Here is a 105,845-nt window from a genome sequence, read left to right as displayed (position 1 = left end):
TCCACACACCGGATTGACAGTGTTATTGCATTTTTCGCACAAGGCTTTATTTTCTTCGCCTTTTGGGAGTAATGATGTCTTCTGTTGCGCGTATTAGAAAAATGTCTCTCAGTCGGGGCCTCGATAAGTATTACGAGTCGGTATCAGTTCACAAAAAGGGACATCTTCAGGAATTTTACCGGGTCAACGTCATTAAGCGTCACCCACTGGCTAACCGGAACATGGATGAGATCACCACAGTTGATATTGCAGCCTACCGTGATGAAAGGCTGATGCAGTTCAACCCAAGGACTGGGAACCCTATCACTGGCAATACAGTAAGGCTTGAACTGGCGCTTTTATCATCTCTATTCGGGATCGCTCGCGTGGAATGGGGAACCTGTCGAAGCAACCCAGTCGAACTGGTACGTAAACCTAAAGTATCCAAAGGTCGTGATCGCCGCCTGACATCCAGTGAAGAGCGCAGACTGTCCCGTTATTTCCGGGAACGAAACTTAATGCTGTATATAATTTTTCATCTCGCGCTTGAGACAGCCATGCGGCAGGGTGAAATCCTTAACCTGCAATGGGAATACATCGACCTGCAGCACGGCGTAGCACATCTGCCCGATACCAAGAATGGCTCATCACGAGATGTTCCTCTCTCACGTAAGGCTCGTAACCTGCTTCAGATGATGCCGGCCCAGCTAAAAGGTAAGTTGTTTTCCTATACGTCATCCGGTTTCAAAAGCGCCTGGCGGAATGCCCTCAAGGAACTCTCTATCGAGAATCTGCATTTTCATGATCTACGGCACGAGGCCATCAGCCGTTTCTTCGAACTCGGTACGCTGAACGTTATGGAGGTCGCAGCTATATCAGGCCATCGCTCGATGAATATGCTAAAACGCTACACCCATCTGAGAGCTTACCAGCTGGTCAGCAAGCTGGACGCGCGACGGCGCCAGACTCAAAAGATCGCCCCCTACTTCGTGCCCTATCCTGCCCAGGTCGAGCAGGACAGCGAAGAATCAGGTGACATCAAGGTAATGCTATGCGATTTCGAAAATCTGACAGTATCAGCGCCGACTCGCGAACTTGCTTTGGCCCGCGCCAGCGAACTGCTACTGCGGACACTGGCTCTTGCAGCCCAGCGCGGCGAACGAGTCCCCGCGCCGGGAGAGCTTCCTGTCAGGACAAACAATCACATCATGATATGTCCGCTTAACCCCGACCTGGCACTGTCGGCCCAGGTATAACTTTTCTTCTGGAGGGGCTGTGTTTCTGATTTTCCTTTCAGCAGTACCACTAACGCTACTGCTGTATTGCCCGATAATGACAATCGTCAGTGCCGTGACGCCCTGGAAAGGGTTCCGAACGGCCTTGGTTCGACATCGTAAGAAGCATTACACAACCCTGCATCTGTCGACATTTGACCGGGTTGGCCATCTTAATCTCCGGCGTGCGGCACGCTTTCACCGGAGCTTTCTGGTCACGTTGCAGCTGGCGCTACAAAGAGACAGCTCGCCGGTGTACTTCACATCCCATCTGATGCGACCGGCACACCTGAAAAGCATGACTATCCTGATGTCAAAAATGGGGGAAACGCACCGCTGGCGCTGCACCACAGTCACGATACCTCCAGCCATCAGAAACGGGATACGGCTGCAAACATTTTTACAGGAATGGCGCTGGATAACCGTACCTGAAACCGGCGTGCTTGTACTCATTCGGCCGCGCCGGAAAGCTCGCTAAAAAAGCAAATACACAAACGTAATTAAAACGAACACGCAAACGCAGTCGATCTACACGATCGAATTAACTCGTTATACATACGCGTCACGATTAATTATTCTTTAACCCACTGAGTAACAAAGTTTAATTTCACTTAAGGGGGCCATGTGGCAAACAGTCTCACAGCAATTTTCACCTCGCTTCTGGCGCTCCCCGACCTTGATCGGAACAGGATTGCAGAACTGCTTCAGCGCAATGATAAGAAGCCCATGCAGACCACATCACTTCGGTTGCGACCTGGTACCCGTCAACTGATTGATGAGCTGTCAGGCAAAATTGGAATTTCTCAGTCAGAGTTGCTGAGTATGGTAATTGAAGGCTCTTTTCGCGATATCTTCCTGCCATTCAGTAATACTGCAATCAGCGTTATAGACCGCTTTGAGCTACTGATGCAGTCACACGAGCTTAGCCCGACAGACATCGCAGAACTGCTGTCGTCATGGAATGTTCGGGTTAGTGTGCTACAGGACAGGGAACGTACAATGGACTATCTGTCCACCCCGCTTCTCCAGGCGCTCGCTGACTGGTTTTTCGTTTCTCCTGGCTGGTTGCTTGGAAGCAACGTTCCCCCTGTCGACACAGGCAGCGCGAGTCATCAATGGCCACAAACGGAAGAAAATTTCCGGGAGGTAATTATTCCTTCAGCCGAAAATAATAATGACAGCATTATTTTCTGGAAGACTGAAAATACAACTGAGGATAAAGATCAGGAACGAAACGGCATATTAATTAAGAAGAAAATATCTTCATCTCAGCTGACATATTTTCCGGTGCTATCCATTATTACGCGCACCCTGAATACAGAGCAGGAATGCTGGAAAGAGCGACTCCTCAGGGAACACGCAGCAACAGGTACTATCCGCCTCGTCACCTTAGGTGCAGGGCTGGCAACAGCACTTGAACACGGAACAACGTTACCCGTACTTATATTCAGACAGCTTTAAACCACGCTGAAAATCTGAATTAAAAAAGAAAAAGGAAATTTTGATGCTGCCGCATCAGGACCTACTTTTGCCCTAAATCCAGACAGGACTACAGGAAATTTACTTATGAAAAAGACTCACATTGCAAAAACACTGATATCTTTCGCCGTCATGATGGCATTTCATGCGGGAGCTGCAACCTCTTATATGGAAGCCCGCAGCGATGCGATGGGCGGGACTGGCGTAGCTTCCGCACATTACGGTACAGCTGCCTTATCCAACCCGGCACTCCTGACGAAATTTGGCGCGAACGATGACTTCAGCCTGGTGCTGCCGTCCGTAGGTGTCCAGGTAGCAGACCCAGATAATGCCATCGATAATACCGATGACGTAAAGGATCTGTGGAACAATTTTGACAATGCAGTTGACCGCCAGAGCGGTGTCAGCGAAAGTGCAGCCGCATTACGCAACAAGTTGGAAGACCTGAAGGACGTAAAAGCAAACGGACAGGTCGGGGCATCTGTCATTGCTACCACTCCTAATAAAGTGCTTCCATTTGCGGTTGTCGTGAAGTCCTGGGGCACCGTTTCCGTAAACGGCAAGGTCAGTGATCACGATCTACAGTATCTCGATAATATCGCCAGCGGCGCCATCCCGTCAGATACGGTAGACAAGGATGCACTAACGTCCCGCGCTTATGGTCGGGCTGCCGTTATCACCGATGTCGGTGTGGCTATGGCGCACGAATTTGAAACAGCGGGACATAGCTGGTCACTGGGGATCACGCCCAAGTATCAACGCATCGATCTTTTCAACTACAGCGCAAAGGTAAACGACTTCGACAAAAATGACCTGAATTCGGATGACTACCGCAATACTAAAACCGGATTTAACGCCGACATCGGTCTGGCAACAAACCTCGGCGACAACTGGATGCTGGGTCTCGCGGTACAGAACATCATCGCCCGCACCGTTGACACTAAAGCAGTGAATGGTGAGAAAGAAACATTCAAAGTAAAACCACAGGCCACTGCAGGCGTGGCATGGAGTAACAGTATCCTGACCACCGCTCTCGATGTGGATCTGACCGAAGCAAGCCGCTTTGAGCGGGATGACAAACGCCAGTTCGCCAGTGTGGGTGCCGAACTGAATGCCTGGAACTGGATGCAGGTACGCGCGGGTTATCGTCAGAACATGGTCTCCAGCGAGGGCAACGCTTTCACTGCGGGTCTGGGCTTCTCTCCTTTCGACGTAGTACATCTGGACCTGACCGGTATTGCAGGAACCGATCGTACCTACGGTGCGGTCGCACAGTTGCAGTTCACGTTCTGATAGTTTAGGGGAAGCCCGCAATGGGCTTCCTCTGCCGTTTCTTTGTGTGTTATCCCCTGTGCACTGGCTGTAATCCCCCCGAACTTTCTCCCGCTGAGACCGTTGAAGATGAAATCTTTCCGATATGTACATGTATTGCATCAGATCAGCAGTGTTGCTTTCAGCAGCCTGATAACTGCGCCAGCCACCGGTTTTTTTATTCTGTTCATGTTATTTGGATTCAACCACTCGCTCGCCGACACCTTCCTTGAACAGGCCCGATCACTTACCGGTGATGCACCACCAGGCATGGTAAGAGAATGTAAACAATCAAACGATAGCGGCCCGCCATCTCCTCTTGTAATGCCTCAGGTATGCAAAACGGTATTAATTGATGAGGATGACTGGAAAGAGCGTGTTGACGATACCATCAGGCAGTTTTATCTCACTTTCTCTGTATTCGGACTTTTATTCTGGATGACCGCAAATAATCAACCATCTGAATTAATTAGCTGGATACGCAGGAAAAGTAAACATCAAAATTAACGGCATCATAAGCCTCGCCCACTGAATCTTCTGGCTTTAATCTCCGTCGCCCCCCGGCAAGGTAACTACCATGAATTGTTTAATGCTTCCCGGCGTGTTGGCCATCTCCCTGCTCGCCGGCTGCCAGTCCTGGACTACGCCATCAACGTCTCCAGTTTCTCCTTCCCCCGACCGTTACGGCGCGGCCTCATCCGTTTCCGTTACCCGTCACACACAGTATCAGATGTGGAATAACGGTGTCTGGTCCGGTTCGAAAACCGCGCCATCATCCATGGAGATCGTTCGCTCCAACAGCGCTGACGTCTCTTTCGACTGGGAAGGTGATGCTGTGGAGCTACTGGATGAACTGGCGCGGGCACGTGGCCTGCAGTTCAACTACAGCGGCGTTCGCCTGCCCTTGCCCGTAACATTGCACGTTCGTGGCATGACGTTCAGCAATGTGTTGCGCGTTATCGAAGCGCAGACCGCATGGCGCGCAACCCTGAATCAGTACCCTGGGCTGCTCCAGCTCAACTTCATGCAACCGGAGACCAGAAAGAAATGAAATGCTTTCTCTTGTTACTATTCCCTGCTCTGCTCCTGACTGGGTGTGCAGGAGAGCGGCCGGCTTCACCGACAGATACAGGGGCACCACCTCCGGATATGCAGGCCTGGCTCAACCCGGAGCGACAAAGACCAGAAGGTCTGTCCGAAACGCGCTGGCAAATGCTTACTGATGCTGGCAGAACACTGGGATTCCGGGGAGGAAAATCCCAGCGGGCATGGGAGTTAACCCAGGCACTCAACGCCCGCGAATCCACCCTCAATGCCCTTTACGATTTCCGTCCACTTATCAGCCCTGAAGGCTGGCTTCCTCCGGTTATTGATGAAGCGCAGGACGTAGCACACATCACTCCTGATCAAATTCGCACAGCCTCAAAAGTCTGGACCATCATCCGACCGGAGCGATTCGTCAGTAACCCGCCCAGCTGGCGCAGCTGGTTACTACGCGGTCTGGCCACCACGGCAACCCCTGGCACAGAAGGTCTGGTTGTGCCGGAAGACAGCGCCCAGAGAAAGGTCTGGGAAGACGCACTGAAAAAAGGCTGGCAGGAAGGTCGCGAAAATGCCGATCTGACCTTTGAGGCCAGCATGAATCAACTCACCCGGGACTATCGCGGCATGATGCTTTATTCCCTGCTCTGGCGACGGGGCATGATTTCCCGGCCGGAAGTCACCGAGCAGCAGCAGACTGTTACTGGCAGTGGTCAGAAGCTCGTTACCGGCGATCGTGTTCGCCGACTCAAATCACATGCATCGTTTGAGCTACAGAAATCACGCTGGCGCCCGTCCGTTACCATCCAGTAAGGAGTTTTCCTCGTGAACATATCAGCTATCCCTGACTCGTTCGGGCTTTTCCCGTTCAGCGGTGCCTATACCGCCGACGAGTTCAGGACATTTTTTGCCTGGTGTTCGGCACATGGAGTCAGTGATGTGGATCTGGTTGGCGGCTCACCAGTTTCAGTGAGTCGTTATGGCCGACGTGAGAGAGTCTCAGACACCATACTGCCGAATATCATGCTGGGAAATATGCTTGACGACCTGCTGGGGCCAGAAGTGCGCCCCCGAGTGCAGGGTGGAAGACCGCTGGACAGAGCCATTCAAATCGACGGCGACATGCATGGGCGATATGGCCTGGAAAGGGGGGAACGCGTGCGGCTACGCGCGCACATCATCCAGGGGACATCTGCCCGGGAAGAAAAGGCTCTCTCCGTCACTCTGCGTGTGATCCCCCACATCATTCCCGATTTTCTGAAGCTGGGTATCGAGCCCGATCTGGCGGCGGCAATGCTGCCAAAAACCGGGCTGGGTCTTATTTGCGGTGAAACGGGTTCGGGTAAATCAACGTTGCAGGCGTCGTTGTATCGCCACTGCCAGGACACACAGCCCGATCGCAAAATTGTGACCTACGAAGATCCAGTAGAGTACATTCTCGGCCGCCCCGACGACCTTCTGCCGCCGCATCAGGCTCAGGTAAGACGTGACGTCGCAAGTTTTGCAGATGGGCTTCGCTCCGCAATGCGCCGAAACCCGGAGGTCATCGGTATCGGGGAAATTCGTGACACGGAAACAGCAGAGGCTTCTGTCCAGGCTGGTGAAAGCGGACATTTAACCATCGGTACACTGCACTCTAAATCACCAGGTGAAACCCTGAACCGACTGCTTGGTCTGTTTCCGCCTCAGATTCGTGATGCACGCGCCTGGGAGATGCTTGGGATGTTACGGTTTATCGTAGTCCAGGTACTTGTCAGAACGACAGACGGCAAACGCCGGGCTCTCCGGGAATACATCGTCTTCGACGATGAGCTACGCGATGCACTACAGAATCTCCCGTCAGAGAAGTGGCCGGCCCACATCGATAACATCCTGAGACTGGAGAAAAGGCGCATTATCGATCAAGTGCGTGAAGGTTACGTAACGGGTGATATAGACAGACACGAAGCGGCACTCTACCTACCGACACAGGAGCTTAGACATTGAAACGAGAAGGATTCTGGCGCTATGCCACACCGCCTGTCACCTTTTTTGGTATCCCGCTGCCGTTCCTTTTGCTGTATCTGGTCTGGTTTCGCTGGCCGTCCATGAAGACGCTGTATATCTGTTCCGCCATTCTGGGATTCTTTGTTGCCCTGAATTTCTTTGGCTGGAGTGTACGGGCTATCTGCCTGCGCGTAATAAGTACCTTCAGGGGAAAGATTGCCTCCGGTCGCCCCTGGTGGTACCGGCATTTTGTTGAAAAACCACGAGACTGGACTGGTCTCTGAACCCGATGTAACCCGTTCGTTCCCCATAGCGCTCCCGCGCTACTCCCTCAATATCTTCCAGGAATGTGACCATGCAAAAAAGTCACCGCGTATGGCTTGCCGTACCTCACGAAGAGAAGGACGACGCCATCAACGCCCACCCGCGTCTCAGCGATGGGCAGAAAGCCCTTAAATGGGACGATGAGCACCGCCTCTGGTATGCCCGACCAGGAGCCGACCTGACCAGGTTCGAGCGATGGATGCCCCGCCCCCATGAACTGTCGATGAATGCGGACGATCCGGTAACAGAGTTTGCTCAAAAACTTGAAGAAGCAGGGCTGCTAGTTAAGGGGCTCCCCGTGATGGATGGAAGCCTTCAGCGCGTACCGACGAAACAGGACAAGAAAGGTTCGAAAAGCGGAGCTTACAAGGCTTACCTGGACGGGCGCCCTGCCGGATGGTACCGCGATTATCGCAGCGCCGACGCTAAACCGACGCAGTGGGTGTTTTCAGGTGGTGGCGAGATGGATCCGCTTGCGCGTCTTCATCTCCGTGCACACGCCCAGCAAACGCGTGAAGACAATGCCCGTGCTCTGGAGCAACAGTACAACCGGCAGGCGGAGTACGCCGCCCGATATGTTGACCGCTACCCGCAGGCTACAACGAACGCCTATCTGACCCGTAAGGGTGTGGAGGCTGCGCCGGGTATAAGAATCAACGATAAGCAAGAACTTGTGATCCCCTTCAGCAATGCGCATGGCGACATACGCTCTTACCAGCGTATTCCGCTCACCGGCGGAAAAGACGCCCGCATCCTTAAAGACAGTGAAAAAACAGGTAACTGGTTTGCACTGGGGACGCCACAGAATGGCCTGCCTTTGCTGTTTGCTGAAGGATATGCCACAGCAGCCTCTCTGCATGAGGCATCAGGTCTGCCGGTACTGATGACGGTTGATGCGGGAAACATGATTGCCGTTGGCCAGAATGCTCGTGCCGTTTGGCCTGACAGTCCTTTTATTTTCTGTGCAGACAATGATCATCAGCTGAAGAATGCGCAGACAGGACAACCTGAAAATAAGGGCATCCTGAGCGCTGAGAAAGCGGCAGAACTCACGGGCGGCAGAGTCATCGCCCCTGATTTCACCGAAGAAGAAAAAGCACGCTTGCTGACGGACTTCAACGATCTCGATATCAGCAGGGGCAGAGAAGCCTTCCGTGAGCACATCAGCGACCGCCTCAGGTCTGCCGGCATCGATATCCGGACAGACTACGCACCCAACGATGCACAATTTCTCTCACAACAGGACCCAAAAATGGAAAATCTGGAAAGTCAGGAATCCGGCCAGTCTTCGATTGCCCCGGATGAACCTGTCGTTATTCCGTCTGAAAGCCACAGGCAGGATGAGTCAGTAAACCCAGCGCCTCCCGCCCCGCCTGAACCTGAAATAATCTCTCCGGCAGCGGTGATGCCGCCCGATGAAGCCAGTATCAGTGCGGCACCGGTTGAGAATAAGGCTGAACACGATGAACCCGCCCCCACGTCCCTGCGAGACGCTGATGTTTTAATTCCTGATACGCAGAGCACCACGGACGTGACGATCGCGACATCTTCTGCGGATGCCGGTCAGCGTAGTCATAGTGCCATCGAATCAGGATCGAATATACCGGTCCCTGGCCTCGATGATTATGCAGACATACGCGCGCAGATGGACGACCCACAATTTGCTGAATGGGTGAACAGTCAGTCTGATGACATTCCCCATATGCCTGCTCAGGAACGACAGACAGACCATGAACTGTCAGAAACGGGCAAACAAACCCTGAAGCCTGAGGCTGCGTCACATGAAACAGACGCTGAGTCTCCGGAGCCGATCGTTCCTGAATTACCAATCCCTCCACAGTCCCCCGGAGCAACATCAACCGGGCAAAAACAGGAGCAGACGCAAACTGCCGATGTGGATCCAAACACGTCAGAGCCCTCCCCGGGCAGGAAGGAAACGGCAGAGAGTGAGATGCATGAAGCGGATGGGCTTGTCTACGGACCGCGAAGGCCGGAACCGCTTCAGCGAGAAGATCTCGATGAAATCATTAAAGCCCTGTCAACGGAAGAACAGCGTGACAATAAGGTGCTTTACCGTCTCGACGGGGAAGATGCGTTTCACGATCTCGGCAACCGTCTCGAAATGTGTAACGGTGCGAGTGAGGACAAGCGCAAGGTGCTCGCCGCGCTGGCCGTGGCATCACGCTATTACGGCGGTGTGGTGGAGCTCACCGGCAGTACGCAGTTTAAAGAGCAGGCCATGCGGCTCATTATTGAATATGACCTCGATATCCGAATGAAGCTGCCTGCGCAGCGCGCGCAGCTTGAGACTATGCGGCAACAGTTTGGGGCAACCAGGGATTCAGTCACAACACATATTCCTACGCCGGATCTGAACCGACAGACTCCATCACCTGATGCCGCATCGCCAGTGTCACCGGCAACAGCCGCCCCCGAAGCTGTTACCCCTGACGCTCCGGGCATACCCGTGCCCCCCGTATCACCCACGCCGTCAGCACAGGCAACTGCCGCAAAGCAGCCTGCCGTTTCACCCTCAACAGAGCCTGTAGCGCCTAAGCAGGCCGACAGCATCCGGGTCCCTGATATGCCCGCTGAGCCCGCCCCCTCTGCACTGAAACCAGGCCAGAGCGTCACGGCGGTCCTCAAGAACTTTGGTGAAGCGATGTACGAAAATAAAGAGCAAAAGGGCAAGAGCTTCTTTATCGAGCTACAGAACCGCGGTGGAAGTCATACCTACTGGGGGCAGGATTTACGGGAGTTGATCGCGCACCACAAAACCGGCGATGTGGTCACGCTGACGCTCAATTCCCGTGACAGCTGGCAGGTACCTGGTGAGGAAAAAGAGCGCGTAAAAAATAACTGGTCATTGACGTCCGCCTCAACAGGTCTTGCCGTGGCACATGATCGACCGGAGCAGGGACAGCCTCTTCAGGCTTTCCCGGTCGATACGTTTGGCCGCCTCACACAGCAAATCCGACAGGCTTGGCCTGAGTACACCACAGACCTGAAGCTGCCACCTCGCCTGGAAGAGCGTCAGTTTTATCTGGGCGAAGACAGGCATCCTGTAAAGTCACCGGTAGCCGCGGCCAGCATTTCGCCACCGTCCACGGAAGCACCAGACAGGCTGGTACCCGTCATGGCCTCTATGGACACACAGTCAAACCAGTTAGATCTGCTGCTTGTCCAGTCTGCGGGGGAACACCTGCAGGGGATGGTTCGTCTGGATGGCACGCTGTATCCGGCACTGGCCACGCCAACCACAGACAACAGTCAGCTGGTTATTAATGCCATCACCGATGACGGTCCCCGCTTTGTAGGCTACGGACAGGCGGTGAATTTCGAACCCGACGGCACCACCCGTGCCGCACCTCAGCTGATGACGTTCCACCTGAAAGGTCGGGAAGAGGATACACCGCTTCCCGCCCGGCTCTACACACCGGAAAAACAGGCAGATACCTTGTTCCAGCGCCTCGGTTTTGAACAGACCTGGAAACAATGGGATGACGCCCGAAAGCCGGAGGGCAGACAGGAAAAAGCGCTTCATCAGGAACACTCCCACAGCCCCGGCCGCTAAGCCGATAAGGAGAGAGAATGCGATATCACATGCTTAAAGCCGGACTTTTGTCCGGCTTCATGCTTTTTTCTGCCGCCGCTGCGGCGGCAACCTGCCGAGCAGGAAGTGCTGCTGAAGCGGGTAGCCAGGCTGGTTATGAGCGAGCCAGGGCGGCCGCAACAGCCTGGGAACAGCGCGAAAGCAATGTCTCATCCTCCCTGCAGTCCTGTCTGTCCCGTATCAAGAACGTCAAGGTGACCCTGCCGCAATTCCCCGGGCTCGATGAAATCATTTCGCAACTGGAAAATAAGGTCTGCGAAGCGGCCCTGGATAAAGTCAACGAACAGATCCCAGACAACATCGATCCCTGGAAAAACTTCAACTCCTGAAACCTATGACAAAACAGACACAATCAGCCCCCCCTGCAAAGGGGCGGGCCCCCTCCCCTGCGGAGGATCCGCTGAAAAACGCCGTGAACATGATGAAAACGGCAGAAAAACGCCAGAAAATGGCACCAGAGCTGATGAAGAGTAACCTCCTGCTGGGGAGTGGCCTGCTTATCAGCATCATCCTCAATGCTGGCCTGACCTGGGCTCTGATACAACAGCCACGGGATTACTTTGCCACCGACAGTGGGCGCCTGGTTCGCCTGGCTCCCACTTCCGAACCAGCATGGAGCCAGGACGATGCCATCGCCTTTGGCAGCAAGGCTCTGATGCGGGCCTTTAACCTGGACTTCGTTCATTATCGTGAACAGGTATCCTCTACAGCATCGCTGTTCTCTGAAGCAGGACACGCCAGTTACATCCAGGCGCTAACCAACTCCAATATCTACGATGCCCTGAAACGCGAGCGTATGAATCTTACCGGTTCCGTAGGGGCTGGTGTCGTCATCCGGCGTGGGCGTCTGTCTGACGGAACCTGGTTCTGGACAATGCAGTATCCGGTACGTTTGCGCCTGGTTGGGCAGACGACCAGCAAGCCTGAACAACCGTTTGTTTTCGAAATTACCATCCAGCGCGTAGATCCACGACAGAAACCCGTCGGGATGGAAATCCGCCAGATGATCTCACGCAACGCTCCCCGCAATCTCTGAGGCTCCCGCCATGAAACTTCGTTATCTCATGACCACACTACTGCTGTGTGGTCCGGCCCTCGTAGCCGCCGCTGACAATACTGGCTGGCAGGATGCCAGGACGCCTGGTGCAACAACTGCCGCCGCTCCTCAGGGGGCAGAAGCGCAAACAACAGGTGTACCGGCAACCCGGATTAGTGGAGAGCTCCCGCCCCCGGAACAAAGCTCGCCGCTGGTAGATGAGGCAGCAGGTTTAGACTCGCCTCTGTCAGCGGATGAGATACGCGAATTGAGGCTTCGACTGACCGACAACGAGCGTTCTGTAAATGCCCCAATGATAAGCGTGGTTCCGCGTATCAGTTCATTAACCCTCAATCTTTCTCCAGGCGCCAGTATCCCGCTGGTACGCACGGCCATGAATAACCAGAGCGTCGTCACCCTGACGGACATCAATGGCGCACCGTGGCCACAGTCAGATCCGCCAATTAATGCCAGCCCGAAGAGTTTTGATGTGAAGTTCAATGCTGGAACCAACATGCTGGCCATAACACCACTGCGCCCGTGGGCTGCGGGGAATATTTCCGTATATCTGAAAGGGCTTGATGTTCCAATCATGATCAATGTGACAAGTGGTGAGACAGACACCCGTACTGCCAGTCAGGAGATCGACAGTCGGCTGGATTTACGCGTCCCGCGTCTGGGTCCTGGCTCAGCAGCCCCGGGCGTACCCGTCGATAAAATCGCACTCCACAGCGCCACGTTGCAGGCTTTTCTGGATGGCACACCACCAGAAGATGCCCGTCGCCTTAAATTCCAGGGCAACGTCCCTGACACTGCGATCTGGCAAAGCGGTGATGATCTGATGGTCCGTTCCCGCGCAATGCTGCGCGACGAGTTTGAACAGACACTCTCTTCAGCGGATGGTACGCATCTCTGGAAACTCCCCGTCACCCCGTTACTGACCTTCTCAGTAAACGGGAAATCCGTTCACGTCACGCCGGAGCTTCAGTAATGAGCGCAGAACAGGATGCCGGTAAGAACGGCAAAAAACTTTTTTCAATAATTGGATTTAGTGCCCTGGTTTTAGTGACCGCGGGTTATCTGGCCATGTCGTGGCTGACACATGACCCTTCAGGAACAGATTCTGCCGTCAACCTTAACGGTACGGCCTCAAGTGCCGTAACCACCACGACGGAGAGCCCGCGTTACCGTGAACTGCTTAAAGCCTCAAACGATTTAGGCGCGCAGGAAGCCGCACGGACCGATTCATCCTTCATCGCCAGTCTCCCGGTCGGCCTTGAAGTCACGGAACCCCCTCCGGATAAGGTGCCAGAAACAAAACCGGTGGACCTGCCACCTCCGCCGCCAGCAGCATCACGCCATGCGGAAAACCCGGCCGGAGAAGAGCAGGCAAACGAAAAGCGCCAGGCTCAACTGCAAAAACTGCTTAAGCGGATCAGTGACGCACAGACTGGCGGCGATGCACCGGTGCTGGCAACTGCCCTGGCAAGTGTTACGCAGACATCGCCAGCGACTGGCACAAGAAACCTGGCAGAGACAAAAACTGAAACAGAGAGTGCACAGGTCTTCATCCACGCACTTACGCGTGCGGCCGGTTATATGGAGACTGCCGTGGATTCAGATAACCCCAACTCAGAGGTTGTTGCGGTTATTCCTGCCGGGCCGCTGGCTGGCGCAAGACTTCACAGTTCGTCAGCAAAACTTGCCGGCAATGGACTGGATATCAGATTTACCAGTATGAGTTGGAACGGCATGGAGCTGAACGTCAATGCAAGCGCACAGAGTGAGAAAAACCTGATGTCTTCTGTGGCCTCCGATGTTAACCATCGATGGGGAACACACATCGTTCTGCCCGCTGTACTGGGAGGTCTTGGTGATCTTGGCGGTCTGTACAAGGATGCTAACACTCAGGTTATGCAGTCCAGTGTCGGTACCGTCACCGGACGAGTGGGTAAACCTGATGGCAGCACAGTGGCTGGTGTAATGGTTGGCGGCACAGCCCAGACCGGGGCGGAAGTCATCAAACAGGAGATGGCCCGTGAGCCGTTCCGCCAGGTCACCGTGAAGCAGAAAGAAGTTATCTCCATTCTCTTCGTTGACTCGGTTACTTCTGACGACATTGTCAGCAGTAATAAAGCGGCTCGTCCCGCAATCAATAGCACCTTATCAGCACCCGCTGCCGCAGAGCAGCAAACCGAAACCCGCCTGCAGGAAGCCATCGCGCGCCGCCAGGCTGAAATCCGTCGTCAGTATGGCGATACCGTACCCGTGAGGAACAATGATGAACCAGAAAATTGATATGCCTGAAGAAGAAACACTGGAAAGCGAGGATGATTTTGGCGCGCCAGATCCTCGCGAGAAACCGCCCTTCTGGAAGCGAGACCTGCTGTTTGGCTATTCTCTGCCGTGGCTTCTCGGGATAACGCTTCTGGCAGTGGCCAGCCTCTGGTACCTGTTCGGTCCATCACTGTCATTGACGAATAATACGCCGTCTGAAACCAGCTTCAGTGAAGTTGAAAATACACTCGACGGTGCACAGCATAGTACGGTTGAGTCTGTTCCGCAGCAGGCTGTCTCGCCAGCCGCGGCGCAACCGGCGGCACATACGTCCCTGCCAATGGCTCAGGACGACAGGGCGAGCATGATGACGGATATCCGTGACGAGCTGAACGATCGTGACCGCAAGATAAATGACTCTCTGACGTCGCTTAAAGACAGCGTTACGCGCCTGTCTGATGCTATCAAAAGGGATGAGGCTTACGCAGTAGAAACGCGTGCACAGCTTAATGAGCTGACACAGAAGCTGGCTGTTCTGGAAACCCGCGTAAGCACCTCTGATGCCTCAAAAACAGCTTCCCGGCCCCAAAAACGGCAGACAACCAGTGCTGTTGCAGGCATGAAAATCATGTCGCTGGAAGCAGGAATGGCGTGGATCAAATGGCAGGGCAGTACCTGGTCAGTCCGGGAGGGGGATACGCTGGGTAAAGTCACTATTCGTCAGATTGATCCTGCCACGCGCTCTGTGGTGACAACCGGAGGAACCCTGCGCTAATGGCACTGGATGCCGTCACGCTAATAGAGAATCTTGCTTCGGGCATCTTCACCGCTGGGCTGGATTTATTATTCAGCTGGTCCGAGATGATTGGTTTTTTTGGCCTCATCGCACTTCTGACCCGGCAACGTTCCAGTCGAAGTCCATTGTCCCCGGGCAAGTTTGCTATTGGCCTTTTTTCCTGCGCCGCGCTGGTATCTCTCCCCTCCATCATTAATGCCAGTGGTGCGCAGCTTGGCTTTGGCGCCACATCTTTTGATGCAATCGCGTATGTGCAACCCGCCACCTACGGCGTTGCTGCCGGGGCTGCTAACGCCGTACTTTCTCTGGTCCGGCTAGCAGGAGTGGGGTTTGTCTATGCGGCACTCGATATGTTTCGACGATCAGAGCTTGAGGGGCACACCGCACTCAGTTCAAGTGAAAGCATTCGCGCTGCGACAGTAAAACTGTTTGCAGGGACCGGTATGGTCTTTTCACCTCAGCTCATCGATGCCGCACTTGCCACTCTCGGCCTCTCTTTTTAACACACTTCGTTTTTTTATAACCCAAGGAGACACTATGTCACTTTTCCGTGCTATTTCCGCGCGTCTTTATGCCGTCGTTATTTTCTGCCAGCTGACCATGATGCAGTGCCGCGAGCGCATGATTCAGGGGCTGTGTGCTCTGGTCACGTTCCTGTTACCCGGCATGGCCTTCGCTGATGGCGATCTCGCCGATATGTTTGGTAGCGCCGCCTCTGGTGCCAAAAGCGGTAAAACTTCCGGCCTGGAAATTGCCCAGGCGATCGGTGTGTTCATCTTCATCGGTTCCCTGCTGTCCTTCAAAAAAGTGGGCACCAATCCGCAGATCACTGTGGGCCGCTGCTGTGCAGGTCTGGCCATCGGCGCACTACTGGCCGTAGTCCCTGAAATTATGGGACGAACCCAGAAACAGCTCGGTACCAGCTCTGTCAATATCAGCTAACCACAGGAAAGGGTCGGTGTTTACCGACCCTTTCAGGAGAAAACGATGAGCAAAAAGAAAAAGACACCTGACTGTCCATGGCTACATCCGCTTCCGGTTCCTGATGTTGTCCATTCCACAGCCCCTTTACTTCCTCCCCCCGAGAGCGTTTCTGGAGGGCGGTGTTATTGCTGTAGTGCTGACATGAAACATCTGTTTGTGTTACCGGAATCCCTGCCATTATCCCGACTTGCGGAAGACGCGCAGGATGCCAGGACCCGACTTGTCAGAGCGAAAGACACGCTGGCTCAGCTGGAGTCACGTCCCACCCCGCAGGTACCGGTTGAATATGAGAAACACGCCCGGGCTCTGAAAGCTGCCCGGACCGGGATGCAGCACGCATCACTTGCCGCCCGCCGGATTGCTTTGCGACACATCCCCAAAACACTGCTGACCGACACCAGTCTGCTGTCTGACATCGAACATGCTGAATTAGAACGGCTCACGACACCGTTTCACCTCTGTTACCTCTGCCATGCCTGGCATGCCCTCAACGGATTTGCTGCTGCTCAGGGGGTCATGGTCTGGCTACCGGACCTGCACCCACGTAATGTTGTTGCCCTGAACCGAAAAGCCCTGCAGGCCGTCTTCAGCACCAGACCAGGCGAGGTTCGGGAAGGCCGTCGGGTACTGTCGGAACTGACCCGCCATCGTCTTCCTCTGGAAGAACGTTTCGGGGGATGGCGACCAGCTGACTATGCAGATGCGCTTAAACGTTTCCCGCCAGTCATGCGCGATGAAATGCGACAAAAAATGAACGGAGTGGCGTTGATCCTGACACCTGATTCAGTGACGGACAGTGACGTTCTGTCAGGAGCCTCGCAGACAACAATATTATCCTCACAGTCATCTGGTACCACTGTCACGTAAACCTAACGCAAGCCTTATCCCGCAGATGCGCCCACAGAAGCGCCTCGCCCATCAATACACGCCATTCCGGTGGAGTCTTCGCAGCTATGAATATCAACCGCCTTGTCTTCACTATTGAAGACGTTATGAATACCTGTTCCCGTTTCGCCGTCTCTGCTGACTTTGTCGACTACTGCGACATTCGTACGGTGATCGGACTGGACAAACAAGATCTGGAGCTCAGACCCTGGCTGGAAGCCCCTTATATAGGTGTCACCCATCATGGCTATTTCCTTTCTGTATTCGAAATATCCGGGGCATTGCGTGAAATGTCGGAAACAGCCTCAGACGATCATCCGGATGCGTTTGAAGGAATGATCGCGCACCTCGCGTCCACGCTCAGCACCACCTGGAAAAATATCGGCCATAAACTGGCCTTCATTTTCGAACGTGACCCGGAAAAAGGGCGTGACGAAGTCAGCGCCATGATCGCCCCGCAAATGCGTTCAATTCAGCACATCGGCGTCCAGCTGGATGACCTGCTTAATGAGAAGATCAATGTCATTTCTCCGTGGCTTGTTCGTGAGCGCTGCTGGCTTGCCGTCTGGAGCTCTCCGACACTGGTGAGTCATCAGGAACGAACCGATTTTAACGCCACCGTTCGGGCCATTCAGGATAAAGCACCTGTCGCGCGCTTTGGTCAGGAGCCCTGGCGCTGGCAAATGTCTGGTCTGAAGATCCGGCACGACAGCTTTATCACCACTCTTGAAAAAGCACTCGTACGCGGTGGAGACGGCTTGCTTGTCCGCCTGCTTGATGTGCCTGAGTTCTGTAATGAAATCAGACGTGAAACAGCACGCAACAGCACATCGGCCGCATGGCGCCCGGCATTACCGGGGAAGGCTGCGCCAGCGGGTGCGCTTCAGGAGGGCGACGCTACAGCACTGCTAGCTCCCTTCCTGAATCTTCAGGTATTTGGTTGTACGCCAGAAACAGAAGGTAATCTGGTGCATGCAGGGGGGCTGTGGCACGGCATGGTGGCCATAACACTTCCGCCTCAGCATCCCCGCCCCTTCAATGAGCTTGTGAAATTGGTTCCACGTTCCGTTCCCTGGCGCATACGAATCGACATCATGCCTGGCGGGATGAAAGCGCTGGGCTGGAAAAAGACTATTTCATCATTTGGACAATTTATTCCCTCTATTCGCCCACTTTACGACGCTTTCACACAGCTGGCTGCAACGGATGAACGCGATCCGGTCTGCGTGATGACCATTGTGGCGTCCACCTGGGGGCATACCCGGGAAATATGCTCCCGTAATCAGATGCTGCTTGAATCAGCGTTGCAGGGTTGGGGAGTCTGTAACACGACCACCACATTCGGTGATCCTCGCAGGGGATGGGTCAACAGTATGCTGGCCGCGTCAGCGGGCTCCGGCCCTGTTCCGCTTTACCCGCCACTCTCCCATGCGCTATCGATGTTGCCCTTCAACCGACCAGGTACCGTCTGGCGAGGGGAAGGCAACCTGATGCTGCACACGGAAGACGGATGCGCCTGGGAAGTCGGGCTGGGGTCTTCTCGACAGAACAAGCATACCGAACTTGCCCCTGGCGATTCGGGTCTGGGTAAATCGGTACTGATTAATACCCTGACGGAAATACAGGTATCTTCCGCCCAGGTTTCGCTTCCTTATGTGGCTCACATTGATAAAGGATTCAGCGCGATGGGGTTAATCCAGCTGATACGTGACAGTCTGCCAGAAGAGAGAAAGGACGAAGCAGTCGGCATCATACTCAGCAACGACCCGTCTAAGTCACGCAATGTCTTCGACATCCTGTACGGCGCTCGTAAGCCAGTGACACCAGAGAAGCAATTTATCGCGTCCATGTTGACGGCCTTCTGTATCGAACCGGATAAAGGGACCCCGCCTAACCCTACAGATACCCGGCAAATAGTGAATCGCCTGATTGATCTGGCGTATGACATGCGTAGTGGTATTGAGCCAAACATGTTCCGTTCAAACGTAGAGCCAGAAGTGGATGCGGCACTGGAGTCATCCGGTTTGTGGGGTGAGCACGATCCGGAGTGGTGGACCGCGACACCATGGTACGAAGTACGTGACCTCCTGCATGAACGTGGACAGTTATCTGCAGCTCAGCGGGCACACTACCAGGCGGTACCAGAACTTGCTGATATGCCCGCGCTACTACGCAGTGAGGTTATTCAGGAGACTTTTGGCCGAATACAGCGTAACGGCTCACAGGAGCCCCTGGTGGAGTACATTGAGCGCTGCATGATTCAGGCCCGACAGGACTACCCGATGATGGCCAGTCGGACTCGTTTTGCGCTGAACCCGAACACACGCATTATTGCCGTAGACTTAAACAACGTAGCCGGCGATAAGACCCCGGCAGGCAGACTGAAAACCGGCATCATGTTCCTCTTTGCTGGCCACATCACTGCGGGTGATTTTTTGCTGCCGCAGTATCAGGATGAGGTAATGCAAATACTGCCGGAAGCCTACCTCCCGGGCATTATGCGACGCATCAACCAGCTCGATAGTGAAATGAAAACCAAAATCTATGACGAACTGCACAACGTCAAAGGCATTGATTTCATCTTCGAAGCACTGGATACGCAGGATCGTGAACAACGTAAGTTTGGTATCCGCACGGTGCTGAGTACCCAGTTCCTTACCGACTATCCGAAAAGCCTGCTCGACTCTGCCAACACCCTCTGGCTGCTGCGCTTCCGCCAGGAAGATATTCCACTTTTACGGGACAGTTTTAAGATCCCCGAACACAATCTTCATGCATTCCTGCGTATGCCAGCTGGTCCGGCTGCAGACGGTAGTGGCGTACCGATGCTATGTATGATGCGCACAACCCAGGGGACGCTGGCACGGATTGTCCGGTTTACGCTCGGACCGCTGGAGCTGTGGTCGCTTAACTCAGACAAAAAAGACGGCGCGCTACGCAGAAATCTCTCGGATACGATCGGTACTGCCCGTGCCCGTCAGTTACTGGCGGAGAAGTTCCCTCGCGGATCCGCAAAAAAACTCATTGAGTACAGGGAGCGTAACAGTGGCGCCCGTGGTGATAAGGGCGTCATCGAATTGATGGCAGACGAAATGATAAATGAGCTGGGGTATGACCTTTGATGTGTTCCATCCACCTGACGCCACGCTGTCGCCGCCCGGTAAAGGGCCAGGTCAGTCTTTCCCGCCTGGTGATCGATGCCGACGGCGTGGAGTTCGTCCTGCCGTCCCGGCACTTCCGTACAGACAGTGCAGTGAACTCCCGGGCGGTATACGCGACCGATCGCCGGGCAACGCAAGAGGCCTGTGGCGTGCTTCTTTCACTCAAAGCGCGACCACGCCAGCTGGTCACAACAGCCATCTGGCAGGTCAATGAGCCAGGCGAACCGGTGCGGGAATCGCGTCATGTGGTCCAGTGGTTGCTACCTGAAAATACAGGGGCGGTGTTAACTGATGATACCTGGTTATGGCCGGAGGGGGCAGATACCCCACAACTCAGCTCGGGAGACTGGCCGGTACTGGATATCACCCCTCCAGCTCATGCAAGAATCACGCGTCGTGGGCTGACAATCATAGACACCCGCAGCCGGGAAGGACGTATCAGCAGACGCTTTCAGACCTTCCCTCTGGTCGCCCTCGCCCCCGGCACACAGTCAACCCGCCTTCCCGGCGTGTTTACCCCGCTCAAATAAACGGAGAATCTCATGCTACAACGTCATCTCCCCGCGCTGGCGCTGGCCATCGCGTCCAGCCTTCCCACTGTTGCCAGTGCTTTAACGGTCAACGTGAACTCCAGCGTTCCGATCACGACTCAGGTTCTGCCTGAGATGGCCACCATCCAGGCAACTCTGGTCGAAATACTACAGATGCAACAGGCAACCGGCACAGCCATCACACAGAACGCCGACAAGCTCGGCGCCCTGATTAATCAGGATGGGCAGGCTACTCGTCAGCAAATGATTTTCAATAATGAAACCCAACGTCTGGAGGAGGCACGGCAGAGTTTTTCGGTACCGGATTCGATCTGTAGTGATTCCGCATCCGGTGTGGCAGCACAAAGTAAAAGTGCATCAGGCAGCGCCGCGTCAAAACTCTCATCAGGCAAAGGTGTTTCCAGTTCAGCGGTGCGGAAGAGGATTTCTACAGCATCGGAAGAACAGGCCCGCGACGCTTATGACGGTGCGAACGTACATGCCGCGTACTGTACGGCAGCAGAATATGAACGCTTTGGCGGAACCGGTATCTGCCCTGCCGTCAGTAATTTGCCCGGAGGTGACAGTCAGGTACGCTCCATCTATGGCGGCGCGGGACCTGAAGGGCAGGCACCGGCACTTTCCTGGTCACAGGAACAGATTGATGCCGCTATGGCCTACATGAAAAACACGGCTCGACCTTCAGCAGGCCGCACGCCAGGCAAAGGTGAAGTCAACACTGTTACCGGTCGTACGTATGTAGGGTTGCTCAACGAGTACAACGGTATCATCGATGCCGCGTCTGAACCTCAGCTCTCGCTGATTGCCGACAGTAAGACCAGTGAAACCACCCGTGATGCCCTGAAAGAAGCACTGCAGTCACCTTCCGCAGCGCAGTATTTTGACAATGTGGCTTCGCCGGAGGCGAAGGCGAAGGGCTACATGAGCCAGCGAGAATTTGAATCGTTTGAGGCCGGACGTCGATATGCCAACACAGCCTATCTCTCCGACCTGCAGCAAATGGACGGAGATAACCTTATGCGCGAACTCATCCGAACTACGGCACAGATGAACTGGCAACTTAACGACATTAAAGAGTTGCTGCGCAAAGGGAACGTGATCGACGGCCAGCTACTCGCCGCCTTTGCCCGCCAGTCCTACGCCCCACGTCTGAAACAACTCGAATCAGCCATGAACCAGGGAGCTGCCAAATGACACTGGAAAAAACAGTCGCACGGAAAAAAGGACTACCTGGACGTATTACCCGGGGACTGCTGAGCATATTTCTGCCATTGCAGGAAACGAAGTGGTATTTGCGGGCTGCCCGGCACATGACATCACGAAATATTGAGCGAATGCGTGATGCTTTTCCGGAGCTCATTACTGACGACAAACCGCCGGCTTCTCCTGACTGGGAAAAAGCCGTTGCGGAATCAGGTTGTACCCCCGCACAGTTGGATGAGGGGTATGTGAGCCAGCGCAGGCGCTGGCGAGTGCTGTTCTGGCTTATGGCCATACCGGTTCCGCTTGCAGCACTGACACCATTCATTATTGGTGGGAGTATCTCCGCGCACCAGATCAGCACCTGTGTGGTGCTGTTTTCCGGTGCTGGCGTGGCATGGTCAAAAGCGCTAATCGTAACCTACCGACTGTGGCAGTTACGCAACCGTCGCGTAAGTCTTGCTGAAAGAGGCACCTTTCAGCATTTCATGGCGGAAACCCATGCCGTACGAGATGCCATTCTCGGGAAATAGCTGCCCTTCTCTGCCTCCTGCCGACATCCCGGCATTCATGCATTATCCGGAGTTACCGTGAAAAATCTCATTCGTGCGCTTTGTGCAGGGCTGCTTATCTCTGTTACCCCGGCACGCGCAGGTGTCACTTACGATGACATAGTCTCTGCTGCAACCAATGCACAGGACCTCTCCCGACAGGCACTGGTCACTATCTTCGGCGATGTGGTGCTGGACCCTCTCGCCGCCGGCAATACCACGATGATCGGGAATCTGTTTGCTCTGTTTAACGGAATTATCGCCGTCCTTGCCGTCGTCTGGTTTGTATTTATTGGTCTGAAGCACATTAATAAAACGGGGCATCAGGGCAAGGTATTCAGCGGGGATCGCGATATCACCAGCACACTGAGCACAGTGTCAGGATTTTTGATGATTATCCCGACCGCCAATGGCTGGAGCATGTCCCAGCTCATAATTCTCTGGGGCGCGTCGATTATGGGCGTAGGTTCTGCCAACCTGATGGTGTCCAAAGCAGCCAGTGATATTGCCAGCGGCTACTCCCTGACTGTCCAGCCCACACAGGCTTCGACCCGAACTTCTGCACGCGGTATTTTTGAGATGCAGCTTTGTAAATATGCCATCAATACTGCGCTGGACGATTACAACAGCACGGCAAATTCGACCACAGCCAGAATGGCAGGGGTATCCGGTTCTTCTGGAGGGAATTATACCTACCGGGTCACCAACGGCAGCGGTGTGTGCGGCACGGCGACGATACCGGAACAACAGAAATCGGACTCCTCGTCTGGTTCCGGAAGCTTCTTTAACCCCTTCAGTAACCGCGATACAAGTGAAGTGGTGGATGCGCAAAACAAAGCTATGGAAGCAATGATCCAGGATATGGACAGCGCGGCCAGCGAGTTTATGGCAGGGTTTATGAATAAACGAACAACCGGCAACGGCACACTCCCGGATATTGAAACCCGCATTCAGAGAGCAGCCAGTACGTACGAACAAACTGTTCAGCACGCACTACCGGCGCAGAGTGAACAAAATGGCATACAGGATGCTGTCAGGAATTACCTCGACACTTATGGTTGGGCGGCTCTCGGTGCCTGGTACCAGACTTTTGCAACGGCCAATCAACGCCTGACAGAAGTTGCCAGTCGCGCGCCGGCAACCAGTGGGATGTCATCCCTTGGGGAAATTGGCAGCGGAGACCTGTTCAGTGCGGTAATGAGCGCCTACCGTACCCAGTTACAAAACTCTAATTATGCACCTCCAGCAGGTACAGCAACATCACAAAACGAGTTAAGTGCTTCTGAAGGTAATGACCCAAATAGCATATTAATGAACTCGTTCGCTCCATTTTTCGTCAGTTTAACCAGCAACATCGCAACAAATTATAGTGGGACAGGAACCTCAACAGGGCAGGTAAACCCATTAGTTAAAATGAAAAATGTTGGAGATTACACGCTGGTTGCAGCGGAGGGAACTTTAACAGCATACACGGTCATACGGGCTGCTGTTGCGGGTGGAGAGTCATCCCTTCTCGGGAAGGTTGTCAATATGACAGGAGCAATTAGCGCTGTAGATAAAGGGCTTGATGCCATTTCGCCAGCAGTATATTTCTTGTTACTACTTATGTTTAGCGCTGGATTTACACTTTCAATCTATTTGCCATTTATTCCGTTTATCTTCTGGATGACTGGTATTGGTAACTGGATTGTCAGTGTTCTAGTAGGTTGCGCTGCGGGACCTCTATGGGGGGCAACTCACCTAGGTACGTCTCAGGATCGAGGCAGTCGTGCGGCTTATGGTTACATTTACTTTATAGATACCATGATTCGTCCCGCACTTATGGTTTTTGGATTTTTCTTTGCATCTGTTGCGATTGTTGCTACTGGCACTATCCTTCATGCACTTTTTGGTGTCGCACTGGTCAATGTTCAAGCCAACTCGTTAACAGGTTTATTCAGCATGGCTGGTTTTTTAATGATCTATGCTCGAATTTGCACGACACTGGTATCTAGCATATTTGCCTTACAGGCATATTTACCTGACTACGTCATTTCGTTCCTTGGCGGTAGAGATGCAGCAAATACTCTTGGAAGCATGGCTGGTTCTGTCAAAGATATGTTCGTAGCCGGTGGGAGGAATATACGGCATACCCCTGGCGTTAATACGAAGGGTATGAATGGTCCAGGGGAAACAAATAATGATGGAATAAAAAGTTGAGATGTGGACATCTATCCAGTAGTGCTATAACATTGAGTGAAATACCTAAGGAGGGTTTACTGTGAAAGATAGATTCCCTAAGTGGTGGGTTTTATACTCTGTTGCAAAGTCTTTATTTTTAAAGTTCGGTATAATCTCTTTCTTGCTGATTTTTTTTCTATGCTCCATTTCAATCATCATGGATGAGTACGTACGCCCGGAGGCATATCTATACGCCATAACAAGTTGCTTACTGTTATTCGGTCCATTTGCCATCAATTATGTTATAGCCAAGAAACGCAAAAAAAAGATCCTTGCTGTTGTTGAGAAAATCAAGGAGACGGGTCATTTCAAACCGGAAAGCGGTTCTGAGGGCTGGCTCTTCTGGAAAAGTACCTACCTGGGTTTCGACTTTCAGCAAGGAACCTTTTTGTACGTCCGAATCTACCCGGGCAATGTCATGGATGTCATTGGCTTCGATGCTTACAGCCTGACACGTACAGAGGTTGAAGATTCAAAGTTGCGTCTCTTCACAAGGTTCACATCATTGCCGATGATTCCTATCGATACCGGTGCTGCATCCAGTATTGCTAACCATCTGCATGCAATGAACAACAAAGGATACACCTATAACTTCAACTTTAACGATGTCGTGAATAAAAAACGTGCCGAGATCGAATCTCTGACAGGGCTACCTGTTCCCGTTCTTGCCTGAAACACATCCAATACCCTCCAATAAATAGCCGGTTTAATTGCCGGCTATTTTCATTGATTTCATTAACGCAGATCATCGCTCTGAAAATTCACTTTAAAACAGATGATGATAATAAAAACCACAACCCATCTTATTAATGACCCTCACTAAAACAAAGGAGATCCGTATCAGATCCTCAACAATCTAATATTTGACCAATCAATATAATTTCACCTGCCGTTATCACCAGTAAATACGCTTGCTAACTTTTCGTAAGCTCGGGCTCTGCTGCCCTCTTTTATTCAGTTAGTCTTCATCGTTTTTATTTAGGGAGCTTTTCCATGACATCCGCTCGCGCGGGAACGACTGATCCGCTTGAATTTCTTGGAGCCCTCGCCATCCTGGGCATTATGCTTCTGCTTGTTGCATGGCTGTTCTTGCCTGAGTTTGTGTACTGGTCATGTTTCATTTTGCATACCCTGTGGGGCATGGCTGATTTTGGCCCCTTCCACACCTGGGCCGCACCGCGTTATAACCTGCTGGCCGTCACCGCCAACAATGCCGAAAACATCACTTACGATCAGTGGATCAACGTGATGAAGCAAACGACGGTGATCCTGATGATATTCCTCATTCCCCTGTCTACCGCTTCGCTGTGGAGCTGGTTATGCCATCCTGCACGAAACTGGCAAACGCGACGGGTACTCAATATCAGCACGCTGCCCTTCGCTATGGAAACCATTTCTCCTGCAATTGCCCCCATTCTTAATGAGGGGAATTCCAGTCGCCTGTTGCTTGATAAACGTCGTCAAGAAAGACGTCCGGCACAAAGCCCTGAGGGTTTCGCTGAAGAGCATGAACTCATCAGTAATATGCAGCTCGATGTTGCCCGCTGCAGGGCTGTTTTTATGGCCCAACTGGGGCGTCCACTTAATGGATGGAAAAGTCTCGCCCCTCATGAAAAGGCATTATTCGCAATATTCGGCCTTCAGTTTTTCCTGGACGACCGACCGGCCGCACGTCAATTAATGGATGCCCTGAACCGCTCCTGTCGGATAAAAAGCCGCCGTGATAAGGGGAAATTCTCAGTTCCGGTCTATGCGCTGGCGAGAACCGCTTTTAAGCGCGTCATCCAGAGCGAAGGCGCGAAACAGTGGTTGCGTGAGCACCGTTACGTCAGAAGTGGTCTGGTCTGGCTGTACGCACATGATTTACGGCTGACACCACCTAACTGGCTATGGCTAAAGGGGGTAGACCGCCCACTCTTCTATGCCCTGCACCGGGCAAACACCACCAAAGGATTTATTGAAGGTGCAGGTATCGTCGCCGTCGCCCGCACCGAGAGTGAGGCTATCCGACTTGGCCTCCCCTGCCCGCAAGCCTGCGTCGATGAAGCCATTGAGGGATTGCGCATCGATATGCTGTCCCTGGGGCTAATCTGGAACGAACCTCAGCCAGACCGCGACCGCAAGCGTCGCATCCGGACCAACTGGTCACTCACGGAAGACGTCATCACTCGCCCGGGTGACGATGACGATCTCATCTTCTGAAATTTCGCTCATTTCTGACGCTAATTATCTTACTGTCTACTGGAGTCTCATTATGTCGCTGGAAAGCACCTACACCACCTTTCGTTGTAACGACACCATTGTGGTTTTACATCAACACGGACATGGTGTTCCTCAGGCTCTGTTCACCTTTCGTGAGCCTCAGCGTATGGCCATCCACGATAAAAAGCTCATCGCTTTTTATCCATATTCAGCAGAAGCCGTGACACTTCTTGATGACCCGATGCACGATGCAGCGGAAGTCTTCAACACCATAGCGCGACACCTCAAAACCCAGAGTAAGGCAATAATGAAACGCCGTATGAAGTCCCTTGCCCTGTTTGTGAGCGGCGCGCTGATAGCATCTTCGTTATGGCTCCTGGGTACGGACAACCATTTCTCACTCAATGTGGGAAACCAGACACTGACTATCCCGGCAGAACCAGGCGCAATCGCACCGGCCCGGCCGCGGCAGACTGCCGCTGTTCAGGAGCCAGCCAACCCGGCGGCAGGCAATACAGTCATTCAGGCTGCCCAGGCTGAATCCGACAACATGCAGAATATTATGAAGGAAAGTCATAAATCCTTACCGGCTTCGCCTTCTGAAGCCCTGAAAACAGCACCGGCAGCGGTAACGTCAACCACATCAGTAAAAAAAGAAGCGACGGAACAGTCAGCGCGACAGAAGATGGTGGAAATACTGAAGCGCAGTACCGATCGAGGTCTGTTCACCATCCAGCTCTCAACCGGGCATGAGCGTACGCTGTATGCATTCCTCGATCCAACCTGTGCGGTCTGCAGAAGTATGGAGCCGGCAATCGAACAGCTGGCGCAGCGTTACAACGTTGTTGTATTCCCTGTATCAGTCGTGAATGACGGCGGCGATGCTGTAGAGAAGATCATTCCGGTTTTATGCGAGAAGGACCAGACAGCTCGTGCTGTTGCATGGAGTGTTCTTTTCCGACCGGACGCAGGTATGCTGGTTCCGGGACAGACAACACCTCCACAGGTGAGCTCAGACTGTTCCGCGTCGGCTCAGGCCGTAGTAGCCGTAAACGATACTGGCTTCCGCACCTTTGGTTTTTCAGGTACGCCGACAGTGCTGACTGACACGGGCATTCGCCTGGCAACGGGCATGCTGACCGCGCCGGATAAAATTGATCACTTCCTGAAAATTACAGATCCAATGTCACCAGAACAGGTCGACCGCTTTGTGAGTTCCCTCAGTATCCAGGAGTAAACCATGAATTATACGCCCGTTAACCAGGCGCTCATGAAGCGCAATGCCTGGAACTCCCCTGTTCTTGAGCTTTTGCGCGACCACCTGCTGTATGCCGGAATTATGGCAGGAAGTGTGGTGGCGGGGTTTATCTGGCCACTCGCCATACCGCTTTTGCTTTTGCTGGCCATCGTGGCCAGCATCAGCTTTGGAACACACCGCTGGCGTATGCCCATGCGAATGCCTGTCCACCTGAATAAAGTAGACCCCTCTGAAGACCGGAAGGTACGACGCAGCCTGTTCAGAAGGTTTCCCTCACTGTTTCAGTATGAAACAACGCAGGAAAGTAAAGGTAAGGGAATATTCTATCTCGGCTACAGGCGAATGAATGATATCGGTCGCGAACTCTGGCTCACCATTGATGACCTGACCCGTCATGTGATGTTCTTTGCCTCGACCGGTGGAGGGAAAACCGAAACCATCTATGCGTGGATGCTCAATTCATTTTGCTGGGGTCGGGGCTTCACCTTTGTTGACGGTAAGGCGCAGAACGACACGGCGCGCACCTGCTACTACCTGGCCCGCCGCTTTGGGCGTGAGGATGATGTGGAATACATCAACTTCATGAATAGCGGCATGTCCCGCAGTGAGATGATCCACAACGGTGATAAAAGTCGGCCACAGTCTCACCAGTGGAACCCCTTCTGCTATAGCACTGAGGCCTTTGTTGCTGAGACGATGCAATCAATGCTGCCGACCAACGTACAGGGGGGAGAATGGCAGTCCAGAGCAATTGCAATGAACAAGGCGCTGGTTTTTGGCACAAAGTTCTATTGCGTCCGTGAAAACAAAACCATGTCGTTGCAGCTGCTGCGCGAGTTTATGCCACTGGAGAAACTGGCAGAGCTTTACTGCCGTGCCATAGACGATCAATGGCCAGAGGAAGCTGTCTCTCCGCTCTATAATTATCTGGTAGACGTACCGGGTTTCGATATGGCCACCGTTCGCCAGCCTTCAGCCTGGACAGAAGAGCCGCGCAAGCAGCACAGCTACCTGACTGGGCAGTTTCTGGAAACCTTCAACACATTTACGGAAACGTTCGGTAATATCTTCGCTGAGGATGCCGGTGACATTGATATTCGCGACAGCATTCACAGCGACCGGATACTCCTGGTCCTTATCCCGGCAATGAACACCTCTCAGCACACAACCTCTGCACTGGGGAGAATGTTTGTTACCCAGCAGAGCATGATACTGGCCCGGGACCTGGGACATCGTCTGGAAGGGCTAGATTCCGAAGCTCTCGAAATCACCAAATACAAAGGCCCCTTCCCCTACATGAACTATCTCGACGAGGTGGGAGCCTATTATACCGAGCGTATTGCCGTTCAGGCCACACAGGTACGTTCCCTGGACTTTTCTATCGTCATGATGAGCCAGGACCAGGAGCGCATTGAAAGCCAGACCTCAGCCACAAACGTTGCCACCCTGATGCAAAACGCCGGCACTAAGGTTGCGGGTAAAATCGTAAGTGATGATAAAACGGCAAAGACAATCACTAATGCCGCAGGACAGGAAGCCCGGGCGAACATGGTCAGCCTGCAACGGCGTGACGGTATCATTGGTACCTCCTGGATCGATGGCGACCACATCAATATTCAGATGGAGAACAAAATCAATGTGCAGGATCTGATTAAATTGCAGCCAGGTGAGAACTACACGGTGTTTCAGGGCGATCCGGTTCCGGGAGCATCCTTCTACATCGAGCCGCAGGACAAAACGTGCAATGCACCCGTCATTATCAACCGATACATCACGATTAACCCACCGAACCTTAAGCAACTACGTAAACTTGTTCCACGAACAGCGCAGCGACGTCTTCCTGCTCCGGAGAACGTCAGCAAAATCATTGGTGTTCTGACAGAAAAGCCCTCGCGTCGGCGTAAAGCGGCAAAAGCTGAACCCTGGAAGATAATCGATACCTTTCAGCAGCGTCTGGCCAATCGCCAGGAAGCGCATAATCTGATGACTGAATATGATACGGACCACCGTGGACGGGAAGAAAACCTCTGGGAAGAAGCGCTGGAGGTAATCAGAACAACCACTATGGCAGAACGTACAATACGGTACATCACGCTTAATAAGCCTGAATCGGAACCGACGCAAGTAAGCGCTGAAGAAATTCAGCTCGCACCAGATGCGATACTGAGAACGCTGACACTCCCGCAGCCGGCTTATATTCCTCCTTCCAGATATCGAAACGAGCCATTTATCTCCCCGAAACTGCCTGATTCACCACATCCGGATATGGAGTGGCCAGAGTGATAGTTCAAAAAAATTGTCTTGTTTCAGGAACAGCTGCCGATAAACAAAATGATATAGAAATGAAGGAAATGAAATGAAGAAACTACTATTTGCCGCCCTCTTTGGTTTTTCATGCGTTGCCGCTGCAGCGCCCCAGCCCGTTATCGACACCGATGCCGTGGCGCAGCTGACTGAAATCCGTAACATCCTCCTCACGAACCAGCAGAAGGTGTACGCCTGCTCCGATGGCGAGAAGCTTTATACTGTTGGGTTGCAGATAAAACACGATGGTTCTGAATACAAATGTGTTTTAAAGAAAGACCATGCTGAATGGGAATTAGTCCCACGCATCGCATTCAACTAAATAAGGCCGCGAAAGCGGCCTTTTTTTTGACCTGATTATGCTACCCTCCGGATTGGGCACAGATTCACACTATCCCGTTCTGCTGGCAGTACGAGAAATTGATAAGTATGATTGATAAAACAGGGGGCAGAGAATGAACATTCCTAAACAGACACTGGTTTTATCTATTGCAGGTTGCTCACTTCAGTTATTCTTTATTTTCGCTTCTTTCATAGGTGCTGATGATAGTTTTGCTGTCTTCTGGACATCATGCGGCTTTGCCTATGTATTGCTTGCGTTCCATGTAGTCACGGGCGTTGTCGCTTGTTATGACATAAAACATCCTCTAAAAGTTTAAAAGGCCGCATTTGCGGCCTTTTTTATTTCTTATCTGCGGGCTAAATTCCATCTGGTCCCCGAATGCTTATAACGGTGAAGGTGGTTTCCAGTTTGGTCCTGACTCATTGCGCACAGCTTCTGTATTACTCCCCTGATTCGTCATTTCAGCAAAGCGCATCTCGCTTTCAACACGCACCTGGTCGACCTCCGGTCGCGAGATCTGGTATTCACCTTCATCACGGTGGTTCACATTGTGCCATGCCACCATTTTGGCAAAAGCTGTATTGAACTGTTCATTATTCCCTTCCGGAGCCATCGCGACGCTCGGAGAACGGCTGAAGAGAACCGGCGCGACTTTGACCATATCCCGCTTAAGCGCATCGTAATCGCCACTGTTCCGGAAAATAACCCTGTCGCCATAGTCGGTACAAATATGGCGGCCTGTCTCCGGATCGCGGAACTGGACGCGACCGTTCTTCTTCAGTGAAGCCCGCAGGCCAGGAACACCGGAATACATCGGCGTTCCGCCTGGCTCACAGATAACGACACATCGGTTGTCTGTTGTAGATTTCACCGCATTACCACGACGATCCCTGTAATCCCATCCTCTCAGCTGCGATATCGCAGCCTTGTCACCTTTCACCGCTTCAGCTTCAACCCACTGCCGGTAAGACGGCGGATACCATTTCCCCTGCCCGATAAGCTCAGCTCGTTCAGCCTTCATGGTTTCTTTCAGCGCAATCAGTGCCTGCATGCGCTGAAGCTCTGCAATATGATAATGCAGCTTCCTCACCAGAGGGTCACGATGTTCGATACGGATGCGCGCTTTACGTATCCTGCATTCGTCATGAATCGCCTGGTAACGTTCACGGCCATGCAAATCAGGGCGCTGCCAGTTAGCCCGCCAGGCTGCATAACGGGCTTTCAGATCTTCTCGCGCAGCTGCGCGCGCTTCGCGACGCTGGCGACGCAATTCAGGATCACGCTTCATACCCGGAATATCGCGGTCGCTCACGGCCAGTTCCGGATTGTAACGGCTGGCCGGCTTAACACGTTCAAAGATGTCTGCCGGCACCGAAACAAACGAACCAGCATGGGGTTCCGCACGCGCAAGCGTCAGATCAGGATGAACGTGGCTGGCCTTTACAGGGGTCTGTTCGTGATTGTAAGCGTCCATCACAACCAGGCCCTGCTGCTCGCGCATCAGCAACAGCCCCTGACGCGCCAGTAGCTCATGACAGCGTTCCCAGGTAAATTCACCACTACCGATAAGCGACTCAATGTCCTGACGGCAGTGTGAAACCGCATAGCCCCAGAGGCTTTCCTTATCAGAGAAAATCTCACGTTTCAGCGCCCCCTGCGGGCCCGAACCTGTTCGCAGTTTTCGCCATTCCCGGTCGGATACTGGGGTGGCTTCCAGACTGCCGCCGGTGAACTGTTCCGCAGGGGGAACCTGCTGGAAAATGTCTTTCGGTACCGGCTGCCAGCCTCCTTTATACGAGTCCAGAATAGCCTTCGTTAGCGCAGGCCACACACGTTCCGCCCTGACAGGTGTACGCGTTGAGTCATACCCGTCACAGATAACCAGACGGTCATGCTGTTCTTTCAGATACAGTCCAGACTGTGCCAGAAGCGTATGCACTGACTGTATGGTTCGCTGCGTTGGATCCTGATCAAGTGCAATCAGCGGCGCCCGTAAACGTGCGATCGCATAGTCCGATAAGGATTCTTTCTCTGTCATCCGTTCAGGGCGAGACGGCATAATAATCTTGTCTGGTTCATAGCGGCCGACAGCCGGAACTTGCGAGAAAATGTCCTGTACAGGAGGAACAAACTCACCCAGTTTACGAATAAGTTTATCGGTATCAAAGGCGTGTCCAAACGCAGAAAGCGTAACGCCAGGACGTTCACTGTCCCAGCCATCCTTCACTTTTAGCTCGCCGCTCTCCTTTGTCAGGAACAGGCCTTCTTTCGCAAAACGCTGATGGAGAGAAGACCAGTCGGTCACCGGTGACTCCCGTAAACCAGCTATTGCCGTGTCAGCGATATATTCTCTCAGGCTCTGATTACGGCCACGTTTCCAGGCACTTTGACGATCGCGTTCAACAGAGGTACGACGAACAATACGATTATCAGGGGCAATCACATAGCAGCCATTGTCAGGTGAAAACCCATGTTTGAGCTCCAGTTCACGACAGGCCTTACTCAGTTTTTCCTGGCTGTAAGCAAGACGGTTAAGATAACCAGTCTCCGGATGTACGCGATTTACAGCGATGTGAACGTGGAGGTTATCCGTGTCAGTGTGAACGGCAGCAACGAACTGATGGCCCGCTAAACCGAGACGGGAAAGTGTATGGCTGACCGAATCGTAAATCTGTTCAGGGCGCGGACTTTCGTGCGACTGCCAGCTCAGAATATAGTGGAATACAGGGTCGCTTTTGTTATGGGCAAACTTCGTTTTACGTGCGGAGAACTCCATTTCTTCAGCTGCACTTTCAATTGATGTGCAATTGTGGAAACAGGTCACACCGTAAAAATTCACCCATTCCCCGCCGTCAGGCATCACGTCAACCAGCGAGATAAACGACTCATCACGCAGTTTAGTAGCGTAGTCAACCAGACGGGAAAAGCGGCTGCTGTGCGGCATTTCTGGCTTTGTTCCGGAAGCTCTAACGGCTTCCATTAAATCATCATCGCGCGGCTCATCACGAACAGAAACGTACGAAACCAGGTCCCCAAAGGAGGACTTGCCGTCTTGTCGTTTCGGTGGAATAACCGGGATCATGATGTTGTTCTTCTCTCCGTGCTAACCGTTGTTCATGAGTTTATTTCTGAGCGTGGTCGACAGTTCTGTTATTGCGACAAGGACCGTGGAGTATTCCTTATCACCCACTCGTTTCCCTTCAACAAAGAGATGCTTTTGCAGTCTCCCCAGCCTTAAAAGCTCGGTCATAAAGCTGTCGTCGATGAGTGAAATCATCTTTCTGTTCATCGCTGCGTTACGGATATAAGCCGATACGCTTTGCCCCACTGCTTCCGCTTTCTGTTCAATCTCTTCGATTTCATCCGGCGTGAATCTCAGGGTCTTGATTACGGTTTTCTGCCGTTTATCACTTCCCCTTCGGGATGCTTTGTCGCTCATGTGTGCTCCTTACTCGGGTGTCGGGGCGGAGCCCTGACCAGGTGGCATTTGTGATATCGTGCGTGCGCGGTATTACAAATGCACATCCTGTCCCGTCTTTCGAGTCATTATACGCTTCGCTGGCTGTTTCGCCTAGTGGCGATTTGACGGCATAGGCAGTGCGGAGCACTGCCACTTTTGAGTGGTCAATGTTATGATTTGGATGACAATATTCTGAAAGGGGTAAGAAGATGAGTAAGAAGGCGTTTTATTCAGATGAAGATATCGAGCTAGCAAAGGTTACTCTGGCTGGTTTACCGGATCTGACACCTCAGCGCAAATCACAAAAGGAATTTCTGGATGCAATCCGTGATGACCTGTTAGCACTGGTAAAAACCAAAGGTTACACGGTCTCAGACATTAAAGAGACACTAAAAACCACGGGGTATGAAATCAGTGAGAGAGCACTTCGTGAAATCGTTCGTGATGCTGATAAAAACAAACCAGCCCGTAAAAATCGCAGGTCGACGGCAGAAAATTCGTCATCACCAACGAAATAATTCCTGCATCCTGAAGATGTGATGTACTGAAATTTTTCTTACCAGGATGAAATATTTTTTCAGCCTGGTAAGAAGGGAGATGATATAGAAATTACCATTCAAAGGTCGGAACGTCTGCCAGCATTTCTCCCCATGAAGTAAAATGAACCATGCTGATGTCAGCCTTTATCATGGCAGTGTAAATCACTATTCTCGCCGCTTTTGAAATACCATGATGTTTCAGAATGAGAAGCGGATAACTGACGGCATCAACACGAATGATGTAACCCAGATCGGATTCATGGATCCATTCGCTTTCATACTCGGCGTGACATAGTTCGCTCAGAATCTCGCTATCCCTCCGCGTAATATGGCTCAGACTACATTCCAGAACAGAACGCAAAACTTTGTGATTAAGTTCAGTACGCTGTCCCCATCCGAGCGATGCAGTAACATCCTCCCATGTCCATTTAGGGTTATCAGGAACCTGAGCAGTAAGCTGTTTAAATGGCAAGCTAAGTGCCGTCGACAGGTTCAACCCTGATGCAATAATACGCGGATAAAGTTCACTGGCTGTACATGAGGAAATCAGTTCTCCATTCACAAAGAGAGCTTCATCACCGTTATCAAGACGGATACAGGTGACGCCATGAGGCGCACGGGATATGTAGTGTGGCATGTTCCATTCCTTCCAAAAATGTGCCGGATAATACTCCGGCACTGTGTTATTAAATTACCGCCCCGTTGCAGGGCGGTGGTTATCAGGCGTACGCGCGGGAAAGCTCAAGCGTACTCAGGACGTGATCCCATTCAGCCCCGTTAAGTGCTGGAATATGGATCGGTTTATGAATACGCCCGCAACGGACAAGTGATGTCCCCAGTTGTTTCAGATGTGGCGCGATAGCGTCTGGTTTCAACGTTTCGCGGATTTTCCGTGGATGACGGGTTTTAACCCGCTCCTTTACAAAGTATTCGCGACATGCGACGATGAACTGGTCTTTCATAGTGCCTCCTCAGAGTCATTGTGATAACGAGCTGTTACAGCAGCCCGTGTAAACAGGCAGGGCACCCGCCCTGCTTTTTTATTGCCAGTCTTCCGGCAATATCCTGCGCGTCTTACGACGCAAATCTTGCAGGCCATCCGGCCTTTTCTGCCGTCGTCCTTTTCCGTTTTCTTGCAATGAGGGAAATGCCTTCATTACGCTAATGCCCTGACAGGGTGACGATGGAAAGCAGGGGTGAAGGACAGATTATTTGGAGCCTGCGAGAAAAAATCTGGACGGAAAGCGTCAGCGTCCCTTGCTGAACAGAGGCGCTCTGTCAGAGTGCATAAGTAATGAAAGGCTTTCACGGCAGAAACGGACAGGAAGGCAGAAGGCGCCGGTTAATCCGGCGTTCCCTTGCGGCCGCCGTGGCGGTCAGTGGGAGCGGCGCTGCCGGAACGGCAGCTGCAAGCGGGATGGGTTCAGGTATCGCTTGCTATCCGTCAGGACGGAGACGCGTGCGGCTCCGCGTAGCGCGGTGGGCGTACGGCCACCACGCGAAGTGCAGGCGACGACCCGGCAGCGACGGGGAGCCGAAGGTACCCAGATGTCAGTCCTGACAACATGCTTTTCGTCGTCATTTAGCATCACATTAATCCACAAAAAAAAATCAATAAAAGTGCAGAATCTGCACTTTATTCATATATACTTTCCCACAAAAAAAACACTAAAATAAGTGCAGAATCTGCACTTATTTAGGTATCAGAAAATGACGGGTTACGAACTTCGTTTATGGCGAAAAGGTATGAACTGGAGCAGTGACAGGGCGGCCGAAGAGCTTGGAGTCAGCCTGCGAACATGGAAAGTTTACGAGAAGTCGGAAAAGGTATCGCGGGTAGTAGAGCTGGCAACCGTAACACTTTCTATCGCTGCTGCTGTTCCTTCCTTCGGACACCGGAAAAACACCAAAGAAAAGATAATTACCATGATCCAGACTCTAACCGGAGCAGCTGGACTCATCGGGAGGCGCTGAGCACCTCCCCTGCCCGTATCAGGCGGCTTTCGATAAATCGCACATAAAGTCCATCATGGCTTTAAGTCTGCGCTGAGTGTTCAGCTTCGCTTCAAAGTCGTTGAGATAGTAAACAGGCGTATACCGTACACGATTGAACTGCATCGTGAGCGTGTTCCCTGTCACCACCTCCGCCGCAATCCCCAAAAGAGACAACTGGATAAATGCCATATCGGCAGCAACCGGATCAATATCGATGCAACTGGCGAACAGGTGCGCGGACGGATTGATATCAGCCTCAAGTAGACATTCAGCATAGGCAATAATCATTCCTGCCGAACCGCAGGCCGGATCGCTTATCGTCGCGATACCCTCCCGCGTGACCGTCTCTTTGATGCCGGAAACCAGCATTCTGGCCATCATTGACTGGACAGAATAGGGGGTAAAATATTGCCCCATACCTCCCGACCCCAGCTCAAGCTCCATAAAAATTGAGCCGATGAAGTCATGGAATTTAGCCTCCAGCGCGCAAACCATCAGACGGAACAACTCATGAAAATTGCGGATATCGTCCGCATCGTATCGCGCGCAGATCTTCCGGCAGTTTTCCGCGCTCTCTGGCGTTCTCACCCGCGCAATATCCAGTTCGCTCGCGGCAAGTCTGACAAAATCGCTGAATACATCCCAGCGGTGAAGGTGGCGGGCAGTCTGGTTAAACAGACTGATAAACTGCTTACGCGCAGTGTCGATGCTGATAAGACGCGGGGGGACTTGCTCTGACTGGACAGCCGGAGCCGTCTGCACGACAGGGCGGGCGGCTCCGCGCCTTTTTGTCTCATTGAAGAAATCGGCAAAGCTAATCTGGGTCATGTTTTTTTCTCCTGTCGCCCCGTCAGGGGCGGCGTTGTTGTCAGTTACAGGCGCGGCTCAGTTCAAGCGTGCGCAGCACATGACCCCACTCGCTCCCGCGCATGGCGGGAATACGTACGGATCGCCCCTTTTTCCGGCAGTGCGCAATATGACGCCCCAGTGCCCGCATTTCCGGACTGAGGGCATTGCAGGCGATTTCACCGCGTTTGATACGCACCTGCTTTTTCACGGGCGCGTTTTGAGCCTCCTGCATCTGGACATAGAGGGCGGTTGGTGTAACAATCGAAACTTCACTGAATTGCATGGGTTTGTTCCTTTTAGTGAAAGCCGGATTTTTTCGTTGGAATCGCTCAAATCCGGCGTGGATGGAGCAGGTGTAAGCCTGCTTTTTTCATTTCTGGCTCTGGCTCTCAGGGCTGAATGCTGCTTTCACCTTCGCCACGATATCGGCGTGATTCAGGTTGCTGTAATCACGTACGCGGAAATAACGCTTTCCAATACGGACAAAAATGTCCGTCACGTTCATACAGATCATCTCTGCCAGCATGAAGGTTTCAGTGTCCTGCGCGGTGTCACAACGCCAGTTGATCATCGGTGGGTGCATTCCTGCCGCATCGTGGAATTTGTTCACATCGATTTCCACGGGGGCGATCAGTGCGGACTTTTCACGGCTCAGCCAGTAGGCCATTTCCGATTCGGCGCTGGCGCTGGAATCAAGAGAAGCGAAAGAATCAGTCGTGTGTAAATGCATGGTTTATCTCCTTTTATCAGTACATGCCGGATATCCGGCGTGGGGTTACAGCTGTACGTATTGCAGGTTGCGTTTCAGTTCAAAAAGAAAATCAGGTTGAAACGACCAGGCGCGCCAGTTAAGCGTTCCGTTGGTGCGGATCTCCACCTGCACATCGCCGTATCGGGACACATCGGACACGGTGACAGTGACGCCCTCTTTCAGCGCAGTGGCCTGAGCCACCCACTCCTTCGCGACAGAAACAGGGTTTTGTTCTTCCTCCATCTTCCTGGAAGATTCTTGAGCGGCGGTTTTGACGTTGACGTTTCGTGTGTGCATCCTGGTTTTCTCCTGTGGTGATGGTTGCCCATCTCCCTGGTGAGTTCTCTCGCGGCAAAGGGCAAAGGAGCGACGGCGGGGCGGCAGGAAAAGGGCGCAGACAAAAGTTTTTGCAGTCCCTTGCAAAAAGTTTTGGCGGCGTTCATTTAACCCTTTGGATGACGTCCTGACGGTGCTACGACCAGCCCTCCGCGTGAGGACACACGGGGGATGGACTCACGCGGGTGAACAGGAGTGCACACACCCGACACGTCGGAACGGCGTGTCGCCATTAGAGCGACGGCTTCGCCGGCGCGGTGAAGGCGTTCCGGACGGTACGGCCGGAGAAGCCGCAGTTGTTGACCTTTGCCATCAGACCCTAGCGATAGCCCGAAACCGCTTGCGGGTTCGGCGGAGACTGGCTGGTGCGTAAGCAGCTGCCTGGCGGAGTGGGGCTCGACGACTGGACCGCCACGCGGGCCAGGAGCCGAAGGTGGCCATTGCCCTGCCCGTCTTTCTGGCTCTGCCCATCACGGAACTGCAGCGAAGAGAACTAACCAGCAGGATATCGATCAAAACAGACAGGATGAGGCACTCGGAAAAGTCCTTTCTGAAGCACAGCTTCAGCAGACTAATCGCAACAGCGTGAATTAACAGCAGCCAGGAATTGATTGATTGAGCGAGGACAAACCAGAGGGAGCAGAGGGGCAGCGCCGGAGGCGCGCCCCGCTTCCCCCGAACCCCGCAGGGGTACGGTCCGTCCCGGAAGTTCAGGCGTGCGGTCGCGTCGGGATGGAAAAAGGGGCTACCGGCGAACCGGCAACCCCTTCATAAAGGCGCTTCAGGCATGTCAAACCAACTCAGCCCTGAAAAGGCGGGGTTTCCCCCGCCTCCAGGTTGCTACTTACCGTTGGATTCGTAAGCCAGAATTGCAGCGACCTCCCGTTGTCCGTCCCTCAGGCGAATTTCGCAAAGCGATTTTCGCGTCAGGTAAGTGAATATCAGCAGTGTGAGACACACTATGAGTACGCACCAGATAACGGTACTTCGCGGCAGTTTCATGGTTTACTCCTCCTTGCATTAAGCACGGTAAGAGGCCATACTGTTGTTGATCAGACATACAGGGGGCCTCGTGGGTTAATGAAAATTAACTACGGGGCTTTCTGCTTTCTGCCACACAACACGGCAACAAACCACCTTCACGTCATGAGGCAAAAAGCCTCAAGCGCCATCGCCATTATATCCCGACGAGCCGATTCTGCCCAGGAATAACAGTCTGATTACTGGATAAATCCTGACCTTTACCTGATTTACTCAGGATCACTTCTGCCTGTGGACCAGTTATGTATCTGTTCGTCGAGCGCTTCAAGATGCTGATCAATGCTTTCTGCGAGTCGCTCACTTTCAGTCTCCAGCCAGCCGCTTAATCCGTCCCACTCATAGCACATCTCTTTCAGCTTTTCCGACATAGTCCGAAGTTTATTGCGCTGGCTGCGGGCAACCTTCAGCTCCGTTTTCCACGGATTGTTTCTCACGGCCATATAGACCTCAGCGTGATTTTGTTCGGTACCATCCAGCGCTCCAGCTCTTTCTCCGCCGGTGTTGAGGATCCCGCCACATCATGTACATCGAGAACAATGTCTTGCGCACGGTCGTAGTAAGCCTTCACCAGATGAGACAACGAGGGGCTGCGTTCCGTCCACGCCCACAACATTCGCTGGATGTCATAGTCCCGTATATCCTGCTGGGACCAGAACTCATACCATGCACGCAGTGTCTCCGGTGTCTGAAATGCCAGGTCGATTTCAGCCTGCCCCACGCGGTTCTGGTACTTCTCTTCCTTTTCACGGTGTCGCCGTGATTCCTGACGGGAATAAAGATTATCCTCGCGCACTTCCCGCTGCGTGTGGCGCTCTCTGATGCTGAACGCCTGCTCCGGAAACAGGTTCTGCACCATGTTGGTACCGAGCGGAGGGTAACACAGGCGACCGCGGCTACTGATCAGTATGTCAAACGCCTCTTCATATCGGGCCAGAGAAATTTTATCGCCCTTCAGCCAGTACGCCCCGCGCACCTGGTTGATCGCCTTTCCACTAATTTTACTGCTACCAGTCAGGAACCGGAAAAATGCTCTGGAATAGGGATACGGCTGCGGGTGTCGGCTTCCGTACCGCCCGCCCCCCTCTTCTACGGCAATAATGGCTCGTAACGCTGCCTCACGCTCCGGCAGTTGCGTGACAAGAGAAAGGTGACGAGGGATCATCAGGCCACCTCCATGCGCAGCGTTGAGAGAATATCGAATATTGAGTATCCATCACTGTCCAGCCTGCTGGTCAGGCTCAGCACATGGTTTATCACAGCAGCGTCAGATTGTGGGCATGAGCGGATACAGGATACTTCCTGCCCTTTTCTCCAGACCAACAGCATGATCCAGTCCTGACTAAACTCACCAGGACTACACAGAACCACTTCAAATCGGCCATGAGTGGGCGAAAAACGGATCTGCACGGGAAATAAGCCCCCGAACTCGCTACGATACTCCCCGTTAACATCCCAGTTTTCAGGCGCACTCAGTGCCCCCATAACAGCGTGTGTCATCTCACGGCGGTAGGAGTAACCAGCGGCGCGGCAGGTTTCGAAATCTTCACCGATCATGGAGGAAAGCTTAAAGTTTGGCATATTCATCAGATATCTCCTTATTGCCGCCCCGTAGGGCGGCTATCCTTATCAGGCGGCAATTGCCGCGTTGTCAGTGTCGGTATCGGTGCTGTCTTTTGCATCAGGCTGCGGTGACTGTAACCATGCAGGAACCCAACGGTTCTGCTTCATAAAGAACTCCGCATGCACTGCCGCGTCGCCTTTCTTCATTTTTTCTGCGTCAGCAGCGGCACCAGTCAGACCTGCATCTTTAAGTGAAGTGACTATCTGTGAATGTTTCAGGCTACCGAAGTAGTTCTCTTTTGTAGGCTGCCACCAGTCGCGAAGGTGAAAACCTATCGCGGCCTCAACCGTATCGAGAGGGCTACGTGATGTGTGTCCATTATCACGCGTCTGTACACCATCTACGGAACAAGCCGCACAGAAGGCCAGCAATGACATCAGTACCTCTCCGTTCAGGGCGAAGAAGGTCGTGAAGTCCTTCTCCCATCCTGCTGGCAGCAGGGTTTTCAGGCGCTCTTTTTCGGTCATCAGGGCTTCAAACGCTGCGCCTTCTTTACCGGATGGGGCGTTCTCAGTGAGGCTGCTGTGAGAAACGGTCAGGTTGATACGGAACGGATGCGGCGTGGTCACACATCCAGCAAAAACGCAGGTACACATACGCCAGACCATAAGCGCCACAGCCTTTTCAGGTTGCTGCATTAGCGCGGCCTGTACCGCCAGAGTGCGCTCGGATGACATTTTGGTGAGCAGCGGGATGCTGATCCCTTCTGCTGCATCAGGTCGATGCATATGAGTCACGGCAGGAGACTGCGCGGAATCCTCTCCGTTACTGTCATGGTCAGGTAAATCAGACATGCGGCATATACCACGCTGAATACGAAGCGCACCGTGCATGTAGCTCACCACCACGCCTGATTTTGCTTTCAGATCTTCTGTCCACCCACGAAGCTCAGCGGCATGTTCAATGAGGGATATTTCGCTGCTAATGGCCTCGGCTTCATCACTGTCAGGATCCAGAGCGTTAAATTTGTCGGACAGTTCATCGATACGGCGGCTGTCATCTTCGCTGTAGATTGCATCTGGCTCCGGTAGAATGCGGTAGTCCTTTCCGTCAGGTCCGTAAAGGTTAATTGCAGCCAGACGTCCGGTACCCCACATCCAGCCCTCTTTTTGATGGATTTCCTGAGCGATCAATTCAAGTTTTTCCAGTACCAGACGTTCAACAAGCAGACTGTCTACTGTTCCGTCCCCTTCCTGCTCACTGAACAGATCTTCACGGACAATTCCGCCTGCGGCTTCATAAACTTCCCGCCCGATAAATGCGAAACGTGGATGCGAGACAGAAATTTCACTTTCCGTAATACGATTTTTAAGTGCGTTTACGGTAGTGCGTCCCCATTCCTCCTTTACGCTTTCGTAAACAGCAACCTGACGCTCAGGATCGCTTTCAAGACACAACACCTGACACTGTTCAACATCAAGCTGACCTTCTGCCAGAAGTGCAAGCAGTGACGGGGCAAGACTGGCAAGTTTGAGCATGCGCTGGACGTGGCGGGAACCGTACCCAAGCACCTCACCAATCTGCGCGGGAGTTTTTCCCTGCGCCGCCAGTGTACCAAACGCTGTGATCTGCTCGGCAGGGTGCATGGTTTCAAGCTCGTTGTTCTCGGCGTAAGAAGCCTCAACAGCAAGCTCGTCGCTGACACGTTTAACCGGAACCTGATAATCTGGTTTGATACGCCCCATTTCAGACATGAGCGTCAGCGCAGTCAGACGCCGACCACCTGCTGCCACACCGTATTTTCCCTCGGGCAGGGCATGGACAACCAGATTGTGAAGCAGTCCGAGGCTTTCAATGGAGTTAGCCAGTCGCTTAACGCTCTCGGTGGTGTAGGGCATCGTGCGTACGTTCAGCGGTGATTTAATGAGATCGGTCAGCGGAACATACTCAATGACTGCCGCATCGAGGGCTGTTTTCAGCGCCTCGTTTCCGGCAGTTTTATTCTTACTGGTTTTTTTTGGTGCTTTTGATTTAACATCTGCAACTGTCATGATTTAGTACCTCTCAGTATTAATGATTGTCTTGCCCTGCGGAGTGACAGCTCCGACAGGGCCCCTTCTTACTGCTGTTTTCTGGCTCTGTAACTGGCAAGAGCGCGGTTAAGCAATGCCCCCACGTCGTTCTCAAAGTTCCACGCGCACTTCGTCAAAAACCCTTCTTCACCCCGCACAACAAGCTGAAAATAAGTACCCTGATCGTTCTCAATACTGACGTTGGTGTACTGCGCCACCAGAGCGGTCGCCTCTTCACGGGTAAACGGCCCCTGAGGCAGCACCACGGGTGCAGTGACAGTACTGCCATTCAATAGAGCCGCCAGTTCGTTTTCTTCGGCGGTGGGTTCGCGCAGCAGCACTGGCTGATTCAGAAATTCCTGTAATGTTTTTCCCACTGAATACTTCCTTTAAAAAAGTGGCTGGTTTTAAAACCCATCACCCGTTGAGTTACGGGAGCCGCGGTTTTGACGTTTCGCGGGAACCTGCTGAACTTTCCCGGGGGATAAAACATCACCCGTTTGAGAACCTTCGCCGCAGGTGCGTAAACGACACCGGCCGAGGCAGATGTCCGGGGCGGACGCAAAAAGTTTTTGCCTGCAAAAAGTTTTGGTGGCCGTGCGTCAGCATTCACCCTGGACAGCCACGAGGACTGTGGCGGTCTCAGCACCCGGAGGAGGGACTCAAAGGGGTGTAAAAGGACCGGATGGAATGGGCAGGGACACGCCGCAATGACGGGAAGCCGCGCGCGGCGAAACGACATTGCCCCCTACATCACGACGGGGTATTTACGGCGTGATGCAGGGAGCGCAGGAAACGGCGCGACTGAGCGGCGCAGCCGGAACGGCTGCTGCAAGCGATGGGGGTTGCGTCATGGGATGGACACCCGCTGCCCCGCAGGGGCCGGGCAGAGACAGCTTTGCTGGCTCTGTGCGAAGCATGACAGCCCGCCCGGACGCCCACTGCAACAAAGGCAATGAGTTTGATTTACAGCATATCTTACTGAAAAAATTACTTTTTATTTGCCTCGGCCATTTCGGAATATTGTGGATCGCTGGCTTTCGGCAACTGCTGGCTAAGCTGGCGGTAATGGCGCAACCTTTCCAGAAAATATTCGCGAAGCTCTTCGGGCACCTCTCGTGCCACAATTTCCGGCACCACTGGCTGATTTAGCCGCTCTTTAAATGCCACACCTGACGCGGCCAGGTCTACGGCGATCCTGTCCTGATCCTCTTTTGAACGTACCGAAAGATTAAATTCGCTCATGTTTTTCCTCTCTTTCACGCGCCTGCAACGAGATCGTTGCTGACTTTTTCTGCCGGGGCGGTTTGTAACTGCGCCGCAGGCGCGGTAACAACCGCCGGCAGGCAAAGCCTGCCAGGGTTTTTCGCGCGGGCTAACAGGCGGATGATACCGCCTGCCAGGTTATCAGTTACCTTTTCCACCCTGCAAAATGAAATGACCGCCGATATACACCGCACGCTGGCAGGTCATGTAATAGCATATTTCGTCGATCACCTGCTCCGTTCTTAATTCCCGTTGACCATTTTCACGTCGACGGGCGTTAATAATATTTTTGTACTGACGCAGGATGTCACGGGTCTGTGGATCAAGTTTCATTTTTATTCTCCTTTGTGGCGGGGCCCTGCCCCGCCTCTGACATCAACCGTTGAACACGTAGCCATCCAGAAATACCAGACCATCCAGGAACAAATCCCGCGCCCAGGCTCCCATATCGAAATAGCAACGCAGCGATTCCGGAATGTCATTGAGAAGGCCGTACTCTTCTGCCATAGTCCAGGCGTAGTCCTCTTCGCTCTCAGCTTCTCCGCAATAAGCATCCTCGAAGGCGTCATAATCACACTCTCCGGAGTATTCCACCCAGGCAATAAATGCAGCATCCATACCGTCTTCTACTGCGCGCTTGTAGGCTTCAATGAAATTCCAGTCAACGGAAGATTCGGATGCAAATGCTGACGGGATCCCTTCCCAGTCCTGGAACATGAGTTCCGGGTCGGATTCATTGGCGTGCAGCTCGTTGCAGGCTTCCAGAAACTCTGCTTTATCATCAAAGTCGGTGAGGTCAAACCATTTACCGTAGAGGCTACCGCAGTTGTATTTGTGGTATGTACCTACATAAATCGCCGGGGTGGTAGTGTTCATAAAACTCCTCCAGTGTCTGTGTCGTCTGAGTTCCGGCTTACGCCGTGCCGACACGACAGCCCGACTTCGAGCGGAAGATGCAGGGGCGACACCGGAGGCCGCAGCGCAGATAAACAGCGATGACGGTCTGGACGGTTCTCCCGCGAATATTGAGCGGGAGAACGACGGGAAGAACGGCATCAGGCGTAAAAATCTGCGACCGGGCGAGGATGGCGGCGGAGCGAACCCTTGCATCTGAAGCGATCGGGCTAAAGTGAAGGCACGGCGTTAGCCGCAGACCGCACGGACGTTTTCACCTGCGTCCCCGTAACATCGTGGAGGGGGCGCCGGTAAAGCGGAGCGTGCGACATCCTTTTCGCAATAAGGCGGGGCGCATTGCCCCGCCCAAAATCAGGCGGCAATCCGGATGCCGGAGAAGGATTTCATCATCGCGTCAATCTCGGTTCGTGCGCTGCTGACCACATCCCGCAGCCAGTGTCTGTCAAACCAGTCGCGGGATGGGCTGTCAGGGTGACGAAGGGCATAAGGCACGTGGGTCTGCCCGACTGTACGGCCATTGCATTCCAGACGGATTTGCAGACGGCGAAAGGTTTCCTTCCCGTCGAGTACCGCTTTAAGACGCGCGTCGAGCGTCTCATTATCCCACTGCGCATCATCCTGCACCTGCTCCACTTCCGTTACTGTCAGGAGGAAATTACGGGTTCGGCGGGTAAATACCAGCGGTTCAGCGGCGGGGCGCAAGGCTTCCATCAGGCGGTATCCGGCGGATGCCACGCAGCTACAGACGTGGTTAATCTCGTCACGCAGGGCTTTCAGCAGACAGAGGATATGTTTCGTGGACATAGCCTCAGGGCAATTATCATATTCAAGCGAAATGGTTCCGGCATGAGCCTTACGATGCCCCAGCGAATTACGATAAAGGCGGACAATCAGTTCACTTCCTGCCAGTAATGACAGCAGCACCTTCATTGCCTGATCGGACATCAAACCACGCAGTGCAATCTCAGGTAACAGACGCTGCAACTGTAAAGCATCGAGCTGGCCATAGAACGCAACGCCTTCTCCTCTGGAGTAATTCAGGCTTGTATCGATATCCATGTTGGCTGGCCAGCCGCGGGCTACGAGCGTGTTTCGGGTATGACGGTGCATAAAGCGGTAAGCAATGGTCATGATATTCTCCTCTTCTGAATGCGGCGACGTCTTCGCCGTGCCGACACGACAGCCCGACATCGAGCGGAAAATGCAGGGGCGACACCGGAGGCCGCAGCGCAGATAAACAGCGATGACGGTCTGGACGGTTCTCCCGCGAATATTGAGCGGGAGAACGACGGGAAGAACGGCATGAAGCATTAAATCACTGCGACCGGGCGAGGATGGCGGCGGAGCGAACCCTTGCATTTGCAGCGTTCGGGCTAAAGTGAAGGCACGGCGCTCACATCCGCCGCGCCAGCGCGGCATAAAAAGCGGAGTTAACGACATCCTCTTTCGCTGTGAATTGTCACCGGTTGCCGGGGACGCTCCCCCGGCCGTTCTCAGGCTACCAGCGCGTCTTTCAGTGCGTAGACGTCATTCCTTGCTTCCTTTACGGAATCGGGTTCAGGCCGCCCGGCCTCCCAGGCCATTCCGGCGCGATGCTCCAGCTCACACTCATAGTCGCGCAGGACGCGTGCAAGTAAAGCTGCGGGTACACTCACCTGACGGTTTGCCGCTTCCCGCTGATGGGTCAGGAGATCGCTGACAGTCAGATTATTTACCCCCTCCTGGCGGTATTGCGTCATTTTCATTTCACCAAGCGCCTTCATCACCGCCCGGATTTCAGCCTCGTCCGGTTCTGGCTGGGTTTCACGGCAGGCCACGCTAATCCCCTCTTCCGTCCAGACCAGCAGGACCAGGGGTTCGTCAGACGTGAACATGGTTTCAAGCTGTACACAAAGTTCTTTGCGGGTTCCGTACATTTTTTTATCTCTTTCGTAAGTGGTTACAGGCCGGGCATCAGCCCGGCAGGGTCAGTCAGCCCTGAAAGGTTTCGTCCAGCACCAGGGCTTCGCGGTAGGCTTCCAGAAGCAGGGTGTTGATCCGGCGCAGGGTCTGGGCGGCCATACGTTCAGCCAGCGTTGCCGCGTCGTGCCGGTGCTGAGATTCGAGGCGGTTCAGCAGCATCCGCACGTCACACATGGCATTGCTGAGCTCGGCCACGTCCGCGCGCAGGGATTCAAGGCCCGGGTAGTTCATGCCGCCTCCGGATAATCAGGGTAAAACGTACCGTCATTGGCCGCCGGCATCCTTCTCGCCCGTTCAACCTGTGCCAGACGGCGAACGCCGGCGGCGTGGTACTGCTCAAGCATCTCGATCCCGATATAGCGGCGGCTGGCTTCGGCGGCGGCCACGCAGGTGGAGCCGCTACCGGCGAACGGGTCAAGGACAATGGCCCCCGGACGCGTGAGCGATTCAATCAGTGGCCGCAGGCTCTGCACCGGCTTCTCCGTCGGATGGTGTCTGTTGCCCGTGTATTTCCAGGGGATCACGTCCGGGATGGGGCGGTCCGGGGTTTGCGGTCGCCCCTTCGCGAGCAGGTAAGCGTTCTCATGGGTGTAGCCCACGAACGTTGATTTGGAGGCATAACTCTTCGCAAAAACGATATGGCCAACAACGCGGAACCCGGCCGATTTCCACGCATTGAGAAACAGATCTGCGCGGTTCCATGCGTAAAAGCTCACCATCAGACTGTCGTTTTTGAGTACGCGGTACATTTCGTGGCACGCTGGCTGAAGCCATTCCGACGAATTGTCCCCGGCCAGAGTGCGACCGGTACGGTCCTTAAAGCCAACCAGATACGGGGGATCGGTAAGAATAAAATCAACGGCACGTGCCGGAAAACGGGACATCACCTGCACGCAGTCACCCAGGATATAACGGGACATAGACACACTCCTCTCTGATATGCGGCACCCTGTTGCGCCGTGCCGCCACAAAAACCCGGCTCTGAGCGGAGGGCGCAGGGGCGACGCCGCAAGCCGCAGCGCAAGCCTTTCACGGGCTGAATGCACCGTGAAAGGTGCGAACGGGTGAGGACGGAGACAACGTGAACCCTTGCGACCGCAGCGGCCGGGTTAGCGTGAAGGCACGGCGTTGAACACGCCGCCGGCTGGCGGCAGAAAGGCGGAGGGCACCGACATCCTTTGGTACTGATTCTGGTAGCTGAAGTAGCCTCCCGTGTATGACAGAATGACCATAAGTGCGTGTCAGTACACCACTTTGTAGGATCATAAGCCTGGTATGTTTTGGGACGCCTCCGGTCGGTGGCGTCCTTTTTTCCGTTAGCCCCCCTTTACGTGGTCGATAGCGAACTGCAATGTGTCCCAGTTAAAACCGATGCAGGCATCATGGCTGTGGTAACAGACACGCATGGCTTCAGCAATCTCCCCCTCTGTCAGGCTGTCATTGAGGGACATAAAGTCATCAGCCAGCCAGAACGTTCCCATACACAGCGCATCCTGCGGATACTGCTGTAGCCGTGCGATGTGATCTGCCACGGTTACTCCCTCGCGGCAGGCAGATAGCGACGGCAGCACACGATCGGCAATGTCATTCCAGTTCCACTCTTCGTCCTCCGGAACTGCCTCTTGAATAGTGCCGGTTTCCACACCCGGCATCAGGGAAAGCTGCTCCAGCACCTCCCCCAGGTAAAGTCGTTCTCCGCAGGCATCCTCACTCCACAGATAATGGTTGTTGATATACACGGCAAACTCGCCGTTGTTGAGTTCAATACAGGTCAGTCTGAACATGGCTGTGTCCTAAGCATCCGGCACCCAGTTGCACCGTGCCGACACGACAGCCCGACTTCGAGCGGAAGATGCAGGGGCGACACCGGAGGCCGCAGCGCAGATAAACAGCGATGACGTTCTGGACGGTTCTCCCGCGAATATTGAGCGGGAGAACGACGGGAAGAATGGCATCAGGCGTAAAAATCTGCGACCGGGCGAGGATGGCGGCGGAGCGAACCCTTGCATCTGAAGCGATCGGGCTAAAGTAAAGGCACGGCGGGGAACTTCTTTAGGCAACATAGAGTTAAAAAATGGGCAAAGCAAAAACTTGAAAGTACACTCAATAAAGTAATAATACTGTATATAAATACAGTTCGGAGGTGCCTATGTTTGAATTATTGCGTGTCGATTGCGAGCCGGAAATTATCCCAATCCCTCTTTATAGCGAGGGATGCCCGGCGGGGTTCCCGTCCCCGGCGCAGGACTATGTCGAAGCCGAACTTGACCTCAACGATTACTGTATATCCCGACCCAGTTCGACATATTTTGTGCGAGCTATTGGTAATTCCATGACTGATATTGGGCTACATTCTGGCGATCTGATGATTGTTGATAAAGCCGAAAATGCACACCACGGCGATATCGTTATAGCTGAGATTGAAGGTGAATTTACTGTTAAGAGATTATTGTTGAAACCGAGACCAGGGTTACAGGCAATGAATCCAGCCTACCCTACTCTATGGCCAGAACCTGAGCAGCTACAAATTTTCGGTGTCGTAACTGCCTTTGTACATAAAACCCGGGGACATGACTGATGTTCGCCCTGGCAGATGTGAACAGCTTCTATGCGAGTTGTGAGAAGGTCTTTCGTCCTGACTTACGTGATAAACCGGTGGTCGTTCTTAGCAATAATGATGGTTGTGTAATAGCCAGATCGAAGGAAGCGAAACAGCTTGGGATCAAAATGGGGATTCCCTGGTTCCAGCTGAAGACAATGCAGTTCCCGGAGAAAGTGCTTACGTTTTCCAGCAATTATGAGCTTTACGCGAGTCTGAGCAACCGGGTCATGGCACATCTGGAAGAACTGGCGCCCCGCGTAGAGCAGTACAGCATCGACGAGATGTTCCTGGACATTCGCGGCATCGATGGCTGTACCGACTTTGAAGATTTCGGCCGGCAGCTGCGCGAGCACGTCCTAAGAGGAACCGGACTGACAATTGGCGTTGGGATGGGGCCAACAAAAACTTTAGCAAAATCAGCGCAATGGGCTTCAAAAGAGTGGCCGCAATTTGGGGGCGTGCTGGCCCTGACTACTGACAATCTTCGTAGGACGGAGAAACTGCTCTCACTGCAGCCAGTAGAGGAAATCTGGGGGGTTGGTCGCCGCATAGGCAAAAAGCTGAATACATACGGCGTGACGACTGCGCTACAGCTGGCGCGCATGAATCCTGCCTTTGTACGCAAAAACTTTACCGTAGTGCTGGAGCGAACCGTACGCGAGCTGAACGGTGAGGCCTGTATATCTCTTGAAGATGTACCGCCCGCGAAGCAGCAGATTGTCTGCAGCCGATCATTCGGGGAGCGCATCACCACTTACGAAGCGTTGCGGCAGGCTATCTGCCAGTATGCCGAACGCGCGGCTGAAAAACTGCGGGGAGAGCATCAGTTCTGCCGGCACATATCGGTCTTTATCAAAACCTCCCCTTTCGCAGTCAACGAAGCGTATTACAGCAACGTGGCCAGTGAAAAACTTCTTGTGCCTACCCGTGACACCCGGGACATCATTAACGCCTCAGTAAAGGCCCTGGATCGTATCTGGATCGACGGGCATAGATATGCAAAGGCTGGCGTAATGCTGAATGACTTCACCCCTACGGGAGTAGCACAGTTAAATCTTTTCGATGACGTTAAGCCGCAGGAACGAAGCGAGGAGCTTATGAAAGCCCTGGATGGCATAAACCATTCAGGGCTCGGGAGGGTATGGTTTGCTGGCCGCGGAATTGCACCAGAATGGCAAATGAAAAGAGAGATGCTTTCTCCGGCATACACGACCAGGTGGTCCGATATCCCCAAAGCCTCAATTTGAGTATCAGAAGAGGCCTTTCATTTTGACCCGGGCCTCTTCCAGTCGACGCTGCTCATCATCTTCAGCAATTTCAGGCTTGATTGCAGAATCAAAATTTCCTGCGCCCAGTTCTGCAAGCACATCACGGATATTGGCCTGGGATGGCTTCCATCCCGTTGTCTGACTGATTAAACCTACCAGGCTATCCGCCGTGAAACTCTTATCCAACAACAGCGCAAGTAAGCCAGGAAGCCGCGGGTCGAGGTGGTGAAGTGCTAAGCCGGAAATAAGCGCTCTCCTATATAAATCTCCTCTATCGTTCCGTGGGACAGAATCAATAATGTCTAAAGACACATTGTCCGCCACCTGGTCCGGATGAAGATAAACAGTAAACTTCTTCCGTTCCTCGCTCACAGTCCTATTCCCCTTTAAATGCAGCGATGGCTTCTACGAGTGATGTTTGCGGTGAATCCATCATGACAACCTTCGAGCCCAGATGTTGCCATGCTGCTTTAACAGCATCCTCGATCAGTGGCGCACCGCCACCAACAATATAAACGCGGTTAACGTCCCTAAACCCAGCCAAGTCATCGACAACCTGGGCACCCAGTGTAGCGATCGCGCTATCGATGGTATCCAACACCAGTGCCGTCTTGCTTTCGTCGTTGATAACCTGCCGGACGAAGTCAGCGTTTGTACGCTGTTTGATAAGTTCATCGGCGACCATAGCACTCGTGTTGCTGGAAGCCATTTTTAACGCCGTGAGTGCAGCGTTCGTTACCAGCGATACGCCGATATCAGAATTTCCGTGTATCGCGCTGACAGAGTCGAACTGGCCAACGATAACGCCAACGTCGAGAGTTGTACCTCCGAGGTCAATCACCAGAGACTTTTCGAACTGCCCTACATTGTCTTTCACCAGACGTTCAAATACGGCAGGCAAGGATTCTGGCATGACTTCGACGTGCTCGATGGTAAACACCTCGCCTTTGTTCAACTTGACTGGACGCATCAGGTTGTCGATTTTCCTCTGAATATTCAGCTCATTCTTCTGACAATCCCTTGTGTAGAACTCACTGATAGGCAAAGTAACAGTCAGTGAGACAGGCTGAGGTTTCAGCCCGCTGTTCAGAAGTGCATGGTGAACCGCCAGAACGTTTACATCGGTATATTGATACTCAATATGAGTAGTAAGAATGGATTCATTGCTGACTTCGTCATAGGTGTATTTTTTACCTTCAAGCTCATAGTTGAAGGTCTGACGTACGCCCATACCTTCCACCTTCCAACCCTGACGAAAAGAGTTAGATGACAATGACTTATAAAGTTTCTTATTGTGGAGCCATGCAAGTTTTACAGTTGTAGAACCATCATCACAATACACTTTCATCCTGAACCCCTTAATACTCAAATTGAGAAAAATGATTGAACTTAAGTGCCTAAGCACTCAGATTGAGTATTAAATCATAAGTATGAAATATTAAAACACAAGTAATATTTATGATTTATTAAAAAATAAATCATATCTCACACTTCATACTTCATATTTTTGATTACAGTTGTTGACTATAACTACGTATGTGACAAAATAAATCATACTTCACACATCATATTTATGAGGCAGAAATGATTACTGTCGTAGGTGGAAACAAAGGCGGTTCAGGTAAAACTACAACGGCATCAAACTTAGCAATAGCTCTAGCCCATGAGGGCCAAGACGTATGCCTGTTAAATGGAGACTTACAACGGACGGCCGCTAAGCACCATGCTGAACGTGAAGCATCGGGGATAGAGCCAACTTTCACGCTCATCGAAAAATTCGATAATCTGACACAAACCCTTCGAGCATTAGACGAAAAGTATGATCATGTAATCGTGGATGTGGCAGGCAGAAACTCAAGAGAGTTCATTACTAGTGGAGTAGTCGCACATCAGATCATTGCACCATTACAATGCTCACAGCCCGACCTTGATACATTGACGGAACTTGCTCAGCAGATTGAAGCTATGCGTGATCTCAACCCTGAACTGAAGGTCTATTGCTTACAAAGCATGGCCACAACAAACCCAGTGCTAAGAGGAAATGAGCGGAAGGAGTTTCTGGAATACCTTGAAGAGTTTCCAACTATTGAAACGCTGCAAACAGTAATCTGTTTCCGCAAGGTCTATCGAGATTGCATGAGCAATGGAACGGGTGTCGTAGAAACGAATAATGAAGCGGCTAAAGCAGAAATTATGCAGCTAATGAAAGAGGTATTCGCATAATGGTTAAAAAGCCGAGCCAGCAAGCGACAAGCAGAACAGGTGTCACAGCAGAACAAGCTGAAGCCCTCGCGCAGCGCCTTGCCGATAAACCCTACGGAGCACCAGAAAAACCGGAACCTGAAAAACAGTGCCGCACGACAATCTCATTAGGGGAGTCTATGTTAGTGAAGGTCGAAGATATAGCACTGCGGAACAAGCGTAACGGGAAAGATCCTAAAAACGTCAGTGCAATAGTCAGAGAAGCCCTTGAACTTTACTTTCAGAAAACTAGCGAGTAAGAACGATATTACATCATAAGTATGATGTGTGAAGTATGACTTAGGCCGCATTAGCGGCCTTTCCAATATCATGCAGGTCCTCATAGCTTACAGAGAAGTTAAATGGTTCCTTTAAGTAATGACACAGCTTCAGTCTCCGGCATCTGGAACTGCACGCGGTGACGCGCCGCCACATCCAGCGCAAACACTTTCGTGTACACCTCCGTCGAGCTGATGCTCTTATGCCCCATTAAACTCTGAAGCACCTTGAGAGGAATACCGGCATACAGCATGTGCATGGCATAGCTGTGGCGGAATGTGTGCGGTGTCACCGGCACGGAGAACGTCACCCCGTCAGCCGCTGCTGCTTCAACCGCTTCGCTGAGCCAGGTGCGGACCGTCCGGTCGGTAATTTCCCAGATGCGCGCCTTCTCGGTTCTGCCGCTTCGCTTGTTACGTCGTTCAAGAGGTATTTTCAGCGTGGCCACCATCATTTCCAGCTGGCTGACATAGCTCGCATCGGAAAGCGGTACCAGCCGGTGAGCCTGACTGCCGGCGGGTGCCCGGCCTGCCGTTCTGGCGGCTTTTTCAGTCCTTTGTTTGAGTGTGGCCAGCTGCACGAAAGGGTAGGGTGGCACCAGGGAAAAATCACTCCGGGTCAGCGCCAGCGCCTCGTTAATACGGGCGCCGGTGTTCCAGAGGGTGGCCAGCAGCATCTTGCGGTGCAGATCAGGCACATAGTGGAGCAGGGCGCTCACTTCCGGCGCCAGCAGATATTTCGGCAGTTCGTCCTGAACGAGGGCCATCTGGCGCAGGGCCAGTGCGGCAGGGTAGTCGATGGCCACCGGCAGCTGCGCGGCCGAAAATGAGACACCCTGGCCGGGTATTGCCGGCATCATTGCTTGTTGTCCCTGCCGGACAGGTATTGCTCTGTAAGTCGTGCCAGTGCTTTCTGCGCGTAATCTTCGCCCGGGAGCAGACTGATTTCACCCCGGCGTTCCATCCCGGCGCCGATGGCGCTCAGCGTCGTCATCACCGGCAGCAGCCGGCGCAGCTGCTGGGCATGTCCGCACGCTGTACGGATACGATCGGCAAACGCATCCTCATCGCGGGAATATGTCCCGGGCGCAGGACGTTCCCTGCCGTCCTTTTCAGACTGCAATTGCTGACACAGTTTCAGCAGGGAAATAATGTCATTGGCGGCTTCGTTTGCGCATGGTCCGTTCATATATCTTGGTATCACCCTAATTTCCTTACAAATCATAGTCAGGAACCTCACGAGCTTGTCGTGCTCTGGACTTTCGTTGTTTTCGCCACTCAGCCCATAAGACGTTCTGTACTGACCAGGGGCTGTTATTATCAAGGTGTGATGAAGGCATGGCATTAAGTCGCCTCAGTCGCCTGGCCAGTATCATGGCACGCAGACCCAGACGTGAATACTGATAACGGCGTTCTTTAAAGGTCATCTGCCAGTCGGGAGGATTATCATAGTCACTGACAATACTGATATAACGGCTGGCTTCTGGGATCAGCACTGACAGTTCACGAATACGGTAAAGAATCCTGCTGGGTAGTACCCGCCAGTCACCGTCAATATCCTCTGTTGAGAATGGCTCAGCGCTAATACCAGTACGTGTGTACCCTTTATCATCTTCAAACCCTTCATCATTAACCACCTCCGCGCATCCCTGGGCAAATCGTTCGAGGCGAAATACCAGCTGAGTGGAAATAAAATAAAGCTCAGATTCTCGCTTTGTCGCTGCTGCTTCCTTCTCCCGCTGGGTTATCAGCCGCTGCCCGTACCACACACCACCGAATGCAGCACCTGCAGATGAAACCGCCGTAATGATCTGCGGCCACAGGCTGGCGCTGTCCTTCACCACCTTCACGCCTTCGGTCGCGATAAACCAGTCAGCCATATTTGCTCCCTTACTGAAAAATCCCGCCGGTCATACTGACGCAGCGTCTTCACGGAACGGCTCAAAGGCCAGCAGGGCGTCAGCCCTGGAGGCCAGCTCGGTACAGTCCCCGCGCTGCGGGTCGATCTCTTCATCTATGGCCTCGTTATACCGCATGCGCAGCCGCCATCCCGTCACGGGAGGTGCGTTCTGTATGGCCAGCACCATCCCTTCCGGCGACAGCAGTTCGCGGAGGGTGTAGCAGGCGCCGATCCGGGTCGAGTCCCGCAGCCACATCACGGGGTACTCGCTGACCAGCTGGTCATACACGCATTCCGGCGTATGGAAGTAATTCCCGTCCGCCCTGCATAAATCACACATAATCCTTCCTTAACTGAGAATTCCGCCTGCAAGCCTTGTGAAGCCATCACCAGAACAGTAAACCATTCGTTTTAAAAATCTTATCGATGAGGCAGGCTTTCCACGGCGGACAGCTGTGTTCATACTGCGGCAGATGGTAATCACCGGTGAGCACCCAGAAATCAGGCTGGCCTGATTGTTCTGCCACCATTCTGCCGTTTCGTTTGAGAATTTTTGGAGATCGCCATTCCTGACGCCGGCGGGCTGTCTCGACTGGGCAGTCCTCATTAAGGCCAGAGTAAAGCCACAGCTCTTGATGGCCATATACATCCTCAAGCTCCCGGACCACATCGTAAAATGATCTAAATGTTGGTTTCCCCATACCTCGCCTCAAAAATAGTATCTGGTTCAATAGTCACTCAGAGTAATGATGACGCGAAGGATAATCACCTGTGCAGTCACTCACCTGAATATTCCCCTGCTTATTTTTCCTGTCGTGAATATCACCAGAATAATAATAAGCAGCCATATAACCACTCCATTAAATTACCGGATGGCCGTTCCGGTCAGATCCGATTTTCTGGCTATCCGCAACTTACCGGAAGTGTAACACGGTCAGAGAATAAGCGAAGCGCTCTTTTCGGCCCCTTCTTATCGGGTACAGGTGAGGGGAGATAACACAATATATAGAAGAAAAAGCAGCTGACGGAGTGGCATATCTTGTATTTTCGTGCCGCTGCGCGCCGGGGCGTTTCCGTAAGATCCGGAACAACCTTTTTTCGGATCTCAGGAGTGGAAGAGAACGATTATTGCAGAATAAGCACAAAAAACAGTGAATTGTTGTTATGAGTAGATTATTGCTATAAGTATCGCAATTTGAATTAATTATTAACAACAAAGCAATTTAACAGCGACCCCATCCGGGGTCACCTTAATTTTGCTCAGCGATGTTCAAACCGGGCCACCAGTGGACCAGTGATTTCCATCTCCATTTCCCAGAGCGTTGTCATCACGCCTTCAAGTGGATTGTCACTACTGCTGTAGAAGGTGTTAAAAAGGGTTCCATCCGGGTACCTGAACAGCCTGAGTTCACCGAAGGATTCCGCGCTGACCATAACCGAAAATTCCTGTTCGGAATTGAGGACAAGGTAAATAAGACAGTTATTGATCCTGAAGGGCAGAGTGCGGCTACCTCTGGCTGAAACATCAACCTGTATGCTAAACGCGTCATGCCTTTCCGGCTGATAAACCAGTTCCCTCAGTTCTTCGCTAAAGCGGGAACCATAGCTCACCAGTATGTAATACTGCTGATCGGCGGACCGTTGCGCGACTTTCATTAACAGTGTTTCGAGGTTTTTGACCTTCATCGTTAATTTAGCCTGTGATTGCCACAGTAAATTATGCAGTCTGTGGTAAATATTTGTCCTAACATCTGATACAGACGGAAAATCTCCGTAGAAATTACTATTAAGTTCTCTGGCAACATAATCTTTGGGAACACTCACAGGAATGTATCTCACCAGCCAGTTGCGATCGCATTCTGAATTTTGAGAAAAAGTGAAGTAGTTAAGCAGAGTATCTTCAGACAATACCCCAGGAAGTTCTTTTGTCAGACGAGTGTCGGTATTCCTGAGACGTTCAAGATCTACTTCGGCAGCAACGATATCTGCCACTTTGCTGCGACTGAAGACCTCAATGTATTTATCCAGAACGTCATTAAAGAAAACCACGTTCGTTGCATAATCCGCGTCTGAAATGATATAGCCTTCATAAGGGACTGAAGGATCACGTTTCAGCCGTTCAAGAACAGAAATTATTCTCACTTTACTGAAATAGGAAAACAACCCTCCCGCAAGGGCGTCATTAGCACGCTGCGTAACCTGCTCAGCAGGTCTGGCGAGCTTTATAGCCAGCAAGGAAAATGCTCCGTAGAGGCTCCCTAAATCCTCATGTACTCCTGTATACGTACGCCCCGGAATGTAAGGCCTTTCATTATATGAGTTCATAACCTCAATGGTTTCTGATAGCCCGCTGTACCAGTTTGTATTCGCATGAAGATTACAGTGCTCAATTCTCAGTATCATATCAATGATATCGACAGAACGTCTGAACGCAGGTGTCAGCGTATCATGAGTGTCTCTTTCTTCATATAATTCAGACGTAATGATATGGTTAACAAGATCAGCTAAATCTATCTTTTCTTGGGGTTCAAAATGCGCAATGAGATAACCTGCCATTAACAGGCGTAAATCAGACAAGGCATTTGCAAACATAATGGATAAGGCCGCATCTTTTTTATATGGACGCCCCCTGAGTAACATTGCCCACTGCGAGTCTGTTTCATCCAGAGACAGATAATCCGGAGTCAGGAAGAAACTGTGCCAGTGGTACTCTTCCTCCCAGTGCCGTGGAAACCGGCTCTGGTTAAACCAGAGACAGAGAACGTCGTGAGCATATCGTACGGAAGAAGCATTATCTGCAACCACTGACGGAATAAGCAGCCTGGCGGTGTTATGCAGATGATACATCAGGCGCCCAGTAGAATCTTCGCTCCCTGGTTTGCCAATGATCGAGCTCATACTCCAGCCCTCCCACAGGCCAATAAAATGGCGTACAAGTTCTTGATGAGTTTGCTCCTGGCTGGCCGAGAGGGTGACACCCTGTCCTGCTTTCCACTCGTTTAACACATGCCATACTCTGAAAAGCGAGAGTAAAAATTGTCTGAAATCGGTAAAATGAGTGCTCTGTGTTTTTCTGTACACATGCAATGGAATGGCCATCGATTCACGGAAATATTCGCCTGAATATTCCGTTGATTTTACGGATTCACGAAAAAACTTTCTCAATTCATAATGGAATGAATCGCTGAAAGTATGGCTAAAACCTGATTCTTTTACTTCATCCAGATAATTTTTATCAACCCCGTAGTTATAACTTCTTTTGATAGAGGTATAGGTATCTGTTAATCGTTCAATCCCTGTTCTGAAGACGCTAATATTTTTATCGTTAAGCGCATCGTAAGCCTCACCAAAGAAATCAAAAGTAATATCATCCAGATCCCTTTTGTTCTTAGGGCGCCCTGTTACAATACAACGGCTAAATAACCACCGCCACAATCCTGAAACAGGCTTGACATTTCTCGATGACAATAAAGTTAGTTCACCAGAACGAACACCAAAGGAGGGCAAAATGATAATTTCCGCATCCTGCCCATCTACCGCCTCTAGCCTTCTTAGCAGAAATAAAAGTGGCCTTATATAAATATCTATAACAACATCACCTTTACTGATATTAGATTTGACATGAAGCATGTCGTCTTTCTCTGAGATTGAGTAAGGCAGTATTTTAATATTACCGAGGTAATCCTCACCTATATTTACCCCCGGATATCGGAGCCAAGCAAGAATATATGCTTTTTGAATATAGTCATCCACTATCTGAGACAAAAAAAACTTATTCATTAGTCGATCGCGCTTGCTCTCATCCAGGACATTCAGACTCGAGACGAAGAACCAGATAGACAGAGTAATATTGAAAAGCATCCACACAAAAGCTGTTACGGCGAAAGAAGTATTAAGATATCCGTCACCTATAGATAACGTCATACCGCCCAACACGATAAATGCAGCCAGTAAAAGACCACTCAGGCCCGCAAACATATATCCGGAATGAAGTTGATACGCGGACTGAATATGGATCCTTGCTGATTTCTTTTGAAACAAAACACTTATAAGCCCCACAACCAGCGGAAAAACAATACCGATTATAGTCAACTGGCTACCCAGTAAATTAGACATCCAGTCTGAAAGCTTGGTAATGCCCTTAAAATGCTGCACAGCGAAAGGTTGCAATACAGGGCGAAAATATTCGACCACGCCAACAGCCCCGAAGGCTGCGGACCATAGAATTAGCATAGCCCGGACGTAATGGGTGGAGCAGGAAACAAGTATTCTCTCCACCGGGTTCCAGCGTAGTTTTTTGTAATCCCGGTTCGACTTCAGGCTCCGTCGGAGTTCAGCTCTCACCTGCCATGAGAGACTTTTTAGAAGTTTTCCAAACATAGATATTCTGCGTGTTCCATAAGAAATTTTATGAATAATAAGCGGTAGTGACCTTTTTTTCTCTGGAAAATGTCACCCGATGCCCTTCGTGCAAAGTTCGTCTCCCTGTTATCCGATTTAGCCAGAAACCGGATCTGCGCGGCGGGAAACACGCAAAGGATATGATAATTGAATCACTCACATAAAATCATACTAAGTGTGATATTTATCATTATTCATGAAATCACTTCTGATATGATATTAACTTAATATCAAATGAATCATACGTGATATGATTTTATCGCAATCTGTTACTCATTATTCCAGGAGCGCAGCATGTCCAGTACCGGGCCGACACTGAATCTCACCTATGACGAATTGCTTGACGAAATCAAAAGCATCCTTCGCGTGCTCAGCCGGCACAGCAGTTCTTCCCGGGATGACTCTTCCACCACGGCTGCCTTTGACAGGGGGAGTTGCAGCGGCGCCATTGCGCTCTGGTATTCACTGGCATTATCAATGAGGGCGCCGGGGCGCGACTGTGAGGAGGATCGCAGACAGCTTCGGCTTCTGGCCGGACTGATCCTCGAAAACCAGGAGCCGCCTGCCGATGGCCGCTGAGAAACACCGCCGCCCATCGCCGCTACAGCGGCGGGTGCTGATTGTGCTGGCCGCCCTCGGTGCGAAACGTCCGGGACCGGTGGCCACGCGGGATATTGAGCGGGTGCTGGAGCAGGGCGGGGACGCCCCGGTGTACGGGCCGAATCTCCGCGCCTCCTGCCGGCGCATGGAAGCTGCGGGCTGGCTGCGCACCCTGCGAGCCCCGAACCTGCAGCTGGCCGTCGAGCTGACGGACGCCGGCCGTGCGCTGGCCGCCCCGCTTCTCGCTGACGAACAGGCGCGCGTCCTGGCGGAGCAGCGCGCGACAACGGTCCGGGTTCTGCCCCTGATCCCGCCCGGCCAGGCAGACGAGGCTCACGACCGGCCGGTGGAGCTGGACGGCATCTGGCACCTGGCGTGCCGGGGCGACTACGTCATCCGCCTCGACGGGACCACCTGTCTCCAGCTGTGGAACACGGCCGGGCAGGTGACGCGTATGACGGGCGATCCCCTTCAGGTGGCGCAGTGGCTCCAGGCCTGCCACGGGGCGGGTATTGCGGTCCGGATGCAGATCAATGAGAGCACCACGCCGGAGGCGGGCACGCTGATCGGTACCGAGCCGGAAGACCTGACCGGCACCTGGTACCGCCAGCTGGACGTCGCGCTTCAGGCACAGGGGATCACCGGTCTGACTGAGGATATTCGCCTTGCCGTGGTGAGCCCTGAGGAAGCCCTCCGGTCGCTGCCGGCACCGGCGCGGCTGCTGCACGTTCTGCGCGAAAGCCCGGAGGCGTTCCCGCTCACGGCTGCCGGGTATGAAGAAGATTCCGGCGCCGCTCTGGACACCCTGCTGGCCAGGGCCGGATTCACGTCGGGACAGGCACAGGAGCTGCGGCTGCACCGCATCCGCTGGGCTCAGATGAGTCAGGAAGACGCTGACCGGCGCGAACTGAACAGCCTGCTGGATGAGCTGGAACGGCGACAGCTGTACTGCAACCGCGAACAACTGACGGAGATTGTGTTTTCGCCGGTCCGTAAACCCGGCGAGCGCTGGACTGACCGTCTGCAGTGGCTCCTGATGACGGACGGATTCGGGTTCCGGAGTCCGCTCTCCCGTGACGCAGGCTCCAGGGCGCTGACGATCCTGGCCGGTTACACGGGGCAGGAGGTGGCGGACCATCTGGCCACGGTTATCGTCTGGAACGATGACAGCGCGGGGATGCCGTCATGAGCACAGGCAACGTCAATCTCATCGTCACCTGCACGCGCCGCAAAACCATAACAGCCGGTCAAACCGTCTTTCCATATGAACACGACGCCGGAAATGCTTATGAAGTCTGGCTGGAAAGGCTGGCCAGGGCGCGGAACGACGGCGCTGCCATAACAGCAGGTGAACTGTATACGGGCCAGCACTGGAGCAGGGCTGCTGCGGCTGCAAAACGTACCGGCGCAGAGCTGTGGGTGATTTCAGCGGGTCTGGGGCTGCTGCACGTATCAGACCCGGTGGTCCCTTATGAGGCAACGTTCTCCTCGATGCCGTTTAGTCACAGCAGACTATGGGAAAGCCTGACAGCTTGCCCGCCTGCTGAACGACGGTATGCTTCCCTGAGGACGCTGATGCAGTCGAGGCCTGACGATCGGTTTGTGGTGGCCGCCTCTCCGGTGTACCTGCGTGCCGTCGATTCAGATCTGTATGCAGGAAGGGAGGCGCTCTGTACCCCGGAACAGCTTGTTGTGGTGACGTCAAAAGGTTACCAGGGAATCCTGAAGGGCAGCGTCATTTATACCAGTGCAGACATGATAAATGCGCTCAACACGAATATGACTGGCCTCAATATCAGCTATGCCACTCAGTTACTTGTTAACGACGTATGTAAATAAGCATCCAGGCAAGACGTAAGACAAACACTCACGACTTATTTTTGGTATACGTAGCTGAGAAACGATATCATAAGATATCAGGGAAATATTGCGTGCTCTGCTTCCCGATAGACTGACCACAATCTTAATAACCATAAATATGTAAATGTAAGGTGCCATTATAAAATGGATTTAGTTTTAGATAATCATACTAAAAGCTATGCAGTACAAAATTACCGGCAAGACATAGACGGTCTCCGCGCTGCCGCTGTCCTGCTTGTTATATTATTCCATGCAGGATTATCGTACTTCCCTTCGGGCTTTATTGGTGTTGATATATTTTTCACCATATCAGGATTCCTGATTACCGGAAAAGTCATCAGTGAAATTGAAAGAGGAACATTCTCACTAACTAATTTTATAAAAGGCAGATTATGGCGATTGCAGCCTGCACTGCTGGTGACAATTCTCGGCGCCATCATTGTAGCGACATACTGCTACATTCCTGACGATTACACCGCATTCGCAAAAAGTGCCAAATACACCACTCTTTTCTTATCAAACCAGTATTTTGATAAGCTTAGTGCAGCATACGCATCTCCTGACTCTGATTACTTCCTGCTTTTGCATACATGGTCTTTAGCAATTGAATGGCAGTGGTATTTTTTCTTTGCGCTTTTCGCGACCATTTTGACACTGCTTGTCAGTAAATTTAAAAGAAAATTTGCGTATAAACCGTTCCTTTATGGCTGGTTGTTACTTACCTTAACTGCAACAATAATTGTTATTCTTATCAGCCTGTACTCGTCCAGTCAGCATTACTACTCATTAAATATGCGCGCTTTTGAGTTTCTGATTGGTGGAAGCGTAGCTTTATTAAAGGACAGAATTCAGATAACCAACAGATGGATAACTAATCCTCTGGCAGTAGTAGCTATCGCTGTACTTATCTGTACTTCAGGTTTAAGCATACCAGTTGAGGCATATCCAAATAGCTGGACACTGCTTGTTTGCCTTGCCTCAGCAATATTACTGATAAACCAGAACACATTCGTAAATCGAACTTTACAATTAGCACCGATAAACTACACAGGTAAAATTTCTTATTCTCTGTACCTCTGGCACTGGCCCATATTTGCAGCGTTCAATTATCTTGAGATCACTCTGTCCGGCAAGACACTGTGCATTGCGCTGGTGATAACTGCAGGACTGGCAGTGCTTACCTATCACGGTATTGAAGAGCGCTTCCGCCGGGTTAAGCTGTCATTTGCAAAGAGTATGATCCTGCTTGTATTGCTCCCCCTTACGGTCTGCACGGGCCTTTACACATTAACCGTGAAAACGAATGGTTTGCCACAGCGCTTCAGCGATGAATACAATCACTCGTTACAGCTGTTGAATTCCGCTTCCGAGAATGCCGCATCGAGGGATGGCTGCCTTAGTGGAAGCCAGGACCTTACGGACTGTCAGTTCGGCGACCATGAAGGTTCGAAGAAAGCCTTTCTGATTGGCGATTCAAATGCTAACCATTTCTGGGGTTTTTATGATGTCTTGGCTAAGAATGCTGGCATAAAAATGTACTCCCTCACCACGTCTTCGTGCCTGGCATTACCGGGAATTTATCAGTATGACTGGTGGAAATATAAAGGCGTCAAATATGAAGAATGTCATGATAACGCTGAGAAATATTATGATAATATAAAATCAAATCACTATGACTATGTTATTTTAGGGCATGTGTGGTCAAATTATTTTTCTGCCCAGTTAATCACTAAAGATGAGGATGAGCGAAGTGAGGCACTCTCAGCCAGTCGATACGAAATGGCGTTACGTACAGCCATACGTACTATCATAGATTCTGGTTCAAAGCCAATAATCATGTTCACCATTGCGAACATGCCACGCAACTATCAAAACTGTATAAATCAGCATGTTATTCATCGACGCCCATTTGACATCAATGAATGTGATATGCAAAACCCGGCAAATACCAACGGGGAAAAAGTCACGCAACTGATGAGTAAAATGAAGGCTGAGTTCCCAACGCTGACCTTTATTGATCCTAAATCAATACAGTGCATTAGTGGTAAATGCATTACAAATATTGATGGCGTAACTGTCTATCGTGACGTGGGACATCTTACCGACTATGCTTCCTATAAATTCGGTCAGCTGTACCTAAATGAATTTGGTAATCCATTAAAGTGAATATGGTGTACTTATAATATCTGATGGTAACTTAAAGGGCACATTGTGCCCTTTTTAACGCACCAGTCCTTCTCTATAAGACACATCCACTATTCACGTCATCGAGATATACTTTGCCGTCTCAAAATGAGACACTCAATATATAAAAAAACCAGAGATATAGACATGTTTCGGACACTGTACATAATTAGTTTGCTCATCGTGACTTATCCGGTAAGTGCGGATATTAACGGCAGGATTGTTCGTGTGCTCGACGGGGATACCGTTGAGATTCTTGGTGAGGGGAACCAGCTGAAGCGTGTTCGTCTTGCCGGTATCGATGCGCCTGAAAAGAACCAACCCTTTGGCCAGCGTTCCAGACAGGAACTCTCATCGATGGTGACACAGCGCATCGTTACCGTCACTGGCGAGGATGAGGATCGTTACGGCCGGCTGCTTGGCACGGTGTGGCTTGGCGCGAAGGATGTGAATGCCGAACAGATCCGTAAGGGACTGGCCTGGGCATATCGGTATCACGGAAAACCTGTCCGGAGCGACTACGCAACACTGGAAGACGAAGCCCGTCGTCAGGCTACAGGTCTCTGGTCAGTCCCTGGACAGACAGAACCCTGGCGCTGGCGAAGCAAGCATCACGAGAGAGGTTCAATTAGCGACGCCCCCTGATTCCGCACGTTGCCGACCGCAGGGGAAACTGGATGCCAGGTGAATGCCTCAGCAGGCACCGCCCCCTGTTTGGCCGTCCTGCCCGCCTCGTCACCACTGAGACTTTCGCGTAGCCATTCGCGCGCGGCATCCGGCGTCAGCACCAGAGGACGACGATCGTGGATATCGATAAGCCCCTTGTCCGCTGCTGCCGTGACAATAACAAAGCCTTCCCCGTCATCCCTCAGACCAAACGGTCGTGCGCCAATGGCAGCCATGAATACGGGCTGACCGTCCCTGCGGTAAATGAAATACGGCTGTTTTTTGTTCCTCTGACGTACCCATTCATACCACCCGTCAGCAAACACAACGGCGCGGCAGCGTTCCCACAGCGGACGAAACATACGTCCCTCAGCTGCGGTTTCAACACGGGCATTAATCAGGGGCGCTTTGTGCCACCACTCTGGGGAATACCCCCACAGAACAGGTTCGAGCTGCAGCTGATCATTGCTTTCACTGAGCAACAGTACCCGGGTCCCCGGCGCCACGTTGTAGCGTCCGATAGGCTCCGGTACTGCAGAAAACCCGGCATCAACCTCACCGGCCAGATAAGCCAGGTATTCAGCGCGGGTCTGTGACTGAGAAAAACGTCCACACATAAGCGTTTCCTGCCGTTAAAGGGTAAGTATAGGAAAAATGGGAAGCATGGATTGTTTAACGGCAACGGCACAACGATCCGGACAGGGAAGGCAAAAGCAGGAAGGAACGGGACGTCTAAATAGTGTATTCTTTTTATCAGGTTAAAGGAGACGTGAATGACAGAGAACAACCAGGAACTTATCGCGGCAGGATTTACCAGTAAGGAAATAGCGAGAATCAAACGTCACCAGGCGACGGGGGACTCGCTGGAAAAGGTGCTGAAGGATCTGGCCGGCTATTTCCTGTCGGTAGCCTGGATCTCCGGCGGGATGGTCATCATCACCCTGCTCACCGCGATTTTTGGCAGCGCCAGCCATGTTATCTCCTGCGTGGTTGCCGTCGTCTTTCTGCTGATTGTGTTGCTTCTGGTGATGCCGGTCAGACTTGGCTATAAATCATGGAAGCTGATGAGATCACATATCAGCGACTCCGGTCATCACGGGTAAGGAGTTCCAGTACCACCTTTGCACTGACCCCCCATCCCAGAACCTTCATCGTCAGTTTGCCCGGAGACATGGTTTCCACCTTGCGGTAATAGTCTCCGGGAAGATAACGGAAAAGACGCCAGGCCTCAGCTTTCCCGGTCAGACCAAACACACCATAAACGCTGGCTGCAAGCGTGGTTGCATTAAAAATCCCCAGCCCGACATCGCGGCTGAAACCCATAAACTCCGCTACGGACATGGCGCCGTCCGCCAGGATCCCCTCTGAAGCAGGTTCATTCAGGAGCTGACGGGCTGCTTCCCGTGATACCGTATTAAGGGCATCACCGACCAGAACGGCACCGGCAAGCATTCCAGCTGGTGTCATGGTGGCGATCATAACACCGCCAAACACAGCCTGTACGCCGGCCAGAACGACCTTAATGCCGGATATGAAGTATCCGACAATTTTATTCTGCTCTGTTACGTACTGTATTTCAGCGTAGATCCGGGCATAACCGGTTTTCAGCATACGCGACTGTTCAAGTAGAAACTCATTTTCAGCCCTGAGGTTCTTCAGGCAGGAAATGCACTCTTCATCATTTCTTGCTCTCCTTGCCGCGTCAAACTGTTGCATGACAACCTGTCTGATTTCATCCACAAATTTCAGACGGGTCAGTGAATCACTGAGGTGCATGGCCGCGACGGTATTTGCGGTATTAACAAGCTTTCGGGCTTCCAGATTGATCATTGTATCAGCCCACTGGCGCCGGCTCTGACCGGGAAAAAGCGCGATATCCATTACATATTCCTTATCTGTCGTCAGGACGAGAAGTCATTAGCCTGCCTGCCTCAAATATTGCAGCTGCACGCCAGGACTTCACGTCTTCAGTTTTCTTACCGTCAACATACCAGTAGAGCCCGTCGGTACTTATTCGCTCAAAAAGAAAAGACATATCCCACACGTGTTCAGGGATTAACGTTCCTTCACCCGCCAGAATACCGGCCGTGATGGAGTGATTACCTCCCCGAACAAAACCAATGCGCCAGGGCAGCCAGAGTTCAACATAATGGTTAGTACGATCCTGCTGCCATACTCTTCCTTTTGCCGTACCAATCCGGGACACATTATCGATATAACGGGAAAGACTCCACGGCCAGGGAAGAACCATATCGGAGGCCAGAGAAAGCGGGTAATCTTCTGGATTAACTTCTCCCGCCTTCATACTGCTATAGTCCTGAACCTCTGTGATGGCATTAAAGAAAAATTCCCCGGGTGTCAAATCCGGACGGGCATCGGTTCCTTCTTCTGCCACCGCGAGCAGGAAATCACTCTGCAAAGGGCGGACCATAGCGCGAATTAAATCCGGCAAAGCCTGGACCGGCAGAGAAGACGCAACCGACAGCAGATGTTCAAAATTATTCTTAGCCGTGGTGAGCCTGCTGTACTTTCTGTTCCCTTTCCAGAACACAATTCTTCTCCCGGTATTCACTCAGCCAGCTATGCCAGTCGTCAGATCCGTACTCGATTTTGTCAATAATAGCCACTGCACTGGTATCAAATATCACGGTAGTTGTACCGTGAAGATAGCTGTCCGTAAATATACCTTCCCAGTCATAAACGCCCTGGATACCACAATTCAGGTAAAGGCGGATCATTTCATCTGAATCTACATGCCTGTCACCCACATAAAGCATACTCCCTTTGTAAGTGCTGTATTGAGGCTCGCGCAGGGCATGCCAGTCCCAGCCTTTACTGAGTTGGCTACTGATGCTGACTGGAAGTCCATCTCTCAGACGTGCCGCGATATCGGGCTGCTCTGCGAGCGGCAACCGGTGATTAGCGATAATCGCCCCGGTGTTCAGTTCACACCGGCAAACCAGTGGCAGTCCGGGATTTCTGTTTTTGAATAACGCATGATTGCTGGCTCCTTTAAAATTATCCGTAAACCAGCAGGCAGCGATGTTTCCGGACTCACCAGTTCCTTTGTATGCCACATCAAACTTATCAAAACGCTGTCTGGTTCCGTGAAAAAGCTGCATTGCCGGCACCTTCAGTCAGACCTTATTGAGTAGGAGGATCACATTGTTCTTAAATGTAGGAGCAGTATGCCGCCTGGCTACATGGAGGCGCCAGCGAATGTTAACTATTAAAATGAAGGCCAGTGGCGCCGTCGCCCGGCAAAGCCGGTAACGCAGCTACCAGATTCTGGTGTGAAAATGCCGAGCAGCGCGCAGGCATTCAATAAGGAGAGCATGAAAAACCTCGGGGCAGCCATCGAATGATGCCATCTACAGGGGTTAAAATAACCACCATCATTTCATAACAATACCTGCTGACTATGAAGATCTACGTCATCAAAATAGCAGTTCATGGAGTCAGTCCGATGGTCTGGCGTCGGCTGAGAATTGCTGCCGACACGTCACTGGCCGCGCTTCACTTCATTTTCCAGATAGTGCAGGGCTGGGGGGACGACCATCTCCATCAATTTCACATTTATGGCAAAGATTACGGTATCTCCTACGAAGGAGGCATCGGTTTTGTCGATAATCCGTTCCGGGTCGTGATTGATGATTTTGCTTTTGATGCTGGCGATCGCTTTACCTATGAATACAATTTCTTTGAGCACTGGCTTCATGACATTCGTGTTGAGGCCATTTATGAAAACTCTACGCTGAAAGCGCCGTTTTGTATAAGCGGCCATGGTATGCCCGGAGCCACAGCTGCGGATGAGTTCGATAAAACCCTGGCGTTTCTTGAAGCTATCGTTAATGCGGATGATGAAACAACGGTCGGCGAGATCCGCCCTTTTGCTGACGACCTGGATGCTGTCAGGTTCAACCGCCACAAAATCAACCGGCAACTGAGCAGGCTCGACCTTGCATCTCCGGTACTGGAGCCTGAAGTTATCTGGCTGGGCCGTCGTCGCTGACTGATGTCTATAAAGGTATACGTTTTCAGCATGCCTCTCAGATCCCCGAAAAAATGTCTATAAACCTCCCTAAATCAGTGTTTATGGATTATTCTTTAAATCTCTATGATGTTTAAAGACCTTCCGGAGGTTTTGCGTGCAATATGCCTACATCAGGGTAAGCTCGGCCGATCAGAATACGGCCCGTCAGGAAGAGGCATTGTCAAAGGCGGGTTTTCAGCCTGATAAAATTTGTGTTGAGCATGCCAGCGCGAAGGACACAAACCGCCCGGGGTTACAGGAACTCCTGGGGCAATTACGCCCTGGTGATACGCTTCTGGTTCATTCCATCGATCGCCTTTGCCGGAATATGTCGGATATGTGCGCTGTCACCACCCGGCTTCGTGACCAGGGCGTTACCCTTATTTTTCTGAAAGAGCAGCTGACGTTCAGCGCCGGCACAAACAATCCGATGCAGGAACTGCAGCTGCACATGATGTCGGCATTCAGCCAGTTTGAACGAGCCTTACTGAAGGAAAGGCAGGCCGACGGCATCGCCGCGAAAAAAGCACGGGGTGAAAAAACAGGGCGCCCCGGCGCCGATATCAAAAAGATCCAGGAAATTGACGCACTCAGAAGCAGAGGGGTCAGGCTCAGGATCGCCTGCGACCATGCGGGCCTTGGCGTTTCCACATATTATAAGCTTCGTCACCAGATGAACAACCAGTAGCCGGGAGATAGTCATCCACCACAGCAGGAGGCAATGATGCAACTGACGCTCCAGATAGTCATCACCGATGAATCAGGCTCCAGTCGAACGGAGGAACTGATGACAATCCAGAAATCAGGGGAGACCCGGAACGACATCGGATTATCGGTGTCAGAATCCAAGCTGTTGCTGAATACGGTCCAGCAGTCGGTGGTCCAGCTGCAGGCAGACGAATATACTCAACACCATATCCGGTGCCCTCACTGCCTTGCTGCGCGCAGAATCAAAGGCAAACAGAAAATACGGTACCGGACGCTGTTTGGCGTTATTCCGGTATCCGGGCTTCGGGTGTACCGGTGCCGTTGTGAAGAGAGTGATACAAAGACAGTCAGTTTGCTCAGCGACTGGGCCGGCGATTATTCTCACCCGGCACTGAAATATATTGAAACCCGCTGGGCCTCGATGATCTCCTATGAAATGACGACTCGTCTGCTGAAAGATATTCTGCCGGTGGGCCACAGCCTGAATGCCTCAACGGTGAGGAATCATTTATGCCAGGTGGCGCAGCGTCTTGACGCTGAGGCTGAAGCTCATTCAGGTTTTCTTTCCGGCTGCCCCCGCGACTGGGGGAACCTGCCCAGGCCAGGAAAACCGCTTGTGGTGGGTATAGATGGTGGTTATGTTCGCGATCGGGATGACAAAAAGCGTAATTTTGAAATTATTGCCGGGAAGTCTTTTTCCGTTGGTGCGCCTGCTGACACCCGCCGCTTCGGTTTTGTTCAGAAGGATGACTGTCATCCGGAACGCAGGCTCATGACCCACCTTTCAGCGCAGGGAATGCAGGCCAACCAGCAGATATTTTTTCTGTCCGACGGCGCGGATAATCTCAGGGACCTCCAGTTCGGTATGTACCCTGAGTCAACGCATGTGCTGGACTGGTTTCATATCACCATGAGGCTGAAGGTGCTCATGCAATATGCCCGGGGACTGCTGGTATCAGATCCAGAGGCGGGGAGTAAAGTTCTGGCACTGCTGGAAAGCATTAAACGATATCTCTGGCATGGCAATGTTGTCGCTGCGCTGGAACATATTGATAATTGCGTTATGTATTGCGATGACCCTGAACTCAGCTATCCTAGCCTGAAATCCCTGCAAAAACATCTGGATGAAATGTATACCTACATCCGGAATAATAAGATGATGATCCCAAACTACGGCGAAATGCGTCGGTACGGAGAGCCGGTATCAACCGCGTTTGTGGAATCCACGATCAATGAAGTGATCGCCAGACGAATGGCCAAAAAGCAGCAGATGCAGTGGAGCAGAAAAGGGGCTCATTATTTGTTACAGACCCGGACCGCCGTTTTGAATAACGAACTGCAGGATAAATTTGTCTGCTGGTATCCGGGTTTTCAAAGTGACGGGAAGGGACCAGCGATGGCAGCATAGCTCACGCTGCCCCAATATTTTTTATGCTCTCGGTCGTATGGAAGCTGGACCGCCTCGGTCGTGATCTTCGTCATCTCATTAATACAGTGCACGACCTGACCGCGAGGGGGACCGGTCTGAAAGTGCTGACCGGTCACGGGGCGACTATCGACACAACAACGGCCGCTGGCAAGCTTGTCTTCGGTATCTTTGCCGCACTGGCGGAGTTTGAGCGCGAACTGATTGCTGAAAGAACGACTGCAGGTCTGGCATCAGCAAGAGCCCGTGGGCGGAACGGCGGCCGACCTTATAAAATGACGCCAGTCAAACTGCGACTGGCAATGGCATCAATGGGACAATCAGAAACAAAGGTCAGTACGCTATGCCAGGAACTTGGGATAACCCGGCAAACTTTGTACAGGCATATTTCCCCTGTTGGTCAACTGCGGGCGGACGGGATCAAGCTGCTCAACCGTGGATAATTTGAACGGACGGAAAAATCTGGGGTTCCGGCGTAGTACCCCTATCACCTCCACATTTTTGCAACAGTGCCTTATAAATGGCAGCCTTATGTTTACTTGCCAAGATGGGCTACCATATGATGTTTTATACTGAGCAATATTAATATTATCTTTAATGGAAAAATTAAGCCCACTAAGTGACCCACTGCTATATGGCTCTATTGTGAAGACGCCTGAGGGTAAAAATTTATACATGGTTGTCCCTATGTCTATTATTGCAAGGTTGACAATATTATTCGTTTTATAAATTTGAGCGTTTAAAATCACACATCAAAGCAATTAGTCAGGATAAACAACAATACCCAGTGCTTCGAGAATCAGTTCTTGCTGCCAGGCTGCAATTTTGATACCTGATGTATCGACTTTGCGGGGATCTAAACCGTCGAGTTCGGCGTGGCATAAATTGGCACCCTGTAGGCTAAATTGCCCCCAGACATCTTCGGAAAAAACACCTCGACTTAAGTCTGACTCTTTCAGTGATGCACCCGCTAGGTTCGTTCCTATCCAGCGATTTTCAAACAACTCACATTTTTCTAAACAAACCCTCTCCATATTGGCATAGGAAAGATTACATCCAGAAATAAATGCTGAGCAAAAGTACATACGATTACTCACTTGATGGGCAAAGTTTGTTCGGGAAAAGTTGGCACCTTTTAAATCACACGCACGGAACTCTATACCGTAGCAATTGGCATTACTGAAGTTTGCCATCGCAAGTTGGCATTGTTGGAAACTTGCATCACGAAGATCTGCGACATCAAAGTGGCAGCCTTCGATATCACCCTGTTCAATGAACTTGCAGTTGACGAATGTCGTATCACGCAAGTTAGCACGTCGAAAGTCGCTGCGAATGAATGTGCAAGCGGTGAAGGTGAGATCACTTAAGTCTTTATGTGAAAAGTTGTGGTGCCGATATGTATGATTGTAGGTTTCCATGAGTACTCCTTGTTGAAAGGAGGGCTAGACTACCATTATACATATGCCAAGACATTAAAATAAAAGCCTGTTACATCAACACATTACAACCCCTCAATTTACCTGTTTTAAGTGGTCAAATTGGCGCGTAGAGCGCCTATCGCTCTTGCATTGGCACGCGGCCCTGTTGAAAAAAGTTATTCGCTTTAGATAGGGTTAGGAGAGCCGTGCTTCGCCGGTAAAAAATCGGACTATCCGACGCAGGGCGGACTCATCGGCGGAGAAGCAAACTTTGACTATATCTCCCTACACTTGGAAGAGGGCTAGACTGGCCCCATAGATCACCAGACACTTCGACTCTCTTAAAATAAGAGGTAGTCTTGGAACTATGTTTAATACCAGTCAGAACGATAAGATGGTTGAAGTGTTATCAGGACCTGAGCGGCGTCGGCGTCGTACACCGCAGGAAAAAATTGCCATTATTCAGCAGACTATGGAGCCCGGTATGACCGTGTCTCATGTCGCGCGCCTGCATGGCATCAATGCAAACCAGATATTCAAATGGCGCAAGCAATATTAAGACGGTTCACTGACGGCTGTTGCATCGGGCGAGGAAGTGGTGCCGGCCTCCGAACTCGCTGCCGCCAATAAGCAAATTCGCGAACTCCAGCGCCTTCTGGGCAAAAAGACGATGGAAGCCGAGATACTCAAAGAGGCCGTGGAGTTCGGCCGGGCAAAAAAATGGATTGCGCATGCGCCCTCGTTGCCTGGGAACGACGAATAAGCGACGTTTGCAGAAGTCTTGGCGTGTCGCGTGCGCAGTTGAGCATTCGGGTTCACCGGCCATCTGACTGACAGGATCGCAGACGGCAGCCCCGTTCTGACGATACCACCGTATTGTCCCGGATAAACATGGCGGTGGCTGACCTGCCGACGTATGGTTATCGCCGTGTGTGGGCGCTGCTGCGACGGGAGTCGGAGCGGGACGGCCTGCCTGTGGTTAATGCAAAGCGGGTGTATCGCATTATGAGAACGCATAATCTGCTTCTTGAACGTAAACCCGCTGATCCTTGCCGTAAGCGGGCCCATAAGGGGCGCGTAGCAGTAGCGGAAAGTAACCGGCGCTGGTGCTCAGATGGCTTTGAGTTCCGCTGTGATAATGCCGAAAAGCTGCGGGTGACCTTCGCGCAGGACTGCTGCGACAGGGAGATCATTGACTGGGCAGCGAGCACCGGAGGCTATGACAAAGAAACGGTGCAGGATGTCATGCTGGGTGCGGTGGAAAAACGCTTCGGAAGGCAGTTGCCAACAGTGCCGGCGTTCGCCCGGTTGCTGGGACTGGAGCCTTGTACGACAGCAGTGCGAAGCCCGGAAAGCAATGGCATAGCAGAAAGCTTCGTGATGACGATAAAACGGGACTACATCAGCATCATGCCGAAACCGGACAGCGAGGCAGCGGTGATGAATCTGGCGGTGGCGTTCAGTCATTACAACGAACATCATCCGCATAGTGCACTGGGATATCGCTCACCACGGGAATATATACGCAGGAAGTTATCGCAACCGTAAGAGAGCAAAAACGTCTGGATATATAGGGTCAAATCCACTGTAAATATATTACCAGTTCTTAATTACTGAATCTCCGATCCCTGCAATATGCTCGTTGAGTTCATTCATAGATGAATGAGTATTTGTAATATACAGGACTACTATACGAGATGGCTTGCCTCCGGGGCCCAACAGTGCAACGATGCCCCGAGATCCGTGATCACCTGCTCCTGTTTTATCCGCTATCATCCAGCCAGCTGGCAGTACAGAGCGGAACAGAGGCCCGCCGACTTTATCTTCCTGCATCCAGCTTATTAATTTTTTTCGAGATTTTTCTGTAAGTACACTTTCGTTTAACAATTTTTGTAGCGTTTGAGCCATCGCTGCCGGAGTGGTGGTATCACGCTCATCGCCAGGCTTCGCCTCATTAAGGCTGGGTTCGTGTCGATCAAGCCTTGTATAACTATCACCAGTGCTACGCAGAAAATGAGTTAATCCCTCCGGCCCGCCAATAGTTGATAGCAATAAATTTGCAGCAGTGTTATCACTGGTGGTAATGGCAGCATTGCATAACTCAGAAACCGTCATTCCATCTGCAATGTGCTGACTGGTTAGTGGAGAATAGTCGTCCAGGTCATGCTTATTATAGGTAATTCGGCGTTCAAGTTGTTCAAGCCCTTTATCAACACGTACTAATATTGCTCCACATAACAAAACTTTGAATGTGCTCATCATAGGAAAACGTTCTTCACGGCGATGACTACTCAGAACCTTCCCGGATAAAAAGTCTATTTCAGTAAAACCAACCCGACCTTTGATATGGTCTTCTGTGCTTTGTATTGTATCAGTAACATTGACTGGTGTAGATAATGCTGGAGTACACATTCCAGCCAGTAAAGAGATTATAATAAGGCGGATCTTTTTCATATTAATATCCTTTTTAAAATTAAGTTAAGTAATAATAGATAAATAATGAGTAAACAGGCTCTGTTCAGCCGGACTGTCGGTGTACCACCGGAGCACGTAAAGCATCCGGTGCAATCTTCAGCCGGGTAAGCACCGGACCGATAATCTGGCCGAAGACAGGCGCCGCCACTGAGCCACCAAAATGCTGTCCCGCTTTGGGATTGTTAATAACCACAACCAGTGCCACTTCAGGACGGCTCGCCGGCGCGACGCCTGCCGTATAGGTAATATGCCCCCCGTCATATTTTCCACCGGCACCTAACTTCTCTGCGGTTCCGGTTTTTATTGCCAGACGGTAGCCCGGTACAGCTGCCCTTACGCCACTTCCGCCGGGTAACACATCACTTTCCATCATTCTGATTACAGCATCGGCAAGCTTCGGGTCCGCCACCTGCTCACCGTACACCGGCGCGGATAACCGTGTAACGGATAACGGATGATAAACGCCACAGGCCCCGAGAGTGGCATAGGCTCTGGCTAACTGGAGCGGGGTTACCCGGAGGCCGTAGCCAAAAGCGAAGGTGGCGCGCTCAATATCAGCCCATCGATGGCGACTGAACGGAAAGTAACCAGTACTTTCACCGGGAAGGCCCAGCCCTGTCGGTTTTCCCAGCCCGAAGGATGAATACGTTTTTACCAGCGCATCCGAAGGCATCGCCAGGGCAATATGTGAAACTCCGGTATCACTGGATTTCTGAAGTATGCCGGTCGGCGTCAGCGCCGGCCAGTATCCCACGTCCCGGATAAGATGGCCGTCAACCCTGAACGGCCTTGTGTCAAGAAGCGTGCTGCTGCTGATAATATGGCGGCGCAGGCCTTCAAGAATGACGAAGGGTTTAACCGTTGAACCCGGCTCAAAGCTGTCATTAATCGCCACGTTACGCATTTCAGCGGAAGTGGCACCGGAAAAACGGTTGGGATTAAACGACGGATAGGATGCCATAGCCAGAATTTCGCCGGTGTTTACGCTGACAAGCACCGCAGCGCCTGACTGGGCGTGATGTTGCTCGACCCCCTCCCTTAACCGGCTGTAAACAATATACTGAAGCACACTGTCAATACTCAGCCTGATCGCCGGTGCAGTTTCCGGAGCGTCATACTGGATCACGCTGATGACGCCCCCCCTGGCGTTTTTGCGTATTTTTTTCACCCCGAAGTCCTTTCTCAGAACGGTGTTAAAGCTCTGCTCAATACCACTCAGCCCTCTATTTTCGGCACCGGTCACACCAATGAGCGAGGCTGATGCCTCACCCAGCGGATAGTAGCGATTTTCATTGTATTTCTGACTTATGCCCGGCAGATGCAGCTGTGACACGGCCCTGGACAATGACAGGGGCGACTTTTTCTTCAGAAACAGGAATTCCTTGTCCGAATTATCTTGAATAGTTCTGCGAAGTTCCTCAGGCGTGATATCCAGCAAGTCGGCCAGAAAAGCCCATCTGGCTTCCGCGAAGTCCGGATGAGCGGCAGCGATGCGTTTTGGATCAGCAATGATGTCACGTGCCGGCACGCTCATGGCGAGAACAACGCCGTAACGATCGGTCAGGGTTCCGCGCTGTGCTGGCAGTGCAAGTGTCCGTACGGATCGACGGTCAGCCGCATTTTCCAGGACAGCGTGGTCAAAAAGCTGAAGTCCGGTGAGCCTGGCAACCAGCACGATAAAGATTAATGCGATACCGGCAAGAAGAATATTATATCTGACGTTGCTGAATCCCTTCTCAGGTGATGACGGGCGAATACTTTGTTTATTTTTCATCGCGGAGTTTTTTATCATTTTCGCTGGAGTCTGCTCCCCTTGCAGCAGGCTGCCTTACAGAGCCTCATGCTGCAGGGGAGCAGAAAAAATCGACGCCAGAAGCGGTATATTCAGTGCAGGTGTAATTCTGCGTGGAACCGGGTTCTGGCGAAAACCGGCCATATTTCCGCTCACAGCGCCCGGTCTTTTGCTGAGTCAGATGCTGCCAGCCGACCCGTTATGAAGCCGGACTGACGCGTTCCCCGTGAGCTGCTTTTAACAGGAGCGGGATAAGGCTGTTCGTTTCACGCGTTAAGGTTGAGAACATATCCAGATCCACTTTTGTCACAGAGACAAAGATCCCCGTTTTCTCGCCGGGCACCAGAACCATATAACTCATAAAACCGCCGCCGCCGCCGGTTTTTTGGATCATTACCGGGGAGTCAACCGAAGGCCGGATAAAGACCCAGCCCATTCCCAGCCCCTGCGCTTTCCCGGCTAAATCCAGACCCGTAATGGATTTAAGTTGCTGTCTCTGTACATACATGGCCTGCTGAACGGCCCTGAGCGCTGGCTTATCAGAATGACGGATATTCAACAGATGCTGCATCCAGCTCGCCATGTCCCTTGCGGTGGAATACATCCCGCCGTTGCCGGCGGCTGCCGTCGTGTCCGTGCAGGGACCGGCAGGATCGATGCCAGAGCCTTCCATGAGCCGCTGACACTGAGCCCCGTCAGGCTGGGTGGTGGTGTCTTTCATACCCAGCGGGCCCGTCACATTTTCCCGCATAAGCTGCAGGTAGGGTTTTTTACCGGCAGCTTCCATAGCATCGGCCAGCAGATCGTATCCGACATTAGAGTACTGCGCCTGTTCCCACGGCGCGGTCAGGGTCGGCTTCTGATTCAGCCAGCGCCAGCGGGCAGGCCTGTCCGGCCAAGTGAACGGAGCTGCGCCGGCAGGAGCCTGGCCCGGGATAAGCCGCGGCAGCCCGCTGGTATGTGTGGCAAGCGAAAGCAGGGTAACGGGATTTCCATGGCTCACCTCAGGGACCGTCATCCCCGGGGGAGCATATTTCTGAAGCGGGTCGGTCAGCCCGAGCGCTCCCTTATCGGCAAGCTTAACCAGCAGCTCTGAGGCCAGAATTTTTGACATAGAGCCGACCCTAAGCAGCGAGTCGGGCGTAGGGCTGGTATGGTTGCCTTTAGCCGTTTCACCATAGGCGTGATACGTCACCTGACCATTCTGAATAATGGCCATGACCATAGCCGGAGGATTAGTGTCATGAAATATCTGTGCAGACTTCTCAGCAATTTGCTGCTCGGTGGTCAGCTGGCCAGCATTGACATAACTGGCGGCCAGCAGAGTGGCCACGGCCAGAAACAGTGATTTTCTCTTCATCCGGAATTACCTTAAAGATGTTTTTTAGCGAGCTGAGTACCGAAAGACTATTGAATGCTTTTGGATGTATTCAAAATGTTGTTTCGCAGGCAAACGCGAATGATACTCAGACAGAAATAAAAAGTTAAAATACGGTTTAATTAATATTCAGTGGCGCAATAAATTAATAACAAATATGGCTCACCGGTCAGGTGAGCGGGATTATGTTGATAATCCGGAATGCTGGCAAACAATAAGAATTTGTATTAATTTAAAGAAAATCTAAAGGATGTGCTATGCGAAAAAACCCTCCCCTGAAAGCCCTCAAATCTTTTGAAGCTGCCGCCAGGCACCTCAGCTTTACCCGGGCCGCGAAAGAGCTGTTCGTTACCCCAGCCGCCGTCAGCCAGCAAATAAGAATTCTTGAGGAGCGTCTGGGTATCACGCTTTTCAGACGACAGTCCCGCAGCCTGGAGCTCACAGAGGAAGCCGCGATCCTCTATGACGGACTGCACGAAGCGTTCCGGACTATAGAAAATATTTATCATCAGTTTGAAGGCGGGGAATATAAGGAAGTCCTGACGCTGGGCTGTGTAGGCACGTTTGCCCTTGGCTGGCTTGAGGCCAGGCTGGGGCGTTTCCAGACGCTTCACCCCCATGTGGATGTCCGTCTGCGTATTAACAATAATATCGTCAATATTGCTGCAGAGGGGCTCGATCTGGCTATCAGGTTTGGTACCGGGATATGGCCCTCAACCAATAATGAAAAAATATTCGACGCGCCGTTTGGCGTGCTGTGCGACCCAGAAATGGCCGGACGGCTTCGTGCACCCCGGGATTTGCTGAACGAAAGGCTGCTTCGTTCTTACCGGATGAATGAATGGGAAGACTGGTTTCGTGAGGCCGGGGAGGACGTCGCCGGCATCAGCGGTACGGTCTATGACTCGTCAGGACTGATGATCCAGACCGTCATACATACCGGCGGCGCGGCGCTGGTTCCCCTGAATATGTTTACACGGGAGCTCACATCCGGGCAGGTTGTGCAGCCCTTCGAAACGGTTGTCAATGCCGGCAGCTACTGGCTGACATATTCAAAATCCAGAATCATACGCCCCGTAGTCAGAACCTTCAGGGCCTGGCTTCTCAACGAAGCTCATAGTGATTAAACTATCGGTCAGACAAGTCTTTTATTGTACCACGGGAGAAAAATCCTTAACGTGCCTCCCCAGAATACACCATCAAACAGTCCGGTGAGCCCACCCATCAGCATGCAAAAACTCGCTGACGCCGCAAGACCGGGCTGCAGGAAGATGGCTGAAGTAAGAATGAATTTTGTACAAAAAGTAATAACAATCATTCCCAGCGTCAGCGGCGTCCCGGCCCTGATAACCCTGCCCGGGTTGCCTGAATCCTGCAGGGGAGGTTGTGATCCCCACATCCAGTAGCCGAGTGCTCCTCCCGCGAGTAATCCTGCGATCATCATGGTGAGACTTACCCCTGCCCTTTCTGTTTCAGTCATAATTCCGTAGCCTCCCCAGACAAGAAACACTACCGGGAGCAAAAAAAGCCGTCCGGTTTTCATTTCCCTGTCATAAAGGGCGGTAAAACCACGACGAAGTAAAAAAGCCAGCAGGAGCCAGACCCAGATCGGTACATGACTGAAAAATTCAGACAGGTTCATGGTTTTTCCTTTCCGTTTATTGATGATTACATTTAGCCGTAGAGAATTGCTCCAGCGTTTTACTTGATTGACCCCAGGTTATTTTCCTTTTTTTGTGCCCGGACGGAGGAGATTATTCAACCTGCGCTGTTGCCATGACTTAAGCCGATCGTGAATAACAAACACCCTCAGCCCCCTGAACATAACAAGGCTGCCCCATATGGCGGTCACAACGAGGGACCAGTAGCTTTCCGGAGTCAGCAGATAGTTGATAACCATCATTGCGGTACATGTCAGAAGAGCCGTTGCGAGTATCCGCCAGAACGTCATTTCCCGGGCAACCTGGGCTCTGGCATCACTGATACGTTCATCCAGCGCGTTGACGGCATCCCCGTCCTCTTCCGAGAGCTCAGATACGCTGACGTCAAAGGCAGAGGCAAGCGCACTCAACGTTTCAAGACCAGGTTTCTGCCCTTTTTCAGTGCGCTGAACCGTTCTGACAGAAAGCGAGGCGACTTCTGCCAGCTGCTCCTGAGACCAGGCCTTCTTCAGGCGAAGGGCTTTCACTTTCTCTGCGACGGTCATCGATAACCTCATGTATGTTTGTAGCGGCTAAGATATTCGCATTTCCTGCCCGCACCGTAAACGACACGGGCCTGACAGAAAGACGACACAAGGGCGACAGACGCTGCCTGAATGACGGGATAAGCCTGTATCACAGACTTACTCTTCAAAAATAACGGTATCTCCGCACGCTACAGGATGCGTATTCCTGAGCCACAGTTTTCCCCATCTTCCGGTGCAGTGGCAGCCCAGAACATGCTCAGGTGCGAGCTCACGCAAAAATGCTTTCAGCCTTATCAGCCTGAGCGGTGACGCTGCCCGCAGATGAAATCCCCCGATAAGGGCGTAGACGCGGTTTTCTCCCGTAATGTTCACGCAGTGGCGAACGGTGTTCTCCAGCCCACGGTGGCCACACCCGGTCATAATGACCAGCCCGCGGGACGAGCGCCAGATAAGTGCGCCTTCGTCAGACACATAATCAGGCGTGGCGTTCCTGTAATCGGTATAACCCCAGGGCTCCGGGCTTTCCACGGGGATTTCACCACTCCAGACAAAACGTCCCGCCACGACGCGCGGGGTTTTGCTGTACTCCACGTCAAGACCGCAAAAACGCTCCACGACCGAAAGTTTCTTAAGAGGAATGACCTTTCCCGGCAGCCTGACAGCGGCATACCTTTCCCGTAATACTCCGGGATGACAGATAATCCTCGTCCCTGGGTCAAGAGACGTTATTCCGCCGCTGTGATCGTAATGCCCGTGTGATAATACAACCGCGTTCAGATCTGTCAGCGGCTCGTTGATTAGCCTGGCGTTGTGAGCAACGGTTTCATCCGGGCCGGAGTCAAACAGTATCCGGCTCTCTCCGTCGTCCAGGAGGATGGAGAGGCCTGCACGGGACTGCATTCCTGCAGCCGCGTGAGGCGACAGATGGTTTTCGACCAGAATGGTCATTTTGAGTGCCACAGGTCAGTTCTCCCTTAGCGGTTAATTACCCCATTGTCCCGACAGCAGCGCTGTTACGTGTTTCAGGGCGGCATTTTTCTCACTGCAGCAGATAAAGAGTTATCAGCATGCCAGCCCGCCACATCATGCTCCCCGATAGCAGCCAGATTTCAGCAGTGACAACGAAAATGAGTGATGCTGTCAGAACGATATCAACCCGGTTAAAAAAATAATTAACCTCTTTAAAATCTGCGCTTATATTCATTACAGAGTACATCCCGCTGCGTGCACCTGCTTAAATAACCCTGAAACGTAAAGGGATTAATGATTATCACGTCACTAAACAGTGATAGTGTATTCATGGAAAGACCCCAAAGGACGAATAATGAAATTACGAAAAAGGGCGCTGGCTGCCGGAATTATCGTACCCGCAATCCTGGCTACACTGCTGTCGTCAGGGATGGCCTGGCGCCAGCTGAGCAGGGACACGTCCGTGACGGCAGACATACTGATGAGCCAGGTCGACCACATCACGTCCATTGCCCGCCATGCAAGCCTGGTAACCGCCAGGCTCGCCACTCAGCCCTGTGAAAGCGTCCTGCAGCAGATGACGGAGAACGGCGCCCTCACGCCCTACATCCGCAGCACCGGGCTTATACGGGATGGTAAAGTAATCTGCTCCTCCGTGACCGGAGCCAGACAGCAAAGTGCCGATGAGATTTTTGGTGTTGCCGTTTCAGTACCCACAGGGAAGATAAACGTTATCGCCACGGAGGGGACCAGCAGCGTGCCCGGGCACGTGGCTGTTATCTACGCTTATGGCGCCGGCAACCGGACGACGGCATTCAGCGTGGTGGATGCCCGATACGTTACGGACCTGATGGACTCCCTGGATGATGAGAATCATTCGGTTCAGCAGCTCAGGTTCAGTGATGGCCCCGTCATTTCCGGGCAGGAGAAAATCTCCCCACGTGTGAAAGTGTTCACAGCTGAGTTCCACTCTGCCGCGAGTCAGGCGCAGCTTCAGGTTCTTACACCGACGCTGTCGCTTCGCCATTACATCCTGCGTAATCTGCTTTTCCTCGGTCCCCTGTCCCTGCTACTGACCCTGGCCATGCTGTACATGTGGCATCGCTGGGATTCTAGAAAGATGTCTCTGGCGGAAGAAATCAGGAAAGGGATGGCAGACGGCGAATTCAGCGTGCATTACCAGCCGGTCTGTGACACCGCGACTGGTGCCTGCTCCGGCGCCGAAGCCCTGATGCGCTGGCAGCGTACTGACGGTAGAAGCATTTCACCGGTGGTGTTTATCCGGGCCGCTGAAGAGGAAGGTCTGATTGTCAGCCTGACGCAGCATCTCTTCAGCCTGATAGAAGACGATGTCAGGGCATGGCAGGTGACTGACCCCTTCCATCTGGGCGTGAATATCGCAGCCCCTCACCTGACGGACCGGTCGTTTACCGCTGACGTACTGAGACTGTGGGTTTCTCTCGATCCCGCTTTTCGACTGGTGCTGGAAATTACCGAGCGCAGCCTGGTTGAGGACACTGAAGCGGCATCAGCGAAACTTCATGAGCTACGCCAGAAAGGCTGTCAGGTGGCCGTGGATGATTTTGGTACGGGCTACTGCTCGCTGAGCCTGCTTCAGAGCCTGCCGGTGGATTACCTGAAAATTGACAAAATATTCATCGACAGCCTGACGTCGGCCGGTGCGGACACGCCGGTACTGGACACCATTTTGGGCCTCAGCAGACGGCTGGGGCTGACCACCATTGCCGAGGGCGTAATGGCCGCACATCAGGCTGAATGGCTGATAAAAAATCAGGTACCTTACGTTCAGGGTTATTATTATGCCAGACCCATGCCGGCTGCCGCGTTTTATCAGTGGTACCGGGAGCAGGGCGTGAGACTGAAAGACGACGTTATTGCGTAAGATCAATATTAACCGGATTTTCGCCTGTTTATGTCATGGCGTTGATGTTACATGTATCTCCTTCTTTATATTTTGAATGAGTGATGTCACACCATTTTCTAACTTCAGCCGAGGTCAGCATGATTATTTCCAGCCTGATAGCGATTGCCACCGTTCTGACAATGGGGGTTATCAGCCCGGGTCCCAGTTTTATCTATGTCGCGCGGAATGCGGTCGTCCACTCCCGACGCCACGGGCTTGTGACCGCTCTCGGTACCGGCGTGGGCGCTGCCATTTTTTCGCTGGCCGCCATGCTCGGCCTGCAGAAGCTGCTGCTCATGGTTCCGGAGCTGTTCATGGTGCTGAAAGTTGCGGGCGGGGCCTATCTGTTATGGCTTGCTGTTAAAATGTTCAGGGACGCAACCCGGCCTCTGTATCTGGCGCTTGACGGCGATAAAAATGACGGCAGGACGCTGATGATGACGTTCCGGGATGGCTTACTGACGCAGCTCAGTAACCCTAAAACAGCAATCATTTTTGCATCGATCTTCAGCGCCCTGCTGCCTGAAAATATCCCGGCCCTTTTTTATGTCGCGATCCCGCTGATGAGTTTCCTGATTGATTTTGGCTGGTACGCGATCGTTTCGCTCTGCCTGTCCTCCGAAAGACCGCGCAGGGCTTATCTTCGTCTGAAAACCTCAGTCGATCGGGCATCATCCGCGGTTCTGGCAGCACTGGGTATGCGGCTGATTTATTCCTCCTTTGTTAAATAACAGGACCAGACTGCTTTACCTGTCAGCAGGGTAAAAAGGCTCATAACTGATGAAAAATTTCACAATGCAGAAAGAATGAACTGCAACCTGTGAGATATTTGCCCTGCTTTCCTCAGATTGTCAGGGCTTTTTTTGCGCGATTTAATCAGATTAAAAAGTATCTGTAAGGAATTGATGTCATGATGAAAAATATTTTAGCTGCATTAACTGTTTTCATATCGTTTTCGGCAATGGCTGAGAAAAGGAATATACACAATGAGTGCTCCTTTAGAGCCGCTACGCTTTCGGATATGGTGGCGCTGTATAAAGAGAGGCAATGCAGCAAAAATCAGGCTAAGCAGTTCATCCATGAGGTGGCGACCGGTGAAACTCAAACTCTCAACAGCTGTATCCCAAAAAGCAGATACAAAAACCCAGACTTCATTGATGGCAATAACTTTGAAAAGTGGTCTGATTCTTTAATTGAGAAAATATGGTCCAATACAATGAAAGGCCCTGACAACTACGGTACTTTTATGGATGCGTGCATGAAAAATCCTGACAAGTATATCGGCGGTCAGTGGCTCTACAAATGACATGTGCAGGTTCAATTCATCGCTGAGGGCACATCGGCTAAACCAGCACCGTATATGGTGTCAGTAACCATTGCTGGCGTAGATAAGGCTGGATGACACAATCCAGTCAGTAAGGGGATGATCATGAGAGGATTTTTTAACAGATTAATAGCAACCTTTTAAAGTTAAGTTTGTGTGATAACAAATAAATTCTGAACAAAAAGGATCTGTTCAGCCGGACGGTCCGGTACAACCTTCATCCGGATAAGTACCGGACCGATAATCCGGTCGAAGACTGGCGCCGCCACTTGAGCCACCAAAATACTGTCGCGCTTTCGGATAGTTATAGCCATAACCAGCACCACCTCAGGAGGGCTCGCCGTGGTGATGCCTGTCGTACAGGCTGGATAAAATAATTTCAGCCCGCTCTTCCGGCCCGCAAAGCGGTAACCTGATGAGGTTATAGCCGCATCTGCCGTAGGCCTCAGCCATTGCATGGTACGTCTGAACCGCTTCCCCGAATGACTGCTTACGCTCCGTATCCTGTACGTAGATGTCTTCCCATGGCGGCGCGATGAACACGGTATGAGCATACCGGAACAGTTCAGTCGCTCTCTTCATATGGGGCGGCACCGGCAGATTACAGAGCGTAAGATAGCCAACTATATCCGGCAGCCCACGGTCAAAGAAAAATGGCGTTTCGCTTTGAGCAGCTTCATGCCACGAGCGTAACTCCCAGTTCAGCATCAGCCCGGCGAAAGCTTCCCTGTCCTTCCAGGGCAGCGCATTTCCGCCGATCGCCACCTGGTTCCGTATGATTGCGCGTCCGGCCTCAGCTGCCGTCGGATAACCTTTTGCGCGCAGGGAATTCAGCAGCGTGCTTTTACCTGACCCCGGTCCGCCGGTAATAATAATTCTTTGGTTTTCAGAATACATAAAAGCGTTCCTTTTCGGAAAAAACAACACACTGATGTTGGATACTTCATAATGAAAAGATGAAGACATCATTATACCGGTGCCCTACAGATAGCCTGCAAGCAACATTTTGCACCACTGATTTCCGTTCCCTGCAGATAAAACGTGTCGTCGTGTCTCACTTAATATATCCACGACGCCCGGGCTTTGCATTACAGGCGCTTCCGCCTGTCGGTTCACCCACGTGACACACTGCACAAAAGAGACATAGCAGCACAGATTGTCAGAACCAGTCCCAGTTGCTGCACCATGCCGGCGAGCCCCAGCATCATTCCCAGTAATAAGTAATAGCTCAAGCCGAATAATGCTCCCGCAGCTCCGGTCTGTTCGCGATAACGGTGCAGCGCCTGGCTCAACACGTTGGGTATCGCTATGCCATAGGCAATTACAGTTCCGGCTACCGGTATAAGTATCCACGCCGAGTGCTGCAACCACCAGGCAGCAACACCGGAAAGCAGAGCCAGTGTACATGCATGACGTACCAGCTGTTCCGGTGTTATACCGGTTGTTAACAGTCTCCGGTTCAGGAGGCTGCCCGAGAGTGAAGCAAGTGCCAGTAATATCCCCGTCCATCCGAATGCCCTGGAGCTCCACCCCAGCAGCCTGAAAAGAAACGGAGCCAGGCTGTAATAACTGAACAACATTGTATTCAGCAGGGCTACGAGTATTGCATTTTTCCAGAGCATACCGTCCCGGATCATGCGGGACGCCAGACCGCTCCCCCGGATTCTGAGCGTGTTCTCTGGCCGCGTTTCCGGCAGTAAAACTGCTGCCAGTATTAGCAATATTATCGCCAGTGATGCCAGAGCAATAAATACGCCGGTATGGCCGTACAGACTTACCAGCCAGCCTCCACTTACCAGACCGAAAACCGGACTCAGTGCAAGCGCCGCTCCCATGACGGAAAAGACGCGGGCCAGTGAGGTTGATTCATAACTGTCCCTCAGCATGGTCTGCACTACAACAGACCCGGCGGCAGCACCCGTGGCTGCCACCATACGGGCCAGCAGTAATACGCTAAAATCGGTGGACACAATTGCCATTACAGATCCCGCTCCGTAACAGATGAGTCCAGCCATGATGGCCGGACGTCGTCCGAACCAGTCACTCAGCCAGCCCCACAATGCCACTCCGGCAGCAAAGGAGAAAAAATAGACTGAAAGCGTCTGAGCAGCACGCTCGCTGCTTACCTGAAAAGATCTGGCGATATCTGGCAACGCAGGGCTGTATATAGTTTCTACCAGTTGTGGAAACATAATAAGCAGCGTCAGCAGCCACAGGGGAGGGCGAATAATACTATTCATAACAATATCCAGAGAAACAGAAAACTGGAGGGCATTATTGCTGAGACGATAATGTCTTATTATAATAATAAGGACTTTAAATACTAAATATCAGACATTTTATGAAAATTAGCCCCGACGATAGTTTCGATCCGGATAGTTTTAGTGAGCCGGTAATCGGAATTGCGTCCGATTTAGGTGTACACGATTCAGGACAACACAGTCACCTTCGTCATCAGCTGCTCTTTTCAGCGTCGGGGAGCATCACAATTGAACTTGAACAAACCCTGTGCCAGCTTCCCCCCCGCCGAGCAGCCTGGATCCCTGCAGGAACAATTCATCGCGCCATGATGCGTGGTGTGCTGGCCTATCGTTCCCTCTACTTTTCAACCACGCTTCCGTTATCTCTACTGCCACTGCAAATAGTCGAGGTTAATCCCCTGTTTTTTGAAGTCATAGAACGAATGGCATTCTGGCCATGGGGAATGCTGGCAGAGCAACAGGCCAGTCTCATTAACGTTTTCTGTGAAGAAATACAGACTGCACGCACAGAAAACTGGACATTACAGCTCCCCTCAGACGCTCGCCTGAACTTATGGCTGGATGGAGTACGTACGGGCGAATTACCCCCACGCCTTGGCCAGTTGTCCCAACAGATTGGTGCATCTGAGCGCACGATAAGCCGGGTCTTTATCAGAGATACCGGAATGAATTATCAGAACTGGCGGCAGCAGTGGAGGCTGCTAAAGGCAATGGAAATGCTGTGTGACGGATGGCAGTTAAGCTATGTGGCGCAACAGCTGGAATTTGTCAGCGACAGTGCATTCATCACGTTTTTTCGACAGCATACAGGTACGACTCCAGCACGTTATTCACTTAAGAATATTGCTGAAAAAAGTCCCCGCTGACGGTGATAAATCAATAAAAAAACAATATCCTAAGTTTTTGTATTTTCTATTAAGGTCGATTTTTGACCTCAACGTACAATAATTTTCGATATCCAAACTGGCCCCAATAAATGCGCCGAAGGCGCATGAAGGCGCCCTCTGTCGCTGAATACTGCACCTCCGTAAATGGCGCCGTAGCCCGGCGCAGCCGGTATCAGTTTTGATAGGTTCCACCAATCCATCACTTCGCCCTGCTAAGCCATAACCCGCAGACAGGCGGCACAGGAAATGATGTGCGCCGTCGGAGTGGTCACGACAAGGCTTCGCCGCAGTCGGGGCGTATCTCCGCGTTAGCGGGCCGTTAGGACCGCTTACGGGCGTGTTGCACAGGGTCTGCCGGAGGTGTGAATTAAAGCGGCTCGGGTTCTAGTTACAACATCCATCATTAAAAGCGATGTTGTTCCGGGCCTTCGGCCCGGGCGGCGGCGCTTTTCAGTGGTGGGTTTTTTGTGGGGAGCTGAGGATCCTAGGAGTAAGTGGTCGACTGTTGCTGTTGTAACGTTCTGAACCCTGCCCGCCATTTTTGGCGGGTGCTAACTCTAGGCGCAAAGCGCCTGAACCGAACCGGCGCGGACTTTGTCCGCTGCAAGGGCGGGCGTTATACACATGTCCACAGGACAGGTGGCGAATAGGTTTTATTTTTAAATGTAAGTAATGACTGAAGTTTAAAAGATAGGAGATCAGAAGTTTAAAAGGATCATCGCGGTTTGTAGAAATTCCTTATTGTGGTTTAAAAAGCATCCATCCAGTAGCTTATCACTTTAGCCTCTTGTGGTTTATGTGGATAACTGGATGAAAACCTAAAAGCGGTGAAATATTGGGCGTTCGGTCACAGAAATATGCGGGCAACAAAAGAAGAATTTTGGTTAAGTTTAGAAAACCCGGCATCAGCAGGACATGTTTGTCATTCAGGTCCCCGACGGGGGCCTGAAACAGGGGCTGAAGAAGGTTAACACGGCAATAAAAGCCGAAAAGTGGGCAGGCGTAAACCGATGCCAGGGCACCAGATTCAAAAAGGCAGCGTATTAGCTGGCGTTAGGTTGTGACCAGCAATGCATCACCAAGTCGTGCGTAATGGCCACGCGAAAGCTTCATTCGCTCCGAGACACGGCGTTCTATCTCTGCCCGAACCGCATCAAGATTACCGAAGAAGCGGCCTTTCCTGATTTCTTTTTGGATTTGCTGGCGAACCAGCAGCTCGATCTCTTTGCGCGTTCGCGGAGCGTCCTTACGCGCCCTGTGACGTTTCATGCCGTGTTCATAGCGTGACTTGTGGTACTGACGGAAGCGTTCACGAACGAATGACCAGGCCGCACTGATAAGTTCATCAGCACCGGCGCGAGGAAGCCCTTTCTTCTCACGCTGCTTATTTTCCCACTCAATACGGCTGCGGCGCGCAGCAGCAACGGCTTCTTCAGACACCCCAAGCACCTGCCACATCAACGGTGTGAAAGTGATGTCTGTGGGGATATTACAGCCAATTTCTTTATCGTATTCGGTGTTATAGGTAATGAGGTTCAGCTGAGCGAGAAACTTCAGGGCACCCGTCAGACGGGTGATCGACAGACGTTTTTTTTCTGTGGCCAGTCCGCAGCGAATGCTCATGGTAGTGAGCGATGAACCAACGCGATTAGCAAGGGGATTAAAATAGTGACACATTGCCTGTACGGATGCTTCCAGTGCCCGTATGCGTAACACTGGCGGGCGCTTTTTGCGCTCACCACGGGCGATCAGCATAGCAACCAGTGCCTGGAACTCTGCACGCTCAGTGAAGCCAACAGCTTTCTCGCGAATTTTTTCACAGAACGGAAGGGTTTTCTTTCCCTTTTCAGGAATGAAAACTGGATTCGGATTTTTTACCTGACGGTAAAGTGTAGTGGTTTCGGAATTCTGCTTACTCACCACTTCCTGCGCTTATGTTGCACAGAAGGAGTAAGTACGGAATCTCTTGTCTTTTTTCGCGCACGGGTTATACTCCCATACAGAAGCAACAACTTCTGCATGATTTGTTAAGGACCCCGTTAATCTCGCGATGCCGCCAAGTATCTAAGATTATCGGGGTTTTTGCTTTTCTGGGCTTTGCTAACTAACCACCCAGAACCTGCCACCTTCTTCGGCGTGACAACCTAATAAATTCATTTAGAACAATAAGTTCTCCGACTTTATCACCACAACAATGCAGGATCAATTTTTAGGATCTATCCGGCAGCAGGATCAAACATCACCTCTGGAGCGATGCGCTTCTGCGTCTCGTTTTAAGCTTTCGAACAGCTCAAGTGGTACAAGATAAAATGCCGGCGCGCTACGGTTCAGAATAGCAATAGCATCACCCTCTGCTGACTCGACAGTCCCTAACGGATCCCTTTTGAACTCCGTGATACCAGCGACTTTCGTGCAATGTATCGGATGTGCCATAACTCCTCCTGATTTACAGATAGCACCTACGAATTATTGTATCGTAGCATACAATCAGACACTTAAAAGCATCATTAACTAATATTATGATCGCAGATCAAATCCAGTTAAGTGTCGCCTTACATGATATAGTACATCAACACACAGAATATATCTCTAAATTTCAAATACATACGGCTCTTAGTGGATGATGTCTAAACTCGTTTCTTCAAAAAAAAATTCCAACTCGCTCCCCAGGTTTTAAACCTGATATCCAACAGCAGAGAACCGATGACAATCAAGAACGGCAATCTGCAGTATGTAGCGGTAAACCAAGCTTTTCTTCGATTATTAAAACTCCCCAACGATTATCCGATTGTAGGAAAAACGTTGGACCAGCTCCCTACCTCCTTAGCTTACCTCTCACAACGAATACATAAGCAGGAGGAACTCGTTATGGAACATGAAGATAAGTTTTCTTCAATCGTTACGCATCCAATAGGTGAGAGCAACTCCATACATGCCCTATGCTTCGAATCTAGACCCTATTACGACGATGACGGGATCTGCTCAGGAACGATGCTTCAAGTTAGGCCTGTTGATATTTTTGGGCCAGACAGCTTGCTATCGGGAGACGTTCCCAAATCGTTGGTATACAGGGTACCGTCTGAGATATTCACAAATGCTGAATGGGAGGCCATCTTCTTAATCTCTCTAAAATACAGCAGGAAAATGATGTCTCGAATATTAGGAACCTCTCTTAAAGCGGTAGAACACAGAATCAGCCGATGCCTGCAGAAAACCGGGACCTCGTCTGGAGCCGAACTATTAGACTTTTGCAAAAAGAATAACTGGGATGCATATGTTCCCCCTCGTTTTTTAAAGCCTCGGTTTCGACTATTCAGAGCTGCTCCTGATGCGTATCTAGTTGACTCATCACTAAGCAGACAGTAGTCTTCAAAGGTCACAGTAAATCCTGTGATCGGGCGTGAGAACCCGTATCTACACGTGCACATAGACACGCACAAGCGTGTTTTTTTGTGTACTGAACCAGCACATCTTCGTAATGGCGGTTCAGGTAGGGCAACCGTAAGGTTGGCCGGTACCGTGTAGGCCGGTTTCTCACCCCTGCCTGGGCTGCCACCAGAGCGTGAGAACTCCTTGGTAGCCGACATAGTATCTACACGGGAGCTTCATCTATGATGTGCAAGAACCTATCAAAAATTTCTATATCCCCCTTAGCAAATGAACATGCCTTTATAGGCCTAGCTGCTAAAGCTCACCCTCATCAGAAATCCTTCGCCCATACCACATGTCGCGACAAGGTCCATGGGGTTTCTCCCCATTAAAGGGGATGCATATTGCGCGTAAATTTACTACGTATAGATTTGCTAGGGGACTTAACGATGATTAATGAAAACACTATTAACGCCCTGCATAGCGTATTTCCTGAGCTTTCCAGAAAACAGTTAGAAATCGTTACTCTGTATGCTCACGGTAATGCATATGAGACAATCGCTGACATTTGCAATATTTCTGTTGAGACAGTCCGCTCGCATCTGAAGCGAAGTACTAAAGCTCTGAACTTAAAAAGTAACGATGCAATGCGTGCAGTTATATTGTCACGCTCATACTTTTTCATGATTTCATTGATGATCACAAATTAATCAAAAAATGCACCCTTGAGGGTGCATTTTTAGGATTCAGCCTATTTACACTTTACTTCATTATACAGAGAAACAAAAATACGCACAGTTCCTTAAGTATTGCCGCCAATTTTACTTAAGGGACTAACCTACAAGAGCATCCTGAGCCATGAAGGCGCTCGAACTACAGCATGCAAACTTAAGTGTTTGTTAGTAAGACTGTTTCGCCTTCATGGTTGAGTATGTTCGACCCCATTGAACTTGAATTATCCTTTCATGGATCAATTCTGCGCGAAGCGTTCAAAAATGAATATTGAGACTGTATGTAACCAACAATGGTATCTTGCTCTCTATATTACCGGGGGCAAAAACCGCGAGAACTTATTCGACTGGCTACACGACAGGAGAATAACTCCATGGACACCTTTATCCTTAACGCAAATACGGCGTGCGGATGCCCCGCATGTTTTCAGAAAAAGGATCTCGGCCGTTTTCCCAGGATATTTCTTCCTTAAGGCAGATTTCGAATCACAGAAAATAGATATGATTCGGGCGCACTCTGCATTCTGCGACTTTGTGAAATTCGGCAGTAAAATTGCCCCTGTGAATACAAGGGTAGTCGAAGCATTAATGAAGAAATACCCCGACCCGACTCATCACCCTGCTGCAAGAGCTGAACTCGAAGCGGCATCAGATATCTGGCTGACAAAAAGCCAATACAAACGCCTTACGCAGTTAGATAAAACGGATCATCCCATATCCCGGACTGCAATGCTGTTCGATATGATCACCCATGCTGATGCGTGGGGATTTTAAAATGTACTTAACCGAGCCTCTTAAGCTGGTTCAAACCAGTTTTACACCATCCCTTTAGTTTCCCCCGTTCACGGGGGCTTTTTTTCACCGTTTTCCGGCAATGACGTCTGGGCTGGCCCTGCCCAATGAACACCCTCTGTTCCTGTAGCCAGCCTGCTTTCAGGCTTCTTTCATTCTGGCGGAATGAAGGTACAGACGTCATTGCCAGAAACCGGAACCAGAGAGAGACAAACCATGCAATCCACCCAGGAACAGGTCAGCCATCTCTTGTGGTGCATTCTCGTAGCCTTACGTACGGCAGTCGAAAACCATCACATAACCTCAGAGCGTGGCAAACGTAGATTCATCACAGAATGGCTAAGCGGAGCACGAAGAATACCAACATTCAAAGGGATGAGTAGCGAGTTTATGACTATCCGGCAGTTGCTCGAAAACGAACGAAATCGTCCCATTGATGACGTCCTGACTGCGCTCTGGACCAACGCTGTTTCAACCGGGAACTGTGATCTGTTTCGTTTTCGGGCAGTTCTTAATTCACTTCTCGGCCTTGGCTGGAAGCACTGCCTTTGCCCCTGGCCTGAGCAGGTTGTAACTGAAATCATGGAACGCCAGCGAAATCGTAAGAACCACATCCTACAGTTCACCCGTATGGAAGAAGCATTTACCGCGACAGGCTCAATGGCTTCCCCCGTCACGCTTCAACTCCTCCTGAAAAAAAATGAAGATGATGAGGTAGAAAAGTCTTTCTATCTCGATCGTTTCTCTGTTGTCCGTGGCCGCGATATCTCACTACCCAAAGCCACTCTTCGCACACTCTATATCGGACATCACACACTGCCGGAGTCAGCATGGGGTGCCCGTGAAGGCGTCCGCTACGGAGATGTATGGCGCCCTGACCTTCATTAATCTTTTTGCCGAGGCTTAATCATGAAAACGCATACATTGGGCGTGCTATGTTCCCTGCTGGCGTTATATGGCTGCAACGGAGCTACTACTTCAAACCAGGCTCATCACCGTAATGAAATCGGGCAGTATCAGAAAAACGAAACTGCATACATTCCTGTCAGAGCCAGTATTTACGAGCTTTCCACTCCCGTAACGCCTGAACTAAAGGAATTGCTTGAACAGCCAGGTGCAAAAATATCTTTAAGACCGGTCAGCGCTTCACTGGGAGACGAACTCACGGAACTGGTCGCTAAAGGGGACGTCAGACTGCTCTACGATATGTCAGGAGTCACAACCAACAACAAGGCATTACTTTTCTCTGTTTCAAATTACTCCGCTCAACAACACGCAACGACAGGGGAGAAGAAGAAAGAAAATGTCGTGGATGATCTCTCATTAGTGATAACGCCGGCTCTTTCCGCAGACTCTGCATTAATGCAGATGACCGTAGAGCTTTCCCGGACCACTGGCAGCTCAAAAAATGAATATTCCCGTTACGCTATCAACTTCCGACAACTTCTCAGATTAAAAGGTGGACAGAAGCTCAGTGTTGCTCTTCCCCTCAATGACGAAACGAACCGCCTCATTATCATCTCTCAAAAAACATAACCGTCCCGACTCGTCACTTCCTGCTCCCTTTCATACCTGTATTTCACTAACAACTAACTCCGGAGTAAAAAACATGAAACATATTACCCTTGCCGTATTGCCGCTTATCCTGAGCGCCTGCTCATCCTCACAGCCCGATCAGCGTATTGACATTACTCACGGCAAACCAGCCTCTGTCCAAAAAGTGGTTTCTCTCAGGATGGATGCGCCGCTCAGCCAACCTGTTACTTTCGACAACTCAGACAGCGTACGCTATGTAAATTCGGTCACTACGGAAAATGGGAAAATCGTCAGTAAGGAATACCGCACTCTCTCTTATGGAACCACGGTCAGGGCTGTCGTCAGCGATGCAGGGGATGACAAACAACTCGTTTCACTGGCGGTACGACACGCCTGCCATCCCGAATTATCAAAACTCTCAGCTGGCTCAGCCGAGGAAGGGATAGACCTGCCCTCGCAAAATTACATAACTCAACAGCAAAAAATTCTGATAGCGCGCGGAGACGATGTTCTGATCAGCGGTATCGGTTTTGACGCGAACTGTGCTTTTCCACGTATTACCGTTCACCCCACCGAATAACCCCGGGGATCATCATGAAAAAACTTGCCCTGCCCCTGTTAATACCGTCGCTGTTAAGCAGTTGCGCGGGATTTAATAACCGTAACATTGCTCCTGACACACCTGCGCTCGTGTTTGTCGACGGCCAGATCAGCGATAGTGCCGATATCATTACACAGACACAGCGGCGAATTGCGCCTCCGGCGGCCACTCCCGTTCCCGTACGCCAGCCGACATCTGTAGCGGTAACATCGCAGACCTCCCCGCTGCCGCAACCAACAATGATGGCCTCCTCCGCAAAACAAGTCAGCTCAGTGAGCCCCATCATGAATCCAGCGCTGCCGGCACTCACATTTACCGGCACACCAGGTCCCGTTGCCGTTCTGTCATTATCACAGGTGCGTAACCTCACTTTCGAACAGTGGGTCAGGCGCATCATTCCGACTGGCTGGACGCTGAACTATGAGAATGCCCTGCGACCTGTACTGAATACCCGTATCGTCTCGGTCGACACCAATGACCAGTGGACCAGGGTGCTCAACCGTCTGCTGACAGAGCAATCCATCCAGGGTCAGCTGGACTGGGATCGTCATGCCGTCACATTGCAGCGAAAGGGGCAAACCGCTCAGATGACCGTCCCTGCACTGTCCACTGGAAACCTCCCTGCGCCGCCACAGGCGTCTGGCGCGCCGAGAAATCCGTTCAGCGGACCGGAGGTGACCCAACCCATACCGACGGCAGCGGTTAAAACCAGCACATCCTCTGTAACAACAAAACCGATGAAGGCACCAACAGCGGTAGTTAAAGCACAACCAGCCACCGGGGAACCAGTCGCACCTGTGGTTCAGGGTAAAACCTGGCTGGCGCCATCGGGAACGACTCTTCGGGAAATGTTGATGAAATGGGCGCAGGATACCCGCTGTGAATCAGGCGCATCATCGCACTGGACGGTTATCTGGCCAGTATCCGTGACGGATTATCGGCTTGACGCACCACTGACCTTCCGCGGCTCATTTGAAACCATGCTCGGTCAGATGTTCGACCTTTACCGTTCAGCACAGAAACCGCTTTATGCTGAAGCTTCCCGCATGCAGTGCGTGGTATCTGTCACAGACACTCCGGCAGGTCGGTGATGGGCTGGGTCATACTGGCAATCAGCATGATATTTTTCCTGATTGTCGGTGATATAGATTCGCAACAAAATCAGACCAGCCGGACTGCAATACAGACGCAGAGCGGCCAGCTTTATGCCTCCCAGATCCTGACTATCGCCAACCGCGTTAACGACTGGCGTTACAAAACTGGCCAAACGAATGGCACAGTTCCAGTTGACCAGCTGGGTCTTCCCTTTACTCCCGACGCCCGGATCCAGTACCGGTTACTTCAGAGTAGATTGTGGGTCTGGATGCCGGAACAAGCTGGACTCGTTGATGCCTTACGGGCACAGAGTCGCGGTTCGGCACTCATCGGCACCATGAGAAGCGGCCAGTTAATCTGGCTTTCCGGTCTGGCCACCGGGCTCACGGCTCCACAGGGCGTTCCTGAAGGCGCTGTGGTTTACCTCAACTAATCCGGATTTCCCCCATGAAGAAAACCCTTTTGCGGCGCCTGCTGATGGCGTCCTGCTTTGCCATGCTCGCAGGTTGTACCTTCTCTGAAATCAACAAAATGCAGACTAAGGCACAATCTGACGCCACGGTAGCCCGCGCACAGGCACAGCTCCCGCGAACACAACATCAACAACCACTGACCTGGACGGAGCGTCAGTGGATTAATCCGAGTCCTATCCCGGTCGCCGTTCGTGAACGGAACCACCAGGCTCCGTCATGTAATATCACCCAGGCAAAAAATACTATTACGCTACAGGAACTGGCACAACGCATCACCGCGCTGTGTGGAACCCCCGTTATTTTTACTCCTGACGCCCTTGATATCAGCCAGAGCAGCGTCAGTACCGGCGTCACACGCCAGATGAGTGGCACACTACCACCACCTGATGACAGCGGTCGGACGCCACTGGCCAGTCTGGGGGGCGTAACTTCTTTGCCGACTGGAGGAACCAGCCAGCCCCTGAACCTTACCGGACTGATGTGGCAGGGAGACCTGGGCGGACTTCTGGATCTGATGGCCAGCCGTAGCGGTCTCTACTGGCGAATGGATAATGGAACTATCGTGTTCTATCTGATGGAAACCCGGACCTATTCGCTGGCCATGCTGAACACTAAAACGTCCAGCACGTCGAGCGTCAGCTCAGGGACGACCAGCAGTATGGGAGCCACCAGTGGTACAGATAACTCCGCCTCCGGCGAATCCACAACCTCCCAGAGCACAACCACGGGGCAGGAATACGATTTGTATGCTGATCTGCGAAAAGCTGTGGAGTCGATGCTGACCCCGAACAAAGGTCGCTACTGGCTGTCCTCCTCCAGCTCATCACTGATTGTGACAGACACGCCGTCAGTACAGGCCGCTGTGGCCCGTTATGTGAACGAGCAAAATCTCATCATGAACAGACAGGTAGCCCTGAATGTTGAAGTCCTGAGCGTCGGTAACTCACGAAACGAAGATTTCCGGATTGACTGGAACCTGGTGTACAAGTCACTGCACTCTGCTGGCGCCACGCTTAACAACGCGACAGGGGATCTCACTGGTGGTATTTCTGCCGGCGCGTCCATTCTTGATACCGCTACTGGTAATGCCGCGAAGTTTGCTGGCTCCAGCCTTCTGCTGAAAGCATTGTCAGAACAGGGCGATGTCAGCGTCGTCACTTCTCAGTCCAGTACCGTGACTAACCTGACGCCCGTGCCTATTCAGATGGCAGATCAGACGGTCTATGTAGCGCAGTCGGCTACAACGACAACCACCGATGTCGGCGCCACCACAACGCTGACGCCTGGGATGATCACCACCGGTTTCAACATGACCCTGTTACCGTTGATTCAGGAAACAGGTAACGTTCAGCTACAGGTAAACTTCAACCTGTCAGATCCACCGACCATCCGTAACTTCACGTCAAAAGACGGGAACTCTTACATCGAGATGCCATATACCAAACTGCGCTCTCTGAGCCAGAAGGCAAATCTCCGGGCCGGGCAATCGCTGATCCTCACTGGTTTTGATCAGAACAATACCTCCGTCAATAAATCCGGCACCTTTACGCCAGGGAACCCGCTCCTGGGCGGAAGTCAGTCAGGTAAAAACGAACGGACCACTCTGGTCATCGTGATCACACCGACATTCCCGCAAAGTTCCGGAGGCTGAAATGAAGGATGAGGATTACCTGTTTACAATCCGGGATGGAAAATCCCGCAGCCGTTACTGGCTGGCGGGGATGGACTGGGCGCCAACGGAAAGACAAAAATTTCGGCTGCCGCCATTTCAACCAATAAAATCACGTTCCGGAAGAACAGACGGCATCGGCGTCCACACCTCAACAGGACAGTTCAATAAACGGGACACAGGGCAATCAGTCGCTGGGAGTGGCAGATTGCCCGTCCGTCATCGCCGTCACCAGCTCTTTTCGCTGGCACTCGCGTTCTGTGCCAGCACACGAAATGGATACGGCATTTATCGGTTGAGTAGTACCGACTTCGTGTTTCTGGCCAGTATTAATGGTGTGCCTGCCGTCACTGCCGATAAAACAGGGAGTGCGGACAAAATGCAGGGGCTGCTGACACTGTTCCTGAGCATGAACGAACCGCCCCCAGAAGGCTGGGTCTGTCTGGCATCAGTGGAAAACCCCCTTGATGCTAACAGCCTCTTTGCCGGACTATCTGCACGCAGGCGACAGCAATGCCGTGTGCATGTAGATGGACTCCGGAGGCAGCGCTGGTTACTGGCTTGCGCGATACTGCTGCTCAGCACAGGCGCCATTGCCTGGTGGCAGACGGCCACACCACCGGAGGAACCGGTACTCACCGCTGAAGAAATACAGGCCAGGGCGCGCGCAATGTTCGCCAGTCAGGCAAAACCTAAGGTTTTGCCTCATCCCTGGGCACGCGAGGTAACAGCCCAGGCTCTGATTGATGATTGTCAGAGAAAGACCGATCCGGCGCTACATGTTCTGGGGAGCTGGAAACTGGCATCCGGGACCTGTTCTCCTGACGGTATAACCCTTTTGTACCAGATTATGCCCGGTGGCACAGTCGAGGGGTTTCTCGCTCGCAGTCAGGAAGTCTTCGGTGTCACGCCAGTATTCAATCTTAAGGAGGGGGGGCGGGAAGCCCGAATTTCATTACCGCCCCCGGACAGACCACTCAGGGATGAAGCAGTGCCTGACAGTTCATTGCAGCTCATCCGCATCCTATCCTGGTTCCAGCGTCAGCAAATCACACTCAACATCACCGATGTAGCCATGCCTCCAGTCCTGCCGGGGTCGAACGGAGAACCGCCTCCTGTGCAGGACTGGCAGGAATACGCGTTTAGTTTTTCCGCGCCCCTCCCCGCCATCATCTTATTCGACGGTCTGGATGAAACTGGTATCCGACTTACCCGTTTAACATTCGAGCTGAACGGAAGTGCGTTCAGCTATACCACTGAAGGTAAAATTTATGCGTCAGCAAAGTAAATTTCTTCGGCAGGCGACACTCTGGCTCCTGCTGCCAATATTCGGGCCTTTACCCGTTCAGGCCTCTCAGTCCACGAACCAGCAGGTATCACCGCCAGCAGGGAACGTGATACCCGGTGTGACAAAGGGACAGCTTGAACAGCTGCATATCCGAAACGTCATTCTTCAGGCAGAAGTTCAGGGCGCGCAACTGCAGCGCCAGCTTGAGGAAAATCAATCCAGCGTCGGCACTCCTGCCACCGCTCTTCCCGGTGCCTCCTTCGGCGATACTTCACTGCCTGGCCAGCCTGCACGTCCGGTTACTGTGAGTAATCGCCCTGTCGTGCTGGAGATTAACGGCCGCGATAAAAACCTCCGCGCCACACTACAACTGCAATCAGGACTGTCATTGGTCGTATCACCCGGAAGCCGTATTCCAGGAATGGAGAGCACAGTCAAAAGCATTACCTTAGCCGGAGTCACACTCAGCGATGGCACACTGCTTGCCTTTGGGGACTAACCATGAGCGCTATTACTGCAGAATCTCTTCTGCTGTTTGATGACGGTGACAGGAAAGAAATCCTCATTGATACCAACCAGCGAGTCGACCCAGGTGTACAGGCCGCGCTGATGGACTTAATGAACAAACATCCGGGGATCAAACATCGGTTTGTCACTCTCTCAGACTTACGAGAGGCGCGAAAAAAGCAGGAAGCTCAACCTCAGGCCAGCGATAAGACAGGATTAACTCTGGCAGACCTGGATGGAGACAGCAGCCAAAGTGAACAACGGATCCTGAACTATTTTTCAGTGGCCAAAAAGCTCGGTTCCTCAGATATTCACTTTCTCATTTCAGATTCACTCTTCCAGGTCAAAATGCGCGTCCACGGCTATTTGCATGTGGTGGATGAACGTCGGCGGGAGGAAGGTATATCCCTCTGTGCCACCTGTATTCTCTCGATGTCGGATGTGTCAGAAACCAGCTTCTACCCACACCGGGAACAGGATGCACGACTCTCCCCGGCAATGATGCGGAAAATAGGTCTGTTTGGTGCCCGCTACAGTCACCGCCCAACTGGCGATGGGCTGATTGCGGTTATGCGACTTATTCCGGATGACGGTAACAACGTACCTGACTTCCTGCAACTGGGTTATCTACCCGAACAAATCAAGCTGCTTAAACGCATGATTGACCGACCTGAAGGTAAGATCATCCTCTCGGGGCCAACTGGTTCCGGTAAATCCACCACGCTCCGTACCGCCTGCCGTGAATATCTGGATACCAACCCCGGGCAACACCTTCTGACCATCGAAGACCCACTTGAGGGGCAGGTCGTGGGAGCTGTTCAGACGCCAATCATCTGCGACAAATCAGATGAGGAAGCAGTACGTATCGCCTGGGGAAAAGCTATCTCGTCAGCGCTGCGACTGGATCCGGACGCCATTATGGAGGGTGAAATGCGTGACCTTGTCTCGATGCTGGCCACCATTTATGCCGCCCAGACCGGACACCTGGTGATGACAACCCTGCACACAAACTCAGCACTCGGCATCCCGGAGCGTATGGTTACGCTCGGTGTTAACGAAAATCTGTTGTGTGATGCCCAGCTTTTAATCGGATTAATCAGTCAGCGTCTGGTACCCACACTATGTCCGGAATGCCGTATATCCTGGCAGGATAAGGTCAACACCTTAAGTGACGAGGAAAAGAACTGGCTGGAGAAATACTGCAATATTGAAGGCGTCTGCTCGACCGACAGGCTCTATTTCCATAACCCGGACGGGTGTGAAGCATGCACACAGGTAGTGGAGATCAACGGCCAGGTGCGTGGCAAAGTCGGTCAGGGTATCAGGGGACGTACCGTCATTGCCGAGGTTATCGAGACCAATAACCGTCTTTTTAAGCTGCTGAAAACTGACGGCAAGGTTGCGGCTCGCCAGTTCTGGATAAACAACATGCAGGGGATCAGCCGTGTCCGGCACGTTCTGCATAAAATCAACGAGGGGCTGGTCGACCCGCTGATGGCCAACCGGATCATTCCACTCGATGAAGATGAACGTCTGGAGGTGGATGATGCGTGAAATGCACTTCCTGAAACGACTCCGATATAACCTGGTCCGTAAGACGTTCAGCGGTCAGTATCGTGTTCAGTTCTATGATGCGCTGCGGTTTCTGATTGAAAACCGACAGAAACTAAAGCCTTCACTGGAGAAAATGCGCAATGCATGGACGAACTTCGGCCAGAACTGGCATCCCTACGTTGAGCTGACGGACGACTGTATTGATGCGTTAAGGGAAAACAGCGGCGAAAAAACGCTGGAGCGCACCCTCACCCGGTGGCTACCTGCCGCAGAAGCTTCCGTTATAAGCGCCGGCATACGCAGTGAGTCACTTCCACGCTCACTAAGATACGCCTGTGCCCTGACCCACGCGGGTAAGCGTATTCGCGCAGCTGTATGGCAGATGGCCATCTATCCGATTGGTTTTGCCATCATGTTGTCCAGTTCCATCTATGTACTGAATGCCGAACTACTTCCTACGCTGACAGAAATCAGCCCGCCAGAGAACTGGACCGGGGCGCTAGGGTTTCTTTACGGGATCTCAGTGTATTTCAGTGAGTATGGAGTGATAACCGGCATCGCCGCCACCGCTTTAATTATCTGGACGGTCTGGTCACTCCCGCGCTGGCATCGCCCTGACAGGCTTCGTCGTATATTCGACGGGCTGATGCCATGGTCGGTTTATAAGGATATTCAGGGCGCGACCTTCCTGTTGAATATCGGTGCACTGCTACAGTCCGGCGTAAGAACCAAAGACGCGCTGGAGATCCTGCTGGAAACGGCATCCCCCTGGCTTGCTGTGCGTATTGATGCGATTACCGAACATGTGCGTGAAGGTAAACATTTCGGACTGGCCCTGAAGGACTGTGGTTACGATTTTCCGTCGCAGGAAGCGGCCAACTTCCTCTCCCTTTTGCAGGGTGATGGAGACGATGAAATCATCATTAACTACGGACAGCGCTGGCTTGAACAAACCCTGGAGCGCGTAGCAAAGCGCGCTGTTGTAATCCGCGGACTCATGTTCCTGGCAATGATCCTGATGCTTCTGCTTCTGGTCCTTGTCGTTATGGATATTAATGCCCTTAACAGCTCGTCGGGCTCTTTTTAAATGAGGAAACATCATGCAATTTAATTCTGAACCAACTTCTCAGCCATACAAACCAACTAAGGCGCTTTCGCAACACCGCGGCTGGGGCTTCCTGGAGCAGGGCAGCATCGCGCTAATCGTACTGGTCGTCATCGGGATCGTCCTGGCGGGATACTTCGCCCTCAAAAATAACGTCAACGTAGGTAAGGAGTCGTCGAACATTCAGTCGCTCATCACAAGCACCCAGAACATGATGAAAGGAGGAGATGGATACACATTCACTTCCGGTGCCAAAATGATGGGCTCGCTTATCCAGATGAAACTTCAGCCTAAAAGTATGACTGTACGTGGTACCCCCTCTTCCGGCACCGCCACGCTTTATAATGGATGGGGTGGAGCCGTGACACTGTCACCTGTCACAGTCTCCGGGTTCTCAAATGGATTCTCTTTGACCTACGAAATGGTTCCTCAGGGTGCCTGCGTCTCGCTCGTCACAGCACTCAGTCGCGCCAAAATTGCTGATGCGATCACCATCAACTCCACGGCGCACAGTGATGGGGTTGTGACAACTGAAGAAGCCAGCGCGCAATGCACAGCTGACAATGGCAGCACAGGTACCAACAAGCTGATCTTCACGATGAACAGCTAAGGAGACAACATGCGGAGAGAACGCATTCTCTCCTGCCGCCTGGTAATGACGCTGCTCATTCTGTCCTTTTCCTCCGGCCCATTGATGGCCAGCACGAACTCCCCGCCTGCGACTTTTGATGCCTGCTTTAACAATGCCGGTGCCCGATACCAGATCGAGCCACTGCTGCTTAAGGCAGTGGCCAAAGGGGAGTCTTCGTTCCGTCCATGGGTCACAAACACCAACCGGGATAAAAAGGGTAATCCGGTCAGCACGGACTATGGGTTGATGCAGATTAACTCAACCCATGTTCCTAAGCTCGTCCGGATGGGTGTCATCCAGGGGGCAGAAGACCTGCTGAAGCGCCCCTGTCTGAACATTCAGATAGGGGCGTGGATCCTGGCCAGCCACTTTCAGGTATGTGGTGTGACCTGGAATTGCCTCGGGTCTTACAACGCTGGATTCCGTAAGGATCGGCACGAAACCCGTGAGCAATATGCCAACCGTATCTGGGGGTTCTATCTGGAGCTGAAAGGTCTTCGAGTCTGTCGACAGGTGAAAGGAAAGCGAATATGCGAACCATCATAGTTACGAGTCTGACGACAGCATGGAGTCTGCCGTTACTACTGGGGTTCGCAATCATTGGCAGAGTCCTGATGTGCCGCGTGCTCGAATTTCTGGAGGAGCACCCGATAAACGTTAAGGAACAGAAAACAACCTTGACGGCAGGGATTTGGTTCTTCGCTACTTTCAGTATGATCGCTGCCCTTGCACCGGTTCCTGTTGCTGATCGGGCAGCTGCCATAGTGATGATGGCCTTCCTTCTTCAGGCCGGGAGCACAGACGCAGTCAGTGGATATCTGCCACGAACCTTCACAGTACGGCTGTTACTTGGGGGATTGCTCTGGGGAGCAGCATCAGACGTTTCAGTTGAAAGTATATCTACACAACTGGCGGAGATCGCAGCAACAGTCAGTCTGATGGCACTACTGAGTGTCCTGGTAAACCGGGGCACTCAGCGTCTGGGTCAGGGGGATTTATGGCTGATAACTGGCCTGACTGCCTGGATGGGTGGGAAAGATGCTGCACTGGTCACTCTGTTTGGAGCAGCAGCCTTTGTTCTCTGGCTGCTAACCTGGAATGTATCGGGGAAAAAAGAGGGACCGCTGGGACCCTGGCTTTGTCTTAGCGGGAGTATTTTCCAGCTCACTCTTCTGTATCAACCTGTATGGATATCGATTCTATGAAAAAGCATGATCGTGGCTGGGCAAATCTTGATGTCGCTCTGTCGCTCCTTGTTGTGATGGCAATGGCCGTCTTTGGACTCACTAAATACAAGGACTGGCAACAGGAGAAAAACTGGCAGGTTGAAGCAGCCCATATCAGTACCTACGCAGCAGCTGCGCGTGGCTACGTCGGGCGAAACTATGCCACGCTGTTAAGTGCAACCAGCACTACCGCGCCGACAGTGATCACCACAGCCATGCTTAAAAATACCGGTTTTCTGCCGTCCGGTTTTACCGAAACAAACAGCCAGGGTCAGCGTATGAACACGTACCTGGTCAGAAACGGGCAAAACACGGAATTGTTGCAGGGAATGGTGGTATCAAGCGGTGGAAGTGTATATCCGGCCAAAGCATTGAGGCTGATATCGAGGGACATCAAAACCGGATTCGGAGGATACATCGATGACGGTAAAACTGCCACCGGTGCCTTGCGGACTTGGAAAATCCCGCTGAGTAGCTACGGAGCTACTTCCGGAAATGGACATATCGTCGTGCTCCTCTCAACAGATGAGTTATCTGGTGCACAGGAGGATAACGACAGGTTGTACCGTTTTCAGGTTAATGGCCGCCCCGACCTGAATAAAATGCACACAGCAATAGACATGGGGGGAAATAATCTGAACAGCGTCGGTACCATTAATGGTAAGACAGGAACATTCAGCGGAAATGTGAGTGGTTTAAATGGTATTTTTTCCCAGAATATTACAGCGGGAGCACAGGTAAAAGGAGCTACAGTCCGTGCTGACAGTGACATCAGCGCCGGACGCAATATTACGGCAACAAACGAGGTCTCTGGTGCCACAGTTAAAGCAACAGGCAACCTTTCAGCTGGCGGTGTTTTGCAACTGGGTCAGGTAAACGTTGCAGGTATAGCCTGTTATCCGAATGGGCTGATAAGCCGTGATGCCAGTGGTGGCGTACTTTCCTGTCAATCCGGTGTGTGGA

114 protein-coding genes and 3 pseudogenes are annotated in these 105,845 nt (G+C 51.9%); 70 read left to right on the top strand and 47 right to left on the bottom strand.

The annotated features are described in order from the left end of the window. Positions 1–71 precede the first annotated feature (71 nt). From DD597_RS24275 to DD597_RS24140, 29 genes are all read left to right on the top strand, one after another. Positions 72–1,235: a site-specific integrase gene (locus tag DD597_RS24275; protein ID WP_301741653.1), complete on the top strand. Its 1,164-nt coding sequence runs from the start codon at positions 72–74 to the stop codon at positions 1,233–1,235. A 19-nt stretch (positions 1,236–1,254) separates the two neighbouring features. After that, positions 1,255–1,731 (top strand): hypothetical protein, encoded by a 477-nt coding sequence (locus tag DD597_RS24270; protein ID WP_022649982.1) that lies wholly within the window; start codon positions 1,255–1,257, stop codon positions 1,729–1,731. Positions 1,732–1,877: 146 nt separating this feature from the next. Next, a complete protein-coding gene (locus DD597_RS24265; protein ID WP_022649983.1) occupies positions 1,878–2,714 on the top strand; it encodes a hypothetical protein in 837 nt (278 codons plus the stop codon). Between the two features lie 105 nt (positions 2,715–2,819). Next, positions 2,820–4,025 carry a conjugal transfer protein TraF gene (locus tag DD597_RS24260; protein ID WP_022649984.1) on the top strand — a complete coding sequence of 402 codons (1,206 nt, stop codon included), beginning with the start codon at positions 2,820–2,822 and terminating at the stop codon, positions 4,023–4,025. 108 nt (positions 4,026–4,133) lie between these two features. Then, on the top strand, positions 4,134–4,550 hold the full coding sequence (locus DD597_RS24255; RefSeq protein WP_123839394.1) for a hypothetical protein: 417 nt from the start codon (positions 4,134–4,136) through the stop codon (positions 4,548–4,550). Between the two features lie 70 nt (positions 4,551–4,620). Then, positions 4,621–5,094: a DotD/TraH family lipoprotein gene (locus DD597_RS24250; protein WP_022649985.1), complete on the top strand. Its 474-nt coding sequence runs from the start codon at positions 4,621–4,623 to the stop codon at positions 5,092–5,094. Further along, positions 5,091–5,897: a type IV secretory system conjugative DNA transfer family protein gene (locus DD597_RS24245; RefSeq protein WP_022649986.1), complete on the top strand. Its 807-nt coding sequence runs from the start codon at positions 5,091–5,093 to the stop codon at positions 5,895–5,897. Before DD597_RS24250 ends, DD597_RS24245 begins: the two co-directional genes overlap by 4 nt. A gap of 27 nt (positions 5,898–5,924) precedes the next feature. Further along, a complete protein-coding gene (traJ, locus tag DD597_RS24240) occupies positions 5,925–7,070 on the top strand; it encodes a plasmid transfer ATPase TraJ (protein ID WP_032623579.1) in 1,146 nt (381 codons plus the stop codon). Beyond that, positions 7,067–7,354 (top strand): hypothetical protein, encoded by a 288-nt coding sequence (locus tag DD597_RS24235; protein WP_022649988.1) that lies wholly within the window; start codon positions 7,067–7,069, stop codon positions 7,352–7,354. Before traJ ends, DD597_RS24235 begins: the two co-directional genes overlap by 4 nt. A 71-nt stretch (positions 7,355–7,425) precedes the next feature. Beyond that, positions 7,426–10,968, top strand: a complete 3,543-nt coding sequence (locus DD597_RS24230; RefSeq protein WP_032635082.1) for an LPD7 domain-containing protein — start codon at positions 7,426–7,428, stop codon at positions 10,966–10,968. A gap of 17 nt (positions 10,969–10,985) precedes the next feature. After that, positions 10,986–11,336: a hypothetical protein gene (locus tag DD597_RS24225; RefSeq protein ID WP_022649990.1), complete on the top strand. Its 351-nt coding sequence runs from the start codon at positions 10,986–10,988 to the stop codon at positions 11,334–11,336. An 89-nt stretch (positions 11,337–11,425) separates the two neighbouring features. Next, a complete protein-coding gene (locus tag DD597_RS24220; protein ID WP_179297403.1) occupies positions 11,426–12,043 on the top strand; it encodes a DotI/IcmL family type IV secretion protein in 618 nt (205 codons plus the stop codon). Positions 12,044–12,053: 10 nt separating this feature from the next. Then, positions 12,054–13,034: a DotH/IcmK family type IV secretion protein gene (locus DD597_RS24215; RefSeq protein WP_022649992.1), complete on the top strand. Its 981-nt coding sequence runs from the start codon at positions 12,054–12,056 to the stop codon at positions 13,032–13,034. Further along, positions 13,034–14,341 carry a conjugal transfer protein TraO gene (gene traO, locus DD597_RS24210; RefSeq protein ID WP_022649993.1) on the top strand — a complete coding sequence of 436 codons (1,308 nt, stop codon included), beginning with the start codon at positions 13,034–13,036 and terminating at the stop codon, positions 14,339–14,341. The genes DD597_RS24215 and traO overlap by 1 nt, the downstream gene beginning before the upstream one ends. Further along, complete coding sequence (gene traP, locus DD597_RS24205) at positions 14,322–15,095, top strand: conjugal transfer protein TraP (protein ID WP_123839398.1); 774 nt, start codon at positions 14,322–14,324, stop codon at positions 15,093–15,095. Before traO ends, traP begins: the two co-directional genes overlap by 20 nt. Continuing rightward, on the top strand, positions 15,095–15,619 hold the full coding sequence (traQ, locus tag DD597_RS24200; protein WP_022649995.1) for a conjugal transfer protein TraQ: 525 nt from the start codon (positions 15,095–15,097) through the stop codon (positions 15,617–15,619). The genes traP and traQ overlap by 1 nt, the downstream gene beginning before the upstream one ends. A gap of 34 nt (positions 15,620–15,653) precedes the next feature. Beyond that, a complete protein-coding gene (locus DD597_RS24195) occupies positions 15,654–16,058 on the top strand; it encodes a DUF6750 family protein (RefSeq protein ID WP_022649996.1) in 405 nt (134 codons plus the stop codon). A gap of 183 nt (positions 16,059–16,241) precedes the next feature. Beyond that, complete coding sequence (locus DD597_RS24190) at positions 16,242–16,967, top strand: hypothetical protein (RefSeq protein ID WP_063864836.1); 726 nt, start codon at positions 16,242–16,244, stop codon at positions 16,965–16,967. 86 nt (positions 16,968–17,053) lie between these two features. Further along, complete coding sequence (locus tag DD597_RS24185) at positions 17,054–20,107, top strand: hypothetical protein (protein ID WP_022649998.1); 3,054 nt, start codon at positions 17,054–17,056, stop codon at positions 20,105–20,107. Beyond that, on the top strand, positions 20,107–20,676 hold the full coding sequence (locus tag DD597_RS24940) for a hypothetical protein (protein WP_022649999.1): 570 nt from the start codon (positions 20,107–20,109) through the stop codon (positions 20,674–20,676). Before DD597_RS24185 ends, DD597_RS24940 begins: the two co-directional genes overlap by 1 nt. A gap of 12 nt (positions 20,677–20,688) precedes the next feature. After that, positions 20,689–21,891: a conjugal transfer protein TraW gene (traW, locus tag DD597_RS24180; protein ID WP_022650000.1), complete on the top strand. Its 1,203-nt coding sequence runs from the start codon at positions 20,689–20,691 to the stop codon at positions 21,889–21,891. Continuing rightward, on the top strand, positions 21,888–22,430 hold the full coding sequence (traX, locus tag DD597_RS24175) for a conjugal transfer protein TraX (RefSeq protein WP_022650001.1): 543 nt from the start codon (positions 21,888–21,890) through the stop codon (positions 22,428–22,430). Before traW ends, traX begins: the two co-directional genes overlap by 4 nt. Before the next feature lie 57 nt (positions 22,431–22,487). Next, positions 22,488–24,647, top strand: coding sequence for a DotA/TraY family protein (locus DD597_RS24170; protein WP_022650002.1), 2,160 nt, complete (start codon positions 22,488–22,490; stop codon positions 24,645–24,647). A gap of 61 nt (positions 24,648–24,708) precedes the next feature. Continuing rightward, complete coding sequence (excA, locus tag DD597_RS24165) at positions 24,709–25,341, top strand: plasmid IncI1-type surface exclusion protein ExcA (RefSeq protein ID WP_022650003.1); 633 nt, start codon at positions 24,709–24,711, stop codon at positions 25,339–25,341. 320 nt (positions 25,342–25,661) lie between these two features. Then, entirely contained in the window at positions 25,662–26,870 is a 1,209-nt protein-coding gene (locus DD597_RS24160) for a hypothetical protein (protein ID WP_022650004.1), read from the top strand. Between the two features lie 52 nt (positions 26,871–26,922). Next, complete coding sequence (locus DD597_RS24155; protein ID WP_022650005.1) at positions 26,923–28,107, top strand: hypothetical protein; 1,185 nt, start codon at positions 26,923–26,925, stop codon at positions 28,105–28,107. Between the two features lie 3 nt (positions 28,108–28,110). Then, entirely contained in the window at positions 28,111–30,411 is a 2,301-nt protein-coding gene (gene trbC, locus DD597_RS24150; protein WP_022650006.1) for an F-type conjugative transfer protein TrbC, read from the top strand. Between the two features lie 73 nt (positions 30,412–30,484). After that, positions 30,485–30,754: a hypothetical protein gene (locus tag DD597_RS24145; RefSeq protein WP_022650007.1), complete on the top strand. Its 270-nt coding sequence runs from the start codon at positions 30,485–30,487 to the stop codon at positions 30,752–30,754. Positions 30,755–30,887: 133 nt separating this feature from the next. After that, the gene (locus DD597_RS24140; RefSeq protein WP_123839396.1) at positions 30,888–31,091 is read left to right on the top strand and encodes a hypothetical protein; all 204 of its coding nucleotides are present in this window, start codon (positions 30,888–30,890) and stop codon (positions 31,089–31,091) included. Positions 31,092–31,157: 66 nt separating this feature from the next. Here the strand turns inward: DD597_RS24140 and DD597_RS24135 are convergent, their stop codons facing one another. Together DD597_RS24135 and mobA are read right to left on the bottom strand one after the other, a co-directional pair. Beyond that, entirely contained in the window at positions 31,158–33,857 is a 2,700-nt protein-coding gene (locus tag DD597_RS24135; RefSeq protein ID WP_022650008.1) for a relaxase/mobilization nuclease domain-containing protein, read from the bottom strand. Between the two features lie 21 nt (positions 33,858–33,878). Continuing rightward, the gene (mobA, locus tag DD597_RS24130) at positions 33,879–34,214 is read right to left on the bottom strand and encodes a plasmid mobilization protein MobA (protein ID WP_022650009.1); all 336 of its coding nucleotides are present in this window, start codon (positions 34,212–34,214) and stop codon (positions 33,879–33,881) included. A gap of 230 nt (positions 34,215–34,444) precedes the next feature. Between mobA and DD597_RS24125 the strand changes: the two genes are divergently transcribed. Then, positions 34,445–34,753 (top strand): hypothetical protein, encoded by a 309-nt coding sequence (locus tag DD597_RS24125; RefSeq protein WP_022650010.1) that lies wholly within the window; start codon positions 34,445–34,447, stop codon positions 34,751–34,753. Positions 34,754–34,844: 91 nt separating this feature from the next. On the opposite strand, the gene DD597_RS24120 is transcribed toward DD597_RS24125, so the two are convergent. Continuing rightward, positions 34,845–35,411, bottom strand: coding sequence for a DUF5983 family protein (locus DD597_RS24120; RefSeq protein WP_022650011.1), 567 nt, complete (start codon positions 35,409–35,411; stop codon positions 34,845–34,847). An 82-nt stretch (positions 35,412–35,493) separates the two neighbouring features. Next, positions 35,494–35,736: a hypothetical protein gene (locus DD597_RS24115; RefSeq protein WP_022650012.1), complete on the bottom strand. Its 243-nt coding sequence runs from the start codon at positions 35,734–35,736 to the stop codon at positions 35,494–35,496. A gap of 784 nt (positions 35,737–36,520) precedes the next feature. Here DD597_RS24115 and DD597_RS24110 point away from each other — a divergent pair. Then, complete coding sequence (locus DD597_RS24110; protein WP_369798832.1) at positions 36,521–36,748, top strand: XRE family transcriptional regulator; 228 nt, start codon at positions 36,521–36,523, stop codon at positions 36,746–36,748. An 18-nt stretch (positions 36,749–36,766) separates the two neighbouring features. On the opposite strand, the gene DD597_RS24105 is transcribed toward DD597_RS24110, so the two are convergent. From DD597_RS24105 to DD597_RS24045, 15 genes and pseudogenes are all read right to left on the bottom strand, one after another. Then, entirely contained in the window at positions 36,767–37,597 is an 831-nt protein-coding gene (locus DD597_RS24105; RefSeq protein ID WP_022650014.1) for an N-6 DNA methylase, read from the bottom strand. 40 nt (positions 37,598–37,637) lie between these two features. Then, positions 37,638–37,901, bottom strand: a complete 264-nt coding sequence (locus DD597_RS24100; protein WP_022650015.1) for a hypothetical protein — start codon at positions 37,899–37,901, stop codon at positions 37,638–37,640. Positions 37,902–37,988: 87 nt separating this feature from the next. After that, a complete protein-coding gene (locus DD597_RS24095) occupies positions 37,989–38,348 on the bottom strand; it encodes a hypothetical protein (protein ID WP_022650016.1) in 360 nt (119 codons plus the stop codon). Between the two features lie 45 nt (positions 38,349–38,393). Next, positions 38,394–38,666 carry a hypothetical protein gene (locus tag DD597_RS24090; RefSeq protein WP_022650017.1) on the bottom strand — a complete coding sequence of 91 codons (273 nt, stop codon included), beginning with the start codon at positions 38,664–38,666 and terminating at the stop codon, positions 38,394–38,396. Between the two features lie 879 nt (positions 38,667–39,545). Further along, positions 39,546–39,668 (bottom strand): type I toxin-antitoxin system Hok family toxin, encoded by a 123-nt coding sequence (locus DD597_RS24085; protein ID WP_176483648.1) that lies wholly within the window; start codon positions 39,666–39,668, stop codon positions 39,546–39,548. Continuing rightward, positions 39,616–39,726, bottom strand: a pseudogene (locus DD597_RS25265) (DUF5431 family protein); the annotation flags it as partial. The pseudogene DD597_RS25265 and the gene DD597_RS24085, both read right to left, overlap by 53 nt. Positions 39,727–39,955: 229 nt before the next feature. Then, the gene (locus DD597_RS24080; RefSeq protein ID WP_022650019.1) at positions 39,956–40,186 is read right to left on the bottom strand and encodes a hypothetical protein; all 231 of its coding nucleotides are present in this window, start codon (positions 40,184–40,186) and stop codon (positions 39,956–39,958) included. Continuing rightward, complete coding sequence (locus tag DD597_RS24075; RefSeq protein ID WP_022650020.1) at positions 40,177–40,908, bottom strand: plasmid SOS inhibition protein A; 732 nt, start codon at positions 40,906–40,908, stop codon at positions 40,177–40,179. The genes DD597_RS24080 and DD597_RS24075 overlap by 10 nt, the downstream gene beginning before the upstream one ends. Further along, positions 40,908–41,330 carry a conjugation system SOS inhibitor PsiB gene (gene psiB / locus DD597_RS24070; RefSeq protein WP_096149266.1) on the bottom strand — a complete coding sequence of 141 codons (423 nt, stop codon included), beginning with the start codon at positions 41,328–41,330 and terminating at the stop codon, positions 40,908–40,910. Before psiB ends, DD597_RS24075 begins: the two co-directional genes overlap by 1 nt. A gap of 42 nt (positions 41,331–41,372) precedes the next feature. Next, entirely contained in the window at positions 41,373–43,358 is a 1,986-nt protein-coding gene (locus DD597_RS24065; protein WP_022650022.1) for a ParB/RepB/Spo0J family partition protein, read from the bottom strand. A 68-nt stretch (positions 43,359–43,426) separates the two neighbouring features. Next, the gene (locus tag DD597_RS24060; RefSeq protein WP_032623592.1) at positions 43,427–43,672 is read right to left on the bottom strand and encodes a DUF905 family protein; all 246 of its coding nucleotides are present in this window, start codon (positions 43,670–43,672) and stop codon (positions 43,427–43,429) included. Positions 43,673–44,369: 697 nt separating this feature from the next. Then, complete coding sequence (locus DD597_RS24055) at positions 44,370–44,624, bottom strand: DNA polymerase III subunit theta (RefSeq protein ID WP_022650024.1); 255 nt, start codon at positions 44,622–44,624, stop codon at positions 44,370–44,372. A gap of 14 nt (positions 44,625–44,638) precedes the next feature. After that, positions 44,639–44,803 (bottom strand): hypothetical protein, encoded by a 165-nt coding sequence (locus tag DD597_RS24935; protein ID WP_154590114.1) that lies wholly within the window; start codon positions 44,801–44,803, stop codon positions 44,639–44,641. Further along, positions 44,787–44,978, bottom strand: a complete 192-nt coding sequence (locus tag DD597_RS24050) for a hypothetical protein (protein WP_022650025.1) — start codon at positions 44,976–44,978, stop codon at positions 44,787–44,789. Before DD597_RS24050 ends, DD597_RS24935 begins: the two co-directional genes overlap by 17 nt. Positions 44,979–45,020: 42 nt before the next feature. Beyond that, positions 45,021–45,521, bottom strand: coding sequence for an antirestriction protein ArdA (locus DD597_RS24045; RefSeq protein ID WP_129256647.1), 501 nt, complete (start codon positions 45,519–45,521; stop codon positions 45,021–45,023). On the opposite strand from DD597_RS24045, the gene DD597_RS24995 reads away from it, so the two are divergent. Continuing rightward, positions 45,514–45,759 (top strand): hypothetical protein, encoded by a 246-nt coding sequence (locus tag DD597_RS24995; RefSeq protein ID WP_032623563.1) that lies wholly within the window; start codon positions 45,514–45,516, stop codon positions 45,757–45,759. The genes DD597_RS24045 and DD597_RS24995 overlap by 8 nt on opposite strands. Before the next feature lie 152 nt (positions 45,760–45,911). Here the strand turns inward: DD597_RS24995 and DD597_RS24035 are convergent, their stop codons facing one another. After that, positions 45,912–46,691, bottom strand: a complete 780-nt coding sequence (locus DD597_RS24035; RefSeq protein ID WP_022650027.1) for a hypothetical protein — start codon at positions 46,689–46,691, stop codon at positions 45,912–45,914. A gap of 18 nt (positions 46,692–46,709) precedes the next feature. Here DD597_RS24035 and DD597_RS24930 point away from each other — a divergent pair, with 18 nt between their 5' ends. Continuing rightward, on the top strand, positions 46,710–46,874 hold the full coding sequence (locus DD597_RS24930; RefSeq protein ID WP_162183710.1) for a hypothetical protein: 165 nt from the start codon (positions 46,710–46,712) through the stop codon (positions 46,872–46,874). Between the two features lie 179 nt (positions 46,875–47,053). Here the strand turns inward: DD597_RS24930 and DD597_RS24030 are convergent, their stop codons facing one another. From DD597_RS24030 to DD597_RS24010, 4 genes are all read right to left on the bottom strand, one after another. Beyond that, on the bottom strand, positions 47,054–47,476 hold the full coding sequence (locus DD597_RS24030) for a DUF1380 family protein (protein ID WP_022650028.1): 423 nt from the start codon (positions 47,474–47,476) through the stop codon (positions 47,054–47,056). A 55-nt stretch (positions 47,477–47,531) separates the two neighbouring features. Then, positions 47,532–47,753: a hypothetical protein gene (locus DD597_RS24025; RefSeq protein ID WP_022650029.1), complete on the bottom strand. Its 222-nt coding sequence runs from the start codon at positions 47,751–47,753 to the stop codon at positions 47,532–47,534. Further along, positions 47,750–48,442 (bottom strand): DNA methylase, encoded by a 693-nt coding sequence (locus DD597_RS24020; protein WP_022650030.1) that lies wholly within the window; start codon positions 48,440–48,442, stop codon positions 47,750–47,752. Before DD597_RS24020 ends, DD597_RS24025 begins: the two co-directional genes overlap by 4 nt. A gap of 396 nt (positions 48,443–48,838) precedes the next feature. After that, positions 48,839–49,306 carry a hypothetical protein gene (locus DD597_RS24010; RefSeq protein ID WP_022650031.1) on the bottom strand — a complete coding sequence of 156 codons (468 nt, stop codon included), beginning with the start codon at positions 49,304–49,306 and terminating at the stop codon, positions 48,839–48,841. 365 nt (positions 49,307–49,671) lie between these two features. Here DD597_RS24010 and umuD point away from each other — a divergent pair, with 365 nt between their 5' ends. Both umuD and DD597_RS23995 read left to right on the top strand, forming a co-directional pair. Then, positions 49,672–50,100, top strand: a complete 429-nt coding sequence (umuD, locus tag DD597_RS24000; protein ID WP_022650032.1) for a translesion error-prone DNA polymerase V autoproteolytic subunit — start codon at positions 49,672–49,674, stop codon at positions 50,098–50,100. Then, a complete protein-coding gene (locus DD597_RS23995) occupies positions 50,100–51,371 on the top strand; it encodes a Y-family DNA polymerase (RefSeq protein ID WP_022650033.1) in 1,272 nt (423 codons plus the stop codon). The genes umuD and DD597_RS23995 overlap by 1 nt, the downstream gene beginning before the upstream one ends. Before the next feature lie 3 nt (positions 51,372–51,374). Here the strand turns inward: DD597_RS23995 and DD597_RS23990 are convergent, their stop codons facing one another. Together DD597_RS23990 and parM are read right to left on the bottom strand one after the other, a co-directional pair. Further along, positions 51,375–51,764 carry a plasmid partitioning/stability family protein gene (locus tag DD597_RS23990; protein ID WP_022650034.1) on the bottom strand — a complete coding sequence of 130 codons (390 nt, stop codon included), beginning with the start codon at positions 51,762–51,764 and terminating at the stop codon, positions 51,375–51,377. Between the two features lie 4 nt (positions 51,765–51,768). After that, the gene (parM, locus tag DD597_RS23985) at positions 51,769–52,740 is read right to left on the bottom strand and encodes a plasmid segregation protein ParM domain-containing protein (protein WP_022650035.1); all 972 of its coding nucleotides are present in this window, start codon (positions 52,738–52,740) and stop codon (positions 51,769–51,771) included. A 236-nt stretch (positions 52,741–52,976) separates the two neighbouring features. Here parM and DD597_RS23980 point away from each other — a divergent pair, with 236 nt between their 5' ends. Next, positions 52,977–53,615, top strand: coding sequence for an AAA family ATPase (locus DD597_RS23980; RefSeq protein WP_022650036.1), 639 nt, complete (start codon positions 52,977–52,979; stop codon positions 53,613–53,615). Beyond that, positions 53,615–53,893: a CopG family transcriptional regulator gene (locus tag DD597_RS23975; protein WP_129256646.1), complete on the top strand. Its 279-nt coding sequence runs from the start codon at positions 53,615–53,617 to the stop codon at positions 53,891–53,893. The genes DD597_RS23980 and DD597_RS23975 overlap by 1 nt, the downstream gene beginning before the upstream one ends. A 98-nt stretch (positions 53,894–53,991) precedes the next feature. On the opposite strand, the gene DD597_RS23970 is transcribed toward DD597_RS23975, so the two are convergent. From DD597_RS23970 to DD597_RS23940, 6 genes are all read right to left on the bottom strand, one after another. Then, positions 53,992–54,771: a site-specific integrase gene (locus DD597_RS23970; RefSeq protein ID WP_022650038.1), complete on the bottom strand. Its 780-nt coding sequence runs from the start codon at positions 54,769–54,771 to the stop codon at positions 53,992–53,994. Beyond that, positions 54,768–55,100 carry a hypothetical protein gene (locus DD597_RS23965; RefSeq protein ID WP_032623564.1) on the bottom strand — a complete coding sequence of 111 codons (333 nt, stop codon included), beginning with the start codon at positions 55,098–55,100 and terminating at the stop codon, positions 54,768–54,770. Before DD597_RS23965 ends, DD597_RS23970 begins: the two co-directional genes overlap by 4 nt. A 25-nt stretch (positions 55,101–55,125) precedes the next feature. Further along, a complete protein-coding gene (locus DD597_RS23960; RefSeq protein WP_022650040.1) occupies positions 55,126–55,791 on the bottom strand; it encodes a hypothetical protein in 666 nt (221 codons plus the stop codon). 30 nt (positions 55,792–55,821) lie between these two features. Continuing rightward, the gene (locus DD597_RS23955) at positions 55,822–56,151 is read right to left on the bottom strand and encodes a hypothetical protein (RefSeq protein ID WP_022650041.1); all 330 of its coding nucleotides are present in this window, start codon (positions 56,149–56,151) and stop codon (positions 55,822–55,824) included. A gap of 46 nt (positions 56,152–56,197) precedes the next feature. Next, complete coding sequence (locus tag DD597_RS23950) at positions 56,198–56,512, bottom strand: hypothetical protein (RefSeq protein ID WP_022650042.1); 315 nt, start codon at positions 56,510–56,512, stop codon at positions 56,198–56,200. A 559-nt stretch (positions 56,513–57,071) separates the two neighbouring features. Continuing rightward, on the bottom strand, positions 57,072–60,191 hold the full coding sequence (locus DD597_RS23940) for a hypothetical protein (RefSeq protein ID WP_012477567.1): 3,120 nt from the start codon (positions 60,189–60,191) through the stop codon (positions 57,072–57,074). 315 nt (positions 60,192–60,506) lie between these two features. Here DD597_RS23940 and DD597_RS23935 point away from each other — a divergent pair, with 315 nt between their 5' ends. The 5 genes from DD597_RS23935 to DD597_RS23915 all read left to right on the top strand — a co-directional run bounded on the left by DD597_RS23935 (position 60,507) and on the right by DD597_RS23915 (position 65,501). Further along, the gene (locus DD597_RS23935; RefSeq protein ID WP_022650043.1) at positions 60,507–60,791 is read left to right on the top strand and encodes a hypothetical protein; all 285 of its coding nucleotides are present in this window, start codon (positions 60,507–60,509) and stop codon (positions 60,789–60,791) included. Positions 60,792–61,257: 466 nt separating this feature from the next. Next, positions 61,258–62,001 carry a hypothetical protein gene (locus DD597_RS25260; protein ID WP_226864505.1) on the top strand — a complete coding sequence of 248 codons (744 nt, stop codon included), beginning with the start codon at positions 61,258–61,260 and terminating at the stop codon, positions 61,999–62,001. Continuing rightward, on the top strand, positions 61,998–62,651 hold the full coding sequence (locus DD597_RS23925) for a DUF6884 domain-containing protein (protein WP_032635083.1): 654 nt from the start codon (positions 61,998–62,000) through the stop codon (positions 62,649–62,651). Before DD597_RS25260 ends, DD597_RS23925 begins: the two co-directional genes overlap by 4 nt. Before the next feature lie 165 nt (positions 62,652–62,816). Then, positions 62,817–64,838 carry an acyltransferase family protein gene (locus tag DD597_RS23920; protein ID WP_012477570.1) on the top strand — a complete coding sequence of 674 codons (2,022 nt, stop codon included), beginning with the start codon at positions 62,817–62,819 and terminating at the stop codon, positions 64,836–64,838. Between the two features lie 165 nt (positions 64,839–65,003). Next, complete coding sequence (locus DD597_RS23915) at positions 65,004–65,501, top strand: thermonuclease family protein (RefSeq protein WP_022650044.1); 498 nt, start codon at positions 65,004–65,006, stop codon at positions 65,499–65,501. Here DD597_RS23915 and DD597_RS23910 read toward each other — a convergent pair. Beyond that, on the bottom strand, positions 65,468–66,139 hold the full coding sequence (locus DD597_RS23910) for an SOS response-associated peptidase (protein ID WP_012477572.1): 672 nt from the start codon (positions 66,137–66,139) through the stop codon (positions 65,468–65,470). The two genes, DD597_RS23915 and DD597_RS23910, sit on opposite strands and share 34 nt — an antisense overlap. 156 nt (positions 66,140–66,295) lie before the next feature. Here DD597_RS23910 and DD597_RS23905 point away from each other — a divergent pair, with 156 nt between their 5' ends. Then, positions 66,296–66,625, top strand: coding sequence for a hypothetical protein (locus DD597_RS23905; RefSeq protein ID WP_012477573.1), 330 nt, complete (start codon positions 66,296–66,298; stop codon positions 66,623–66,625). Here DD597_RS23905 and DD597_RS23900 read toward each other — a convergent pair. From DD597_RS23900 to DD597_RS23890, 3 genes are read right to left on the bottom strand one after another with little or no spacing between them, the layout of a single operon-like run. After that, positions 66,600–67,403 carry a DUF4225 domain-containing protein gene (locus DD597_RS23900; RefSeq protein WP_022650045.1) on the bottom strand — a complete coding sequence of 268 codons (804 nt, stop codon included), beginning with the start codon at positions 67,401–67,403 and terminating at the stop codon, positions 66,600–66,602. The two genes, DD597_RS23905 and DD597_RS23900, sit on opposite strands and share 26 nt — an antisense overlap. Positions 67,404–67,413: 10 nt before the next feature. Continuing rightward, positions 67,414–68,073 carry a DUF6710 family protein gene (locus DD597_RS23895; RefSeq protein WP_022650046.1) on the bottom strand — a complete coding sequence of 220 codons (660 nt, stop codon included), beginning with the start codon at positions 68,071–68,073 and terminating at the stop codon, positions 67,414–67,416. After that, a complete protein-coding gene (locus DD597_RS23890; RefSeq protein ID WP_022650047.1) occupies positions 68,027–68,644 on the bottom strand; it encodes a hypothetical protein in 618 nt (205 codons plus the stop codon). The genes DD597_RS23895 and DD597_RS23890 overlap by 47 nt, the downstream gene beginning before the upstream one ends. Before the next feature lie 344 nt (positions 68,645–68,988). Between DD597_RS23890 and DD597_RS23885 the strand changes: the two genes are divergently transcribed. The 4 genes and pseudogenes from DD597_RS23885 to DD597_RS23870 all read left to right on the top strand — a co-directional run. Next, on the top strand, positions 68,989–69,534 hold the full coding sequence (locus tag DD597_RS23885; protein ID WP_001493763.1) for a plasmid pRiA4b ORF-3 family protein: 546 nt from the start codon (positions 68,989–68,991) through the stop codon (positions 69,532–69,534). Positions 69,535–69,670: 136 nt separating this feature from the next. Beyond that, on the top strand, positions 69,671–70,243 hold the full coding sequence (locus DD597_RS23880) for a recombinase family protein (RefSeq protein ID WP_001493762.1): 573 nt from the start codon (positions 69,671–69,673) through the stop codon (positions 70,241–70,243). Between the two features lie 36 nt (positions 70,244–70,279). Then, positions 70,280–71,671 (top strand): ISKra4-like element ISKpn19 family transposase, encoded by a 1,392-nt coding sequence (locus DD597_RS23875; protein ID WP_001493761.1) that lies wholly within the window; start codon positions 70,280–70,282, stop codon positions 71,669–71,671. A 32-nt stretch (positions 71,672–71,703) separates the two neighbouring features. Then, positions 71,704–72,132, top strand: a pseudogene (locus DD597_RS23870) (recombinase family protein); the annotation flags it as partial. 318 nt (positions 72,133–72,450) lie between these two features. Here DD597_RS23870 and DD597_RS23865 read toward each other — a convergent pair. Next, a complete protein-coding gene (locus DD597_RS23865) occupies positions 72,451–73,107 on the bottom strand; it encodes a quinolone resistance pentapeptide repeat protein QnrS1 (RefSeq protein ID WP_001516695.1) in 657 nt (218 codons plus the stop codon). 394 nt (positions 73,108–73,501) lie between these two features. Between DD597_RS23865 and DD597_RS23860 the strand changes: the two are divergent. Next, positions 73,502–74,655 (top strand): annotated as a pseudogene (locus DD597_RS23860) (IS3 family transposase). Positions 74,656–74,703: 48 nt separating this feature from the next. Here the strand turns inward: DD597_RS23860 and DD597_RS23855 are convergent. From DD597_RS23855 to ampH, 3 genes are all read right to left on the bottom strand, one after another. Then, complete coding sequence (locus DD597_RS23855; RefSeq protein WP_012477595.1) at positions 74,704–75,561, bottom strand: class A beta-lactamase LAP-2; 858 nt, start codon at positions 75,559–75,561, stop codon at positions 74,704–74,706. Positions 75,562–75,625: 64 nt separating this feature from the next. Beyond that, positions 75,626–77,356: a penicillin-binding transpeptidase domain-containing protein gene (locus tag DD597_RS23850; protein ID WP_032623598.1), complete on the bottom strand. Its 1,731-nt coding sequence runs from the start codon at positions 77,354–77,356 to the stop codon at positions 75,626–75,628. A gap of 217 nt (positions 77,357–77,573) precedes the next feature. Continuing rightward, positions 77,574–78,734: a D-alanyl-D-alanine-carboxypeptidase/endopeptidase AmpH gene (gene ampH / locus DD597_RS23845; protein ID WP_032635084.1), complete on the bottom strand. Its 1,161-nt coding sequence runs from the start codon at positions 78,732–78,734 to the stop codon at positions 77,574–77,576. Positions 78,735–79,009: 275 nt separating this feature from the next. Here ampH and DD597_RS23840 point away from each other — a divergent pair, with 275 nt between their 5' ends. Beyond that, positions 79,010–79,879, top strand: a complete 870-nt coding sequence (locus tag DD597_RS23840; protein ID WP_022650051.1) for a LysR family transcriptional regulator — start codon at positions 79,010–79,012, stop codon at positions 79,877–79,879. 8 nt (positions 79,880–79,887) lie between these two features. Here the strand turns inward: DD597_RS23840 and DD597_RS23835 are convergent, their stop codons facing one another. The 3 genes from DD597_RS23835 to DD597_RS23825 all read right to left on the bottom strand — a co-directional run bounded on the left by DD597_RS23835 (position 79,888) and on the right by DD597_RS23825 (position 81,900). Beyond that, positions 79,888–80,394 (bottom strand): DUF6622 family protein, encoded by a 507-nt coding sequence (locus DD597_RS23835; protein WP_022650052.1) that lies wholly within the window; start codon positions 80,392–80,394, stop codon positions 79,888–79,890. A 78-nt stretch (positions 80,395–80,472) separates the two neighbouring features. After that, complete coding sequence (locus DD597_RS23830) at positions 80,473–80,958, bottom strand: helix-turn-helix domain-containing protein (RefSeq protein ID WP_022650053.1); 486 nt, start codon at positions 80,956–80,958, stop codon at positions 80,473–80,475. A 138-nt stretch (positions 80,959–81,096) separates the two neighbouring features. Then, a complete protein-coding gene (locus DD597_RS23825) occupies positions 81,097–81,900 on the bottom strand; it encodes an MBL fold metallo-hydrolase (protein WP_022650054.1) in 804 nt (267 codons plus the stop codon). Positions 81,901–82,264: 364 nt separating this feature from the next. Between DD597_RS23825 and DD597_RS23820 the strand changes: the two genes are divergently transcribed. The 3 genes from DD597_RS23820 (at position 82,265) to DD597_RS23810 (ending at position 85,139) form a co-directional block, all read left to right on the top strand. Further along, positions 82,265–83,812, top strand: a complete 1,548-nt coding sequence (locus DD597_RS23820; RefSeq protein ID WP_022650055.1) for a cyclic diguanylate phosphodiesterase — start codon at positions 82,265–82,267, stop codon at positions 83,810–83,812. A gap of 119 nt (positions 83,813–83,931) precedes the next feature. After that, positions 83,932–84,564, top strand: a complete 633-nt coding sequence (locus tag DD597_RS23815) for a LysE family translocator (protein ID WP_022650056.1) — start codon at positions 83,932–83,934, stop codon at positions 84,562–84,564. A gap of 179 nt (positions 84,565–84,743) precedes the next feature. Then, the gene (locus DD597_RS23810; RefSeq protein WP_022650057.1) at positions 84,744–85,139 is read left to right on the top strand and encodes a hypothetical protein; all 396 of its coding nucleotides are present in this window, start codon (positions 84,744–84,746) and stop codon (positions 85,137–85,139) included. Between the two features lie 164 nt (positions 85,140–85,303). Here the strand turns inward: DD597_RS23810 and DD597_RS24925 are convergent, their stop codons facing one another. From DD597_RS24925 to DD597_RS23800, 3 genes are all read right to left on the bottom strand, one after another. Next, positions 85,304–85,471, bottom strand: coding sequence for a hypothetical protein (locus DD597_RS24925; protein ID WP_154591405.1), 168 nt, complete (start codon positions 85,469–85,471; stop codon positions 85,304–85,306). A gap of 13 nt (positions 85,472–85,484) precedes the next feature. Beyond that, on the bottom strand, positions 85,485–86,054 hold the full coding sequence (locus DD597_RS23805; RefSeq protein WP_022650058.1) for an AAA family ATPase: 570 nt from the start codon (positions 86,052–86,054) through the stop codon (positions 85,485–85,487). 215 nt (positions 86,055–86,269) lie between these two features. Next, positions 86,270–87,397, bottom strand: coding sequence for a multidrug effflux MFS transporter (locus tag DD597_RS23800; RefSeq protein WP_022650059.1), 1,128 nt, complete (start codon positions 87,395–87,397; stop codon positions 86,270–86,272). 101 nt (positions 87,398–87,498) lie between these two features. On the opposite strand from DD597_RS23800, the gene DD597_RS23795 reads away from it, so the two are divergent. Further along, positions 87,499–88,284 carry a helix-turn-helix domain-containing protein gene (locus tag DD597_RS23795; protein ID WP_022650060.1) on the top strand — a complete coding sequence of 262 codons (786 nt, stop codon included), beginning with the start codon at positions 87,499–87,501 and terminating at the stop codon, positions 88,282–88,284. A gap of 1,074 nt (positions 88,285–89,358) precedes the next feature. Here the strand turns inward: DD597_RS23795 and repA are convergent. Next, the gene (gene repA, locus DD597_RS23785; protein WP_022650061.1) at positions 89,359–90,225 is read right to left on the bottom strand and encodes a plasmid replication initiator RepA; all 867 of its coding nucleotides are present in this window, start codon (positions 90,223–90,225) and stop codon (positions 89,359–89,361) included. A gap of 759 nt (positions 90,226–90,984) precedes the next feature. On the opposite strand from repA, the gene DD597_RS25350 reads away from it, so the two are divergent. The 17 genes from DD597_RS25350 to pilV all read left to right on the top strand — a co-directional run. Beyond that, positions 90,985–91,671 (top strand): PAS domain-containing protein, encoded by a 687-nt coding sequence (locus DD597_RS25350; RefSeq protein WP_096149269.1) that lies wholly within the window; start codon positions 90,985–90,987, stop codon positions 91,669–91,671. A 452-nt stretch (positions 91,672–92,123) separates the two neighbouring features. Beyond that, complete coding sequence (locus DD597_RS23770; RefSeq protein ID WP_022650064.1) at positions 92,124–92,384, top strand: LuxR C-terminal-related transcriptional regulator; 261 nt, start codon at positions 92,124–92,126, stop codon at positions 92,382–92,384. A gap of 285 nt (positions 92,385–92,669) precedes the next feature. Next, positions 92,670–93,179, top strand: coding sequence for a transcription termination/antitermination NusG family protein (locus DD597_RS23765; RefSeq protein ID WP_032623570.1), 510 nt, complete (start codon positions 92,670–92,672; stop codon positions 93,177–93,179). Between the two features lie 234 nt (positions 93,180–93,413). Beyond that, positions 93,414–94,085, top strand: coding sequence for a hypothetical protein (locus DD597_RS23760; RefSeq protein WP_022650066.1), 672 nt, complete (start codon positions 93,414–93,416; stop codon positions 94,083–94,085). Positions 94,086–94,106: 21 nt separating this feature from the next. Further along, positions 94,107–94,733, top strand: a complete 627-nt coding sequence (locus DD597_RS23755; RefSeq protein ID WP_022650067.1) for a hypothetical protein — start codon at positions 94,107–94,109, stop codon at positions 94,731–94,733. A 73-nt stretch (positions 94,734–94,806) separates the two neighbouring features. Continuing rightward, complete coding sequence (locus DD597_RS23750) at positions 94,807–95,313, top strand: hypothetical protein (RefSeq protein ID WP_129256645.1); 507 nt, start codon at positions 94,807–94,809, stop codon at positions 95,311–95,313. Between the two features lie 14 nt (positions 95,314–95,327). Beyond that, complete coding sequence (locus tag DD597_RS23745; protein WP_032623573.1) at positions 95,328–96,425, top strand: toxin co-regulated pilus biosynthesis Q family protein; 1,098 nt, start codon at positions 95,328–95,330, stop codon at positions 96,423–96,425. Further along, the gene (gene pilM / locus DD597_RS23740) at positions 96,425–96,862 is read left to right on the top strand and encodes a type IV pilus biogenesis protein PilM (RefSeq protein WP_022649971.1); all 438 of its coding nucleotides are present in this window, start codon (positions 96,425–96,427) and stop codon (positions 96,860–96,862) included. Before DD597_RS23745 ends, pilM begins: the two co-directional genes overlap by 1 nt. Before the next feature lie 14 nt (positions 96,863–96,876). Beyond that, entirely contained in the window at positions 96,877–98,553 is a 1,677-nt protein-coding gene (locus DD597_RS23735) for a PilN family type IVB pilus formation outer membrane protein (protein ID WP_022649972.1), read from the top strand. A gap of 1 nt (position 98,554) precedes the next feature. Continuing rightward, positions 98,555–99,859: a type 4b pilus protein PilO2 gene (pilO2, locus tag DD597_RS23730; RefSeq protein ID WP_022649973.1), complete on the top strand. Its 1,305-nt coding sequence runs from the start codon at positions 98,555–98,557 to the stop codon at positions 99,857–99,859. Next, the gene (pilP, locus tag DD597_RS23725; protein WP_022649974.1) at positions 99,843–100,358 is read left to right on the top strand and encodes a type IV pilus biogenesis protein PilP; all 516 of its coding nucleotides are present in this window, start codon (positions 99,843–99,845) and stop codon (positions 100,356–100,358) included. Before pilO2 ends, pilP begins: the two co-directional genes overlap by 17 nt. Positions 100,359–100,360: 2 nt before the next feature. Next, complete coding sequence (locus tag DD597_RS23720) at positions 100,361–101,920, top strand: GspE/PulE family protein (protein WP_022649975.1); 1,560 nt, start codon at positions 100,361–100,363, stop codon at positions 101,918–101,920. Further along, complete coding sequence (locus DD597_RS23715; protein ID WP_032623575.1) at positions 101,913–103,007, top strand: type II secretion system F family protein; 1,095 nt, start codon at positions 101,913–101,915, stop codon at positions 103,005–103,007. Before DD597_RS23720 ends, DD597_RS23715 begins: the two co-directional genes overlap by 8 nt. Before the next feature lie 13 nt (positions 103,008–103,020). Beyond that, complete coding sequence (locus DD597_RS23710; RefSeq protein ID WP_022649977.1) at positions 103,021–103,635, top strand: type 4 pilus major pilin; 615 nt, start codon at positions 103,021–103,023, stop codon at positions 103,633–103,635. An 84-nt stretch (positions 103,636–103,719) separates the two neighbouring features. Beyond that, positions 103,720–104,202, top strand: a complete 483-nt coding sequence (locus DD597_RS23705) for a lytic transglycosylase domain-containing protein (RefSeq protein WP_045261878.1) — start codon at positions 103,720–103,722, stop codon at positions 104,200–104,202. Further along, complete coding sequence (locus DD597_RS23700; protein WP_022649979.1) at positions 104,187–104,861, top strand: prepilin peptidase; 675 nt, start codon at positions 104,187–104,189, stop codon at positions 104,859–104,861. The genes DD597_RS23705 and DD597_RS23700 overlap by 16 nt, the downstream gene beginning before the upstream one ends. Then, on the top strand, positions 104,858–105,845 hold a 988-nt coding region (gene pilV, locus DD597_RS23695; protein ID WP_032623576.1), incomplete at its 3' end, for a shufflon system plasmid conjugative transfer pilus tip adhesin PilV. The genes DD597_RS23700 and pilV, both read left to right, overlap by 4 nt.

The organism is Enterobacter cloacae complex sp. 677-3DZ2D5B, from assembly GCF_004136695.1.
Classification (GTDB): Bacteria; Pseudomonadota; Gammaproteobacteria; order Enterobacterales; family Enterobacteriaceae; genus Enterobacter; species Enterobacter hormaechei_C.
This window is presented reverse-complemented; position numbering and strand designations above follow the sequence as displayed.

What these genes read in the sequence shown, in the direction of transcription:
- DD597_RS23855 (WP_012477595.1), bottom strand. Translation starts at nt 75,561, where the DNA reads ATGAAAAAGATCCGCCTTATTATAATCTCTTTACTGGCTGGAATGTGT.
- DD597_RS23705 (WP_045261878.1), top strand. Translation starts at nt 103,720, where the DNA reads ATGGCCAGCACGAACTCCCCGCCTGCGACTTTTGATGCCTGCTTTAAC.
- DD597_RS24030 (WP_022650028.1), bottom strand. Translation starts at nt 47,476, where the DNA reads ATGTACGGAACCCGCAAAGAACTTTGTGTACAGCTTGAAACCATGTTC.
- DD597_RS23940 (WP_012477567.1), bottom strand. Translation starts at nt 60,191, where the DNA reads ATGTTTGGAAAACTTCTAAAAAGTCTCTCATGGCAGGTGAGAGCTGAA.
- DD597_RS23950 (WP_022650042.1), bottom strand. Translation starts at nt 56,512, where the DNA reads ATGGGGAAACCAACATTTAGATCATTTTACGATGTGGTCCGGGAGCTT.
- DD597_RS23795 (WP_022650060.1), top strand. Translation starts at nt 87,499, where the DNA reads ATGAAAATTAGCCCCGACGATAGTTTCGATCCGGATAGTTTTAGTGAG.
- DD597_RS24055 (WP_022650024.1), bottom strand. Translation starts at nt 44,624, where the DNA reads ATGAGCGAATTTAATCTTTCGGTACGTTCAAAAGAGGATCAGGACAGG.
- DD597_RS23925 (WP_032635083.1), top strand. Translation starts at nt 61,998, where the DNA reads ATGAGCACAGGCAACGTCAATCTCATCGTCACCTGCACGCGCCGCAAA.
- traP (WP_123839398.1), top strand. Translation starts at nt 14,322, where the DNA reads ATGATGAACCAGAAAATTGATATGCCTGAAGAAGAAACACTGGAAAGC.
- DD597_RS23970 (WP_022650038.1), bottom strand. Translation starts at nt 54,771, where the DNA reads ATGATGCCGGCAATACCCGGCCAGGGTGTCTCATTTTCGGCCGCGCAG.
- DD597_RS24025 (WP_022650029.1), bottom strand. Translation starts at nt 47,753, where the DNA reads ATGAACTACCCGGGCCTTGAATCCCTGCGCGCGGACGTGGCCGAGCTC.
- DD597_RS24110 (WP_369798832.1), top strand. Translation starts at nt 36,521, where the DNA reads ATGAACTGGAGCAGTGACAGGGCGGCCGAAGAGCTTGGAGTCAGCCTG.
- DD597_RS23715 (WP_032623575.1), top strand. Translation starts at nt 101,913, where the DNA reads ATGCGTGAAATGCACTTCCTGAAACGACTCCGATATAACCTGGTCCGT.
- DD597_RS23955 (WP_022650041.1), bottom strand. Translation starts at nt 56,151, where the DNA reads ATGTGTGATTTATGCAGGGCGGACGGGAATTACTTCCATACGCCGGAA.
- DD597_RS24135 (WP_022650008.1), bottom strand. Translation starts at nt 33,857, where the DNA reads ATGATCCCGGTTATTCCACCGAAACGACAAGACGGCAAGTCCTCCTTT.
- DD597_RS23745 (WP_032623573.1), top strand. Translation starts at nt 95,328, where the DNA reads ATGAAAAAACTTGCCCTGCCCCTGTTAATACCGTCGCTGTTAAGCAGT.
- traW (WP_022650000.1), top strand. Translation starts at nt 20,689, where the DNA reads ATGCTACAACGTCATCTCCCCGCGCTGGCGCTGGCCATCGCGTCCAGC.
- DD597_RS23820 (WP_022650055.1), top strand. Translation starts at nt 82,265, where the DNA reads ATGAAATTACGAAAAAGGGCGCTGGCTGCCGGAATTATCGTACCCGCA.
- DD597_RS23885 (WP_001493763.1), top strand. Translation starts at nt 68,989, where the DNA reads ATGGTCTGGCGTCGGCTGAGAATTGCTGCCGACACGTCACTGGCCGCG.
- parM (WP_022650035.1), bottom strand. Translation starts at nt 52,740, where the DNA reads ATGAAAGTGTATTGTGATGATGGTTCTACAACTGTAAAACTTGCATGG.
- DD597_RS24260 (WP_022649984.1), top strand. Translation starts at nt 2,820, where the DNA reads ATGAAAAAGACTCACATTGCAAAAACACTGATATCTTTCGCCGTCATG.
- DD597_RS23995 (WP_022650033.1), top strand. Translation starts at nt 50,100, where the DNA reads ATGTTCGCCCTGGCAGATGTGAACAGCTTCTATGCGAGTTGTGAGAAG.
- DD597_RS23735 (WP_022649972.1), top strand. Translation starts at nt 96,877, where the DNA reads ATGAAGAAAACCCTTTTGCGGCGCCTGCTGATGGCGTCCTGCTTTGCC.
- DD597_RS23965 (WP_032623564.1), bottom strand. Translation starts at nt 55,100, where the DNA reads ATGAACGGACCATGCGCAAACGAAGCCGCCAATGACATTATTTCCCTG.
- DD597_RS23890 (WP_022650047.1), bottom strand. Translation starts at nt 68,644, where the DNA reads ATGCAGCTTTTTCACGGAACCAGACAGCGTTTTGATAAGTTTGATGTG.
- pilP (WP_022649974.1), top strand. Translation starts at nt 99,843, where the DNA reads ATGCGTCAGCAAAGTAAATTTCTTCGGCAGGCGACACTCTGGCTCCTG.
- DD597_RS23765 (WP_032623570.1), top strand. Translation starts at nt 92,670, where the DNA reads ATGAATATTGAGACTGTATGTAACCAACAATGGTATCTTGCTCTCTAT.
- DD597_RS24115 (WP_022650012.1), bottom strand. Translation starts at nt 35,736, where the DNA reads ATGAAAGACCAGTTCATCGTCGCATGTCGCGAATACTTTGTAAAGGAG.
- DD597_RS23905 (WP_012477573.1), top strand. Translation starts at nt 66,296, where the DNA reads ATGACAGAGAACAACCAGGAACTTATCGCGGCAGGATTTACCAGTAAG.
- umuD (WP_022650032.1), top strand. Translation starts at nt 49,672, where the DNA reads ATGTTTGAATTATTGCGTGTCGATTGCGAGCCGGAAATTATCCCAATC.
- DD597_RS23980 (WP_022650036.1), top strand. Translation starts at nt 52,977, where the DNA reads ATGATTACTGTCGTAGGTGGAAACAAAGGCGGTTCAGGTAAAACTACA.
- DD597_RS23915 (WP_022650044.1), top strand. Translation starts at nt 65,004, where the DNA reads ATGTTTCGGACACTGTACATAATTAGTTTGCTCATCGTGACTTATCCG.
- DD597_RS24095 (WP_022650016.1), bottom strand. Translation starts at nt 38,348, where the DNA reads ATGCATTTACACACGACTGATTCTTTCGCTTCTCTTGATTCCAGCGCC.
- DD597_RS24090 (WP_022650017.1), bottom strand. Translation starts at nt 38,666, where the DNA reads ATGCACACACGAAACGTCAACGTCAAAACCGCCGCTCAAGAATCTTCC.
- DD597_RS24275 (WP_301741653.1), top strand. Translation starts at nt 72, where the DNA reads ATGATGTCTTCTGTTGCGCGTATTAGAAAAATGTCTCTCAGTCGGGGC.
- DD597_RS24100 (WP_022650015.1), bottom strand. Translation starts at nt 37,901, where the DNA reads ATGCAATTCAGTGAAGTTTCGATTGTTACACCAACCGCCCTCTATGTC.
- DD597_RS24190 (WP_063864836.1), top strand. Translation starts at nt 16,242, where the DNA reads ATGAAACATCTGTTTGTGTTACCGGAATCCCTGCCATTATCCCGACTT.
- DD597_RS23840 (WP_022650051.1), top strand. Translation starts at nt 79,010, where the DNA reads ATGCGAAAAAACCCTCCCCTGAAAGCCCTCAAATCTTTTGAAGCTGCC.
- DD597_RS23975 (WP_129256646.1), top strand. Translation starts at nt 53,615, where the DNA reads ATGGTTAAAAAGCCGAGCCAGCAAGCGACAAGCAGAACAGGTGTCACA.
- DD597_RS24925 (WP_154591405.1), bottom strand. Translation starts at nt 85,471, where the DNA reads ATGGCTATAACTATCCGAAAGCGCGACAGTATTTTGGTGGCTCAAGTG.
- psiB (WP_096149266.1), bottom strand. Translation starts at nt 41,330, where the DNA reads ATGAATATGCCAAACTTTAAGCTTTCCTCCATGATCGGTGAAGATTTC.
- DD597_RS24125 (WP_022650010.1), top strand. Translation starts at nt 34,445, where the DNA reads ATGAGTAAGAAGGCGTTTTATTCAGATGAAGATATCGAGCTAGCAAAG.
- DD597_RS24010 (WP_022650031.1), bottom strand. Translation starts at nt 49,306, where the DNA reads ATGTTCAGACTGACCTGTATTGAACTCAACAACGGCGAGTTTGCCGTG.
- DD597_RS23710 (WP_022649977.1), top strand. Translation starts at nt 103,021, where the DNA reads ATGCAATTTAATTCTGAACCAACTTCTCAGCCATACAAACCAACTAAG.
- DD597_RS24105 (WP_022650014.1), bottom strand. Translation starts at nt 37,597, where the DNA reads ATGACCCAGATTAGCTTTGCCGATTTCTTCAATGAGACAAAAAGGCGC.
- DD597_RS23875 (WP_001493761.1), top strand. Translation starts at nt 70,280, where the DNA reads ATGCAACTGACGCTCCAGATAGTCATCACCGATGAATCAGGCTCCAGT.
- DD597_RS23805 (WP_022650058.1), bottom strand. Translation starts at nt 86,054, where the DNA reads ATGTATTCTGAAAACCAAAGAATTATTATTACCGGCGGACCGGGGTCA.
- DD597_RS23835 (WP_022650052.1), bottom strand. Translation starts at nt 80,394, where the DNA reads ATGAACCTGTCTGAATTTTTCAGTCATGTACCGATCTGGGTCTGGCTC.
- traO (WP_022649993.1), top strand. Translation starts at nt 13,034, where the DNA reads ATGAGCGCAGAACAGGATGCCGGTAAGAACGGCAAAAAACTTTTTTCA.
- DD597_RS23960 (WP_022650040.1), bottom strand. Translation starts at nt 55,791, where the DNA reads ATGGCTGACTGGTTTATCGCGACCGAAGGCGTGAAGGTGGTGAAGGAC.
- DD597_RS24250 (WP_022649985.1), top strand. Translation starts at nt 4,621, where the DNA reads ATGAATTGTTTAATGCTTCCCGGCGTGTTGGCCATCTCCCTGCTCGCC.
- DD597_RS24930 (WP_162183710.1), top strand. Translation starts at nt 46,710, where the DNA reads ATGCGGCGACGTCTTCGCCGTGCCGACACGACAGCCCGACATCGAGCG.
- DD597_RS24230 (WP_032635082.1), top strand. Translation starts at nt 7,426, where the DNA reads ATGCAAAAAAGTCACCGCGTATGGCTTGCCGTACCTCACGAAGAGAAG.
- traQ (WP_022649995.1), top strand. Translation starts at nt 15,095, where the DNA reads ATGGCACTGGATGCCGTCACGCTAATAGAGAATCTTGCTTCGGGCATC.
- DD597_RS23910 (WP_012477572.1), bottom strand. Translation starts at nt 66,139, where the DNA reads ATGTGTGGACGTTTTTCTCAGTCACAGACCCGCGCTGAATACCTGGCT.
- DD597_RS23830 (WP_022650053.1), bottom strand. Translation starts at nt 80,958, where the DNA reads ATGACCGTCGCAGAGAAAGTGAAAGCCCTTCGCCTGAAGAAGGCCTGG.
- DD597_RS24075 (WP_022650020.1), bottom strand. Translation starts at nt 40,908, where the DNA reads ATGATCCCTCGTCACCTTTCTCTTGTCACGCAACTGCCGGAGCGTGAG.
- DD597_RS24080 (WP_022650019.1), bottom strand. Translation starts at nt 40,186, where the DNA reads ATGGCCGTGAGAAACAATCCGTGGAAAACGGAGCTGAAGGTTGCCCGC.
- DD597_RS23935 (WP_022650043.1), top strand. Translation starts at nt 60,507, where the DNA reads ATGTCCAGTACCGGGCCGACACTGAATCTCACCTATGACGAATTGCTT.
- DD597_RS24145 (WP_022650007.1), top strand. Translation starts at nt 30,485, where the DNA reads ATGAAGAAACTACTATTTGCCGCCCTCTTTGGTTTTTCATGCGTTGCC.
- traX (WP_022650001.1), top strand. Translation starts at nt 21,888, where the DNA reads ATGACACTGGAAAAAACAGTCGCACGGAAAAAAGGACTACCTGGACGT.
- trbC (WP_022650006.1), top strand. Translation starts at nt 28,111, where the DNA reads ATGAATTATACGCCCGTTAACCAGGCGCTCATGAAGCGCAATGCCTGG.
- DD597_RS24020 (WP_022650030.1), bottom strand. Translation starts at nt 48,442, where the DNA reads ATGTCCCGTTATATCCTGGGTGACTGCGTGCAGGTGATGTCCCGTTTT.
- DD597_RS24255 (WP_123839394.1), top strand. Translation starts at nt 4,134, where the DNA reads ATGAAATCTTTCCGATATGTACATGTATTGCATCAGATCAGCAGTGTT.
- DD597_RS23815 (WP_022650056.1), top strand. Translation starts at nt 83,932, where the DNA reads ATGATTATTTCCAGCCTGATAGCGATTGCCACCGTTCTGACAATGGGG.
- DD597_RS24065 (WP_022650022.1), bottom strand. Translation starts at nt 43,358, where the DNA reads ATGACAGTTGCAGATGTTAAATCAAAAGCACCAAAAAAAACCAGTAAG.
- DD597_RS23810 (WP_022650057.1), top strand. Translation starts at nt 84,744, where the DNA reads ATGATGAAAAATATTTTAGCTGCATTAACTGTTTTCATATCGTTTTCG.
- DD597_RS24050 (WP_022650025.1), bottom strand. Translation starts at nt 44,978, where the DNA reads ATGAAACTTGATCCACAGACCCGTGACATCCTGCGTCAGTACAAAAAT.
- DD597_RS23750 (WP_129256645.1), top strand. Translation starts at nt 94,807, where the DNA reads ATGAAACATATTACCCTTGCCGTATTGCCGCTTATCCTGAGCGCCTGC.
- DD597_RS23700 (WP_022649979.1), top strand. Translation starts at nt 104,187, where the DNA reads ATGCGAACCATCATAGTTACGAGTCTGACGACAGCATGGAGTCTGCCG.
- DD597_RS23865 (WP_001516695.1), bottom strand. Translation starts at nt 73,107, where the DNA reads ATGGAAACCTACAATCATACATATCGGCACCACAACTTTTCACATAAA.
- DD597_RS24225 (WP_022649990.1), top strand. Translation starts at nt 10,986, where the DNA reads ATGCGATATCACATGCTTAAAGCCGGACTTTTGTCCGGCTTCATGCTT.
- DD597_RS23770 (WP_022650064.1), top strand. Translation starts at nt 92,124, where the DNA reads ATGATTAATGAAAACACTATTAACGCCCTGCATAGCGTATTTCCTGAG.
- DD597_RS24045 (WP_129256647.1), bottom strand. Translation starts at nt 45,521, where the DNA reads ATGAACACTACCACCCCGGCGATTTATGTAGGTACATACCACAAATAC.
- pilM (WP_022649971.1), top strand. Translation starts at nt 96,425, where the DNA reads ATGGGCTGGGTCATACTGGCAATCAGCATGATATTTTTCCTGATTGTC.
- DD597_RS24120 (WP_022650011.1), bottom strand. Translation starts at nt 35,411, where the DNA reads ATGCCACACTACATATCCCGTGCGCCTCATGGCGTCACCTGTATCCGT.
- DD597_RS23850 (WP_032623598.1), bottom strand. Translation starts at nt 77,356, where the DNA reads ATGAAAAATAAACAAAGTATTCGCCCGTCATCACCTGAGAAGGGATTC.
- DD597_RS24220 (WP_179297403.1), top strand. Translation starts at nt 11,426, where the DNA reads ATGATGAAAACGGCAGAAAAACGCCAGAAAATGGCACCAGAGCTGATG.
- DD597_RS24215 (WP_022649992.1), top strand. Translation starts at nt 12,054, where the DNA reads ATGAAACTTCGTTATCTCATGACCACACTACTGCTGTGTGGTCCGGCC.
- DD597_RS23920 (WP_012477570.1), top strand. Translation starts at nt 62,817, where the DNA reads ATGGATTTAGTTTTAGATAATCATACTAAAAGCTATGCAGTACAAAAT.
- DD597_RS23760 (WP_022650066.1), top strand. Translation starts at nt 93,414, where the DNA reads ATGCAATCCACCCAGGAACAGGTCAGCCATCTCTTGTGGTGCATTCTC.
- DD597_RS24140 (WP_123839396.1), top strand. Translation starts at nt 30,888, where the DNA reads ATGAACATTCCTAAACAGACACTGGTTTTATCTATTGCAGGTTGCTCA.
- DD597_RS24195 (WP_022649996.1), top strand. Translation starts at nt 15,654, where the DNA reads ATGTCACTTTTCCGTGCTATTTCCGCGCGTCTTTATGCCGTCGTTATT.
- DD597_RS24185 (WP_022649998.1), top strand. Translation starts at nt 17,054, where the DNA reads ATGAATATCAACCGCCTTGTCTTCACTATTGAAGACGTTATGAATACC.
- DD597_RS23900 (WP_022650045.1), bottom strand. Translation starts at nt 67,403, where the DNA reads ATGGATATCGCGCTTTTTCCCGGTCAGAGCCGGCGCCAGTGGGCTGAT.
- DD597_RS23720 (WP_022649975.1), top strand. Translation starts at nt 100,361, where the DNA reads ATGAGCGCTATTACTGCAGAATCTCTTCTGCTGTTTGATGACGGTGAC.
- DD597_RS23755 (WP_022650067.1), top strand. Translation starts at nt 94,107, where the DNA reads ATGAAAACGCATACATTGGGCGTGCTATGTTCCCTGCTGGCGTTATAT.
- DD597_RS24035 (WP_022650027.1), bottom strand. Translation starts at nt 46,691, where the DNA reads ATGACCATTGCTTACCGCTTTATGCACCGTCATACCCGAAACACGCTC.
- DD597_RS24245 (WP_022649986.1), top strand. Translation starts at nt 5,091, where the DNA reads ATGAAATGCTTTCTCTTGTTACTATTCCCTGCTCTGCTCCTGACTGGG.
- pilO2 (WP_022649973.1), top strand. Translation starts at nt 98,555, where the DNA reads ATGAAGGATGAGGATTACCTGTTTACAATCCGGGATGGAAAATCCCGC.
- mobA (WP_022650009.1), bottom strand. Translation starts at nt 34,214, where the DNA reads ATGAGCGACAAAGCATCCCGAAGGGGAAGTGATAAACGGCAGAAAACC.
- DD597_RS24940 (WP_022649999.1), top strand. Translation starts at nt 20,107, where the DNA reads ATGTGTTCCATCCACCTGACGCCACGCTGTCGCCGCCCGGTAAAGGGC.
- DD597_RS23800 (WP_022650059.1), bottom strand. Translation starts at nt 87,397, where the DNA reads ATGAATAGTATTATTCGCCCTCCCCTGTGGCTGCTGACGCTGCTTATT.
- DD597_RS24160 (WP_022650004.1), top strand. Translation starts at nt 25,662, where the DNA reads ATGACATCCGCTCGCGCGGGAACGACTGATCCGCTTGAATTTCTTGGA.
- ampH (WP_032635084.1), bottom strand. Translation starts at nt 78,734, where the DNA reads ATGAAGAGAAAATCACTGTTTCTGGCCGTGGCCACTCTGCTGGCCGCC.
- DD597_RS24155 (WP_022650005.1), top strand. Translation starts at nt 26,923, where the DNA reads ATGTCGCTGGAAAGCACCTACACCACCTTTCGTTGTAACGACACCATT.